The sequence below is a fragment of the Lutimaribacter pacificus genome, from assembly GCF_900142185.1.
Lineage (GTDB): Bacteria > Pseudomonadota > Alphaproteobacteria > Rhodobacterales > Rhodobacteraceae > Lutimaribacter > Lutimaribacter pacificus.
In genome coordinates, this window is the sequence record NZ_FQZZ01000001.1 from 948,050 (window position 1) to 1,058,794 (window position 110,745).

Here is a 110,745-nt window from a genome sequence, read left to right on the forward strand (position 1 = left end):
GGCCATTTCCATCGCTCGTGCGGGGCTGACAACGCCGACATTTTCGCCGTCCGCGCCGATCAGGCGGATTTCGGGGGCCCGGATCCGGTCGTTGACGCGGGGACCGGTGTCGCGGGTGGGCGGCGCGTTATGGGGTCTGCGGGCTATGGTGACGATCCTTTCGGTTGTTCATCAGGCATTTTTCGAAGCCGCAAGGTAGCTGTGGCCGTGGCTTACTGCAAGCGGCAATCGGCCGATATGAGCCGAATTCCCCGCGTTTCCCCCTTGCAGCTTTCGGTTGCTGCCGACATCTGTCACCCGTGTAACGAGCGGGGCGAGGGACCGCCCCGGTTAATTGGGAGAACGGATATGAAGAACGTGATCTGGATCGTGTTGATCGTCATCGTCGCGGTGGCAGGCTATTTCCTCTACACCGGCCAGACCGTTGAAGAGGCGGTCGATGCCGCGCGGGAAACCGCATCGGAGGCCGCCGAGGCCACGGGCGATGCGGCAAGCGATGCGGTGGAGGCCACGCAGGACGCCGCCGGGCAGGCCGCCGATGCGGTGGGCGACGCGGTGGAAAGCACCGGCGAGGCCGCGCAGGAGGCCATGGACACCGCCACCGGTGCGGCCGAAACGGCAGCGGACAGCGCGGCCGAGACCGCGGGCGATGCGGCCGATGCCGCCTCGGACACCGCGGGCGACGTTGCCGACACTGCACAAAGCGTCGCCGATGACGTCGCGCAGGCGGCCGAGGATACTGCCGGGGCCACGGTGGACACCGCCACCGGCGCGGCCGAAACGGGCGCCGAGGCCGCGGGCGATGCGGCCGAAGCGACGGGCGACGCGGTGGAAGGCGCCACCGACAGCATGGAGCAGGCCGGCGACAGTGCCGCCCAGACCGGGGCCGAGGCCGAAACCGCCACCGACATGCCCGCCGACGAGGCCGAAGAGCTGCTGACGGTCGACGGGTTCGACATGGAGCGGGTGGCCGAGATGATCGACAATTCCTCGATCAGCGAGGCGCAGAAGGGCCTGCTGAAAACCGGCCTGCGGACCGCGCAGGAAAACCCCGACGCGCTGCGGACGGTGCTGGAGCAGGTGCGCTCGGCGCTTGGCCTCTGAGCCACGGAACGACCGATGAAAAAAGGGCCGTCCGGGGTTTCCGGGCGGCCCTTTTTCGCGGGATGTGTGTGGATCAGTCCAGGAACGCCTTTTCCACGACGTAATGCGCGGGCTTGGAATTGGCGCCTTCCTCGAGCCCGTATTCTTCCAGCATGTCCTTGATTTCAAGGTTGAAGGCCAGGTTGCCGCAGACCATCGCCCGGTCGGTTTCGGGGCTGAGCGGCGCGACGCCCAGATCCTCGAACACCTCGCCCTTGCGCATCAGGTCGGTGATGCGGCCCATCTTGGCGCTCTCTTCGCGGGTGGTGGTGGGATAATAGCGCAGCTTGTCGGCAAAGCCCTCGCCGATCAGTTCCGCCAGCAGCTCGTCCTGGCGGATCGACTCGATCAGCTCCTTGCCGTATTGCAGCTCGCCCACCTCGCGGCAGGTATGGGTGATGATCACCTCTTCGTAATCGCTGTAGGTCTGCGGATCGCGCAGAAGCGAGGCGAAGGGCGCGATGCCGGTGCCGGTGGCGAAGAACCAGATGCGCCTGCCCGGCAGCAGGGCGTCATGCACCAGCGTGCCCACGGGTTTCGGGCGCAGGATGATCTGGTCGCCCGGCTTGATATGCTGCAGCTTCGAGGTCAGCGGCCCGTCCTGCACCTTGATCGAGTAGAACTCCAGCTCCTCGTCCCACGAGGGCGAGGCGATGGAATAGGCCCGCAGCAGCGGCTTGCCGTTGTCGCCCATCAGCCCGATCATCACGAACTCGCCCGACCGGAACCTCAGCGAGGCCGGCCGCGTGCAGCGGAAGGAAAACAGCCGGTCGGTCCAGTGCCGGACCTCGGTCACGGTCTGGGCGTCGGGCAGGGTGGGCGTCTTGGCGGCGGGTGCGGCGGCTTCGGTCACGTGTATCATCCCGTTTGGTGGCATTTCAGGCGGTGCTAAACCGGCATCCCGGACATAGCTTTGATTCATGTCAGATTAAACCCCCGGACCCCGCGGCACCGCAACCCGAAAAATGTTTGCGCACAAACAAAAATGCCGGCCGGCCCGCAGGATCCCTGAGTCTGCTTTCGGGCGGGAATATTTTTCACTTTTGGAGTGACGTCCAGCGAAAAATGGAATATTCGCTGTTCAGTGCGCAATTCGCGGAACATTTTTTCGTGTGGAGGGCTGAGATGGCCTTGAAGATCGACGCCCTGGACAAACGCATCCTCCGGGCGCTGCAGGACGATGCCGGGCAATCGCTCGACGAGATCGCAAAACAGGTGGGATCGTCGAAAACCCCGGTCTGGAACCGGATTCGCAAGATGCGCGAGGCCGGGGTGATGGGGCCGCAGACGGTGATCCTCGACCCCGAGAAGCTGGGATTCGACGCCTGTTTCTTCGTGCTGATCCGCACCTCGGAACACGATGCGCAATGGCAGGCCGAATTCCTGCGCGCGCTGCAAAGCCGCCCCGAGGTGATGGAGGCGCACCGCCTGGCCGGGGATATCGACTATATCCTCAAGGTGCGGGTGGCCAATGCGCGGGCCTATGACGCGTTTTACCAGGCGCTGATTTCCGAGGTGAAGGTGCATAACGTCACGGCGCTTTTGTCGATGGAGGAAATCAAATCCACCACCGCGTTGCCGATCTGAGCGCCGGGACCGTGGCGGGGGCCATCCGCTCTGGCCAAGGCAAGCCGCGCGGGGATAGATATGGGCCATGACACGCCGTTACCTGCCCGTGATCGCAGCACTTGCGCTGTTCCTGGCCGCGGTCGCCGCGCTGACCGGGGCGGTGTGGTCCTATGGCTATCGCCAGGCGCTGGACCCGCTGGCGCGGCGCGGCCGGGCCGACCTGACGCTGGCCGCTGACCGGCTGACCGGGCAGTTGCAGCTTTATCAGCAGATGGCGGTGCTGATGGCCGATCACCCCGGGCTCGACACGCCCGACCCGCGCGCGCTGCTGCTGGGGGCCGCGGACAAGACCGCCGCGCTGGATGTGCTGCTGGTGGATGCGTCCGGCCGGGTGCTCAGCGCGGCCAGCGGCGCCACGGCGGCGGACCTGTCCTCGCGCCCGTTCTTTCGCCGCGCCATGCAGGGCGCCCTGGGCGAGGAGCATGGCCTGGATGCACGGACGGGGCGGCGGGCCTATTACTTTGCCGCGCCGCGTTTCGGCGCACGGGGGCGGGTCGTGGGGGCGCTGGTCGTGGTGGCCAATATCGACCGGGTCGAGGCGGAATGGCGCGGCGCGCGCCCGGCGGTGTTCTTCACCGATCGCGCGGGGCAGGTGTTCATCACCAACCGCTCCGAGCTGCTGTTCTGGCGGCAGGGGGCGGCGGAGCTGCGCCCGCCCGGCGGCGCGGCGACCGAGTTCGCCAGCCGAACCATCGGGCCGCATGACATCTGGCTTGAAAACTGGTCGCCCTACGTGCCCGCCCGCGCGCTGCACCTGTCGCGCGACCTGCCGGTGATCGGCATGACCGCGCAGGCGCTGATCGACGTGGGCCCGGCGCGGCGGCTGGCCGGGTTGCAGGCGGCCTCGCTGGCCGCGATCCTGCTGGCCTTCGGCGCGATCCTGTTCTGGCTGGTCGGGCGGCGGCGGGTGCTGGCGCTGGCCAACCAGCGGCTGGAAAGCCGCGTCGCGGAACGCACCGTCGCGCTGAGCACCGCCAACGAACGCCTGCGCCGCGAGGTGGCCGAGCGCGTCGCCGCCGAGGCCGCGCTGAAAAAGGCGCAGGACGACCTGGTGCAGGCCGGCAAGCTGTCGGCGCTGGGACAGATGAGCGCGGGCATCAGCCACGAGCTGAACCAGCCGCTGATGGCGATCCAGCAATTCGCCGAGAACGGCGCGCTGTTCCTGCAACGCGGCAAACCGCAGGTCGCGGGCGAAAACCTGGGCCGGATCAGCGACCTTGCGGCGCGGATGGCGCGGATCATCCGCAACCTGCGCGCCTTTGCCCGCAACGAAAGCGAACCGATGGGGTGCGTCGATATCGTGGCGGTGATCGACAGCGCGCTCGACCTCAGCGCCGCCCGGCTGCGTCAGGACGGCATTGTCGTCGACTGGACGCGGCCGCCCGCGCCGGTGCTGGTGCGCGGCGGCGAGGTGCGGTTGGGGCAGGTGATCGTGAACCTGATAGGCAACGCCGCCGACGCGATGGCCGGAAGCGCCGACAGGCGGCTGGGCATATCGCTCGACCCCGGCAACCCGGTGCGCGTGCGCGTCGCCGACACCGGCCCCGGCATCGAGGCGCCCGACCGGATCTTCGATCCGTTCTACACCACCAAGGCGGTGGGCGGCGCGCAGGGCATGGGGCTGGGCCTGTCGATCTCTTACGGGCTGGTGCAGAGCTTCGGCGGCAATATCCGCGGCGCGAACGGGCCCGAGGGCGCGATCTTTACCGTCGAGCTTGACCCCTGGGCCGGGGAGCAGGCGGCATGATCCGGCGGGTCCTGGTGGTGGATGACGACGCCGCGGTGCGCGCGGCACTGGCACAGACGCTGGAACTGGCCGACCTGTCGCCGATCACCGCCGGGTCGTTCATCGAGGCCAAGGACCATATCAGCGCGGGCTTCGACGGGGTGATCCTGTCGGATATCCGCATGCCGGGGCGCGACGGGTTTCACCTGCTCGATCACAGCCGGTCGGTGGATGCCGAATTGCCGGTGATCCTGCTGACCGGCGAGGGCGACATCCCGATGGCGGTGCGGGCGATGGGGCAGGGGGCGTTCGGTTTCCTTGAAAAACCCTGCCCGCCGGGCGAGCTGGTGTCGGTGATCGAACGTGCGCTGACCACCCGCGCGCTGGTGCTGGAAAACCGCCGGCTCAAGGCGCAGCTCGAGGCGGGCGATGCCGCCGCGCGGCTGCTTTTCGGCAATTCCGCACAGGCCCACGCGCTGCGCGACCGGGTGCGAATCGTGGCGCAGGCCGGCGCCGAGGTGCTGGTCAGCGGCCCGCCGGGATCGGGCATTTCCAAGGTGGCCGAGGTGGTGCACCTGTGCTCGTCCCGCGCCAAGGGGCCGTTCGTGAAACGCGCGGCGGCGGCGCTCGACCCGGCGGGGTTCGACGCGGCCTGCGCCGAGGCGGCGGGCGGGTCGCTGTTCCTGGACGAGGTGGGCAACCTGCCCCCCGAGACACAGTTCCTGGCCCTCGACCGGATCGAGGCCGGGCTGCCCGCCTGCGTGATCGCCGGAACCAGCGCCGACCTGGCGGCGGCCGCGTCGCGGGGCGCGTTCATGGCCGACCTGTTCTATCGCCTCGACGTGATGCGGGTGCGCATACCGTCGCTGGCCGAGCGGCCCGAGGATATCCCGGTGCTGTTCCGCCATTATGTCGCGCAGGCCAGCGAACAGGCCGGCCTGACCCCGCCCGAGATCACCGCCGAGGTGATCGCGGGGCTGATGGCGCAGGACTGGCCGGGCAACGCCCGCGCGCTGATGAGCACGGCGATGCGCTTCGCGCTGGGGCTGGGCAGCGAGGACGAGGCGCGCGATACCGGGCTGGGGCTGGCCGAACAGATGGCGCAGGTGGAACGCTCGCTGCTGATCGAGGCGCTCAGGCGCGAGGGCGGGCGCGCCTCGGCCGCGGCGCTGCGGCTGAAACTGCCGCGCAAGACCTTTTACGACAAGTTGGCGCGCTACGGGCTGAAGCCCGAGGATTTCCGCTGACGCCCCCGACAGCCGCCGGGATGAGGGGCTCTGCCCCTCAAACTCCCCGGAGTATTGCGGGAACGATGAAACGGGGGGCTGCGCGCCCTTGTCTCTTTTCGCCATCGCGGGGATGGGGTAAGCGGACGTCATGGAACTGGTTGTGACCGATCTGGCCGTCGCGCGCGGCGGGGTGCCCGTGCTGGAAGGGGTAAGCTTTACCGTCGCGGGCGGCGAGGCGCTGGTGCTGCGCGGGCCGAACGGCATCGGCAAGACCACGCTGCTGCGCACGGTTGCGGGCCTGCAGCCGCCGCTGGCGGGCCGTGTCGGGCTGGACCGCGAGGCGATGGCCTATGCCGGGCATTCCGACGGGATCAAGGCGACGCTCAGCGTGCGCGAGAACCTGACATTCTGGGCCGACGTGTTCGCCACCGACCGGGTGCCCGCCGCGCTGGCGGCGTTCGAGCTGGAGGGGCTGGCCGACCGCCATGCCGGCAACCTGTCGGCGGGGCAGAAGCGGCGGCTTGGGCTGGCGCGCATGGTGGTGACGGGGCGGCCGGTCTGGGTGCTGGACGAACCCACCGTGTCGCTGGACGTGGACGCGGTGGCGATGTTCGCGGGCGCCGTGCGCGCGCATCTGGCCGGGGGCGGCATGGCCCTGCTGGCCACGCATATCGAGCTGGGGCTGGAAGAGGCGCGGGTGCTGAACCTGGCGCCGTTCCGCGCGCGCGCGCCGGAACCGGACGATTTCGACGGGGCGTTTTTGTGATTGCACTTCTGATCCGCGACATGAAGCTCGGCACGCGCGCCGGCGGGGGCTTTGGCCTGGGGCTGGCGTTCTTCCTGATCGTCGTGGTGCTGGTGCCCTTCGGCGTCGGCCCCGAGACCGGGCGGCTGGCGCTGATCGCGCCGGGCATCCTGTGGCTCGGGGCGCTGCTGGCCTGCCTGTTGTCGCTGGACCGTATCTTCGCGCTGGACTGGGAGGATGGCAGCCTCGATTTGCTGGCCACTTCGCCGCTGCCGATGGAGGCGGCGGTCAGCGTCAAGGCGCTGGCGCACTGGCTGACCACGGGGCTGCCGCTGGTGCTGGCCGCGCCGGTGCTGGGCGTGCTGCTGAGCCTGCCGGCGGCGGGCTATGCGCCGCTGATCCTGTCGCTGGCCCTGGGCACCCCGGCGCTGAGCGTGATCGGCACCTTCGGCGCGGCGCTGACCGTGGGGCTGAAACGCGGCGGGCTGCTGCTGAGCCTGCTGGTGCTGCCGCTGTACGTGCCCACGCTGATTTTCGGCGCCGAGATGGCGCGGCGCGGGGCCGAGGGCATGGGCAACACCACGCCGATGCTGATGCTGGCGGGGATCACCTGCGGCACCATCGCGCTTTTGCCTTTCGCCTCGGCTGCTGTACTGAGGGTGAATCTGCGGTGACGCAGATGTGACTTGCGCGGGCACCGCCCGGGTTTAGGAGAGGGATGATGGCGTCGATCTGGCAATACGCGAACCCCAGGAAGTTCATTGATACCACGGACAGGTTCCTGCCGTGGCTGTCGGCGCTTGCGCTGGTCAGCCTGGTGGTCGGGCTGGTCTGGGGCTTTTTCTTCACGCCCGAGGATTACCGGCAGGGCTCGACCGTCAAGATCATCTACCTGCACGTGCCCTCGGCGCTGATGGCGATCAATGCGTGGCTGATGATGCTGGTGGCCTCGCTGGTGTGGATCGTGCGGCGGCACCATGTCAGCGCGCTGGCGGCGCGGGCCGCGGCGCCGATCGGGGCGACGATGACGGTGATCGCGCTGGTGACCGGCGCGATCTGGGGCCAGCCGATGTGGGGCACATGGTGGGCCTGGGACCCGCGGCTGACCTCGTTCCTGATCCTGTTCCTGTTCTACCTCGGTTACATGGCGCTCTGGGCCGCGATCGAAAACGACGACACCGCCGCCGACCTGACCAGCGTGCTGTGCCTTGTCGGCTCGGTCTTTGCGCTGCTCAGCCGGTATGCCGTGAATTTCTGGAACCAGGGCCTGCACCAGGGCGCGTCGCTGAGCCTCGACAAGGAAGAGAACGTGGCCGACGTGTTCTATCACCCGCTGCTGGTGTCGATTGCCGGGTTCATCCTGCTGTTCGTCGCGCTGGTGTTCCTGCGCACGCAAACCGAAATCCGCGCGCGCCGGATGCGCGCCCTTCTGGCACGGGAGAGGCTGCAATGATGCCCGAACTTGGCAAATACGCCGGGGCGGTCCTGTCCTCCTATGGTATTTCGCTGGCGCTGCTGCTGCTGCTGGTCGCCGTTTCGGTGCGCCGCGCGCGCCGGATGCGGCGCGAGCTGGAAGAGGTGGAAAAGAGGATACGCCGAAATGGCTAGGATCAGGCCGATGATGGTGGCCCCGCCGCTTATCTTCGCCGCGCTGGCGGTGATGTTCTACGTCGGGATGAGCCGCGAAGACCCCAACCAGCTGCCCACCGCGCTGGCGGGAAAAGAGGCGCCCGCCGTGGCGGTGACGCCGCTTGGCGACAAGACCCCCTTTACCGATGCCGAGTTGCGCGCGGGCGAGGTGACGCTGGTGAACTACTGGGCCAGCTGGTGCGCGCCCTGCCGGGTGGAGCACCCGAACCTTGAAAAGCTGGCCGCGCAGGGGCTGACGATCTATGGCGTGAACTACAAGGACAAGCCGGAGAACGCGCTGAAATTCCTGGCCGAGCTGGGCGATCCCTATGCCGCGACCGGCGCCGATGCCGAGGGGCGGATGGCGCTGAACTGGGGCGTCTACGGCGTGCCGGAAACCTATGTGATCGACGGCAACGGCGTGATCGTCGCGCGCCATGCCGGCCCGGTCACGCAGCGGGTGATCGACGAGATGCTGATGCCCGCAATCGAACGCGCGCGCGGGAACTGAGGTCGCGCGCCGGGCCGTTTGCATGTCCGGGGCGCGGGGCCTGTTCCGAATCTTGCCATGACATCTGAACGACGCGCCTGCCCGGAACAGCCGCGCAGCGGCCCGGGCATCGCACGGCCGCCCCCCGGCCGGGCGATGCCCTCTGTTGCGATCCCGTCAAGCCGCGGAAAAGTCTCGCCAAACCGGCATCCGGCATATCCGGCCTCTCAAGCCACGCGGTTCCGCCCAAGCCATGCACCGTAAAATGCAAAGGGCGCCCCGAGGGGCGCCCTTTCCGGTGTCTGCGGATCGCGGGATCAGGCCGATTTGGCCAGGTTGCGCAGCACGAAATGCAGTACGCCGCCGTTTTCCACGTATTCCTTTTCCACCGCCGTATCGATCCGGCATTTCAGCGTGATCGTCTTGACCGTGCCGTCGCCATAGGTGATCTCGCAGGGCAGTTCGGCCAGCGGGGTCACGCTTTCCAGCCCCTTGATGGTAACCGTCTCGTCACCCTTCAGGCCCAGCGACCTGCGGGTGTCGCCGCCGGTGAACTCGAACGGGATGACGCCCATGCCCACCAGGTTCGAGCGGTGGATACGCTCGAAATTTTCGGCGATCACGGCCTTGACGCCCAGCAGCGCGGTGCCCTTGGCCGCCCAGTCGCGGCTGGAACCGGCGCCGTATTGCTCACCGGCGAAGATGACCAGCGGGGTGCCCTGATCCTGATAGGCCATGGCGGCCTCGTAGATCGAGGTCTGCTGGCCGTCCGGCCCGAGCGTATAGCCGCCCTCGACATCGTCCAGCATCTCGTTGCGGATGCGGATATTGGCGAAGGTGCCGCGCATCATCACCTCGTGGTTGCCGCGACGCGACCCGTAAGAGTTGAACTCGCGCACCGGCACCTGGTGATCCAGCAGGTAGCGGCCTGCGGGCGTGCTGTCCTTGAACGAACCCGCGGGCGAGATGTGGTCGGTGGTGACCATGTCGCCGAGGACCGCCAGGACCTTGGCGCCCTCGATATCCGAGATGGTGCCGGCCTCTTTCGACATGCCCTGGAAATAGGGCGGGTTCTGCACGTAGGTCGAGCTTGCGGGCCAGTCATAGGTCTCGGAATCCGAGGTTTCGACCGACTGCCACTTTTCGTCGCCCTTGAAGACATCGGCGTATTTTTCAAGGAATGCCTCGCGCGTGACGGTCTTTTCGACCAGGTCGGCGATTTCCTTCTGGGTCGGCCAGATATCCTTGAGGTAGACGGGGTTGCCGTCCCGGTCGGTGCCCAGCGGCTGCGTGGCGATATCGACATTCATGTCGCCGACCAGCGCATAGGCCACCACCAGCGGCGGCGAGGCGAGGTAGTTGGCGCGCACGTCCGGGGAAATGCGGCCCTCGAAGTTGCGGTTGCCCGACAGCACCGAGGTGGCGATCAGGTCATTCTCGCTGATACATTTCGAGATTTCCTCGGCCAGCGGGCCCGAGTTGCCGATACAGGTGGTGCAGCCGTAACCCACCAGGTTGAAGCCCACCGCATCGAGATCGTCCTGCAGCCCGGCCGCTTCGAGATAGGCCGAAACCACCTGCGAGCCCGGCGCCAGCGAGGTTTTCACCCAGGGTTTGCGGGTCAGCCCCTTTTCGCGGGCCTTGCGCGCCACCAGGCCCGCGCCGATCATCACATAGGGGTTCGACGTGTTGGTGCAGGAGGTGATCGAGGCGATCACGATCGAGCCGTCATGCATCTGGTATTTATGCTCGTCGGTGGTGACGAAGCCGCGCTTATGGTGGCCCTCGTCGCCGGGGATCTCTACCGGCTCCGGCGCGCCGCCTTCGCCTTCCCAGCGGTTCTCGGCCTGCGGGCTGACATCCGAGCCCGAACGGATGCCCTTGACATACTCGCCGAAGGCGCGGGCCGCCTTGTCGAGCGCGATGTAATCCTGCGGGCGTTTCGGCCCCGAGATCGCGGGCACGATGGTGCCCATGTCCAGCTCCAGCGTGTCGGTATAGACCGGGTCGTAATCCGCGCTGCGCCAGAAACCGTTTTCCTTGGCATACGCTTCGACAAGCTGCACGCGCGCCTCGTCGCGCCCGGTCTGGCGCAGGTAGCGCAGGGTTTCGGCGTCGATGGGGAAAAAGCCGCAGGTGGCGCCGTATTCGGGGGCCATGTTGGCGATGGTCGCGCGGTCGGCCAGCGGCAGGTGATCCAGCCCGGGGCCGTAGAATTCGACGAACTTGCCGACGACGCCCTTGGCGCGCAGCATTTCCACGACCTTGAGCACGAGGTCGGTGCCGGTGGTGCCTTCGACCATGGCGCCGGTCAGCTTGAAGCCGACGACCTCGGGGATCAGCATCGAGATCGGCTGGCCCAGCATCGCGGCCTCGGCCTCGATCCCGCCCACGCCCCAGCCAAGGACGGCGGCGCCGTTGACCATGGTGGTGTGGCTGTCGGTGCCCACCAGCGTGTCCGGGTAGGCCACGGTTTCGCCGTTCTGGTCCTCGTCGGTCCAGACGGTTTGCGCGAGGTATTCCAGGTTCACCTGGTGACAGATGCCGGTGCCCGGCGGCACCACGCGGAAATTGTTGAACGCGCCCTGGCCCCATTTCAGGAACTGGTAGCGTTCCATGTTGCGTTCGTATTCGCGGTCCACGTTCATCTGGAACGCGCGCGGATTGCCGAACTCGTCGATCATGACCGAGTGGTCGATCACCAGGTCGACCGGGTTCAGCGGGTTGATCTTCTGCGCGTCGCCGCCAAGGGCCTTGATCCCGTCACGCATCGCGGCCAGGTCGACGACTGCCGGAACGCCGGTGAAATCCTGCATCAGCACACGCGCCGGGCGATAGGCGATCTCGCGCGGGTTCTTGCCGCCCTGCGTGGCCCATTCGGCGAATGCCTTGATATCGTCGGTCGTGACGGTCTTGCCGTCCTCGAACCGCAGCATGTTTTCCAGCACCACCTTCAGCGCGGCGGGCAGTTTGGAAAAATCGCCCAGGCCCGCGGCCTCGGCGGCGGGGATCGAGTAATAGGCGACGCTCTGGCCGCCCGCGCTCAGCGTCTTGCGGGTCTTGGCTGTATCCTGTCCGACTGTGATGGGCATCTGTGTCTCCGTCCTTTCGGCGATTACTTGGCTGGCACGCTTCTGCCGCATCCCTCGCATCCGTTCAAGGGGGGTGTGCGGAAAATGTATACCATTGCACACAATTTTTCCAGCGCCGCGGTCACCGCGCTCTCGCAAAGGCTTGATTGGTTATTTCAGGCGCGCTTGCCTAATGTCCGAACCGACAGGCAGACACAAGGATCGAACATGCGACAACTGAAGCTCTGGATCATGGCCACGATGCTGGCATGGGGGGCCGCGGCCCATGCGCAATCGCAGCCCGTCGTGGTCGAGCTTTTCACCTCGCAGGGGTGTTCGTCCTGCCCGCCGGCCGACAGGTTCCTGCACGAGCTGGCCGCGCGCGACGACGTGATCGCGCTGGCGCTGCACGTGGATTACTGGGATTACATCGGCTGGAAGGACAAGTTCGCCAGCCCGCGCAACACCGCGCGGCAAAAGGCCTATGCCGTGGCGGCGGGGCGGCGCAGCGTCTACACCCCGCAGATGATCATCGACGGCGGCGACCACGTCGTCGGCAATCACCCGATGGACGTGGCCGAGCTGGTGCGCGCCCATGCCGAGCGGGCGCGGGCGGTGACGCTGAACGTCACCCGGCTGGATGCCGACCGGCTGCGGATCGAGGTTACGCCCAAAGACCGGACCGGTGCGCCGATGGTGATTCACCTCGTGCGCTACCGCCCCGAGGAAACCGTCGATATCAAGAAGGGCGAGAATGCCGGCAAGCGGCTGAGCTATGCCAATATCGTGAGCGAATGGACCGTGCTGGCCGAATGGGACGGCCGCGCCCCCCTGCGGATCGAGGCCGAGGCGCCGGGCAAGCAGCCCGCGGCGGTGCTGGTCCAGCGAAAGGGGCCGGGCCTGATCGAGGCGGCGGCGCTGCTGCGCTAGGCGTCGCGCGCCCTACACGTCCTCGCTGCCGGCCTTTTTCCAGCGGCGGTGAATCCAGAACCACTGGCCCATATGGGCGCGCACCAGCTTTTCCAGCTCGTCATTGACGGCGCGGGTCATGGTTTCGGGGTCGGTATGCGGGATCGGCGCCTCAAGCCGCACCACGAAATCCAGCCCGTTCGCCTGCCGGATCGAAAAGGTGGGAATCAGCAGCGCGTCGTATTTCAGCGCCAGCTCGGCCGTGACAAGCGAGGTGCGCGCCGGCTGCCCGAAAAACGGCAGGGCGGGCGCCCCCCCGACATAGAGATCGGTCAGCACGCCCAGAACGCCGCCGCCGCGCAGGTGCTTGACCAGCTGCATCATCCCGCGCCGACCCTGTTCGAACATCGGCGTGCCGATCGCGCTGATCGAGCGGACGTAATGGGCGTTGAAATACGGGTTGCGCATCCGGCGATAGAGCGAGCCGATATTGTGCCCGCGCGCGATCAGCGCCGCGCGCGCGGTGTCGTAATTGCCGAAATGCGCGGTCACCAGGATCACCGGGCGGCCCTGGGCGCGGGCCTCTTCCAGCGCGGCAAGGCCCGGGCCTTCGATCGGGCAATCCTTGACCCGGTTCACGAAATCGGGGCCCGAATAAATCTCGATCAGGGTGCGTCCGGCATTGTCGGGCACCGCGCGGACCAGCCGCTCGACCTCGTTCGGGGTCAGGTCGGGCATCACGTGGGCCAGGTTGCGGCGCACGCGCCCGCGCCAGCCCGCGACCGGCGCGATCACGCGCGAGGCCAGCCAGCCCATCAGCGGCACCCGCCAGCGATAGGGCAGGCTGAGCGCCAGCCCGAAAAAGCTCCGCACCGCGAGGTTGGTCGCAAAATATCGCAGCCGTGTGGGCAGGGGCAGGTCGGGGGCACTCATTTCTGTCTGGCAGCCTTGCCGAAGGTTTCGCGGTGCCAGACATAAAGCCCGGCCCCCACGATCACAAGCGCGCCGAGGATGGTCCAGAGGTCGGGGAACTCGTCGAAGAACAGCATCCCCCAGATCGTCGCGAAGATCAGCCCGGCATAGGCAAAGGGCGCCAGCATGCTGGCCTCGCCCAGCCCCAGCGCCTTGATCAGGCACAGCTGCGACAGCGTGCCGAACACCGCGATCATGCCCATCAGCATCCAGCCGACCGGCCCCGGGTCCTGCCAGTAGAACGGCACCGCGACGGTAAAGATCACCGCCCCGAACAGCGCGGTATAAAGCAGCGATGTCCACGGGTTCTCGTTGCGGCCGACAAAGCGCGTGGCGATGTTGTAGGCCGAATAGCTGAGTGCCGCGACAAGCGGCAGGATCGCGTAGGGCGAGAACACCGCGCTGCCGGGCCGGATGATGATCAGCGCCCCCACCAGCGAGGCCGCGATGCCAAGGGCACGCCGCAACCCGATCTTTTCATTCAGGAAAATTGCCGCGCCCAGGGTGATCAGGACCGGGTTGATATCCATGATCGCGGTCGCCTCGGCCAGCCCGATATTGGCCACGCCGAAGAAAAAGAACGTGGTGCCGAACATCAGGAAGATCGAGCGCGCCAGTTGCAGCCACGGGTATTGCGTGCGCGCGATGGTGTTCAGGCGCGGCGCGACAAGGATCAGCACCATCGTGGCCTGCCCGGCATAGCGCGCCCAGATCGCCGGCACCGGGCCGGTGTGGCGGGCCAGTTCCTTGGCGGTGGCGTCCATTGCCGAGAAAAAGAAGATGGCGGTGATCATCAGGGCGATGGCCTGCCCGGTCTGGCCGAGGCGGATCATCGCGGCACCGTTTCGGTTATCGCGGTCATGGCCCATGCTTTAAGCGCCGCCGCGCGGGCTGTCCAGCGGGGGCGGGTCATCCCGCGTCGTCGGGCTCCTCGCGGGTCTGCAGCGCGATCTCGCCCGCGCTTTCCAGCGTGCGGATCGCCGCGATCAGCGCGTTCTGCGCCTCTTCCCCGGGTTTTTCCCTGACCGGGCCGAGTTCGGCCATCTCCTCGCGCAGCCCCTCGGCCATGCGTTTCGAGATGTTGGACAGCACGAATTCCGCCGCGTCCCGCGCATCGGCGCCGGCATCGGCGGAAAACCGCAGGGCGGTGACGATGGTGGGCTGATCGACCTCGCGCAGGATGCGGGGAATATCGGGCGGCGCGATGCGGGCGGGGATGTCGGCGAAGACGAAGATGGACTTGCGCACCCGGTCGGCGAAGGCGCTGTCCTCCTCCTCCAGCCCCTGCAGGAGCGCGTCGCGCGTGGCCGAGGGCGACAGGTTCAGGATCGCGCCCACCCGCCGGTCGGGCGCGTCGGCAAAGGCCCGTTCTGGCACGTCGTCCAGCTGCGTGGCCAGCGACAACCCGATGCGATAGACCGCGTCGGGCGTGATCGTGCCGGTCTGCGACACCGCATAGGTCAGGTGCCGGGCACGTTCGCCGGGCAGGGCGCCCAGCAGGTCCGCCGCGCGGGGCGTGTCGAGCTTGGACAGCACCACCGCCGCGATTTCCGTCGATTCGCGGTCGACGATGTCCAGCAGGGCGGGCAGGTCCAGCGCGCGCAGCCGGTCCCACGGATCGCCCAGTTGGCGCACCCCGGCCTCGCGCCGCAGGCGGGCGGCGGTCCGTGCGCTGATCCTGCCGTCAAGCTCGCTCAGCGCGCCGGTCAGGCCGCGCGGAAAGCTCAGTCCGATCTGTTCCAGCTCCTGCGCGAATTCGCCGATCACCTGCGCCAGCGTGGCGCGGTCGACCAGCCGCATCCGGCCGATCTGCTGGGTCAGCGCGGCCTGCAGATCCTCGGGCAGGTCGGAAAGGGACAGCGGTGCGCCTTCGTTCAGAAGGAAACGCACCACGATGGCCGCCTTCTGGCGGCGGGTCAGGCGCGGCGCCTGCGGTTCCGGGGCGCGCGCCGCCTGTGCGATGGGCGTCAGCTGGGTCATGCCTGTCCTTAACTGGCTGCTGGGGCCAGTTAACCGCTCAGGCGTAAAGAAACCCTTTCGCGCCGTGGATCAGCTGTTGATCTGGGCGACGCAGGCCTGGCTGTCGGCATCCCAGACGGTGCCTTCGGCGCAGGACATGGCCTGATGGGTCTTGCCCGCGCACGTGGCCGAGGCCAGTGCCGGCACCGTGATCAGGGCCAGCGCGGCAAGTGTGGTCTTGATCTTCATCGGTTCTCTCCTGTTGGCATTTGCAACGGGGAAGAGAGTAGCACGGCTTGACCCAAGGTCAAAACGCCGAGTGGCGGGCGGGCACGGGTGGTGTGGGGGATGCCCGGTAAATCGGCATGTGTCGAAGTTGCGACCAATGTCCTGACCGGGGCCGTTTTTGAGGGCAGGGTGACAGAGGGCAGCGCACGGCCGCGGTCGGGCGACCTGACGGTTGTGGCTGGCATTTTATGGTGCAGCCACTTCCTACCTCAGATCGTGGCATTGGCGGCAGCCAATCGCCCGGCCGGGGGGCGGCCGTGCGATGCCCGGGCCGCTTCGCGGCTGTTCCGGGCAGGGTACGACGTTCAAACGACCGCCGCACCACCCCCGACACCCCGTCGGGCGCGCGTCACCGGTCGCTCAGCACTCGCCGAAGACGCGGGTAAAGATCGTGTCCACATGCTTGGTGTGATAGCCGAGGTCGAATTTCTCCTCGATCGCGGCGGGGCTCAGCGCGGCGGTCACCTCGGCATCGCCCAGAAGCTCGGTCTTGAAATCCTTGCCTTCCTCCCAGACCTTCATCGCGTTGCGCTGGACCAGGCGATAGGCATCCTCGCGGCTCACACCGGCCTGCGTCAGTGCCAGCAGAACCCGCTGGCTCATCACCAGGCCGCGGAACTTGTTCATGTTGGCCAGCATGTTGTCGGGATAGATCACCAGCTTGTCCACCACCTGCGTCAGCCGGTTCAGCGCGAAATCCAGCGTCACGGTGGTGTCGGGGCCGATGCCGCGCTCGACCGAGGAATGCGAGATGTCGCGCTCGTGCCAGAGCGCCACGTTCTCCATCGCCGGGATCACCGACATGCGCACCAGCCGGGCCAGCCCGGTCAGGTTCTCGGTCAGCACCGGGTTGCGCTTGTGCGGCATCGCCGAGGAGCCCTTTTGCCCCTTCGAAAAGAATTCTTCGGCCTCCAGCACCTCGGTGCGCTGCATGTGGCGGATCTCGATGGCGACATTCTCGATGCTGCTGGCGATCACCCCCAGCGTGGCAAAGAACATCGCGTGGCGGTCGCGCGGGATCACCTGTGTGCTGATCGGTTCGGGCTTGAGCCCCATCATCGAACAGACATGCGCCTCGACCTGGGGGTCGATATTGGCGAATGTGCCCACCGCGCCCGAAATCGCGCCGGTGGCGATTTCTTCGCGCGCCAGCTGCAGGCGCAGGCGGTTGCGGTCCATCTCGGCGTAGAAGCGGGCAAAGGTCAGGCCCATCGTGGTGGGTTCGGCGTGGATGCCGTGGCTGCGCCCGATCCGCACGGTCATCTTGTGCTCGAACGCGCGGCGCTTCAGCGCGTCCAGCAGGTTGTCCATGTCCGACAGCAGGATGTCGGCGGCGCGGGTAAGCTGGATGTTGAAGGTGGTGTCCAGCACGTCGGAGCTGGTCATGCCCTGGTGGACGAAACGCGCCTCGTCGCTGCCCACATGCTCGGCCAGATGCGTCAGGAACGCGATCACGTCATGCCGGGTCACCGCCTCGATCTCGTCGATGCGGGCCACGTCGAATTCCACGTCCTTCGCCTTCCACACCGCTTCGGCGTTTTCCTTGGGGATCACGCCCAGCTCGGCCATCGCGTCGCAGGCATGGGCCTCGATCTCGTACCAGATGCGGAACTTGGTGGCAGGTTCCCAGATGGCGGTCATGTCGGGGCGGGAATAGCGGGGGATCATGGCGGCAGCCTTTTTCGTTGCTCGTTGCGTGCGCCCGCCTCATACCGTTCGTGCCCGGCAGGGGCAAGGCGGCAGGGCGCGTGCCCGCGGATTGACGCGGGGCCGGGCGGTCAGGCCAGGCCGGTTTCGATCCGCGCGCCGCGTTCCAGCGTGCGGTGGACCGGGCAGCGGTCGGCGATCTCCAGCAGGCGGGCGCGCTGGTCGTCGTCCAGGTCGCCCTCGATCGTGATCCGGCGGGTAAAGAGGTCGATCTTGTCGTTGCCCTGCGCGCCGGCATCCTGCGCATGCACCTTGTCGTGGCTGACATCGACCGAGACATGCGCCAGCGGCCAGCCCTTGCGCCGCGCATACATGCGGATCGTCATCGAGGTGCAGGCCCCCAGCCCCGCCGCCAGGAACCCGTAGGGCGACATGCCGCGATTGGTGCCGCCATAGGCGACAGGCTCGTCCGCAACCGCGTGGTGATGGGGCCCGTCCTGAACGTCCTGCAGGAACCCGGCGGGATCGGCCTCGGACACGCGCACGATGCCCTCGGGCGCACCGGGCGGCGGGGCGGGTGGGGTCAGCTTCAGATACCGCCCGGCCCATGCCGCGATGACCTCGGCGGCGTATTCCGCATCGGCGGGTTTCGAGATCAGGTGGTCCGCATCGTCCAGCGTGACGAAGCTCTTGGGATGTTTCTTGGCCCGGAAAATCCGGGTGGCGTTGCCGATGCCCACCACCGCGTCGCGCGGTGCGTGCATCACCAGCAGCGCGGCCCGCATCTGTCCAAGCGACTCGTCCAGCCTTGCGCCGTCGATATCGTTTATGAAGGCCTCGCCGATCGAGAAACGGCGCCCGCCCAGGTCCACCTCGGCCCGTCCCTGCGCGCGGATGTCGGGCAGGGCATCGTCGAAATGGCGCAGCACGTGGCCGGGCGAATGCGGCGCGCCGATGGTGGCGACCGCGCGCGCGCCGGCGATGCGGGGCGCCGCCCGGATCACCGCCGCGCCGCCCAGGCTGTGCCCGATCAGAAGCGCCGGCGCCATGCCGCGCCGGGACAGGTAGTCCGCCGCCTTTTCGATATCCTCCACGTTGGAGCTGAACGAGGTGTTGGAAAACTCTCCGCCGCTGTGGCCGAGCCCGGTGAAATCGAACCGCAGCACCGCGATCCCCATCGCCGCCAGCCGCGAGCTGATCCGGCGGGCGGCGGGGATATCCTTGCCACAGGTAAAGCAATGGGCAAACACCGCCGTTGCCAGGTGCGGCCCGTCCGGCAGGTCGAGCCGGGCGGCCAGGTTGTGACCGTCATGGCCGGGAAAGCTGATCCGTTCGCTGGGCATGGGCATCCTTTCGCTGGCAGTCGGAAAAAGGGTGCGGGTTGCGCCGCCGGGGTGCAACCCCTTCGGCGCCCGCGTCACGGGATGGTGAGGGGCGGGCGCCGCCCTCAGCCGCCCATCAGCGCGGTGTCGAACGGGTATGCCGTCAGGTTCTCGAAACCGTCCTCGGTGATCAGCACCTGGTCTTCCAGCTTGATCGAGAAATCGCCGCCGACCTCGCCCACCAGCGCCTCGACGCACAGCACCATGCCCGGCTCCAGCGCGTAATCGAAACTGCCCGGCACCGCGTGGTCGGGATAGGCGACCAGCGGCCACTCGTCGCACAGGCCGACGCCATGCATCAGGCAGCCGTATTTCTGCGCCTGGTATTTCTCGTGCAGCACATGGGTATTGGCCGAAAGCTCGGGGATGGTGACGCCGGGTTTCAGCATCTCCATGTTGGTCATGATATGGTCGTGCGCGTGCTGCATCGCCGCGATCATGTCGGGGCGCGGCGGGCGGTCGCCGATCCACCATGTCCGGCTGATATCGGTGCAGATGCCGTAGCTGCCCACAAGGTCGGTGTCGAAGGCCACGATCTCGTTCATCTGCACGATGCGCGGGCCGCATTCCTGGAACCACGGATTCGTGCGCGGCCCCGATGTCAGCAGGCGGGTTTCGATCCATTCGCCGCCCCGGCGGATGTTTTCGGCGTGCAGCACGGCCCAGATATCATCCTCGCTGACGGTGCCGGTGGGCACGTTTTCGCGCGCGAATTTTTCCATCTCGGCGCAGGCGGCCTCGCATGCGTGGATCGAACAGCGCATCGCCCTGATCTCGTCGGGCCCCTTGACCGAGCGGGCCTTTTCGGTGACCTCCTCGCCCTCCATCACCGCGAATCCCTGCGCCTCGAGCGCGCGCAGCCCGTGCAGCATGACCTTGTCCACCGCCAGCCGCATGTTGCCCGGCGCGTGGTCGGCCAGCAAGTGCCGCACTTCGTTGGAAAACACGTCCGCCGCCACGTCCACCTTGTCGCCCCGGTCGAAATAGAACAGGTCCGCGCCGGACCGCGCCTCGCGCACCAGCGGGTTGAATTCGCTCAGGAAAGGCGAATTCTTGTAGTCCCAGATCACCATGTAGCCATCGGCGCACAGCAGCACCGCGCGAAACGGGTTGTGGGTGTTCCAAAGCTGCATGTTGGTCGAGTCGGTGGCGTAGCGGATGTTCAGCGGGTCGAACATCAAAAGCCCCGCATAGTCGCGCTCGGCCACGTGCCGCGTCAGCCGGTCCCAGCGATAGCGGCGCATCGCCTGAAGGTCGGGCAGCTCCAGCCCCGCCGCCGCCCATTCGCCAAAGGCCAGCCGCGTCGGGCCGATCTCCACCCGGTCGGCATCGTTGGGGGTGTTGTCGCCCAGCCGCGCGCCGCGGGTCGGGTCGATCTTGCGGGTGTCGCTGTAATGCAGGGTCATCGCCGGTCCTCCGCCCTTGGGGCAGGGTGGCGCCGGTCGCGGGCCCGCGTCTTATCCCTTTGCGACCTGTCCGCAGGTCGCTTTCGGGCCTGTCGCGGAACTGTTGCGGAACCTTCACGCGGCTGTCGCGCAGGGTTCACCGGCCTGTTGCCTGCGCTTGGGATCGCTTCGTCATTCGAATCCAACTGGAGAGTCCTGATGACGAGCAAACCGCTTCTGGCCCTGTGCCTTGCTTCCACCGCCCTTGCCGGGGCCGCCCTGGCCGAGGGCATCGGCTATGGTCCGCGCCCGGCCTACCTGATCGACCGCATGGAAGACGGGCCGTTGAAAACCAAACTGGCCTCGTGCCTGGGCCAGACCCCCAGCCGCAGCATGTTCTCGATCGGCCACCGTGGCGCGCCGCTGATGTTCCCCGAACATACCGCGGAATCGAACCGCGCCGCCGCGCGCATGGGGGCGGGCATCCTGGAATGCGACGTGACCTTTACCAAGGATCACGAACTGGTCTGCCGTCACGCGCAGAACGACCTGCACACCACCACCGACATTCTGGGCAGCGATCTGGCCGACACCTGCGTTGCGCCCTTCGCCCCCGCCAATGGCGACACACCCGCCACCGCCGAATGCCGGACCTCGGAAATCACGCTGGCCGAATTCCGCGGCCTGACCGGCAAGATGGATGCCGCCGACAAGGCCGCGACCACGCCCGAGGGCTATATGAACGGCACCGCCAACTGGCGCACCGACCTCTATTCCGTGCAGGGCGGCACGCTGATGACCCACGCCGAATCCATCGCGCTGTTCAGGTCGCTGGGCGCGAAATTCACCCCCGAACTGAAAAGCCCCTCGGTCGAGATGCCGCATGACGGCTTCACGCAGCAGGATTACGCGCAAAAGCTGATCGACGAATACAAGGCAGCCGGCATTCCCGCCTCGGACGTGTGGCCGCAGTCGTTCAACCTCGACGACGTGCTTTACTGGATCGAGGCCGAGCCCGAGTTCGGCAAGCAGGCGGTCTTTCTGGTCGAATGGCATGACGGGTTCGACGAACAGAACCCCGAGACCTGGCAGCAGGATTTCGCCGCGCTCAAGGAACAGGGCGTGAATTACCTTGCGCCCTCGCTCAACATGCTGGTGACGCCGAAGGACGGCGATTATGCCGCCTCGGACTACGCCAGGGCCGCGCGCGAGGCCGGGCTGACGCTGATCGCCTGGACGCTGGAACGCTCGGGCCCGCTCGGGTCGGGTGGCGGCTGGTATTTCCAGTCGGTTGCCGAGGTCACCGACACTGACGGCGATTACTTCAACGTCCTGCGCGCCCTGCACGAAGATGCCGGCGTGGCCGGCGTGTTCAGCGACTGGCCCGCGACCGTGACCTATTACGCCAACTGCATGGGGATCGACTGATCCCGCAGGTGGGGGGCGCGCGCCGCGCGTCCCCTGCCGTTTCGCACCGGGGCGGCTTTTCCTTTGCCCGGTCCGGCGCTAAGCAGGGGCATGATCCTGCAAACGCACCTTCCTTACGATATGTCGCCGAAACCCCTGCCGGGGATTGCGCCGCTCGATCCCGATGACTGGCTCATGGTCGACGACGCCTTTGCCGCGCAGATGGCCGAACGCGCCCGGCTGCTGTCCGAGCGCCGCGACGAGGTTCTGGCGCTGGACGACAGCGCGCGGCCCGCAGCCGGTGAGCTGCTGGACGAGGTGCTGGCGGCGCTGGACAGGCGCGCCGACTACGGCATCAGCGAAAACGGCGTGCGCCGCCCCGACGGGGTAACGGTGCCGCTGGACCGCACCGATCCGCTGGGCACGCTGGGCCACCTGGTGCAGCAGGATTTCTGCATCCTCGAAAAGCGCGGCGGCGAAGACGAACACGTAATGACCGGCGCGGTGCTGTGCTTTCCGGCAAGCTGGACCCTGTCCGAGAAATTCATGCGCCCGCTGATCGGCATCCACGTGCCGGTCGCGGTCTATGACGACAACATCGCCCGCCGGGTGCAGCGCCTGTTCGACGGTATCCGCCCGGGCCGGCCGCTGTGGCGGTTCAACGCGCTGAACTATGCCGACCCGGCCCTGCACCAGCCGCGCAGCGAAACCGACCGGCGCCCCGAACGCCACGGGCAGGACGCGCCCTACCTGCGCAGCGAACGCCAGAGCCTGTGGCGCCTGCCGGACACCGGGGCGGTTGTGTTCGGCATCCACACCTTCGTCCTGGCGCGGTGACAGGCGCCAGATGGGTCTGCATTTCGTGTCAGGGGGGTGCCTTTGCCCTGAAGGTCGGCGCCAAAGCGGCATGTCACTGCGCCGGGCGCAAGCATCGGCAGCGCGGGACTTTCTGCCATTCGGGCGGTTCGCAACAGAAGGGCATCGCACGGCCGCGGTCGGGCGATCCGACCTCTGTTCGTGGCAGTTTATCGTGCAGCCCCCTCCTGCCTCAGATCATGGCACTGGCGGCAGCCAATCGCCCGGCCGGGGGGCGGCCGTGCGATGCCCGGGCCGCTTGCGCGGCTGTTCCGGGCAAGGTGCGGGGGTCAACCGCCACAGCGGGCGGGCACGACGGTGGGCTGACGCCCCGCCACCGGCCATCCGCCGGTAACGGGGCGCAGGGGTCATGCGGCGCGCAGCACCACATGCGGTTGCCCGTCCGAGGTGCGCTCCGCCGTTATACCCTGCCCGTTGACGGTGCAGCGGATCTGCCTGCGGAAGGCGCTGAACAGCGCCGAGGCGGCAACATCCACCGCCTCGTCGAAGACCAGCACCAGACGCCAATAGCCGCCCGTGGCCGCCTCGACCGCCTTGATGCGGCCGGTAAAGCCATGGCCGAGGTACTGCCCGGTCACGCGCTGGCCCACCTGCCAGCGCGGCGTTGCCACCTCGTCCGGCGCCGCGGCGCTGAGCGTGTTCCAGTTGCGATAGCCCCATTGCCGGGCGATCGCCTCAAGCGCCGCCGAATGGCTGAGCGCCGTGCCGCCATCGGCCATGGTGGCGCGCAAACGCCTGGCCTGATCCTTGAGAGCCGCGCGCGGCGGCAGCATGTCATGGGTCATTTTCCCATCTCCCACGGGTCCGGTGACGGTGAACGGGGTTCGCGTTGCCGTCCTGTCGCGACCCCTGGTCGAGAAGGGACAAAAGGCAGGTCGCAGGGCTTCACCATGGCCAATGGCCCGCGAACGGCCGGAGCCTGCATCCGGCCGCCTAGATGGGGCGCGCGCCGCCCGCTGTCAAGCCCGCGCGCCTAGCGGTCGATCTGCGCGCCCATGATGGACAGCGATTCCTGATAGACCGAGGCCGCGTTCCATTCCTTGAGCACGTTGTAATTATGGCTGCCCTTGCCATAGGGCTGGCCGGGCCGCCATCCCTTTTGCCGCAGGTAGTTGGCGGTCGAGGCCAGCGCGTCGGACTGGTCGTAGAAATCCACCCGCCCGTTGCCATTGGCGTCGATGCCGTATGTCATCGCGTTGCCCGGCAGGAACTGGGTATGGCCCAGCTCACCATGCCTGGCGCCCCTTGTCTCGGGGGTGATCGACCCCCGGTCGACCAGCTGCAGCGCGCCGATTGCGTGGGGGATGAAGAATTCGGACCGGCGGCAGTCATAGGCCAGCGTCACGATGGCCGACACGACCGAGCTGTCGCCCATGAAACGACCGAACCCGGTTTCCATCCCGTGAATGGCGATGATGACGCCCGCGGGCACGCCGAACCGCCGTTCCAGCGCGGCATAGAATGCCGCATCGCGCGCCTTGCGCTGGCGGCCCTGTTTCACGATCGTGGCCGCGCCGCGGATCTGCATGAATTTTTCCAGGCTGTAGCGAAAGCTTTTCTGGTTGCGGTCGGCGGCAATCGTCCCGCTGGCATAGCGCGCGCCCACCAGCGCCTGCAGCCCGCGTTGCCCCACGCCCGCGCGCTGCGCAGTGCGGGCGAAATCGGCCTTCCAGGCGTCGAACCCGGTCGCATTGTTGCCGCAGGGGGCTGCCAGCGCGGGCGCGGCAACCAATGTGAAAAGGATGGTGAATGCGGTGCGGATCACGGGCTGGAACCTCTTGTCATGCAATGAAAAAGGGTTTGGCGTCACCCAAGGTAACGCCAAACCCCCGCTGCATAAAGCTCGGATCTCCGGGCGGTTCAGGATGCCCCCAGAACGCTGGCCACGGCCTCCGAGCTTTGTGTGACCGTGAATGCCCCCGTCAGCCCCAGCAGGAGGGAGGCGGCAAGCCGCATGGCGACCGGCCCGTCCTGTTCCATGCGCAGCGCGGCCAGTTCCTCGGGGGTGGCGTCGCGGCGCAGGTCGGTGATCCTGTGCGCCTCGTAGCTGCGGATATGGTCGTCATGCTGCGGCGCGATGCCCGCGGTGGCGGTGATGCGGTCGGCCTCTGTCACCTCGGGGACGCGGGCGGCGATGCGGGCGGCATCGGCCTGCGTCAGGCGGCGGGTTGCGCCGGGGCGTTCGGCCGAAACCCGGCGCGGCGCGACCTTCATCGCCGGCAGCGGGGCCAGCGGACGCTCGGCGGCGCGGATCACCTTGCGGGCCTCCTCGGCGCTCAGGCGGGTTGCGACCGATTTCGCATCGCGCCGGACACGGCGCGGCGCCACCTTCATGTCGAGCCGGGCCAGCGGCTCCAGCGCGGCGCGAAAGCGGTCGGCGGGAATGCACACCCCGGTATCGAGCCATTCGACCCCCTCCACCGGCAGCGCGTCGAGCACGTGGCGCAGGACGCGGGTCAGGCGGATCTGCATCGCCCGGTCGCCGCCGAAGCCGCCATTGTCGGACCCGCCGATGCTGAGCGAAAGCCGGCGTTCGTCCCCCTCGTGATGCCAGCCGGCACGCAGCGTCAGGCCGGCGGTCCTGACCGTCACGCCGTCCAGCATGTCGGTCTGCGTGGTGATCACCGCATCGTCGCTTTCCTCAAGCGCGGTTTTCAGGATTCCGGCCAACTGGTCAACACGCACACACTCATCACCGGCAAGAACGAGGCTGGTCGAAATCGTCTGGATCTGGAAGTCGAACATTGGCTTTTCCTCTCTCGGGTCCGTGTTTGTCTCTGCCACCGAATACGCGCTTGAATTGTGCCGCGACTGTGGCGGCAGCACCGGCCCGGAGGTGGGGCAGAGGGATAGGTTCGCCATGTTCCGGCCGCATTTCGGGCCGGTTTTATATCCGTTCGGGCGTATTCCCGTGCGATCGGGTGCGGGCCTGTTCGTCCGGTCATGGAATCGTCTCCGAATACGCACGATTCCGAACCCGCGTTGCCATGATGCGCGCGGGGCCGTAGATTCGGGGCGAACGGCGCAGCAACAGGGGCACGGCATGGAGCAGGAGGGGATCGACGGCAGTTACCGGGATGGCGATTTCGGCGAAATGGCCTATCTCTACGCGCCGGTCGGCCTGGTGGTGACCGAGAACCGGGTGATCCGCGACTGCAACCTGGCCTTCGCGCGCATGTTCGGCTACGAGCGCGCGGCGCTGCGCGACCGGCTGTTCGCGATTCTCTATCCCAGCCAGGAAGAGTTCGTGAACATCCGCAATCGCGGCATCAAGGATCTGCGCGAAAGCCGGGCCTACTGGGACGAGCGGGTGATGATGCGCAAGACGGGCGATCTGTTCTGGTGCCGGGTGCGCGGCCATTCCTTCACCCCCGACGAGCCGCTGATGCGGGCGGTCTGGTCCTTTGCCGACCTGTCCGAAACACGCCCCTACCAGCCGCTGACCCGGCGCGAGCGCGAGGTGATGTCGCTGCTGGGCGAGGGCATGACCAGCAAGGAGATCGCGCGGGCGCTGGACCTGAGCTTTCGCACGGTCGAGGTGCATCGCGGGCGGCTGATGCGCAAGTTCGGGGTGCGCAACACCGCGGGGCTGGTGCAGGCGCTGGCCGGGCTCGGCGGCGCGCATATGGTGCCCCACGGCAAGCGCCCGGCAGAGGGATGAGGCGTCAGGGCCTCGGTCTTCGGAGACAGGGCATCCCGCGCGAAACAGCGGCCGAAGGCCGCCGCGCATCGCCGGGCCGCCCCCCGGCACGGCGATTTGGTGACGTTCGCACAACATTTTGAGCGTTCATGTATCTGGCTGGCATAAAGCGCCGCCGCTCGACCGTCGGATCGCCGCACCGCGGCCCGTCGATGCGCGCCACCGCCACACCCGCGCGGGTCACTCCCCGGTGCGCGATGTCGGCGCGCCCAGCGACGAGCGGATCATCTCGGACTGGCCCTCGAACCAGGTGGCGGCAAGCTGGCCGATCGCCAGGTAGGCCAGCACCGCCGCGATCAGGGTCAGCCCGCCGGGTGTCATCGCCGCCTTTCCCGCGCGGGCCAGAAGGCCGGGCGGCGTGTCGCGCGGGGCGCGCGCGCCGCCGGTATCCGGTGTCAGGTCGTGCATCGACATCGGCCGCCCGCGGGCGGCCTCGGGGTCGGGCCAGTCGCCCGGCCCGATCAGGATGCGGCCCGCGGGGGCGCCGTCGTCGGGGGCGCTGTGTCGGATGAAGACGCCACCAGGGCCCGCGTCGTCGAAATGCGCGCCATCCTCCAGCAGGCGCAGGCCGCCGGCGTGATCGCGCACAAGCTGCGTCACCAACGCCAGCCCCTCCTGCAGCGGCAGCGGCGAGGGCGCCAGCACCACCGGCTTGCCGCAGAACCGTTCGGCCCCCAGCATCACAAGGCCCAGCGGCGGCAGCACGCCGGCGATCACAGGCACGTCGCGCGCCGCGATGGGAACCGGGTGCAGGCACAGGGCCAGCGGCACCGTCATGTCCCGCGTTCCGGCGATCTCGTCGCGGTCGAACAGCATGTCGGACAGCGGCAGATGCGCCAGCCCGGCGTCGGAGATGTCGAACAGCACCAGGATCGCCCGGTGCAGCACGACAAGCTGCAGATGCCAGGGCAGGGGCGAGGCGCCCTGCCGCGCGGCGACGGTGACGGACACGTGCCCGGCATGGGCTGCGACGCCCGCGCGGATGCCCGCGGGCTTCAGCGCCATGATCGGCGCGGCCAGCGCCCCGGCCAGGGTGTCGGCCGGGCAGGGGGTGGCGGCGCGGTGCAGGGTCACGCCCACCCGCGCGTCGCCGAAGACCAGGTTGCCGTCCTCGTCCTGTCCGTCGCTGTGCAGCACCATGCGGAATCGCCCCAGCGCGGCGTTCAGCGCGCCCAGGAACGCGGTGGCGTCGGGCCTTCCGGCATCCGGGGCATAGAGGATGTTGGCCACCAGCGGCGGTGCGAAAGTCGCGGTCATCGGCGGGAGTGTCCTTGTTCAAGCCCCGGCAGGATGACGCGAAAGCGCGGCGAGGTGATGGCACGGGCGGTGCATTTTGGTGAAATCGCCCGCGCCCGGCAAAAAAGAAAGGCGCCCGCGAAGGGCGCCTTTCGATATTGTCGCCGTGATGGCGATCAGCAGCTGTAATACATCTGGAATTCGACCGGGTGCGGCGTGTGCTCGAACAGTTCGATCTCTTCCATCTTCAGGTCGATATAGCCGTCGATCTGGTCCTTGGTGAACACGTCGCCGGCCAGCAGGTAATCGTAATCGGCCTTCAGCTCGTCGATCGCCTCGCGCAGGCTGCCGCAGACGGTGGGGATGCCCTCAAGCTCTTCGGCCGGCAGGTCATAGAGGTTCTTGTCCATCGCCTCGCCCGGGTCGATCTTGTTCTTGATCCCGTCAAGGCCGGCCATCAGCAGCGCGGCAAAGCACAGGTAGGGGTTTGCCGACGGGTCGGGGAAACGGGCCTCGACGCGCTTGGCCTTGGGGCTTTCGGTCCACGGGATACGCACGCAGCCCGAACGGTTGCGGGCCGAATAGGCGCGCAGAACGGGGGCCTCGAAGCCCGGGATCAGGCGCTTGTAGCTGTTGGTCGACGGGTTGGTGAAGGCGTTGAGCGACTTGGCGTGCTTCAGGATGCCGCCGATGAAATACAGCGCCTCCTGGCTCAGATCGGCATATTTGTCGCCTGCGAAAAGCGGCTTGCCGTCCTTCCAGATCGACATGTTGCAGTGCATCCCCGTGCCGTTGTCGCCATAGATCGGCTTGGGCATGAAGGTGGCCGACTTGCCATAGGCCTGCGCCACGTTGTGGATGACGTACTTGTATTTCTGCAGCTCGTCGGCCTGCTTGGTCAGGCTGCCGAAGATCAGGCCCAGCTCGTGCTGGCACGACGCCACCTCGTGGTGGTGCTTGTCGACCTTCATGCCCATGCGCTTCATCGTGGACAGCATTTCCGAGCGGATGTCCTGGCCGTCGTCGATCGGGTTGACCGGGAAATAGCCGCCCTTGACGCCGGGACGGTGGCCGGTGTTGCCCATCTCGTATTCGGTGTCGCTGTTCCAGGCCGCGTCCAGCGCGTCGACCTCGTAGCTGACCTTGTTCATCTTGTTCGAGAACCGCACGTCGTCGAACAGGAAGAACTCGGCCTCGGGGCCCCAATAGGACATGTCGCCGATGCCGCTCGATTTCAGGTAGGCTTCGGCCTTTTCGGCGGTGCCGCGCGGATCGCGCTCATAGGCTTCGCCGGTGTCGGGCTCCACCACCGAGCAATGGATGCACAGCGTCTTTTCGGCATAGAACGGATCGAGATAGGCGCTGTCCACGTCGGGCATCAGCTTCATGTCCGAGGCTTCGATCGACTTCCAGCCCGCGATGGACGAGCCGTCGAACATGAAGCCCTCTTCGAGGAAATCCTCATCGACCTGGTCGGCCATCACCGTCACGTGCTGCAGCTTGCCGCGCGGGTCGGTGAAGCGGATATCGACATATTCGATATCCTCGTCCTTGATCATGGTGAGAACGGGGTTGCTCATACCGTTAATTCCCTTTCTGTCAGGTTACTTGGGTCCGCCGCGCGCGCCCGCGCGGGTTTTTCGGGTTACAGCGCGTCCGAGCCGGTTTCGCCGGTGCGGATGCGGATGGCTTGCTCGACGGGGCTGACGAAGATCTTGCCGTCGCCGATCTTGTCGGTCTTGGCGGCGTCGATGATCGCCTCGATCGCGGCCTCGACCTGATCGTCGTCAAGCACCACCTCGATCTTCACCTTGGGCAGGAAATCGACGACATACTCGGCGCCGCGATACAGTTCGGTATGGCCCTTCTGGCGCCCGAACCCCTTGACCTCGATGACGCTCAGGCCCTGAATGCCGGCGTCCTGCAGCGCCTCTTTCACCTCGTCCAGCTTGAACGGTTTGATGATCGCTTCGATTTTCTTCATCGCGGCCTCCTCGCCCCTCGTGTCTCGGAAACCGGTCAGATCACTTCCCGTCAGGGGCCACAATTGGATAAGGTCGCGGGGCGGGGATACGCGGGCGTTGAGCGGATCAATTGCCTAAAATTTAATCATCGCGCCCTGAAAGCGGGCGGAATTGAATCGCAGGGTGCAAAAGGATGACCGAATTGCTGACCGCCGCGCAGATGCGCAGCCATGAAAGGGCCGCCATCGAGTCGGGGCAGGCGACGGGGCTGGAGCTGATGGAACGCGCCGGGCGCGGCGTGGTTGCGGCGGTGTTCGAAGAATGGCCCGAACTGGCAAAGGCGCCGCATCGCGCCGTGGTGCTGTGCGGGCCGGGCAACAATGGCGGCGACGGATTCGTGGTCGCGCGGCTGCTGGCCGAATGGGGCTGGGAGGTGGAGCCGTTTCTTTATGGCGACCCCGACAGGCTGCCGCCGGATGCGCGGGTGAATTACGAGCGGTGGCGCGCGCTGGGGCCGGTCGCGGCGCTTGACGAGAGGGCCGGCGCGGCGGCACGGGCGTCCGACCTCGTGGTGGATGCGCTGTTCGGCACCGGGCTGACGCGGCCCGTCACGGGGCTTGATGCGGTGCTGCAGGGCGCGGGGGGCGCGCGCGTCGTGTCCGTCGATCTGCCCAGCGGGCTGTGCAGCGACAGCGGCCGTGTCCTTGCCGGGCAGGGGGCGGGCGTCCTGCCGGGGCAACTGACCGTCACCTTTCACACGATGAAGCCGGGCCATGTTCTTGCCGACGGGCCTTGGCTTTGCGGAAAAACCGTGATCGCCGATATCGGCCTGCGCCCCGCCGCGCCCGATGCCGCCATCGCGCGTTGCGTGATGCCGCCGGAGCGTGGGGCGCTGTCGAAAGCCTCGGGGCACAAATATGCCCACGGCCATGCGCTGATCCTGTCGGGCGGGGCGGGCCGCACCGGCGCGGCGCGGCTGGCGGCGCGGGGGGCGCTGCGCATCGGCGCGGGGCTGGTGACGCTGGGCGTGCCGGGATCGGCGCAGATGGAGGTGGCCGCGCAGGTGACCGCGATCATGCTGCGGCGGGTGGACGATGCCGATGCGCTGGCCGGGGTGCTGGAGGATACGCGGCTGAACGCGCTCTGCCTTGGTCCCGGTCTGGGGCTGGGCGATGAGCAGGCGGCCCTGGTCGCAGCGGCTTTGAAAGGCGGCCGCGCCACGGTTCTGGACGCGGATGCGCTGGCGCTTGTCGCGCGCGATGCGTCCCTTTTCGCCGCTCTGCATGAAACCTGCATTCTCACCCCCCATGCCGGGGAGTTCGCCCGCCTTTTCCCCGATATTGCCGAAAAGCTGAGCGCAATCCCGACCGCCGGCCCGGCTTATTCCAGGGTCGACGCCACGCGCGCGGCGGCGGAGAGGGCGGGTTGCGTCGTGCTGTTCAAGGGCCCCGACACCGTGATCGCCGCGCCGGACGGGCGGTGCAGCGTGAACGCCGCCGTTTACGACCGCGCGGCGCCGTGGCTGGCCACCGCCGGGTCGGGCGACGTGCTGGCGGGGTTCATCACCGGGCTGCTGGCGCGCGGGGTCGACCCGATGCAGGCGGCCGAGGCCGCCGCCTGGCTGCATGTGGACTGCGCCCGCCGTTTCGGCCCCGGCCTGATCGCCGAGGATATCCCCGAGGCGCTGCCGGGCGTGTTTCGCGACCTCGGGCTCTGACAGTGCAAAACCCCGCAGGCTGGCCACGGGGTTTTCATTGAATGTGCCAGGGGTCGCTCAGGCGACGCGCGCCAGTTCCTCGGCGGTGATGTGGCTGACCACTTCCAGCCCGTCGGCATAGATGACCTGCGCGCGCTCCAGCTCGACCTCGTAAAGCGTCACGGTCACGTCCCTTTGCAGGCGGAGGAATTCACCGTCCACCAGATCGCGCGCGGGGATCAGCGCCTGTTTCTGCCCGGTCAGCGCCTCGGCCCGCCAGTCGCGGATCAGCAGGCGCTGGTCGGCGGGCAGGGTCACGTCGCGTTCGGGCCGCGTATGGCCCAGCGAGCCCGCCATGATCGCCACCATGTCGCAGGTGATGTCCTTGCGGCGGATGTCGCGGATCACCGCCATGCCGGTTTCGCGGGTGATGATGCGGTCGCCCGCCGCCAGCGCCTCGACCGGCATTTCGCCGTCGAGCGTCATGACGATGCTGCCCGCCATCAGACCTGTGGATGCAATTTCGCGTGCCAGGCGTTCTGCAACGCCTTCACGCCCAACCGTTTTCGGTTTCATGGGCTTGATCCTGCTTTTTCTGCCTCGGTTTTTTCACCACATTACGGCAGGAATGTGCCCTTGTCGCGTCCATAATGGGCGCGCGGCGGGCTTTTTTGCCGACAATTTTTTCCACTCGCATCGCGCGCGCCGGTTTGCTATGACATCGCGGCGCGCAGGTCAGGCCCTTTGAAAACAAGGCCCGCGCGCATCATGCGGGTGTGGCGAAATTGGTAGACGCACCAGATTTAGGTTCTGGCGCCGCAAGGCGTGGGGGTTCAAGTCCCTCCACCCGCACCAACGTCGTTTTCGCGCCGCGAAAACGACGCCCGGCAGGCGTGTTTCGCAAAAACACGCCGGGACGATAGGGGCAGCCCGGCGCCATACCGCGAAAACCGCGCCCTATGGGCGGTCCCCGGAAACGGCACCCCGCGCGCCCGCAGATTCAGGGTTGATCCCCCCAAGCGCGCAGCCTAGTAAGGCGCAAATTTCTTCAGGCCGCCATCCGGGCGGCCTGTCAGCTCATGCGAGGACAAAGATGCAAGTCACCGAAACCCTGAATGACGGCCTCAAGCGCGGGTATGAAATCACCGTGACCGCCGCGGAACTCGACGCCAAGGTGAACGAGAAGCTGGTCGAGGCGCAGCCCGAGATCGAGATGAAGGGCTTTCGCAAGGGCAAGGTTCCCATGGCGCTGCTGAAAAAGCAGTTCGGCCAGCGCCTGCTGGGCGAGGCCATGCAGGAGGCCGTCGACGGCGCGATGTCCGAACATTTCGAACAGACCGGCGACCGCCCCGCGCTGCAGCCCGAGGTCGAGATGGTCGACGGCGAGACCTGGAAAGAGGGCGACGACGTCAAGGTCACCATGGCCTACGAGGCGCTGCCCGAGATCCCCGAGCCCGACCTGGGCAAGGTCAAGCTGGAACGCCTGGTGGTGAAACCCGACGATGCCGCCGTGACCGAGGCGCTGGAAAGCCTGGCCGAGAACGCGCAGGATTTCGACAGCCGCAAGAAAGGCTCCAAGGCCAAGGATGGCGACCAGGTCGTGATCGACTTCGTCGGCAAGGTCGATGGCGAACCCTTCGAGGGCGGCGCCGCCGAGGATTACCCGCTGGTGCTGGGCTCGGGCTCGTTCATCCCCGGCTTCGAGGAGCAGCTTGTCGGCGTCAAGGCCGGCGATGAAAAGGCTGTCGAGGTGACCTTCCCCGAGGATTACGGCGCGGAAAACCTCAAGGGCAAGGCTGCGGTGTTCGACTGCACCGTCAAGGACGTCAAGGCGCCGAAACCGGCCGAGATCGACGACGAGCTGGCCAAGAAATACGGCGCCGAGGATCTGGACGCGCTCAAGGCGCAGATTTCCGAGCGGCTCGAGGCCGAATATGCCGGTGCCGCCCGCGCGGTGGTCAAGCGCGCGCTGCTGGACGCGCTGGACGATGCGGTCAAGTTCGACCTGCCGCCCAGCCTGGTCGAGGCCGAGGCCAAGCAGATCGCCCACCAGCTGTGGCACGAGGAAAACCCCGAGGTCCACGACCACAACCACGGCGAGATCGAGACGACCGACGAACATAACCGCCTGGCCGAACGCCGCGTGCGCCTTGGGCTGCTGCTGGCCGAAATCGGCCGCAAGAAGGAAATCGAGGTGACCGACGCCGAGATGACCCAGGCGATCATGAACCAGGCCCGCCAGTATCCGGGGCAGGAGCGCCAGTTCTTCGAATTCATCCAGCAGAACCAGCAGATGCAGCAACAGCTGCGCGCGCCGATCTTCGAGGACAAGGTTGTCGATCACGTGCTGGAGCAGGCCGATGTGACCGAGAAAGAGGTCTCCAAGGACGATCTGCAAAAGGCGATCGAGGCGCTGGACGAGGAATAACACCGGGAAACGCGCTTTTCCCAGTGCCCGGGCCGCCCTTTTCGGGCGGCCTTTTTTATTGTGGCGGTATGGGGGAGCGCCAGAGGGCAGCGCACGGCCGCGGTCGGGCGATCCGACCTCTGTTCGTGGCAGTTTATGCTGCAGCTACTTCCTGCCTCAGATCGTGGTACTTGCGGCAGCCAATCGCCCGGCCGGGGGGCGGCCGTGCGATGCCCGGGCCGCTGTGCGGCTGTTCCGGGCAGGGTGTGTCATTCGAATGTTCAAGGCACCCCATAAGCCAAAGAAAAACGCCGCACCCCAGGGGCGCGGCGTTTCCCGGCAGGTCTGTGCGGCCGGTCAGGCGTTGTCTTCGTCGTCCGAAGCGTCGGCTGCCGGGGCCAGGTCCTCATCGTCCGACGCGGCCGAGCCGAGGTCGTCGAACAGTTCCGCGATCTCGTATTCCGCGGCGGCCTCTTCCTCGGCGGCGGCGTCCTGGATCGTCTTGCCCGACGCCTGCAGTTCGGCCTCTTCGGGCGAGCGGGCGACATTCAGCGTCATGGTGACCATCACCTCGGGGTGCAGGTGCACCTCGACCTCGTGCAGGCCCAGCTCCTTGATGGGGGCGCGGATGATGACCTGCTTGCGGTCGATCGAGAACCCCTCGTCGGTGGCGACGCCGGCGGCGTCACGGGTGGTGACCGAGCCATAGAGGCTGCCGCCGTCCGATGCCTGGCGAATCACGACGAATTGCTGGCCGTCCAGCTTTTCGCCGAGCGCCTCGGCCTCCTGGCGGGTTTCCAGGTTGCGTGCTTCAAGCTGCGCCTTTTGCGATTCGAAGCCCTTGATGTTCTCTTCGGATGCGACCAGCGCCTTTTTCTGCAGCAGCAGGTAGTTACGGGCATAGCCGGGCTTGACGTCGACGACGTCGCCCATCTGGCCCAGCTTGGCCACGCGTTCCAGCAGGATAACTTGCATGTCAGTCTCTCCTTACTTCACGGCGTAGGGGAGCAGGGCGAGAAAGCGCGCGCGCTTGATCGCACGGGCCAGTTCACGCTGCTTCTTGGCGGACACCGCGGTGATGCGGCTGGGCACGATCTTGCCACGCTCGGAAATGTAGCGCTGCAGCAGGCGGGTGTCCTTGTAGTCGATCGCGGGTGCGTTCTCGCCCGAGAAGGGGCACACCTTGCGACGGCGGAAAAACGGTTTAGCGGCCATGGGTTATGTCCTTTTCTTCAGGCTGTGATCAACGACGCTCGCGGCGGTCGCCACGGTCGTCTTTCTTCTGCATCTGGACCGACGGGCCTTCCTCGTGCGCGTCCACCTTGATGGTCAGCACGCGCATCACGTCGTCATGCAGCCGCATCAGGCGTTCCATTTCCTGCACTGCCGGCGCGGGCGCGTCGGTTTTCAGAAAGGCATAGTGGCCCTTGCGGTTCTTGTTGATCTTGTAGGCCATCGTCTTGACGCCCCAGTACTCGGTCTCGACGACCTTGCCGCCGTTGTCGCCCAGTACGGTGCCGAAATGTTCGATAAGGCCCTCGGCCTGCGCGTTGGACAGATCCTGACGCGCGATGAAGACATGCTCGTAAAGCGGCATGTGCACTCCTGTCATGTTCAGGCGCATTTCATAGGAGGGCCCTTTGAACCTTTCCGCGACCCCCCACGAGAGACTGCGCAGTTCCGTGATACCTGCGGAAAGGATGGGGGCGGATACACCGGATCGCGCCCCGGCGCAAGCCCCGCGCCCCCGCGCGCCGCTCCGCGTCTTTTCCGTGTAATCGCCGCATTCCTGCCCCTTTCCTGCTTCACGGTGCCGACAGGGGCCAGAACGCCCCGGCTACGGAGGACGCCGCCATGGTCGCAATGCCCGACAGATCCGAAACCCGGTTGCCCAGGGCGCAGGTTCAGGCCGATTGCCGGTTCTGTTCGGCGATCAGCGCGGCGATGCGGTTCGGCGGCGCGGTGCTTGTCCTCGCGGCGGTCGGGATCTGGCTGGTGCCGGTGGTCACGGGCGACGGGATCATGGTGCTGATGAAGCTGCTGGTCTCGGTCTTCTTCGCCTGCGTCGGCATGGTGCTGCTCGACTGGGGCCGTGCCGGGGCGATGGACGAAATCCACCTCGATACCGGGTCCCGGCAACTGACCCATATCCGCCGCCAGTACGACGGCATCCCGCGGGTCCGCGCGCGGTTCGGTTTCGACGAGCTGTCCGATATCCGCCTGCGCGACGGGATGCTGACCGTCATCGGCAATTCCGGCGCGGTGCTGGTGCAGCTTCCGGTCGAACGGGTCGAGAATCTCGACAAGATCCGTGCGGGGTTGGAAAGCAGCCTGGCCAAGACCGCCTGACCACCGCTTTCGCGCATCCTGTCACAGGGTCTGTGAGTTTCTGCAGGGTTGTCCCCGGCGCCGTCAGGGTCAATGTGGTTGACACACGCAAACACGTTCAACCGCATGACCACGAAAGGACCGATCATGACCCGTATCTTTGCTGCCGCGGCACTTGCCGGCGCGATGCTGACCGCCCCGGCCGCCTGGGCCGCCCCCGAGAAATACGTGCTCGACGCCAGCCACAGCCAGGTGCTGTTCTCCTACAGCCACCTGGGCTATTCGACGACCTGGGGCATGTTCTCGGGCTTTGAGGGCGAGATCATGTTCGACCAGGACGCCCCGGCCGACTCGTCGGTCAGCGTGTCGTTCCCCGCGCGCAGCATGTTCACCGGCTGGGAAGAGCGGTTCCAGCATTTCATGTCCGAGGATTTCTTCGGCGCGGATGAGAACGACACCGTCAGCTTCACCTCGACCGCGATCGAGGTGACGGGCGACACGACCGCCCTGATCACCGGCGACCTGACGATGAACGGCGTGACGAAATCGGTCGTGCTGGATGCGGAGCTGACGCAGGCCGGCACTCACCCGATGGCCAACAAGCCCTGGGCCGGCTTCAGCGCGACCACCACGCTCAAGCGCAGCGATTTCGACATGGGCATGTTCGTCCCCGCCATCAGCGACGAGGTCGAGGTGCAGATCTCGATCGAGGCGATGAAGGCCGAGTAAGCCGCGCCTTCCGCACCGTCAAAGGGCCGCCGGGCGATATCCGCGCGGCCCTTTTCGATGGGGCGGGGCGGTGGTGTCGCTGGTCCCCGCCCGGACCAGCCGCGAAGCGGCCCGGGCATCGCACGGCCGCCCCCCGGCCGGGCGATTGGCTGCCGCAGGTGCCACGGTCAGAGGTAGGAAGTGGCTGCACGATAGATTGCCAGCCACAACCGTTGGATCGCCCGACCGCGGCCATGCGCTGCCCTCTGTTGCGCTCCCCCGCCATTTCCTCTCTCCGCAAATATCCGGGGGGAGGCGCCGAAGGCGACGGGGGGCAAGGCCCCCCTGCCACCTGTCAGCCCATCCGCGCCCAGAGCCGTGGCAGCAACGTCCCTGCGCCGTCCTCGATCGCCTGCGCGGCGGCAAGGGCGGTATCCTCGCGAAAGCGGGTGGCGGTCAGTTGCACGCCGACCGGGTGGCCTTCGAACAGGTCCACCGGCACCACGGCCGAGGGCAGGCCGAGATAGTTCATCACCCCCATGTAGCGCGAGCCGTCCCGCATCAGGCGGGCCACCGCGTCGGGGCCGTCCAGGTCGCCGCGCGGGCCGGGCGTGCGCTGCACCATCAGCGGCGTCAGGATCACGGGATAGTCTTCCAGCACCGCCAGCCATTGCCGCAGATGGGTCAGCCGCTGCGCCTGCGCCAGCATGTAGGCTGTCAGGTCCAGCGGGTTGGAAAACGCCTTGTAGGCATCCATCACGCGGTTGAAATCCTCCGATCCGGCGGCGCGCATCGGGTCTTCGGACAGGGTGCACATCTCGGCGAACAGCAGGTCGGCCCAGTTCTGCCAGCAGCCAATGACATCGGGCAGTTCCACCTCGTCCACCTCGTATCCGGCGGCGCGCAGGTGGTCGGCGGCCTGCGCACAGATGTCGAGGATGCCCGCATCTGGGTCCATGTCCCCGGTAACCTTGCCCATCGCCACGCGCTTTTCCTGCGCGTCGCCCGCCAGCGGCATCGGCACATGCAGCGGGTCGCGGGCGTCGCGCGCGGCCATCACCTCAAGCCCCAGCACGGTGTCGGCCACGTTGCGGCAGATCGGGCCCTGCGTGGAAAACAGCTGCGCGACGAAGGGGCGTTCCCCGGCAAGCGAGGGGTTGAAGGCCGGAACACGCCCCTGCGTGGGCCGGATCGTCGCCAGCCCGCAGCACCAGGCGGGCCAGCGCAGGGAACCGCCGATATCGTTGCCATGCGCCAGCGTGCCGATCCCCGCCGCCACGGCCGAGGCCGCCCCGCCGGACGAGCCGCCGCAGGTGATCGCCTCGTCCCACGGGTTCAGCGTCAGCCCGTGCACCGGGTTGTCGGTAAAGGCGCGCATGGAAAATTCGGGCGTGTTGGTCTGGCCCAGGATCACCGCGCCCGCGTTGCGCAGGTTGCGGGTGACAGGCGCGTCATCCGGGGCGATCAGCCCCTCATTGGCCGGAACGCCGTTGATATTGGGGGTGCCCGCCACGTCCACGTTCTGCTTGACGGTGATCGGCACGCCATGCAGCGGGCCGTGAATATCGCCGCTTTTCAATGCCTTGTCGGCGGCGGCGGCGGTATCGAGCGCGCTGTCGCGCATGTCCAGCACCACGGCGTTCAGCGCCGGGTTGACCGCGTCCATCCGCTCCAGATGCGCCTCGGTCGCCTGGACCGAGGTGATGCGCCCCTCGCGGATCGCGGCGGCGGTTTCGGTGGCGCCCAGTTGCCAGATCGGTTTGTCCATCCTGTCCCCCTGCGGTTTTGCCACAGTAGGGAACAGGCAGGCCGGTGAGGCAAGCCCTATTCGGCGCGGGCGGCGCTCAGCGATACCGAAACGTCGACGGCGAAGCCAAGTTGCCCCGCGTCGGTCATCTGCGCGCCGATACCGAAATCGCGTCGGTCGAGCGTCAGCCCGCCGGTCATCGTCGCCACCTCGCCCGCGATGTCCAGATCGAAGGGCAGGGTGACGGGCACGGTCGCGCCCTTCAGCGTCAGCGTGCCGGTGGCGGCATAGCCCTGCGCGCCCTCGCCGGACCGCGCGATTTCGGCCTGAAACCGCGCGGTTTCATGGGTGGCGGCGTCGAAATAGTCGGGCGCCATCGCCTGTTCGGTGACCGATCCCAGCGTCAGCGACGGGATCGCGATGGCGACGCTCACATTTCCGGTGCCGGTTTCGGGGTCGAAGGCGATATCGGCCTGCCACTCGCCGAACTGCCCCTGCACGGCGCTGCCGAACTGCTGCACGGTGATGGCAAGCTGGCCCTCCTGCACCAGCCAGTCGCCGCCGCCCTGCGTGACGGCGGCACGCTCGGGCGCTTCGCCGGCGGTGCCGGCGACACCCCAGCCAAGGATGCCGATCCAGACGGCGGCGGCAAGGGCTGCGGGCAGCACGTGGCCGGGCTGTTCGGGGCTGGGCGCGGCCCCGGCCCGGCCGGGCAGCATCCGGCGCAGCGTGTCGTCGCGGTCGATCAGGTGGTGTTTCAGCGCGCCCGCCACGTGCAGCAGGATCGCGCCGATCAGGATTTTCGTGGACAGCCAGTGCACCGCCCCCGCCGGATCTGCCCAGGCCGCGCTTTGCGGCACGAAGGGCAGGGTCTGGCCGAAGGGCCACCAGATCGGGGCAAACCCGGTTTGCGCGGCGTGATGCACCCAGCCCGACAGCGGCACGATCACCAGCGCGCCGTAAAGCGCCCAGTGGATCAGCGCGGCCAGGAACGCCTCGGCCCGCCGGTCGCCGTTGGGCAGGCCGGGCCGAGGCTGCGCCACGGCCCAGAGGATGCGCAGCAGCGCGGCCAGGAACGCCGCCACGCCAAGCGTCTTGTGCAGGGAAAACAGCATCGCCACCCGCGCCAGCGCGGCACTGTCGCCCGGCGACAGGTCATGCGCCATGTCCCCGGCGATCAGGCCCAGCGGAATGGCGGTCAGGATCAGCAGCGCGGTCAGCCAGTGGAATGTCTTGGCGACGGCGCCATAGCGGGTTGCGGTGTTGCGGGCGGTCATGATGTGTCCTTTGCTGTCACGGCGCATCAATCAGGCAGTTTGCGCGCAGGCACCATGCCCGGCGCCGCACAGGGCCCGTGCATGGATGCGCGCGCCCCGTTGCGCCGGGCGGGCCCGCGCGCTATTCCGGGCCGGACACGACAAGAAAAGGGGCACGCGATGAGCCGCGCATTCGTATTTCCGGGGCAGGGCGCCCAGACCATCGGCATGGGCCGCGACCTGGCCGCGGCCTATCCGCAGGCCCGCGCCGTGTTCGACGAGGTGGACGCGGCCCTGGGCGAAAAGCTGTCGGCGCTGATCTGGGAGGGCGAGCAGGACGAACTGACGCTGACGCAGAACGCGCAGCCGGCGCTGATGGCGACCTCGATGGCGGCGATGCGCGCGCTGGAGGCCGAGGGCGTCGACGTGACGGCGGCGGATTTCGTGGCCGGGCACAGCCTGGGCGAATACTCCGCGCTGGCGGCGGCGGGTGCGCTGAGCGTGGGCGACGCGGCGCGGCTGCTGCGCACGCGCGGGCAGGCGATGCAGGCGGCGGTGCCGGTGGGCGTGGGCGCGATGGCGGCGCTGCTGGGGCTGGATTTCGACACCGCCCGCGCGGTGGCCGAAGAGGCAGCGCAGGGCGAGATCTGCCAGGCGGCCAATGACAACGATCCCGGGCAGGTGGTCGTGTCGGGCCACAAGGCGGCGGTGGAACGCGCGGTCGAGATCGCCAAGGGGCGCGGCGCGAAACGGGCGGTGATGCTGCCGGTCAGCGCGCCGTTCCATTGCGCGCTGATGGCGCCGGCGGCCGAGGCGATGTCCGAGGCGCTGGCGGGGGTCGATATCGCCGCGCCGAAGGTGCCGGTCGTGGCCAACGTGGTGGCCGAGGCGGTGAGCGATCCCGACCGCATCCGCGCGCTGCTGGTCGAGCAGGTGACCGGCGCCGTGCGCTGGCGCGAAAGCGTGCAGTGGATGGACGCGCAGGGCGTGGCCGAAATCTGGGAGATCGGCGCGGGCAAGGCGCTGTCGGGCATGGTGCGCCGCATCGCCCGCCATATCGAGTGCCGTGCCGTCGGCACGCCCGAGGATGTGAAAGCGGCGGTGGAAAGCCTGACGTCATAAGCCGGGGGCGGCGCCGCGCGGCGCGGGCGACCCGAAACACGAAAGGATCAAGGACATGTTCGACCTGACTGGAAAATGCGCGCTGGTGACCGGCGCGTCGGGCGGTATCGGCGGGGCCATCGCCCGGACGCTGCATGGCGCGGGCGCCACGGTGGGCCTGTCGGGCACGCGCGAAGAACCGCTGCAGGCGCTGGCCGCCGAGCTGGGCGAACGCGCCCACGTGCTGCCCTGCAACCTGTCGGACGCGCAGGCGGTGGACGCGCTGCCCAAGCAGGCGGTCGAGGCGATGGGCGGGGTCGATATCCTGGTCAACAATGCCGGGATCACCCGCGACCAGATCTTCATGCGGATGTCGGACGAGGAATGGCAGTCGGTGATCGACGTGAACCTGACCGCCGCGATGCGGCTGTGCCGGGGCGTGATGCGCCCGATGATGAAGGCGCGCTGGGGGCGGATCGTGAATATCTCGTCCATCGTGGGGGCCACCGGCAATCCCGGCCAGGCCAATTACGCTGCCGCCAAGGCGGGCATGGTGGGCATGACGAAATCCATCGCCTACGAGGTGGCCAGCCGCGGCATCACCGCCAACGCGGTGGCGCCCGGTTTCATCGCCACGGCGATGACCGACAAGCTGACCGACGACCAGAAGGACAAGATCAACGCGCAGATCCCCGCCGCGCGCATGGGCACACCCGAAGAGATCGCGGCGGCGGTGCTGTACCTTGCCAGCCCCGAGGCGGGCTATGTCACCGGGGCGACGCTGCATGTGAACGGCGGGATGGCGATGCTCTGATCGCGCGGTGCGGGAATCGATTCCCGTCATGCGCGGGGATGCGCGGGCGCGTGCGCGGCTGTCCCGGGGCTTTGGCCGGGGGTGCGGGGGTGTCGGTGTATCCGGTATTTTCGAAGCATTCTCAGTGGCTTGTGTGAGGTTCGGCGGAAAATCGCGGTGGATTTCCCCCTTGCGCCGTCGTTTTTTCATCGCCATTTCCGTGCCCGTGTGAAAGCGTTTGCCTTGAGTGCCGCATGTGCTATAGGCCTCGCAGTCGGACCGGGGGTATGCCTGCGGTCCTCCCCAAGCGGGGTCTTTGGAGAACCGTCCGGGCAAACCCGGGCAAAGGATTGCCACCCCCGCAGGGCGAGGGCAGAAACGGGCGCTACCGCCCAAGAAGTTGTGAGGACTGGACCATGAGCGATATCGCAGATCGCGTGAAGAAAATCGTTGTCGAGCATCTGGGCGTCGAAGAGGACAAGGTGACCGAGAACGCCTCGTTCATCGACGATCTGGGCGCGGACAGCCTGGACACCGTGGAACTGGTGATGGCGTTCGAAGAAGAGTTCGGCATCGAGATTCCCGATGACGCGGCCGAAACCATCCAGACCTTCGGCGACGCGGTGAAGTTCATCAAGGACGCCTCGTAAGAAATTCCCACCTTTCGGGTGGACAGGGCCCCTGCCGGATCGGCGGGGGCCTTTTTTCATGTGCAACCGGCCGCGCATGACGTGAATCGCGCGTCGCTTGCCGTTCCGCGCCAATCGCCGCGGCGCCGGGGCGCGCTAGGGTGTCGTCTGTGGACGCGTCTGGCGTCCGGGGCCCAGACGGGAGGCAGCGGCGATGATCATCTATCCCACACTCGAACTGATGAACGGCAAATGCGTGTCGCTGATGCGCGGGCGGCTGGAAGAGCCGGTGATCTGGCACCGCGACCCGGTCGAGGTGGCGCGCGGCTTTGCCGCGGCGGGGGCATCGTGGATGCATGTCACCGACCTTGACGCGCTGAGCGGGCGGGGCGACAACGATGCGCTGGTGGAAGAGATCATCCGCGCGGCGGGCATCCCGGTGCAGCTGGGCGGCGGTTTCCGCTCGCGCGAGCGGGTGGCGCAGTGGATCGACCGGGGCGCGGGCCGCGTGGTGGTGGGCACCATGGCGGCCTACGAGCCCGACCTGCTGCGGACGCTGGCGAAATATTATCCCGACCAGATCGTGCTGGCGCTGGATATCTTCCGCGGCACGGTGATGACCCATGGCTGGCGCGAACAAAGCGCGTTTTCGCCGGAATCCTTCCTGGACGCCTTTGCCGGCAGCCCGCTGGCCGGGGTGATCGTGACCGATATCGACGCCGATATCGAGGACAGCGACGGCTCGGTCGGGCTGATCGCGGGGCTGGCGGCCAAGACGCGCCACCCGGTGATCGCGCGCGGCACGGTGCGCAGCGCCGATGACGTGGCGGTGCTGAAATACGTGCCCAATATCGCGGGCACGCTGATCGGGCGGGCGCTGTTGTCGCGGGACGTGGACCTGGCCGAGGCGCTGGCGCTGGCGCAGCCCGAGGCGGGCGAGGCGCAGGCGGAGTTCATGTGACGGGAAGGGTGGCGTGGGGGATAAGGCTGCCGTTTTAGGGGAGTGCAACAGAGGGTATCGCACGGCCGCGGTCGGGCGATGCGACCTTTGTTGCGGTCACTTTATCGCGCAGCCACTTCCTACCTCAGACCGTGGCACTGGCGGCAGCCAATCGCCCGGCCGGGGGGCGGCCGTGCGATGCCCGGGCCGCTGCGCGGCCGTTCCGGGCAGGGTGCGTGGCTCGGCTGTCCGTGACTGCTTCGCCAATCTTCAGCCGCCGCGACGGATCGCCCAGAGCGCGGCGGGCGGGCCCAGCAGTTCGAACAGCACCGTGGTGCCGATGGTCAGCGCCATGACGGTTTCGCCCCATTGCGGGAATTCCTGCGCGGCGATCAGCGCGGTGCCCACCGCGACGCCCGCCTGCGGCAGCAGCGCCGGGCCGTAGAAGGCGCGCTCGGCGCGGGGGGTGTGGCCGATGGTGGCGCCGATCCAGCCGCCCGCCATGCGCGCGACGATGCGCAGCCCGGCATAGGCCGCGCCGACCAGCCCCAGCGCCATCAGCGCCGACAGCTCCAGCGCGGCGCCCGCCAGCACGAAGAACAGCACCAGGAAGGGCCAGCGCACATGCTCGATCTCGTGAAAGGCGCGGTCGTGATGGCGGGCGGTGTTGACCAGAACCATGCCGGCGGTCATCCCTGCGAGCAGGTAGCTGAGATCGAGCGCCAGCGCCGCGCCCGACAGCAGGAACACCAGCGCCAGCGCCTCGATCAGCAGCGGCTCGCCCTTTTCGATGCGGCCGGTCAGCCATGCGCCGGGCAGGCCCACGGCCAGCCCCAGCAGGACCGAGCCGAGGATATCGCGGGCCAGGCCCCGGACGATACCCGCGCCTTCCTGTGCGCCGGTCATCTGTCCGACGCCCAGCAGGACGAAGGAAAACACCACAAGCCCCCAGGCGTCGTCGATCGCCACGATCCCCTTGAGCGTGCGGGTGAACCGCGTGTCGCGGCCCGATTGCGCGATCACGTCCTGCGTGGCCGCCGGGTCGGTCGCGGTGGCGATGGCGGCCAGCACCAGCGCCAGCCCGAGCGGCACACCGGCCAGCCACAGGCCCAGCGACACCATCGCCAGCGTCACGAGGACGATGGACAGCGACAGCGCCAGGATCGCGCGGCCCCGGCTGCGCAGGGTTTCCAGCGACAGCGACGAGCCGAGCAGGAAGGCCACCATGGTCAGCGCCGTGGTCGACAGGAAATTCTGCAACGCCTCGCCCGGGCGCGGCAGCAGGTCGAGCCCGGGCCCGCCCAGCAGCACGCCGAACAGCAAAAGCAGGCTGACGCGCGGGATCGCCGTGCGCCGCGCCACGCTGTCGGCGATCAGCCCCAGTGCGAAGATTCCGCCCAGCATCAGGAAAACCGGCGCCAGTTCCTCGGCCATCGTCATGTCGTGCCCCTGTCCCTTTGCGGCCCAGCAGATACCGGCCGGGCGGGGCGGTCAAGGCGGCAGGTGGCTGCCGCCGGGATGTGCTGCCCTCTTGCCCCCATCGGGCGGGTCGGGGTATGAGCGGGCAAAGAGGATAGAAGGGGCAGACTTCATGCGTCGCGTTGTCGTTACCGGGCTTGGCCTTGTCACGCCCTTGGCCTGCGGGGTCGAGGAAACATGGAGCCGTCTGCTGGACGGTCAGTCGGGCGCGGGCCCGATCACACGGTTCAACCCCGAGCGGGTGCAGACGAAATATGCCTGCCAGGTGCCGCTGGGCGATGGCAGCGGGGGCACGTTCAACTCGGACGACTGGATGGAGCCGAAAGAGCGCCGCAAGGTCGACGATTTCATCCTCTACGGGATTGCCGCCGCCGAACAGGCGGTGCGCGACGCGGGCTGGATGCCCGAGGACGAGGAAAGCCGGCTGCGCACCGGCGTGATGATCGGATCGGGGATCGGCGGGCTGCAATCCATCGAACAGACCACGCTGCTGATGGCCGAGAAGGGGCCGCGGCGGGTATCGCCGTTCTTTATTCCCGGCGCGCTGATCAACCTGATCTCGGGGCAGGTCAGCATCAAATACGGCTTCAAGGGCCCCAACCACGCGGTCGTGACCGCCTGTTCCACCGGCGCGCATGCCATCGGCGATGCCGCGCGGCTGATCCAGTGGGGCGATGCCGACGTGATGGTGGCGGGCGGCGCCGAGGCGGCGATCTGCGAGATCGGGATCGCCGGGTTCAACGCCTGCAAGGCGCTGAGCACCAAGCGCGAGGACGACCCCAAGGCGGCCAGCCGCCCCTATGACGCCGACCGCGACGGGTTCGTGATGGGCGAGGGCGCGGGGATCGTCGTGCTGGAGGAGTACGAGCACGCGAAGGCGCGCGGCGCGAAGATCTATGCCGAGGTTCTGGGGTACGGGTTGTCGGGCGATGCCTATCACATCACCGCGCCGTCCGAGGATGGCGACGGCGGATACCGCTCGATGAAGGCGGCGCTGGAGCGTGCGGGGCTGCAACCGTCGGATATCGACTATATCAACGCGCATGGCACCAGCACGATGGCCGATGTGATCGAACTGGCCGCGGTGGAGCGGCTGCTGGGCAACGCGGCGAACAAGGCCACCATGTCGTCGACGAAATCGGCCACCGGGCACCTGCTGGGCGCGGCGGGTGCGATCGAGGCGATTTTCTCGATCCTGGCGATTCGCGACCAGGTGGCGCCGCCGACGATCAACCTGGACAATCCGGCGGTGGAAACCCCGCTGGACCTGGCGCCGAACAGGAAATGCGAACGTGAGATCAATATCGCGCTGTCCAACAGCTTTGGCTTTGGCGGCACCAATGCGAGCCTGATCGTCGGAAAGGTCGATTGATGTGGCGGGCCATCGCCTCGAACGGGTTGACCATGCTGATCGTCGGGCTGTTCCTGCTGGGCGGCGTGATCCTGTGGGGGCAGCGCGAATACAGCGCCGAGGGGCCGCTGGACCAGGCGATCTGCCTGCGCGTGCCCTCGGGCAGCACGATGTCGCGGGTCAGCCGTGACCTGGCCGATCGGGGCGCGATCACCAGCGACACGGTGTTCCGGCTGGGGGCCGAGTATTCCGACAGGACGCAGGCGCTGAAGGCCGGCAGTTTCCTGGTGCCCGAGGGCGCCAGCATGGCCGAGATCGTGGATATCGTCACGCGGGGCGGGGCATCGACCTGCGGCACCGAGGTTGTGTATCGCATCGGCGTGACGCGGGCGCAGGTGCAGGTGCGCGAACTGGACCCGGCGACCAACCGCTATGTCGAACGGGCGGCCTTCGTTCCGGGCGAGGGCGAGGTGCCGGCGGCCTTTGCGGAGGTGCGCGAGAAATCCGATACCCGTTACCGCATCGCGCTGGCCGAGGGCGTGACGAGCTGGCAGGTGGTCGAGGAACTGAAGCAGGTCGACGTTCTGGACGGCGAGGTGGGCGAGACCCCGCCCGAGGGGATGCTGGCGCCCGACAGCTACGAGGTGCGGGTGGGCGACAGCCGTGCCGAGCTGGTGGCCGAAATGCAGCAGCGGCAGGAGGCGATCCTGACCGAGGCGTGGCAATCCCGCGCCGAGGGCCTGCCGGTCACGACCCCGCAGGAGGCGCTGATCCTGGCCTCGATCATCGAGAAGGAAACCGGCACCCCGGAAGAGCGCGGCGTGGTGGCCAGCGTCTTTACCAACCGTCTTGAGGCGGGGATGCCGCTGCAGACCGACCCGACGGTGATCTATGGTATCACGCAGGGGCGCGGTGTGCTGGGCCGCGGGTTGCGGCAGAGCGAGCTGCGCGGAGAGACACCGTGGAACACCTATGTGATCCGGGGGTTGCCGCCGACGCCCATCGCCAATCCGGGCCGCGCCAGCATCGAGGCGGCGGTGAACCCGGACGACACCGATTACATCTATTTCGTGGCCAAGACGCTTGACCCGGCGGACGGGCATAACTTTGCCGTGACGCTGGACGAGCATAACGCGAACGTGGCCGCGTATCGCCGGCTCGAGGCGGAGCGCGCCAACGACTGACCGCCCGGCCCGAGCGAGAGGAAGGGGCGATGCGCCTGACCCATGTCATCGGAGCGATCGTGTTGCTGCTGCCGCTTGCGCTGCCGGCGCCGGGCGGGATGGACCCGGCGGCGTGGCGCGTGGCGGGGCTGGCGGCGCTGATGGCGCTGTGGTGGCTGACCGAGGCGGTGCCGCTGGCGGTGACCGCGCTGCTGCCGCTGGCGCTGGCGCCGCTGCTGGGGCTGGGCGATATCGCCGCCATTGCCGGGCCTTATGCCAACCCTTTGATATTCCTGTTCCTGGGCGGTTTCCTGCTGGCGCTGGCCATCGAGAAATGGGGGCTGCACCGGCGCATCGCGGGGGCGCTGCTGCGGTGGGCCGGAACCGCGCCGGGGCGGGTTCTGGCGGCGGTGATGGGATCGACCGCTTTCCTGAGCCTGTGGATCAGCAACACCGCCTCGGCGATGGTGATGGCGCCGATTGCCGCCGGGCTGGCGGCGCAGGCGCAGGAGGCACGCAGCGGCACCGCGCTGATGCTGGGCGTTGCCTTTGCCGCGACGATCGGGGGGATGGGATCGCTGATTGGCACGCCGCCCAACGCGCTGTTCGCGGCCTACATGGCCGATACCTATGGCATCGTGATCGGGTTCGCGGAATGGGCGGTCGTCGGGGTGCCGGTGTCGCTGATCCTGCTGGGGCTGGCGTGGCTGGTGCTGAGCCGGCTGTCGCCCGGCCTGGGCGCGGCGCCGCTGATGCTGGAAGAGGCGGGCCGGCAGGCCGCGCTGAGCGCCGGAGCGCGCCGTGTGGCGATCATCGGGGCGCTGACCGCCTGCGCGTGGATCGCGCGGCCCCTGCTGGACGATCTGCCGGGGCTGGGCGCGCTGAGCGATGCCGGGATCGCCATGCTGGCGGGGGTGGCGTTGTTCCTTGTACCGTCGGGGCGGGGCGGTGCGCTGATGGAGTGGCGCGATTTGCGTGACCTGCGCTGGGACGTGCTGATCCTGTTCGGCGGCGGGCTGGCGCTTGCGCGGCTGATGCAGGAAAGCGGGCTGTCGGACTGGATCGGCGGGCAGAGCGCGGCGCTGCATGGCTGGCCGCTGCCGGTGCTGGTGGCGGGCTTTGCGGCGATCACCGTCTACCTGGGCGAGCTGGCCAGCAATACCGCGATGGCGGCGCTGTTCCTGCCGGTGGCGGGGGCCACGGCGGCGGCGATGGGGGCCGACCCGGTGGCGGTGCTGCTGCCGGTGGCGCTGGCGGCGTCGATCGGGTTCATGCTGCCGGTTGCCACGCCGCCCAACGCCATCGTGTTCGGGCAGGCGGGCGTGACCCGCGCGGCGATGCTGCGCGCGGGTGCGGCGCTGGACGTTCTGGGGCTGGTGGTGGCGGTCGGGCTGGGCCTGACGCTGGGCGCGGCGGTGTTCTGACGCTCCTTGGCGGTTAACAAAATGTAATGAAACCGGACGGTTGCGGGGTGTTCCTGAGGTCGAAAACCTTGACATCGGCGCACGGTCTGTCGTATAGGTTGTGACAAGCTGGAAGAGGTGGGCAAGCGGCCCCGGGGCAACCCGGGTGCCGCTTTTTTCGTCTCGCTCGTGCGGAGGGAAAACGCATGGGGCAAAGCGAGCAGACACATGAAAGCAGAACTTTCTGACGCGACCGGGGACTCACTCAGCCGGGCCATCCGGGTCGTGGAGGAGCAATTGCTCGGGATGACGACCGAGCTTCTGGAGCTTCAGCAAAGGGTGCGCGCGGGCGAGCTGGAGGCGTTGAAGGACAGCGCCCGGCTGACCGCGGAAATCCGGCACTGGCTGAAGATGGCACTGGATACGGAGCAAAGATGTGAAGAGCGCCGCAAGGAACAGCAGGGCATCGTCAACGACTATGCCATCGACTTCGACCGGGCCCGATCTGAGATCGGGTGCCGCCTGGCTCGCCTCCGCGCCCGAGGATGTCCAGCGGGACTTCCTGCAAAGCCTCGATGACGGGCTGGTGCTGGCGTTGCCGCATCTTTTCGAGTTCTGGGCGCTGCCGCACCAGTTGCCGCCCGGCGGCGACTGGCGGACATGGGTGATCCTGGGCGGGCGCGGCGCGGGCAAGACCCGCGCCGGGGCGGAATGGGTGCGCAGCCTTGTCGAGGGGGCGATGCCGCTGGACCCGGGGCGCTGCGCGCGGGTGGCCATCGTGGGCGAAACGCTGGACCAGGCGCGCGAGGTGATGGTGTTCGGCGACAGCGGCATCCTGGCCTGCGCGCCGCCCGACCGCAAACCCGTCTGGCATGGCGGGCGGCGGATGCTGACATGGCCCAACGGCGCGACCGCGCAGGTGTTTTCGGCGCATGAGCCCGAGGCGCTGCGCGGCCCGCAATTCGACGCCGCCTGGGTGGACGAGCTGGCGAAATGGAAGCGCGGGCAGGAGGCGTGGGACATGCTGCAATTCGCGCTGCGGCTGGGGGAGAACCCGCAGGTCTGCGTGACCACGACGCCGCGCAACGTGGGCGTGCTGAAAGAGGTGCTGGGGCGCGACAGCACGGTGCGGACCCATGCGCCGACCGAGGCGAATGCCGCCAACCTTGCCGAAAGCTTTCTGGTCGAGATGCGCGCGCGCTACGCCGGCACGCGGCTGGGCCGGCAGGAGCTGGAGGGCGTGCTGATGGAGGATGCCGAGGGCGCGCTGTGGTCGCGGGCGATGCTGGATGCCGCGCGGCTGGGCGAGTGCCCGGAGCTGGACCGGATCGTGGTGGCGGTGGACCCGCCGGTGACGGGCCATGCGCGCTCGGACGAATGCGGGATCATCGTGGCGGGTGTGCGGGCGCGGGGGGCGCCGCAGCACTGGCAGGCCTGCGTGCTGGAGGATGCCAGTATCAGCGCCGCCAGCCCCGCCGCCTGGGCGCGGGCCGCCATCGCGGCGCGCGACCGCTGGAACGCCGCGCGCATCGTCGTCGAGGTGAACCAGGGCGGCGACATGGTCGAGGCGGTGCTGCGGCAGGTCGATCCGCTGGTGCCGCTGGGCAAGGTGCGCGCGACGGTGAACAAGCAGGCCCGCGCCGAGCCGGTGGCGGCACTGTACGAACAGGGGCGGGTGAACCACCTGCGCGGCTTCGGCGTGCTGGAGGACCAGATGTGCGCGATGACGACCGGCGGATACGAGGGCACCGGCAGTCCCGACCGGCTGGATGCGCTGGTCTGGGCGCTGAGCGACCTGATGATCGAACCGGTGCGCAAATGGCGGCATCCGACGGTGCGCGCGCTCTAGTTCATTTTCCTTAAACCTTTCGACGCATTTTGGCTTTCGACGGCGCAAGGCCGGGTGGAGCGCCCAAGGACGAGGAGCAAGACGCATGAAGCTGGATTTCTTTCGACGCAGCGCCGGGGCCGGGGCGGTGCCGGAGCGGAAGGCAAGCGCCACCGGGCGGGTCATGGCCATGGGCGGCGCCGGTCGCGTGGCGTGGAGCCCGCGCGACACCGTGAGCCTGACGCGCACCGGCTATGGCGCGAACCCGGTGGTGCATCGCTGCGTCAAGATGATCGCCGAGGCCGCCGCCGCCCTGCCGCTGGTGTTGCAGGACAGCGCGCAGCGCTACGACACCCACCCGCTGCTGCGGCTGGTGCAGCGCCCGAACCCGGCGCAGGGCAAGGCCGAGCTGTTCGAGGCGCTTTACGGTTACCTGCTGCTGTCGGGGGACAGTTACCTTGAGGCCGTGGCGGGCACGGATGCGTTGCCGGGGGAGCTGCATGTGCTGCGCTCGGACCGGATGCAGGTGGTGCCGGGGGGCGATGGCTGGCCGGTGGCCTATGAATACGCGGTGGGCGGGCGCAGGCATCGCTTCGACGTGACGGGCGAGGTGCCGGCGGTCTGCCATGTCAGGGCGTTTCATCCGCAGGACGACCATTACGGGTTGTCGCCCCTGCAGGCGGCGGCGCAGGCGCTGGACGTGCACAACTCGGCAAGCCGCTGGTCGAAGGCGTTGCTGGACAACGCGGCGCGGCCTTCGGGGGCGATCGTCTATACCGGCGCGGACGGTGCGGGGGGCCTGAGCGCGGACCAGTATGACCGGCTGGTGTCGGAGATGGAGACCCATCACCAGGGTGCGCGCAACGCGGGCCGGCCGATGCTGCTGGAGGGCGGGCTGGACTGGAAGCCGATGGGCTTCAGCCCGTCGGACATGGAGTTCCAGAAGACCAAGGAAAGCGCCGCGCGCGAGATCGCGCTGGCCTTTGGCGTGCCGCCGATGCTGCTGGGGATACCGGGCGATGCGACATTCGCCAATTACCAGGAGGCGAACCGGGCGTTCTATCGCCTGACGGTGCTGCCGCTGGCGGCGCGCGTCACGGCGCAGGTATCGGAGTGGCTGTCGCGCTTTGCCGGGGAGGCGCTGGAGCTGAAGCCGGACCTCGACCAGGTGCCGGCGCTGGCCGCCGAGAGGTCGGAGCTGTGGCGGCGGGTGAGCGATGCGGCGTTCCTGACGGATGCGGAAAAGCGCGGGTTGCTGGGCCTGCCGGTGCTGAGCGAGCCCGCCGATGGATGACAGGCGCTACGGGTTCGAGGCGTTCGACTGTGCGCCGGCGCTGCGGCTGGAGGCGCATGAGCGGGTGAGCAAGTTGCAGATCGACGGGTTGCAACAGCGCGCGCAACGGCTGGAGGCGGCGATGGAGAAGCTGGAGAAACGCCTGTGGCTGGCGGTTTACGGGATCGTGGGGATCATCGTGGCGCAGGCGGTGCAATCGCTGCTGGCGGTGGCGCCATGAGCGGGAAAGGGATCGGGATGGATTACGGATTGGAAACCAAGTTCTGCCGCCTGGGCGAGGACCTGGTGCTGCGCGACGGAGCGGTGATCGAGGGCTATGCCAGCCTGTTCGGCGCCTGCGACCAGGGCGGCGACGTGGTGCAGGCCGGGGCCTATGCCGACAGCCTTGCGCGGCTGGCCGCCGAGGGCCGGAAGGTCAGGATGCTGTGGCAGCACGACCCGGCGCAGCCCATCGGCGTCTGGGACGAGGTGCGCGAGGACGGCCGGGGCCTGTATGTGAAGGGCCGCATCCTCGACAGTGTCGAGAGGGGCCGCGAGGCGGCGGCGCTGATTGCGGCGGGGGCGCTTGACGGGTTGTCGATCGGGTATCGCACGCGGCGCGCGGTGAAGACCGACAGGGGTCAGCGGCTTTTGACGGAACTGGAGCTTTGGGAGGTGTCGCTGGTGACCTTTCCGATGCTGCCCAGTGCGCGGGTGGGTCGGAAGGGCGAGGCGCCCGGGGCCGATGCCGCCTGGCGCGAACTGACGGCGGCCTTCGACGCGGCACGCCTTGAGATGATGGCGCGGGGCTGAGCCCGCGCCGGGACCACCAGAGAAGGACATGCTGATGAGCACGACCGAGACGAAGTCTCGGACCGGGGATGCTGTGTCTCCGGTCGCCGAGGCGACCACCGCGATTGCGGGGTTTGCAAGTGAATTCAAGGGGTTTCGTGACGAAATCCACACACGGCTTCAACAACAGGAAGAGCGACTGACCATGCTGGATCGTAAGACTGCCCCCCATACCCCCGCGCGCCCCGCGCTGGCCATGCGTGCCGACACAGGGGCGCCCCACCGAAAGGCGTTCGACGCCTACCTGCGCAGCGGCGACGATGACGGGCTGCGGGGCATCGCGCCCGAGGGCAAGGCGATGAACACCGCCATTGCCGCCGATGGCGGATACCTGGTGGACCCGAAAACCGCCGATACCGTGCGCAGCGTGTTGCAGGGGGCGGCCTCGGTCCGGGCGATTGCCAACGTGGTCGAGATCGAGGCCACCAGCTATGACGTGCTGGTGGATCGCGGCGATGTCGGCCACGGCTGGAACACCGAGACCGGGTCGGTGTCGGAAACCGGCACGCCGCAGATCGAGCGCATCACCATCCCGCTGCACGAGCTGTCGGCGCTGCCCAAGGCATCGCAGCGGCTGCTGGACGACGCGGCCTTCGACCTGGAGGGCTGGCTGGCGGGCCGCATCGCCGACAGGTTCGCGCGGGCCGAGGCGGCGGCTTTCGTCAACGGCGACGGCATCGACAAGCCCACCGGGTTCCTGACCCATCCGCATGTCGGCAATGGCGGCTGGAGCTGGGGCAGGCTGGGCTATGTCGCCACCGGCGTCGATGGCGGGTTCGGCGGGGCGGATGCGATTGTCGACCTGGTTTATGCGCTGGGGGCGCAATACCGGGCGAACGCGGCGTTCGTCATGAACTCGAAAACTGCCGGCGCGGTGCGCAAGCTGAAGGACAATGACGGGCGGTTCCTGTGGTCGGACGGGCTGGCCGCGGGGGAGCCTGCGCGGCTGCTGGGCTACCCGGTGCTGATCGCCGAGGACATGCCCGATATCGGCAGCGACGCCACGGCCATCGCGTTCGGCGATTTCCGCGCCGGGTACACGGTGGCGGAACGGCCCGACCTGCGGGTGCTGCGCGATCCGTTCTCGGCCAAGCCGCATGTGCTGTTCTACGCCACCCGGCGCGTGGGCGGCGACGTGAGCGATTTCGCCGCGATCAAGCTGCTGAAATTCTCGGTCGCGTAAGCGCCGGGGATCGGGGGCGGGCCCTGTGCGGCCCGTCCCCGGGGCGCGTGCCGTGTGCAACGGTGTTGTCTGGCTGCTCCCTCCGTTCGAGCAACGCTGGCGGCGCGCGCCTGACCCCATCGCGGAGGGGCGAAGATTGGAGACAGGTCCATGATGTTGACGGAAGAGACCGAGATCGGGCAGGCGGCCCTGCCGGTGGCGGCGTTCAGGGCGCATCTGCGCCAGGGCACCGGGTTTGCCGGGGACGGGGTGCAGGACGAGGTTCTGGAAGGCTTTTTGCGGGCGGCCCTGTCGGCGATCGAGGCGCGCACCGGCAAGATCCTGATCGCGCGGGCGTTCCGGCTGAGCCTGGCGGACTGGCGCGACGCCACCGGCCAGGCGCTGCCGGTGGCCCCGGTCGGCGCGGTGAGCGAGGTGGTGCTGGCCGACCGCGACGGGATCGGGGTGACGGTGGCGCCTGCGCTTTACCGGCTGGAGCGCGACAGCCAGCGCCCGCGCCTGATGCCGGTGGCGGCACTGTTGCCGGTGATCCCGCGGGGCGGGTCGGTGCGGATTTCGTTCGAGGCCGGGATGGCGGCGGAGTTCGACGGCTTGCCCGCCGACCTGCGCCAGGCGGTGATGCTGCTGGCGGCGCATTACTACGAATACCGTGACGAGACCGGGCTGGGCGCGGGTTGCATGCCCTTTGGCGTGACCAGCCTGATCGAACGCTACCGCACCGTGCGGCTGCTGGGCGGAGGTGCGGCATGAGCGGGCGGGTGCATCTGAGCCGCCGGCTGGTGCTGGAGGCACCGGTGCGGGCGCCCGACGGCGCGGGCGGCGTGCAGCGCGGCTGGGAGGTGCTGGGCACGCTCTGGGCCGAGGTGGTGGCGCGCACCGGGCGCGAGCGTGCGGGCGACGGGGCGCAGGTATCGCTGACCGGCTATCGCATCACGGTGCGCGCGGCGCCCGAGGGGCACGCGGCGCGGCCAAGGCCGGAACAGCGGTTCCGTGAGGGCGGGCGGGTGTTCCGCATCACGGCGGTGGCCGAGCGCGATCCGCGCGGGCGGTTCCTGACGTGCTTTGCCGAAGAGGAGGTGGTGGCATGAGCTATGGCATGGCGGCGGCCTTGCAGGAGGCGGTGTTCCAGCGGCTGAGCGGTGACGCGGTGCTGGCGGGGCTGGTCGGCGGCGCGGTCTATGACGTGATGCCGAGCGGCCCGCTGCCGCCGCTTTACGTCAGCCTTGGCCCCGAGGAGGTGCGCGACGCGTCCGACAAGACGGGCGGCGGGGCGCGGCACGATTTCACGGTGTCGGTGGTGGCCGATGGCAGCGGGTTTCACGCCGCCAAGACGGTGGCCGCCGCGATCAGCGATGCGCTGCTGGGTGGCGAGCTGCCGCTGGCGCGCGGACGTTTGGTGGCGCTGAATTTTCTGCGCGCGCGGGCCAGCCGCGAGGGCACCGGCCAGTTGCGCCGGATCGACCTGCGGTTCCGCGCGCGGATCGACGACGAGTAACCCCAAATTTCAGGAGACAAACCGATGGGTGCACAGAATGGCAAGGACCTGCTGATCAAGCTTGACCTGACCGGCGACAAGCAGTTCGGCACGATCGCGGGGCTGCGGGCCACGCGGATCAGCTTCAACGCGGAAAGCGTGGACGTGACCAGCCTGGAAAGCCAGGGCGGGTGGCGCGAGCTGCTGGCGGGGGCGGGCGTGAAAACCGCGTCGATCAGCGGCTCGGGCGTGTTCCGCGATGCCGATACCGACGAGCGGGCGCGGCAGATCTTCTTTGACGGCGAGATCCCCGATTTCCAGGTGGTGATCCCCGGTTTCGGCATCGTCGAGGGGCCGTTCCAGGTGACCGCGCTGGAATATGCGGGCAACCACAATGGCGAGGCGACATACGAGATGGCGATGGCCTCGGCCGGGGCGCTGTCGTTTACGGCGCTGTGATGGTGAACCGTTGGCGGGGCGAGGTGGCGCTGGTTCTGGATGGCGAGCGCCGGGTGATGAAGCTGACGCTGGGGGCGCTGGCCGAGCTGGAGGAGGCGCTGGGGGCGGACACGCTGGTGGCGCTGGTCGAGCGGTTCGAGGCGGGGCGGTTTTCCACGCGCGACGTGCTGGCGCTGCTGCTGGCGGGGCTGCGCGGCGGCGGCTGGCCGGGCGATGCGCGCGCGCTGGCGCGGGCCGAGATCGCGGGCGGGCCGATGGCGGGCGCGCGGGCGGCGGCGGAATTGCTGGCGCGGGCCTTTGCCCTGCCGGAAGAGGCCGGCGCATGAGCGGGTTCGACTGGCCGGGCATGATGCGGGCCGGGATGGCCGGGTTGCGGCTGACGCCCGAGCGGTTCTGGGCACTGACGCCGGCGGAACTGATGCTGATGCTGGGGCGCGGCGCGGGCGCCGCCCCGATGGCGCGCGCGCGGCTGGAGGAGATGCTGGCCGCGTTTCCCGACACCCCTGAAAGGGCAGAGAGATGAGCGATTACGACGGGCTGGACCGGCTGGGGATGCAGATCGAGACGCTGGAGGTGGCGATGGACGGCGCCAGCGGCATGGCGGCGGGGTTCGAAACCGAGCTGGGCCGGATGCGCGCGACATTCGCGGCGGCGGGGCAGGATGTGCGCACGCTGGAGCGGGGGATGAGCACCGGGTTGCGCCGCGCCTTCGACGGGGTGCTTCTGGATGGGATGAAGCTGTCGGACGCGCTGCGCACGGTGGCGCAAACGATGGTGAACACCGCCTATTCGGCGGCTGTCAAGCCCGTCACCGATCATGTCGGCGGGATGCTGGCGCAGGGTGTCGGCAGCCTGATGGGCCATATCCTGCCCTTTGCCGGTGGCGCGGGGTTCGCGCAGGGCCGGGTGATGCCATTTGCCAGGGGTGGCGTGGTCGGCGGGCCCAGCTATTTCGCCATGCGGGGCGCCACCGGCCTGATGGGCGAGGCGGGCCCCGAGGCGATCATGCCGCTGTCGCGCGGGCCCGACGGCAGCCTTGGCGTCCGGGCGCAGGGCGGGGCAGGGCCGGTCAGCGTGGTGATGAACATCCAGACCCCCGACGCCGAAAGCTTTCGCCGCAGCCAGAGCCAGATCGCGGGGCAGGTGAGCCGCGCGCTGGGGCGTGCGCAGCGCAACCGCTGAGGAGACGAAGATGGGATTTCACGAGATACGGTTTCCGGCCAACCTGAGCTTTGGCTCGGTCGGCGGGCCGGAGCGGCGCACGGACGTGGTGACGCTGGCCAACGGTTTCGAGGAGCGCAACAGCCCCTGGGCGCATTCGCGGCGGCGCTATGACGCCGGGGTGGGGCTGCGCTCGCTCGACGATGTCGAGACGCTGATCGCGTTTTTCGAGGCGCGGCACGGGCAGCTTTACGGGTTTCGCTGGAAGGACTGGTCGGATTTCAAATCCTGCCGCCCCTCGGCCGAACCCGGCTACATGGACCAGGTGATCGCCGTCGGGGACGGGGAAACGGCGCAATTCGCGCTGGCGAAGGAATACCGGTCCGGCGCGCAGATCTATCGGCGGCCGGTCACGAAGCCGGTGGCCGGCACGGTGCGCGTGGGGATCGAGGGCGACGCCCAGCAGGAAGGCATCCACTGGGAGCTGGACCCCGCCACCGGGATCGTCGGTTTCGCGCATCCGCCGAACGAGGGGATGGAGATCACCGCCGGGTTCGAATTCGACGTGCCGGTGCGGTTCGATACCGACCGCATCCAGACCAGCGTCGCGAGTTTCCGGGCCGGGGACGTGCCGGGCGTGCCGGTGGTGGAAGTGAGGGTCTGACACGATGGACGAGGCATTTCTTGACCATATCCGATCCGGCCTGACGACGCTGGCCGGGGCCTGGGCGATCACGCGTGCGGACGGGCTTGTGCTGGGCTTTACCGATCACGACCTGGATCTGGTGTTCGACGGCATCACCTTTCGCGCCGAAAGCGGGCTGTCGGCCACAGCGTTGCAACAAGGCACCGGCCTGTCGGTGGACAATGCCGAGGCGCTGGGGGCGCTGAGCGATGCGCGTATAAGCGAGGCGGATATCGACGCAGGGCGCTATGACGGGGCCGAGCTGCGGGCGTGGATCGTGAACTGGGCGGACACGGGTCAGCGGCACCTGCGCTTTCGCGGCACGATCGGCGAGATCCGGCGCGCGGGCGGTGCGTTCCGGGCGGAACTGCGCGGCCTGACCGAGGCGCTGAACCGACCCGTCGGGCGGGTGTTCCAGAAGCCCTGCACCGCCGTGCTGGGGGATCGGGATTGCAGGGTTGACCTGACGACGCGGGGCTATGCCGCCGAGGCGGTTCTGCGGGGGGTGGACGAAGAGAGCACGCTGATGTTCGACGCCCTGCCGGGATACGCGCCGGGCTGGTTCCGCCGCGGCCAGCTGGAGGTGCAGGACGGGGCCGCCCGTGGGCTGCACGCCCAGATCCGGCGCGACGAGGTTGCCGGCGCGGGGCGGGAAATCGCCCTGTGGGCGCCGCTGCGCGCCGGGATCGCGGCGGGGGACCGGGTGCGGCTGGTCGCCGGGTGCGACAAGCGGCTGGAGACCTGCCGGTTCAAATTCGACAACATCTTGAACTTCCAGGGCTTTCCCGACCTGCCATCGGAGGACTGGCTGATGGCGGTGCCCGCGCGCTCGGGCGATCTGGGCGGGGGGAGTCGGCGATGAATGCGCGCGTGGTGGCGGCGGCGCGGGGCTGGATCGGAACGCCCTATCTGCACCAGGCCAGCCGCAAGGGGGTGGGGACCGATTGCCTTGGGCTGTTGCGCGGGGTCTGGCGCGAGGTCGTGGGCGACGAGCCCGAGCCGGTGCCGCCCTACAGTCGCGACTGGTCGGAGCCGCAAGGCGACGAGGCGCTGTGGCGCGCGGCGCGGCGGCATCTGCGCATGGTGGCGCGGGAGGACCGGCAGGCTGGCGACGTGCTGCTGTTTCGTATGCGCGCGGGGACGGTGGCCAAGCATCTGGGGATCGCCGGCGATGTCGGTCCGGCGCCCACATTCATCCACGCCTATTCCGGGCATGCGGTCGTGGAAAGCCCGCTGAGCGCGCCCTGGGCGCGTCGCATCGTGGCGCGGTTCCGGTTCCATCAGGAGGTTTGAGACATGGCGACGATAGTTCTGTCGGCGGCGGGGGCCGCCATCGGTGGTTCGGTCGGAGGATCGTTCCTGGGCCTGTCCTCGGTCGCCATCGGCCGGTTTGCCGGGGCCAGCCTGGGCCGTGTGCTGGACCAGCGGCTTCTGGGTCAGGGCTCGGACGCGGTGGAGCATCACCAGGGCCGGACCGAGCGGTTCCGCATCACCTCGGCCGGGGAGGGTGTGCCGGTTGCGCAGGTCTATGGGCGGATGCGGGTGGGCGGGCATGTGATCTGGGCCAGTGCATTCCGCGAGCACGTTGCGCAATCCACCACCGGCGGGGGCGGTGGCAAGGGTGCCCCGGCGCGGCCGCAAAGCACGACCTATAGTTATAGTTACTCGGTCAGCCTGGCGGTTGCGCTGTGCGAGGGCGAGATCGGCGGCGTGCTGCGGGTCTGGGCGGACGGGGCCGAGGTGGCGCCGGAGATGCTGAACATGCGGGTCTATACCGGCAGCCGCGACCAGTTGCCCGACCCGGCGATCGCGGCGGTCGAGGGGATGGGCGCGGTGCCGGCCTATCGGGGCACGGCCTATGTGGTGATGGAGGATCTGGCGCTGGAGCCGTTCGGCAACCGCGTGCCGCAGTTCAGCTTCGAGGTGTTGCGGCCCGATGAGGTGAAGGGACCCGCGCGCGATCCGGTCCATAACGTGCAGGCGGTCGCGCTGATGCCGGGAACGGGGGAATATGCGCTGGCGGGGTCGCGCGTCGTGGCGACATACGGGCCGGGCCAGAGCCGGAGCCTGAACGTCAATTCCCCCTCGGGGCGCACGGATATGGAAACCGCGATAACCGCGCTGGAGGTGGAGCTGCCCGCCTGCGAGGCGGTGTCGCTGGTGGTCAGCTGGTTCGGCGACGATCTGCGCGCGGGGGAGTGCCGCCTGCGCCCGAAGGTCGAGCAGACGGAATTCGACGGTGTGCCGATGCCGTGGCGGGTTTCGGGCCTGTCGCGGGGGGCGGCCGGGACGGTGCCGCAGGAGGACGGGCGGGTGATCTATGGCGGCACGCCGGCGGATGCGTCGGTGGCCGAGGCGATCCGCGACATGGCGGCGCGCGGCAAGGCGGTGATGTTCTACCCGTTCATCCTGATGGAGCAGCTGGACGGCAACGGGCGCACCGATCCGTGGAGTGGCGCCGGGGACCAGCCACGCCTGCCCTGGCGGGGGCGCATCACCGGGGCGATGGCGCCGGGGCAGGCCGGATCGCCCGATGGCAGCGCGGCCGCCGAGGCTGAGGTTGCGCGCTTCGTGGGCAGCGTGCGGGCGTCGGATTTCCAGATCGGCAACGGCACGGTCAGCTATAGCGGGCCAGAGGAATGGAGCTATAGCCGCTTCATCCTGCATTACGCGGCGCTTTGTGCCGCCGCCGGCGGGGTGGATGCGTTCTGCATCGGGTCCGAGATGCGGGGGCTGACGCAGTTGCGGGGCGATGCGGAGCGGTTTCCCTTTGTCGCCGCGCTGCGCCGGCTGGCGGGGGAAGCGCGGGCGTTGCTGGGGCCGGATGTCAGGATCGGCTATGCCGCCGACTGGTCGGAATATTTCGGCTATCAGCCCGGCGATGGCAGCGGCGACAGGTATTTCCACCTCGATCCGTTATGGGCCGACCCGGATATCGACTTTGTCGGGATCGACAATTACATGCCGCTGTCGGACTGGCGCGATGGCGACGGCCACTCCGACGCGGCGTGGGGCAGCATCTATAACCCCGACTACCTGCGCGCCAACGTGGCGGGGGGCGAGGGGTTCGACTGGTTCTATCACTCGCCCGAGGCGCGCGCGGCGCAGATCCGCACGCCGATCACCGATGGCGATTACGGTGAGCCGTGGATCTGGCGCTACAAGGATATCCGAAGCTGGTGGTCGACCCCGCATCACGAGCGGATCGGCGGCGAGCGGATGGCCGAACCGACCGCGTGGGAGCCGGGATCGAAGCCCGTCTGGTTCACCGAATTCGGTTGCGCGGCGATCGACAAGGGCACCAACCAGCCCAACAAGTTCCTCGACCCGAAATCCTCGGAATCGGCGATGCCCCATTTCTCGAACGGGATGCGGGACGAGTTCATCCAGATGCAATACCTGCGCGCGAGCTATGCGCATTGGCTGGACCCGGCAAACAACCCGGTCTCGGACAGCTATGGCGGGCCGATGGTGGACATGTCGCGGGCCTTTGTCTGGGCGTGGGACGCGCGGCCCTATCCGTTCTTTCCGGGCAACCGCGAGCTGTGGGCCGATGGCGACAACTATGCGCGGGGGCACTGGATCAGCGGGCGTATGGCGGGGCGGTCGCTGGCCTCGGTGGTCGAGGAGATCTGCGCGCGGGCCGGGCTGCATCCGGTCGATAGCTCGGGGCTTTACGGCTATGTGCGGGGGTATACGGTTTCCGATGTCGATACCGCGCGGGGCGCGTTGCAGCCGCTGATGCTGGCCTATGGGGTCGATGCGCTGGAGCGGGACGGGACGCTGGTTTTCCGCATGAGGGATGGCGCGCCCGTGACCCGGCTGGACGAGGCGTGGCTGGTCGAGAGCGGTGAGATCGACGGGCGGCTGGAGATCACGCGGGCTGCCGAGGCGGAACTGGCAGGGCGGGTGCGGTTGCGGTTCGTCGAGACGGACGCGAATTACGAGGCGGCCGCGGAAGAGGCTGTGCTGCCCGACGAGGCGACGCATGGGGTTTCGGCCTCGGACATGGCGCTGGCGCTGACCCGGCGCGAGGGGCAGCAGGTGCTGGAGCGGTGGCTGGCGGAATCGCGGGTGGCCCGCGACACGCTGCGGCTGGCGCTGCCGCCGTCGCGCCAGGCGCTGGGTGCGGGGGATGTGCTGGAGGTGGATGCCGGGCGGTTCCGCATCGACCGGGTCGAGCAGGGACCTTACCAGATCATCGAGGCGGTGCGCACCGAGCCGGGCGTCTACGCGCCCGCCGAGCTGGACGAGGCGGTGGTGCGGCTTGCGCCCTTCGTGTCGCCGGTGCCGGTCGAGGCGGCCTTCATGGACCTGCCGCTGATGCGCGGGGACGAGGCGCCGCACAGCCCGCATCTTGCGGTGTCGGCCGTGCCCTGGCCGGGCAGCGTTGCGGTTTATGACAGCGCGACCGGGGCGGATTTCGCGCTGAATACCGTGGTGGCGGCGCAGGCCGTCATGGGGGTGCTGGAAACGCCCTTGCAGCAAGGGCCGGTGGGGCGGATGCATTGGGCCGGCGAGCTGCGGGTGCGGCTGATCTCGGGCGCGTTGCAGAGCATTTCGCAGGCCGCGCTGCTGGCGGGGGGCAACATGGCGGCGATCGGCAACGGTGCGCCCGACGGCTGGGAGCTGGTGCAGTTCCGGCAGGCGGAGCCGCTGGGCGACGGTGTCTACCTGTTGCGGCAGCTGTTGCGCGGGCAGTTCGGCAGCGACGGGGCGATGGCGCCGATCTGGCCGGTGGGCGCGCGGTTCGTGCTGATGGACGGGGCACCCGCGCAGCTTGCGCTGCCGGCGGCCGCGCGCGGTGTTGCACGGCATTTCCGTGTCGGGCCGGCGCGGTGGCCGGTGGATGACCCGTCCTACACGGCCCATGAACTGGGTTTTGGCGGGGTGGGGCTGCGACCCTATGCACCGGCGCATCTGCGCGCCCGGCGCGGGGCCGACGGGGTGCTGGGCGTTTCGTGGATGCGGCGAACCAGGACCGGCGGGGACAGTTGGGACGGCATCGACGTGCCGTTGGGCGAGGAGCGCGAACAGTATCTTGTGCGGGTGACGCAGGGCGGGGCGATCCTGAGAGAGGTCATGATTGCGGAACCGGGCTGGTCCTACGATGCGGCGACGGAACTGGCCGATACGGGCGGTGCCGCGTTCGAACTGGCCGTGGCGCAGGTCTCGGCAGAGGTCGGGCCGGGCTATTTCGCACGCTGCGCGGTTTCGGCGCCCTGACCCGTGCGGCGCGTCATGCATGGCGACCTGGTGGCGGTGGCGCGGCACCTTCTGCGGGTGCCGCCCGGCGCGCGCGGGGCGGCTGTCGTGCGGATCGTCGAAAGGGCGCAGGCGGCCGACCTTTATCGCAAAAGGCATGGGCGGGCGCATCCGCGCTGGGGCGACGGCACGCTGCGGGCGGTGGTGGCGGGCGCATTCCTGCCGCCCGAGCCGCCGCTGAGCGATGGCCGCTACCTGCAATGCCTGATCGCGGTGCTGCAGGTGCTGGCGGCGCGGGCGGGTGATCCTGTCGCGCAGGATATGCATTCGGGCGTCGTGGGATCGGGTGCGCGCCGTTCGCCATGATCCATGTGCCGGGAGTCGTCGGATGTGTCCGGGGTAAGTGCAACCGGAGGGCGGCAATGCGAGCGAAGCCGACGTGCGATTGACGCACCCGCCCGGAACAGCCGCGCAAGCGGCCCGGGCATCGCACGGCCGCCCCCCGGCCGGGCGATTGGTCGCCGCCAGTGCCACGGTCTGAGGGAGGGTGTGGCTGCACCATAAAATGCCAGCCACAACCGTCGGGTCGCCCGACCGCGGCCGTGCGATGCCCTCTGTTGCGCCCCGATCTCGTCGTGCCGCACGAGGAGGCGTGCGCAAATCCGCCCCACCGCCACGTCATCCATATCCGTGGCCCGTCCCATCACGGGTTTGCGTTTTCGCCACCGAAGTCTATCTGCTATAGTCAGCGCAGCAAAGGAGCGTCGACATGGCTGAAACGCGCAAGAGACTGGCCGAAATCGATCCGGTCTGGTCGCAGATACGCGACGAATCGGAACAGGCCGTCAAGGACGAGCCGCTGCTGGGCGGGCTGATCCATTCCTCGGTTCTGCACCACGATTCGCTGGGATGCGCGCTGGCCTATCGCTGCGCGCTGAAACTGGCGTCGGGCGAGATGTCGGAGCAGCTGATCCGCGAGATTTGCGATGCGGCCTATCGCGACGCGCCGGAACTGGCGCAGGACGCGCGGGCCGATATCGCCGCCGTCTATGATCGCGACCCCGCCTGCCACCGGTTCCTGCAGCCGCTGTTGTTCTTCAAGGGTTTCCAGGCATTGCAGGCCTATCGCATCGCACATTGGCTGTGGACGACGGGGCGGCGCGACATGGCCTATTTCTTCCAGATGCGCACATCCGAGATATTCGGCGTCGATATCCACCCCGCCGCCCGCATCGGGCGCGGCATCATGATCGACCACGCCCATTCCATCGTGATCGGCGAAACCGCCGTGGTGGGCGACAACGTGTCGATGCTGCATTCGGTGACGCTGGGCGGGACCGGCAAGGAGGAAGAGGACCGCCATCCCAAGATCGGCGACGGGGTGCTGATCGGGGCGGGCGCCAAGGTGCTGGGCAATATCCAGATCGGCCATTGTTCGCGTATCGCGGCGGGCTCGGTCGTGCTGCATGACGTGCCGCCGAAATCCACCGTGGCGGGCGTGCCGGCCAAGGTGGTGGGCGAGGCGGGATGCGCGCAGCCTTCGGTCACGATGAACCAGATCCTGAAAGACGCGCTCTGACGTCAGTCGCAAGGTCGCACAGAAAAAACCGCCCCGGTTCGTCGCCGGGGCGGTTTTTGTTTGTTTGCGGGCCGGAGGATCAGGCCAGCATGGCCATCGGGTTTTCCAGGTTGTCGACGATCTGCTGCAGCAGTTCGGCCCCCAGCGCGCCGTCGATGACGCGGTGATCGACGCTGAGCGTGACGCTCATCACCGTGGCGACGGCCAGTTCGCCATCCTTGCCGACCACGGGTTTCTTCACGCCCGCACCGACCGCGAGGATCGCGCCGTGCGGCGGGTTGATCACGGCGTCGAAATTGTCGATCCCGAACATGCCGAGGTTGGACACCGCAAAGCTGCCGCCCTGGTATTCATGCGGCGCAAGCTTGCGGTCGCGGGCGCGGGCGGCCAGATCCTTCATTTCCGCCGACAGCGCCGACAGGGTCTTGGTGTCGGCATCCTTGATCACGGGGGTGAACAGGCCGCCCTCGATCGCCACGGCCACCGCCACGTCCGACGGTTTGAGCTGCAGCACACGGTCGCCGGCCCAGACCGCGTTGGCCGCCGGCACCGCCTGCAGCGCCAGCGCGCAGGCCTTGATGATGAAATCGTTGACGCTGAGCTTGACCCCGCGATGGTCGAGCTGGGCGTTCAGCTCGGCCCGGAATTTCAGCAGCGCATCCAGGCGGATATCGCGGCGCAGGTAGAAATGCGGGATGGTCTGCTTGGCCTCGGTCAGGCGCGCGGCGATGGTGCGGCGCATCCCGTCGAGCTTGATTTCCTCGTAGTCGCGCCCCTCGTACATCTTCAGCACGGTTTCGGTGCCCAGACCCGCCGGGGTGGCAGGGGCCGGGGCGGTCGGGGCCGCACCCGCGGGGGCCTGTGCCGGCTGCGCGCCGGGCGCGGCGCTTTCGACATCGGCCTTGACGATCCGGCCGCGCGGGCCGCTGCCCGCGATCTGGCCGAGATCGAGGCCCTTGTCGGCGGCGATCCGGCGGGCCAGCGGCGAGGCGAAGATGCGCCCGCCATCGGCATCCTTCGGCGCGGGCGGGGCACTGGCGGTTTCGGGCGCGGCGGCCGGTGCGGACTCTTCGTCCTTCGCGGGGGCGGCCTTTTCGGTCGCCTTGGCCGGGCCGGCATCGCTGCCGATGTCATCGGCGCTTTCGCCCTCGTCCAGCAGCACGGCGATGGGGCTGTTGACCTTCACGCCCTCGCTGCCCTCGGGCACGAGGATCTTGCCGATCACGCCTTCGTCCACGGCCTCGAACTCCATCGTGGCCTTGTCGGTTTCGATCTCGGCCAGCAGGTCGCCGGCGCTGACGGTATCGCCTTCCTTGACCAGCCACTTGGCCAGCGTGCCTTCTTCCATCGTGGGGGACAGGGCGGGCATCAGGATTTCCGTGGGCATCGCGCGTCCTCCTTAGCGGTAGGTGACTTGGTTGACCGCCGCGATCACCTCGTCGACCGAGGTCAGCGCGTGGCGTTCGAGATTGGCGGCATAGGGCATCGGCACGTCCTTGCCGGTCACGTTCACCACCGGCGCGTCGAGATAGTCGAAGGCGCGCTGCATGATGACCGCGCCCAGGTGGTTGCCGATGGCGCCCACGGGCCAGCCCTCTTCGATGGTGACGCAGCGGTTGGTCTTCATCACGCTGGCCAGCACCGTGTCATAGTCGATGGGGCGCAGGCTGCGCAGGTCGATCACCTCGGCCTCGACGCCGTCGGAGGCCAGTTTCTCGGCCGCTTCCAGCGCATAAGTCATGCCGATCCCGAAGCTGACCAGCGTCACGTCGGACCCTTCGCGCCAGACGCGCGCCTTGCCGAAGGGGATGGTGAAATCGTCCAGCACCGGCACGTCGAAGCTTTTGCCGTAGAGGATCTCGTTTTCCAGGAACACCACCGGGTTGGGATCGCGGATCGCGGATTTCAGCAGGCCCTTGGCGTCGGAGGCCGAGTAGGGCATTACCACCTTCAGCCCCGGTATCTGCGCATACCACGCGGCGTAGTCCTGGCTGTGCTGGGCACCTACGCGGGCGGCGGCGCCGTTGGGGCCGCGGAACACGATCGGGCTGCCCATCTGACCGCCCGACATGTAAAGCGTCTTGGCCGCCGAGTTGATGATCTGGTCGATGGCCTGCATCGCGAAGTTCCAGGTCATGAATTCCACAATCGGGCGCAGACCGCCCCAGGAGGCACCGACGCCGATCCCGGCAAAGCCATGTTCGGTGATCGGCGTGTCGATCACGCGTTTGGCGCCGAACTCGTCCAGCAGCCCCTGGGTGATCTTGTAGGCGCCCTGGTATTCGGCCACTTCCTCGCCCATGACGAACACGGTGTCGTCGCTGCGCATTTCCTCGGCCATCGCATCGCGCAGCGCCTCGCGCACGGTCTGCTTCTTCAACTCGGTGCCCTCGGGCCAGTCGGGGCTGCGGTCAGGCTGCGGGGTTTCCGTGGGCGCCGCGTCGGGCGCGGCGCTTTTTGCCTGCGCCGGGGCCGGTGCGTCCGGCGCCTTTGCGGCGGGGGCGGCGTCGGGCAGGTCGTCGGCGTTTTCGCCCTCGTCCAGCAGCAGGGCGATGGCGGTGTTGACCTTCACGCCCTCGGTGCCTTCGGTGACAAGGATCTTGCCGATGGTGCCTTCGTCGACGGCCTCGAACTCCATCGTGGCCTTGTCGGTTTCGATTTCGGCCAGGATATCGCCGGCGGACACGGTGTCGCCCTCTTTCACCAGCCACTTGGCCAGCGTGCCTTCTTCCATCGTCGGCGACAGGGCGGGCATCAGGATTTCAGTAGCCATGTTCTTTGTCTCCTCCCGTCACGCGTTCTGCGGCGCCGTGTCGGCGTAAATGTCCGTCCACAGCTCGTCGAGCGCGGGTTCGGGGCTTTCCCTGGCGAAATCGGCGCTGTCGTTGACGATGGCCTTGATCTCCTTGTCGATCGCTTTCAGGTCGTCCTCGGTGGCGTGGTTGCCCTGCAGCAGCAGGTCGCGCACATGTTCGATGGCGTCCTTTTCCTCGCGGATCTTCTGCACCTCTTCGCGGGTGCGGTATTTCGCCGGGTCCGACATCGAATGGCCGCGATAGCGGTAGGTCTTGATTTCCAGGATATAGGGGCCCTTGCCCGCGCGGCAGTGTTTCACCGCCTTGGCGCCGGCGTCGCGCACGGCCAGAACGTCCATGCCGTCGACCGCCTCGCCGGGGATGCCGAACGCCTCGCCCCGGGTGTAGATATCCGGCGTCGAGGTCGAGCGTTTCTGCGACGTGCCCATAGCGTACTGGTTGTTCTCGATCACGAAGATCACCGGCAGATCCCACAGCGCGGCCATGTTGAAGGTCTCGTACACCTGGCCCTGGTTCGATGCGCCATCGCCGAAATAGGTGAAGGTCACCCGGTCGTTGCCCTTGTACTTGTCGGCAAAGGCCAGCCCGGCGCCCAGCGGCACGTTGGCGCCCACGATGCCGTGGCCGCCGTAGAAATCCTTTTCCTTCGAGAACATGTGCATCGAGCCGCCCTTGCCCCGGGAATAGCCGCCCTCGCGCCCGGTCAGCTCGGCCATGACGCCCTTGGGGTCCATCCCGCAGGCCAGCATGTGCCCGTGATCGCGGTAGGTGGTGATGCGCTTGTCGCCGTCCTCGGCGGCGGCCTCCAGCCCGACGACAACGGCCTCCTGCCCGATATAGAGGTGGCAGAACCCGCCGATCAGGCCCATGCCGTAAAGCTGGCCGGCCTTTTCCTCGAATCGCCGGATCAGCAGCATGTCGCGGTAATATTGTTTCAGCTCATCGGCCGATACGTTCGGTTTTGCCTGGGTTTTCCTGGCAGCCATGCTGCGCCTCCCTCCGCGAATGACAATAGTTTAGCGTTAAACTATTCATATCGCATCCCGATCAACTTGGCGAGAAGGAATTTCCCGCGGCAAGGGAGGGGGCCGGGGCGGGATGTCAGCGAATGACGATCTCGTCGGCGCGCAACAGGCCCAGCACATCGCGCGCCTGCTGGTCCAGCAGGTCGAGGTCGAGATATTCGTCCGACAGGCGATGCGTCAGGTTCTCCATCCGCGTCACCTGCGCGTTCAACTGGTCGAGCCCGGCCTTCAGGTTGGCGCTGTCGGCCTGGATCTCGGCGCGGCGGAACAACCCGTAATCGCCCTGCACGGCGGCAAAGGTGAAATAGGCGCCCATCGAGAACGCCACGGCGAAGAATGCCAGGATGCCGATTGCCGGGGTTTTGCGCCGCGTCATGGAAATACCGAAAACTGCCTCGTCCTGCGCCTCTGCGGGCGCGTTGGAATGACAATGGCATAAGTGATTCGCACTGTGAATCCCCCTTTTTCCGAAAGGCATAAGTTTTTTGGCCATTTCCCGCCGGAACGCCGCGTCAGGCTGGCCCGGCGCCCGCCGCTTTGGCATCCTTTCGCGCAGGAGGACCCACCATGACCGTCACCAGCGCACCGCATAGCGAACTTGCCACCCACGAAGTCATCAACCAGCCCGTTCCGCGCGGCGACCGCGACCTGTGGGCGGGCGACAAGGCGCTGCGCGAGGCCGCGCAATGGGCCGGGGCCGATGCCGCCGCCCTGGCCCGTGCCGGCGGGGCCTTTGGCACCGCCGAGGCGTGGGAACACGCCGAGAACGCCCGCCGCGACGCGCCCCGGCTGAAACTGTTCGACCGTTCGGGGCGGCGCTGCGACGAGGTGGAATTCCACCCCGGCTATCACGCGCTGATGCGGATGGGGATGGAGCACGGCTATGCCGCCCACCCCTGGGAGGGGCACCAGGGCGGGCACGCCACCCATGCCGCGCTGGTCTATTACATGGCGCAGGTGGAACCGGGGGTGTCCTGCCCGCTGACCATGACCTATGCCGCCGTGCCCGCGTTGCAGGCAAACCCCGCGCTGGCCGATCTTTGGCTGCCGAAGCTGACGGCGCGCGCCTATGACCCGTCGATCGCGCCGGTGGCGGGCAAGCGGGCGGCGACCATGGGTATGGCGATGACCGAGAAACAGGGCGGCTCCGACGTGCGCGCCAACTCCACCATCGCCACGCAAGAGGGCGATCATTACCGGCTGCGCGGGCATAAATGGTTCTGCTCGGCGCCGATGTGCGACGGGTTCCTGACGCTGGCGCAGGCGCCCGGCGGGCTGACCTGTTTCCTGGTGCCGCGCTGGCTGGAGGACGGGCGCAACAGGATGCACCTGATGCGGCTCAAGGACAAGCTGGGCAACCGCGCCAACGCCTCGTCCGAGATCGAATATCACGACGCGATGGCCTGGCGGCTGGGCGAGGAGGGGCAGGGCGTCAGGACCATCATCGAGATGGTGCACCACACCCGGCTCGATACCGCGATGGCGCCCGCCGGGCTGATGCGCGCCGCCCTGTCCGAGGCGCATTGGTGGGTGTCGGGCCGCGCGGCGTTCCAGCGCCGGCTGATCGACCAGCCGCTGATGCGCGCCGTTCTGGCCGACCTGACGCTCGAGGCCGAGGCGGCGCTGGCGCTGGGGTTCGGCGCGGCGCGCGCCTTCGACGGGCAGGGCGAGGCCGACCGCGCCTTCGCCCGCATCGCGGTGGCGCTGGCCAAGTTCATTTCCAACAAGCGCGCGCCGGTGATGATCGTCGAGGCGATGGAGTGCCTGGGCGGCATGGGCTATATCGAGGAAACGCCGATGCCCATGCTGTACCGCGAGGCGCCGCTCAACGGCATCTGGGAAGGGTCGGGCAACGTGATCTGCCTCGATATCCTGCGCACGCTGGTCAGGGAGCCGCTGGCCGCCGAAACCCTGATGGCGCGGCTGCACGCCAATATCGGCCGTGATGCGCGGTTCGACGCGGCGCTCAAGGCGCATCAGGATCGCTGGCCCGCCCTGCCGCCCGAGGCCGAGGCGCGCTGGTTCGCCGAAAGCGCCGCCAACCTGCTGGCCGCCGCCTACCTGCTGGAGCTGGAAAACACCGCCGTGGCCGAGGGCTTCATCGCCACGCGGCTGGACGGGCAGCGCGGGCATGTGCCGGGCGCGGTGTCGGGCATAGATACCGATGGAATACTGGCGCGGCTCGGCTGACCGGACCCGCCTTTTCATCGTTCCGGCAAATACTCTATTCGGGCCGCAGGCCCGACAGGGGGCAATGCCCCCTGGTCCCCGCCCTCAGCCCGCGACGGAGGCGCGGTAGATTCCGTCGATCGCGGCGGCGATGGTGTCGTTGAATTCGGTGTCGGTCTGCTGCGCGCTCAGCCCCTCGGTCAGGGCGCGGCTGAAGCTGGCGATCATCCCGGTGTTCTGCGCCAGCCGGTCATTGGCCTCGTCGCGGCTGTAGCCGCCCGACAGCGCCACGACGCGCATCACCGCCGGGTGTTCGACCAGCGGCTTATACAGGTTCGGCTGCTCGGGCAGGGTCAGCTTCAGCATCACCTGCACCCCGTCGGGCAGCGCGTCCAGATGCGCGCGCAGCTCGGCCAGCAGGATATCTTCGGCCGCAGCCTTGTCGGGGATCGAGATCGTGACCTCGGGTTCGATGATCGGCACCAGCCCGTGCGCAAGGATCTGGCGGCCGATGTCGAATTGCTGGCTGACCACCGCGCGGATGCCCGGCGCCGAGGCGGCATTGATGACCGAGCGCATCTTGGTGCCGAAGATGCCCGCCGCCACCGCGCGGGTCAGCAGCGGGTCGAGGCCGGGCATCGGTTTCATCAGCTGCACGCCGTCGCGTTCCTCGTCCAGCCCCTTGTCGACCTTCAGGAAGGGCACGACGCCGCGCTGTTCCCACATGAAGCGCGCGGTCGGTATCCCGTCCATGTCGCGCTCCATCGTCATTTCGAACAGGATCGCGCCGATCACCTTGTCGCCGGTAAAGGCGGGGGCCTTTGCGATGCGGGTGCGCATCTGGTGGACAAGGTCGAACATCTCGTCCTCGCCGGCATAGGCATCCCCGGCCACGCCGTAAAGCCGCAGCGCCTTGGGCGTCGAGCCGCCCGACTGGTCGAGCGCCGCGATAAAGCCCTTGCCGTTGCGCATCTGCTCTGCCTGTGCCGCGTTCATCGTCTGTCCGTCCCCGTTTCAAACCATTCGTTCATGACCCCGGCATGTCTAAGCCAGCGGGGCCTTTCTTGCAATTCCGCGCCGCCGGTCAGGCCGCGTCGTCCAGCGCGGCGACACCCGGCAGCAGCTTGCCCTCCATCCATTCCAGGAAGGCGCCCCCGGCAGTCGAGATATAGCTGAACCCGTCCGCCGCGCCGGCGCGGTTCAGCGCGGCCACCGTGTCGCCGCCGCCCGCGACCGACACCAGCGATCCCGCCGCACTCAGTTCCGCCGCGCGTTTCGCGGCGGCGTTGGTGGCGGCGTCGAAGGGGGCGATTTCGAACGCGCCCAGCGGGCCGTTCCAGATCAGGGTTTTCGCCGCTTCCAGCGCGGTGACGATCCGCGCCACCGATTGCGGCCCGGCGTCGAGGATCATCGCGTCCTCGGGGCATTCCGTTGCCGGAACGGTGTCATGCGCCGCGCCTTCGGCGAATTCGCGCGCCACCACCACGTCCACCGGCAGGATGATCTCGCAGCCGGTGGCCTGCGCCTTGGCCATGATTTCGGACGCGGTATCGGTCATCTCGTGTTCGCACAGCGACTTGCCCACGCCGATGCCCTGCGCCGCAAGAAAGGTGTTGGCCATGCCGCCGCCGATCACCAGCTGATCGACCTTTTCCACCAGGTTGCCCAGCAGTTCCAGCTTGGTCGAGACCTTGGCCCCGCCCACCACCGCCATCACCGGGCGCGCGGGTTTGCCAAGCGCGGCCTCCAGCGCCTCGAGCTCGGCCTGCATCAGCCGCCCCGCGCAGCAGGGCAGCAGCCGCGCCAGCCCCTCGGTCGAGGCATGGGCGCGGTGGGCGGCGGAAAAGGCGTCGTTGCAATAGATGTCGCCCAGCTTCGCCAGCCGTGCGGCGAATTCGGGGTCGTTGGCCTCTTCGCCGGGGTGGAAGCGGATGTTTTCCAGCAGCAGCACGTCGGCGGCGCGGGCCTCTTCGGGCAGGTTCTCGGCGGCTTCCAGCGTTTCGACGAAGCGCACCTTGCGGCCCAGCCTGTCCTCCAGCACCGGCACGCAGACCCGCAGGCTCATGTCCAGCACGACCTTGCCCCTGGGCCGGCCGAAATGCGCGATCAGCATCGGGTGGCCGCCGCGGGCCAGGATGTCCTGCACCGTCGGCACGATCCGTTCGATCCGGGTGGCGTCGGTGACGCGGCCATGATCCACCGGCACGTTGATATCCACGCGCACAAGCACGCGCTTGCCCGCGAGGTCCATGTCATCCAGCGTCTTCCACGTCATCATCGCACTCCCTCGTACCGGCTCCGGGCGTCGTCATGGCGTGATGCCGCGCAGGCGTCAACCTCTGTGCTTGGCTTTCCCGCCGCGCGCGCCTAGGTTTGCGCAAACATCTGAAAAGGAGCGCCATATGGCCGAGATCAAGGACCCCGAAAACACCATCCTGATGGAACTGAAGGGTGGCACCGTCACCATCGAGCTGCTGCCCGACGTGGCGCCGGAACATGCCGGGCGCATGAAGGAACTGGCGCGCGCGGGCCAGTATGACAACGTGGCCTTCCACCGGGTGATCGACGGCTTCATGGCCCAGACGGGCGATGTGGCCCATGCCAACATGGAAAACGGCTGGAACCCGGCGCGCGCGGGCACCGGCGGATCGGACCTGCCGGACCTGCCGGCGGAGTTTTCCAAGCTGCCGCACGATCGCGGCACGCTGGGCGCGGCGCGGTCGGCCAACCCGAACTCGGCCAACAGCCAGTTCTTCATCAACTTCAAGGACAACCATTTCCTGAACGGGCAATACACCGTCTATGGCCGCGTGATCGACGGCATGGAACATGTCGACGCCATCACCCGTGGCGAGCCGCCCGCAAGCCCCGACCGCATGATTTCGGTCAAGGTGGCCGCCGATGCGTAACGCCCTGATCGCGCTGGTGCTGCTGGCGACTCCGGCCGCCGCCACCGGCATCGAAATCCAGGTCGAGGGCGAGGCCAACGGCACCGTCACCATCGACCTGCTCGAGGACGTGGCCCCCGGCCATGCCGAACGCATCGCCACACTGGCCGCCGAGGGCGCCTATGACGGGGTGGTGTTCCACCGCGTGATCGACGGGTTCATGGCGCAGACCGGCGACGTGAAATTCGGCAAGCTGGGCGAAGACATGCGCATGGCCGGCATGGGCGGGTCGGGCAAGCCCGATCTCAAGGCCGAGTTCTCGGACATCCCCTTTGACCGCGGCGTCGTGGGCATGGCCCGCTCGCAATCGCCCGACAGCGCCAACAGCCAGTTCTTCATCATGTTCGACGAGGGGCATTTCCTGAACGGACAATATACCGTCGTCGGCCGCGTCACCGAAGGGATGGAGATCGTCGACGCCATCAAGCGCGGCAAGGGCCGCAACGGCGCGGTGGTCGGCCAGCCCGACGTGATGACCAAGGTGACCGTCACCGAATGAGCGATCCGACCTATCCGCCGCTCGATACGCCCAAGCCGGTGGCGCGGGATATCTGGGTGGTGGACGGGCCGGTCATCCGCTTTTACAAGCTGCCGTTTTCCACCCGCGCCACCATCCTGCGGCTGGAAAACGGCGATATCTGGCTGCATTCGCCGACCCGCTGGTCGCCCGAACTGCAGGGGCGGATCGCGGCGCTTGGCCCGATCCGCCACCTGATCGCGCCGAACTGGATACACTATGCCCATATCGCCGACTGGCAGAAGGCGCTGCCGCAGGCGCAGGTCTGGGCCGCGCCGGGTGTGGCCGCGCGGGCGGCGTCGCACGGGGTCGATATCCGCATCGACCACGACCTGACGCAGGACGCGCCGCCCGGCTGGGCGGGCCAGATCGACCAGATGATCGTGGAAGGCAGCCGGGTGCATCACGAGGCGGTGTTCTTTCACCGCGCGTCCCAAACCCTGATCCTGACCGACCTGATCGAGAATTTCGAGCCCGCGAAACTGCCCTGGTGGTTCCGCCCGCTGGCCCGCCTTGGCGGGGTCAGCGAACCGGGGGCGATGCCGCGCGACATGCGCGCCAGCTTTGCCGGTCACAGGGATCGGTTGCGCGCACAGGTGCAGCGCATGATCGGCTGGGCGCCCGAACGTGTGATCCTGGCGCATGGGCGCTGGTATCGTGAAAACGGCGCGGCGGAACTGCGCCGCGCCTTCGCCTGGCTGCTGGACTGACCGGCGCTCCCGTCACGCCGCCAGCGCGCCCGCCGTGTCCACAAGCGTCTGAAAGGCCTCGGCAAAGCGCGCATCCTCGACCGTCAGGGCGACGCGGATATGGCCCGCCGGGGCCTGACCGAAGCTTTCGCCCGGCATCACGGCGATCCGGTGGGTTTCGAGCAGGTGTTCGGCAAAGCCGATCCCGCTCATCCCCGTGGCGCGGATATCCAGCATCATGTACATCGCGCCCTGCGGCGGCAGCGCGCGGATCGCGTTCTGCCGGCCCAGGATATCCAGCGCGATGGCCCGCCTGCGGGCGAAGGGGGCGGCGATCTCGCGCTCAAGCCCGGGGCCCTGTTCCAGCGCGAAAAGTGCTGCCTCCTGGATGAAGCCCGGCACGCCATAGGTGGTGTGGATGGCGAGGTTGGCCAGGTATCCGATCGCCTCTTGCGGGCCGACCAGCCAGCCGATGCGGCTGCCGGTCATGGCGTGGCTTTTCGACATCGAGCCGACGACCAGCGTGCGCGCGTCCATGCCCGGCAGGGCGCGCGGCGACAGGTGCGTGCCGTCCCACACCTGCGTGTCGTAAACCTCGTCCGAGATCAGCCACAGGTCATGGTCGCGGCAGACCTGCGCGATCCCGTCCAGCGTGGCGCGGGAATAGACCGCGCCGGTGGGGTTGTTGGGGCTGTTGACCAGCAGGCTTTTCGCACCCGGTGCGGCGGCGGCCAGGTCGGCGGCGCGGGGCTGGAACGCGTCTTCGGCATGGGCGGCCACCGGCACGGGCTGCGCGCCCACGGCGCGGATCGTGCCGGGATAGGTGGCGTAATAGGGGTCGATGAACAGCGCGCGGTCGCCTTCGTCGCAGGTCGCGTGATGGGCGGCGAACAGCGCAGACTGCCCGCCCGGCGTGATCAGCACGTTGGCGCGTGTCGTTTCCACGCCGGTGCGCGCCTGCACCCGTTCCGCCACCGCGTCGCGCAGCGCGTCGGTGCCCGCCATCATGGCATAGCCGGTATGCCCGCCCCGCGCCGCGCGGTCCATCGCGGCCAGGATCACGGGATCGGTGCGGATATCGTGCTCGCCAATGGTCAGCTCGACCACCGGTTCGCCCGCATCGGCCATCGCGCGCGCCTTGAAGAACAGCTCCCAGCCGCCACCCGCGGCGCCGACCATCCCGGTGATCCGGTTCGACAGTTTCATGGCGCAGCCCCTTTCGTTTGATCAAATTCGGGCCGACTGTGACCCCGCGGATTTCGCTTGGCAAGGGGCGGGCAGGGGCGTAACGTCACGTTCCATGAACGGCACCTGCATCATCTGCATCTGCATTACCTGCTGAGATATCTCGGCGGGCCGTTCCTTCTTTCCCTTGCGTATCGAAGTTGCTAAGCCCGCCGCGGACGCCCGCGTGTGAGGACAGACATGACCGAAATCCGGCTCTACAACACGAAAACCCGCCGTAAAGAGCGGTTTCAGCCGCTCGATCCGCAGAATGTGCGGATGTATGTCTGCGGGCCCACGGTCTATGACCGCGCGCATCTGGGCAACGCGCGCCCGGTGATCGTGTTCGACGTGCTCTACCGGCTGCTGCGGCATGTCTATGGGCCCGATCACGTGACCTATGTGCGCAATTTCACCGACGTGGACGACAAGATCAACGCCACCGCGCTGGCCCGGAAAGAGGCCGGCGCCAAAGGCACGCTGGAAGAGCTGATCGCCGAACGGACCGAGGAAACCATTCGCTGGTATCACGCCGACATGGACGCGCTTGGCACGATGCGCCCGAACAAGGAGCCGCGCGCGACCCAGTGGATCGGCGCGATGGTCGCCATGATCGAGGATCTGATCGCAAAGGGCCACGCCTATGCGGCCGAGGGGCATGTGCTGTTCTCGGTCGACAGTTACCGCGACTACGGCAAGCTGTCGGGCCGGTCGGTCGACGACATGATCGCCGGCGCGCGGGTCGAGGTCGCGCCCTACAAGCGCAACCCGATGGATTTCGTGCTGTGGAAACCGTCCTCGGACGAGCTGCCGGGCTGGGACAGCCCGTGGGGGCGCGGGCGGCCGGGCTGGCATATCGAATGCTCGGCGATGGCCTATGAGCTGCTGGGCGAGACGTTCGATATCCACGGCGGCGGCATCGACTTGGCTTTCCCGCACCATGAAAACGAGATCGCGCAAAGCTGCTGCGCCCATCCCGAAGGTGGCTTCGCGCGCTTCTGGCTGCACAACGAGATGCTGCAGGTCGAGGGCAGGAAGATGTCCAAATCGCTGGGCAATTTCTTTACCGTGCGGGATTTGCTGGACCGGGGCGTGCCGGGCGAGGTGATCCGCTTCGTGATGCTCAGCACGCATTACCGCAAGCCGATGGACTGGACGGAGAAGAAGCGGGAAGAGGCGGAGCGGACCTTGCGGAGCATAGCTCAGTTGCTCGGAACTTCGCCACTCCAACGCCCTTGGTATGGCAAAGGGCGGTTTCCCGCACCGGATGAATTTCTAAAGGCATTGGCGGATGACCTGAACACGTCTCTTGCTCTTACGTTGATCCGTAAATACCTCAAAGAGGGCGATGAACCCAAACTGCGGTCTTCGTTGGAGCTAATTGGGTTTGAGCCTCAGGAACTGATCGAAAGGTTCCAAAGCTTCCGCCTGCAATCGTCAAGAAACGAGTTCACGAGTGGCACAAGCCTCGAATCTTGGGGTGCTTTCTCTAAGGCGCAGCAAGAGCGAATAGCCGAAATTGCAGCGCGATTGAAGTTGGCCCGCGCCGACGCAATGCAAACCAAGGATTTCACCCAGGTCGACGCAATGAAATCCGCCCTCGTCGCCGCCGGGGTCGAGGTGCGTATGACCAAGGACGGGGTGGACCTTGTTCCCGGACCGGATTTCGACCCGGCGAAGCTGGAGGGGGTATGATGGCGCGACGTTCATTCTGTTGTGCCCGGCGGCACGCCGGGCCGCGCCCGACCCTCCCCCCGGGAGGGCGCATTTGGTCGTGTTACGCGCCGAACCGCCGTTTCGCGCGTGACGATGTTGCGCGTCCTTCGAATGGCGGATGCGCCCACCCAGGGTCGGGCGCGTCCCTTCTTACTCCCGTTCGGAGGGTGGCATGACCGACCGCCTCTATATCTACGACACTACCCTGCGCGACGGGCAGCAGACGCAGGGGGTGCAGTTCTCGACCCCTGAAAAGATCCGCATCGCCGAGGCGCTGGATGCGCTCGGCGTCGATTACATCGAGGGCGGTTGGCCCGGTGCCAACCCCACCGACAGCGCGTTCTTCGATGCCCGCCCCGACACCAACGCGCGGTTCACCGCCTTCGGCATGACCAAGCGGGCAGGGCGGTCGGCGGAAAACGACGATGTGCTGGCGGCGGTCATGAACGCAGGCACGCCCGCCGTCTGCCTTGTGGGCAAGACCCATGATTTCCACGTCACCACCGCGCTTGGTATCGCGCTGGAGGACAACCTCGACAATATCCGCGCCAGCGTCGCGCATGTCGTGGCGCAGGGGCGCGAGGCGCTGTTCGATGCCGAGCATTTCTTTGACGGCTGGAAGGCGAACCGCGCCTATGCGCTGGAATGCCTGAAGGCCGCGCTGGACGCCGATGCGCGCTGGATCGTGCTGTGCGACACCAATGGCGGCACGCTGCCCGCCGAGGTGGGGCATATCACCGCCGATGCGATCGCTGCCGGCATCCCCGGCGACCGGCTGGGCATCCACTGCCACAACGACACCGAGAACGCCGTGGCCTGTTCGCTGGCCGCTATCGATGCGGGCGCGCGGCAGATACAGGGCACGCTGAACGGGCTGGGCGAACGCTGCGGCAATGCCAACCTGACCACGCTGATCCCGACGCTGCTGCTGAAGGAGCCCTATGCCAGCCGTTACGACACCGGCATCACCCATGACGCGTTGCAGGGCCTGACCCGGATCAGCCGCCAGCTTGACGATATCCTGAACCGCGTGCCGCTGCGGCAGGCGCCCTACGTGGGCGCCAGCGCATTCGCCCACAAGGCCGGGCTGCACGCCAGCGCGATCCTGAAAGACCCCAGCACCTATGAACATGTCGACCCGGCTCTGGTCGGCAACGCGCGCATCGTGCCGATGTCGAACCAGGCCGGGCAGTCGAACCTGCGCCGCCGCCTGGCCGAGGCCGGGATCACCGTGGCCAGGGACGATCCGGCACTGGCCCGCATCCTCGACATCGTGAAAGAGCGCGAGGCGCAGGGCTATACCTATGACAGCGCGCAGGCGTCCTTTGAACTGCTGGCGCGGGGCGAGCTGGGGCAACTGCCCGAGTTCTTCGAGGTCAAGCGCTACAAGGTCACGGTCGAGCGGCGCAAGAACAAGTATAACCGCATGGTCAGCCTGTCCGAGGCGGTCGTGGTGGTGAAGGTCGATGGCGAGAAAAAGCTGTCGGTCAGTGAATCGCTGGACGAGGCGGGCAGCGACCGGGGGCCGGTGAACGCGCTGTCCCGCGCGCTGGCCAAGGATCTGGGCCGCTATTCCGACCTGATCGCCGATATGCGGCTGGTCGATTTCAAGGTGCGTATCACGCAGGGCGGCACCGATGCCGTGACCCGTGTCATCATCGACAGCGAGGACGGCGCCGGGCGGCGCTGGTCCACCGTGGGGGTCAGTCCGAACATCGTCGATGCGTCCTTCGACGCGCTGACCGACGCCATCGTGTGGAAGCTGTTGCGCGAAACCACGAGTTGAGAGCGCGCGCCACGAGACGCGGCGCGGGCAGGAGGATCGCCATGTTGGGCAAGGCCCTGATCGTCGTCGCGGTGTCTTGCGCCGTTTACCTGGCCATTGCCCTTGGCCTGATCCTGTCGCAGCCTCCCGGGCCGCTGCCGCAGGGCGGGGCACTGGATTTCGACCGTCTGGTCACGGGGCGCGCGGCACTGCCCACGGATGCACCGCTGCGCCGGGGCAGCGTCACCACGCCCGACGGGTATGCCCATCCCGTCACCTATGCCGGTGCGGATGATGATGCGGGCAAGCCGCTGGTGATCCTGATCCACGGCTCGGGCTGGCACGGGCAGCAGTTCGACCGGCTGGCGCTGGCCCTGCGCGACGTGGCCGAGCTGCGCGCCGTCACCCTGCGCGGCCACGGGGCCGATCCCGAACGCCGGGGCGACGTGGATTACATCGGCCAGTTCGAGGATGACCTTGCCCATGTCATCGGCGACCCCGGCAACGGCAAGGTGGTGCTGCTGGGCCATTCCTCGGGTGGCGGGCTGGTGGTGCGCTTTGCCGGCGGCCCGCATGGCGGCATGATCGACGGGGCGATCCTGCTGGCGCCCTTCCTGCAATACGACGCGCCGGTGACGCGGCCCAATTCGGGCGGCTGGGCGCATCCGCTGACGCGGCGCATCATCGGCCTGTCGATGCTGAACGCGGTGGGCATTCACGCGCTCGACCACCTGACGGTGATCCGCTTCGCCATGCCGCGCGCGGTTCTGGACGGGCCTTTGGGCGATACCGCGACCACCGCCTATAGCTGGCGGCTGAACCAGTCCTACGCGCCGCGACGCGACTATCTGGCGGATGTGGCCGCGCTGCCGCCTTTCCTGCTGGTCGCGGGCGCGGAGGATGAAAGTTTCGTCGCCGAGGGGTATCGGCCGCTGATGTCTGGCGTGACGGAGAACGGGCGCTACCATGTGCTGCCGGGTGCCGGGCATCTCGATATCGTCGACGATACGCGCACCGAAACGCTGATACGGGAGTTCCTGGGTGACCTCTGACGATCTGAACGCCTGCGCCGGCCTGGTCCGGCGCGGCGACCCGGACAGGTTCCTTGCCGCGATGGCGGCCCCGCCGGCGGCGCGCGACGTGCTGTTCCCGCTCTATGCCTTCAATGTCGAGGTCAGCCGCGCACCCTGGGTCACGCAGGAGCCCGCGATCGCCGAGATGCGCCTGCAATGGTGGCGCGACGCCCTGGACGAGATCGCGCGCGGCGACACCCCCCGCCGGCACGAGGTGGTCACGCCGCTGTCGGGGGTCCTGGACGATCCGGCCTGCGCGGTGCTGGACCGGCTGATCCTTGCCCGGCGCTGGGATATCTACCGCGATCCGTTCGCGGATGCGGATGCCTTCGATACCTTCCTGGACGAGACCGCGGGGGGCTTGATGTGGGTCGCGGCGCGCGCGCTCGGTGCACCGGATACGGCCGAAGCGGCGATCCGCGATATCGGCCATGCGCAGGGGTTGGCGGCGTGGTTCCGCGCGATCCCCGCGCTGGAGGCCGCGGGCCGGGTGCCGCTGGTCGACGGGCGCGCGGCGGCGGTGGCCGACCTGGCCCGGCAGGGGCTGGAGCGGCTGGCGCGCGGGCGCCGGGCGCAACCGGCACTGCCGCGGGACGCGCGCGCGGCGCTGCTGCCCGCGTGGAAGGCCGGGCCGGTGCTGCGCGCGGTGCTGCGCGATCCGGGCCGTGTGCAGGGCGGCGCGGCAGAGCTGTCCGGTGCGGGCGCACGGCTGCGGCTGATCTGGGCGGCGGCACGCGGGCGGGTGTGAGAAGGGAGCTCTACGGTATTTGAACGATACGCCTTGCCCGGAACAGCCGTGCGATGCCCGGGCCGCTTCGCGGCTGTTCCGGGCGGGGTGCATCGTTCCACCGGCAGCGAGCTCCCACCCAACCAACGCCCGGCATGAAAACGCCCCCGCGGGTCTCCGCGAGGGCGTGCCGATCCGGTCACGATGGCCTGACGATCAGTTCGGAACGACCGTGGCCTTGTCGAAGGCGGCGGTGAATCCCTTGAGCGACATGTCCAGCGTCAGCGGCTGGTCCGGCGCGGCGAAGGGCGTCAGGCTGACCGTCGCCTTGGCGCCGCGCTTGAACGAGGCGATATCCTCGGCGGTAAAGCCGATGCGCGCATAGCAGCCCAGCGGATCGCAGACCGCGAAGGGATAGCGCTTGGCCTGCCCGCCATCGACGCGGATCGTCAGCTGCGCGGTCAGCAGCGTTTCCAGCGGCACGGCGACCAGCGCGCCGGCGGTGGCCCGCTGACCCTCGGGCAGCCGGAAGATACGCACGTTCGACACGGTGTTGCCGTTCTCGTCCTTGAGCGACTGGAACAGCTGGCAGGGCTCGTCCTCGCCCTCGGGGACGCGGATGCATTCCATGCCCCAGTCCTCGACCATCTCGCGCAGGTAGGGGGTGCCGGGGGCGTCGGGGTCCTGTATGTCCTCGCCCATCTGGAGTTCGCCGCCCTGCTGCGCGGCCTCGGCGCCGACGACGGCCCGCGGATCGGACCCGTCGGGGGCCGTTTCGCCGGCCTGGCTTTCGGTTCCGGCCTCGGCCTCTGCCCCGGTATCGGTATCGGCCTGCTGGGCGACGGCGAGGGGCGCGGCAAGAAGCGCGATGATGGAAAGGGTGGAAAGCAGTCTGGGCATGGTATCCCCGTTTTTTCGTGTCAAAGTCATGTCGCTGGCGGCTTAGCATGGGGCGCGGGGCTTGTCAGGCGGGAAAACGCTGCGCCGCGCGCGGGAGCCGCGAAAATCCGCCCAGCCGATCAGGGAGCGGGGGCAAAGAAAAAAGAGGTCTGAAAGACCTCTTTTTCCCTTGTTTTTCACTCCCCGTCGGACTGGCCGACTTAGTCATTGGATCGGACGCTAGGACGTTTCCCCCCTCCGGTCAACAGGCAATAGATCACAATTTGCCGATGGCCCGCCGCGCCGCCCGGCGCCGCTGAAAAAAGCCGCATCCCGAAGGATGCGGCCAGTCTGACAGGGAGGAAGTCAGCCCGCGCCGAAAGAGGACATGCGGCGACGGGCAGGATTCACTCTGGCATGAGGGGGTTAAGATTGTATGGTCGGGGCCGGACGAGTGCGATCGAAAGGGACAGACAGGGTGGAAAACGGCATCTTCATCGGCGGCGCGGGCGAGAATTACGGCGAAAAACAGTACCTCTCGCTGGGCTATGCCAACCGGCACGGGCTGATCGCGGGGGCCACCGGCACCGGCAAGACGGTGACGCTGCAGATCATGGCCGAGGGGTTTTCCGCCGCCGGCGTACCGGTGATCCTGTCGGACGTGAAGGGCGACCTGTCGGGGCTGGCGATGGCGGGCGATCCCGGCGGCAAGCTGCACGGCTCGTTCACCGAGCGCAGCGCGAAGATCGGCTTCGACGATTTCGCCTATGGCGGCTTTCCTGTCACCTTCTGGGATCTCTTCGGCGAACAGGGCCACCCGATCCGCACCACGCTGGCCGAGATGGGGCCGCTGCTGTTGTCGCGGCTGCTGGAACTGACCGAGGCGCAGGAGGGTATCCTGAACATCGCCTTCCGGCTGGCAGACGAGCAGGGGATGCCGCTGCTGGATCTCAGCGACCTGCAATCGCTGCTGGTCTGGGTCGGCGAGAACCGCGAGGATCTGTCGCTGCGTTACGGCAATATCTCGGTGCAATCCGTGGGCGCGATCCAGCGCCGCCTGCTGGTGCTGGAAAACCAGGGCGGGGCGGATTTCTTTGGCGAACCCGCGCTGGCCCTGGCCGACCTGATGCGCACCGATGCCGACGGGCGCGGCGTGATCAACATCCTGGCCGCCGACCGGCTGATGGGCAGCCCGCGGCTTTACGCGACCTTCCTGCTGTGGCTTCTGTCGGAACTGTTCGAGGAACTGCCCGAGGTGGGCGATCCCGACAAGCCGAAGCTGGTGTTCTTCTTCGACGAGGCGCATCTGCTGTTCGACGACGCGCCCAAGGCGCTGGTCGACAAGGTGGAACAGGTCGCGCGGCTGATCCGCTCCAAGGGGGTGGGGGTCTATTTCATCACCCAGAACCCGGCGGATGTGCCCGAGGATATCCTGGGTCAGCTCGGCAACCGGGTGCAGCACGCGCTGCGCGCCTTTACCGCGCGGGACCGCAAGGAGTTGCGCATGGCGGCGGAAACCTACCGCGACAACCCCGCCTTCGACACCGAAGAGGCGATCATGCAGGTCGGCGTGGGCGAGGCGGTGACCTCGATGCTGCAGAAAAAGGGTGTGCCGGGGATGGTCCAGCGCACGCTGATCCGCCCGCCCTCGTCGCAGCTGGGCCCGCTGGGTGCGGACGAACGGCGCGCGGTGATCGCGGCCAGCCCGCTGAAGGGCAAGTACGAGGCGCGGATCGACCGCGACTCGGCGCATGAGATGCTGGCGCGGCGCGCCGAAGAGGCCGCGAAAGCCGCGGCGCAGGCCGAAGCTGCCGAAGAGGCGGCCGGCGACGTCACCCTGCGCGAATTCAACGCCGGCCGCCGCTATTCCGCCGATCGCGTCGGCCGCTCGAGCAGCCGCAGCACGCGCAGCAACAGCCGGGGCGACACGCTGGGCGAGGCGTTGGGCAAGGCCCTGGTCAAGGAGCTGAGCGGCACCACCGGCCGCCGCCTCGTGCGCGGTATCCTGGGCGGGCTGTTCAAGTCGCGTTAGGGCAGGGGCGGGCCATTCCCGGAAATTGACCGATGCATCCTGCCCGGAACAGCCGCGCAAGCGGCCGGGGCATCGCACGGCCGCGCGATGCCCTTCTGTTATGCGCTAGCCAGGCGCCCCTACTTCTCAGGCAGCAGCCCGCGCGGGCTGAACCGCAGCACCAGCAGCAGGATCAGGCCCATGGTGAACAGGCGCATGTGGGCTGCACCCTCCAGCAGGTGCCCCCGCAGCCAGTAATCCTCGGACATGCCGCTGGTGATGGTCTGCATCAGCCACAGCCCGATCGGTTCCACCTGCACCCACAGGAACCAGATCAGGAACCCGCCCAGCACCGCGCCCAGGTTGTTGCCCGATCCGCCGACGATCACCATCACCCAGACCAGGAAGGTAAAGCGCAGCGGCTGGTAGGCGGTCGGCACAAGCTGGCCGTCCAGCGTGGTCATCATCGCGCCGGCAATGCCGCAGATGGCCGAGCCCAGTATGAAGATCTGCAGATGCCGCGCGGTCACGTCCTTGCCCATCGCCTCGGCCGCGACCTCGTTGTCGCGGATCGCGCGCATCATCCGGCCCCACGGGCTGTGCAGCGCGCGCTGCGCCAGGATCAGCAGGATCACCAGCACCACCGCGAACAGGATCGAATAGCCCAGCTTGACATAAAGCGTCGAGGCGGTGACCGGGTCGATGCCCAGCCCCGTCGCGCGTTCGACGAAGGCGGGGTCGTTCTGCAGGTCGATCTCGTAGGGCACGGGACGGGGCAGGCCGATCACGTTCTTGACGCCCCGGCTCAGCCAGTCCTCGTTCTTCAGCACGGCGATCACGATCTCGGCGATGCCCAGCGTGGCGATGGCCAGGTAATCGCTGCGCAGCCCCAGCGCGGTCTTGCCGATGATCCAGGCCGCGCCGGCGGCCAGCAGCCCGCCCACCGGCCAGGCCAGCAGCACCGGCAGGCCCAGCCCGCCGAGATAGCCGCTGACCGAGGGGTTCACCGCCTCGACCGCCTGAACGCCGCCGTCGAACACCGCGCGGAACACGAAGAACCCGACCAGCAGCACCGCCAGCAGCGTCAGGTTCCGTTTCCGCCCCGGCGCCATCGCGCGATAGGTCAGGATCGCGCCGATGATGGTCGCGGCGCCCAGCGCAAGGCCCAGCAGCACCCGCAGCCCGCCCGCGGCCCAGGCCTCGTTGACGGGGGGCATCGACACGATCACCGTCGCCAGCCCGCCAAGCGCGACAAAGCCCATGATACCGACGTTGAACAGCCCGGCGAAGCCCCATTGCAGGTTCACCCCCAGCGCCATCACCGCGCTGATCAGCCCCAGGTTCAGGATCAGCAGCGCCGAGTTCCAGCTCTGCACGAAGCCGGTGCCGATGATCAGCAGCGCGACCAGGGCGAACAGCCCGGTTGTCTTGACCGTATCGCTCATACCGCTTTCCCCTTGAAGAGTCCGGTGGGTTTGAACAGCAGCACGATCAGCAGGATCGCGAAACTGACGGCGAATTTGTAATCCGTGCTCAGCAACTGCACGAGGCCCGAAGGTTCAAGGTGTTCGGGCATCAGGTAGCCCAGCACCTTCTTCCAGGCATAGGTCACGAAGACCTCGGAAAAGGCGATGACGAACCCGCCCGCGATGGCGCCCAGCGGGCTGCCCAGCCCGCCGACGATGGCGCTGGCGAAGATCGGCAGCAGAAGCTGGAAATAGGTGAACGGCTTGAAGCTCTTGTCCAGCCCGTAAAGCACCCCAGCGATGGTGGCCAGCGCCGCGACGATCAGCCAGGTCACCAGCACCACGCGCTCGGGGCTGATGCCGGACAGCAGCGCCAGGTCCTCGTTGTCGGAATAGGCGCGCATGGATTTGCCGGTGCGCGTGCGGTTGAGGAACCAGAACAGCACCGCCACCACGATCACCGCGGTAACCACGGTGATGCCCTGGGTGGATTTGATCGCCAGCCCCTCCTGCAACCCCGTCGCCTCGCGGAAGCCGCGCGCGGTGACGATGAACCGCTCGCCATCGGCGAAACGCTGGTCGTCCGGGCCGATGATGAACCGCACCAGCCCGTTCAGGATGAACATCACCCCGAGCGAGGCCATCACCAGGATGATCGGCTTGGCCTTCACCTCGCGGTAGAAGCGATAGACGACCCGATCGGTCGCCAGCACCGCCAGCATGCAGGCGATGATTCCAACCGGCAGCGCCAGCAGCGCGGTGGGCAGCGGCCCCAGCCCGACGCCCATCGACTGCAGCCACCATGTCACGAGGATCGTCGCCATCGTGCCGAAGGCCATGGTGTCGCCATGGGCGAAGTTGGAAAACCGCAGGATGCCATAGATCAGCGTGACCCCCAGCGCCCCCAGCGCCAGCTGGCTGCCATAGGCGATGGCGGGGATCAGCACGAAATTGGAAAGCGCCACGATCGCGTTGAGAATATCCATCACCTCAGCCCCCCAGGAAACTCTTGCGCACATCCGGGTCGGCCAGCAATTCCTTGCCCGTCCCGGTATAGGCATTGGCGCCCTGCACCAGCACATATCCCTTGTCGGCAATGGCCAGCGCCTGGCGCGCGTTCTGTTCCACCATCAGGATCGGCAGCCCGGTGCGGCTGACCTCGATGATGCGGTCGAACAGCTCGTCCATCACGATCGGGCTGACGCCGGCGGTGGGTTCGTCCAGCATCAGCACCTTGGGCTTGGTCATCAGCGCGCGGCCCACCGCCACCTGCTGACGCTGCCCGCCCGACAGCTCGCCGGCGGCCTGCCGGCGCTTGTCGCGCAGGATCGGGAACAGCTCGTAAACCTGTTCCATCGTGCTGCGGATATCGTCGCGGCGGATAAAGGCGCCCATCTCCAGGTTCTCTTCGACCGTCATCGAGGTGAAGATGTTGTTGGTCTGCGGTACGAAACCCATGCCCTTCTGCACCCGGTCCTGCGGGCTGAGCGCGGTGATATCCTCGCCATCCAGCAACACGCGGCCCTTGCGCACGTCCAGCATCCCGAACACCGCTTTCATCGCGGTGGATTTGCCCGCGCCGTTCGGCCCCACGATCACCGCGATCTCGCCCGCGTTCACCGCGATGGTGCACTCATGCAGGATATCCGGCCCCTTGCCGTAGCCGCCGGTCATTGCCTCGCCGATCAGAAAGGGCGCGTCGCCCTCGACCGGCACCGCCTTGCCGCCCTTGCGCAAAGGCGTCTGACCGACGCCATGGGTCTTGGTGATCGAGCGGTCCTTGTTGCCGCGATCATCCTGGTACGGGTTGTCGCCCATCACTCTCCCCTGTTTTCATCGTTCCCGAAATACTCCGGGGGTTTGGGGGCAGCGCCCCCAACCGGCCGGTATCACCCGCCGGTGCCGGACTGCCGGGTCATGCCCCGGCCTCTTCCAGCTTGTCCTTGTTCTTCAGCCCGGTGCCCAGATAGGCCTCGATCACGTGCTCGTTGGCCTTGATCTCGGCCAGCGTGCCCTCGGCCAGCACCTTGCCCTCGGCCATGCAGATCACCGGGTCGCACAGCTTTTCGATGAAATCCATGTCGTGCTCGATCACGACGAAGGTGTAACCGCGCTCCTTGTTGAGCTGGATGATCGCGTCGCCGATCGTGTTCAGCAGCGTGCGGTTCACACCGGCGCCGACCTCGTCCAGGAACACGATCCTGGCATCCACCATCATCGTGCGGCCCAGTTCCAGCAGCTTTTTCTGCCCGCCGGAAACCTGCCCCGCCTTGTGGTCGGCCAGGTGGGAGATGGTCAGGAACTCCAGCACCTCGTCGGCCTTGGCGCGCAGCGCGCGCTCCTCGTCGGCGATGCGCTTGCGGCCGAACCAGGTATCCCACAGCCGTTCGCCCGCCTGTCCGCCCGGCACCATCATCAGGTTTTCCCGGCAGCTCATCGAGTGAAACTCATGCGCGATCTGGAAGGTGCGCAGCAGGCCCTTGTGGAACAGGTCGTGCGGCGGCAGGCCGGTGATATCCTCGCCCTGCATGGTGATCCGCCCCGATGTCGGCGGCAGAACGCCCGCAATCACGTTGAAAAGCGTTGTCTTGCCGGCGCCGTTCGGACCGATCAGCCCGGTGATCGAGCCCTCGGCGATCTCAAGCGACGCGCCATCGACGGCATGAAACCCGCCGAAATGCTTGTGCACGTCCTCGACGACGATCATCTGTCCCATATGTCCCCCGAATGATCCTGCGGCTGCGAATGCGGACCACCCCGCGCCCCGGATATGCGTCCGGGGCGCGGGGCTGCCTGCATCGCGGGCTTAGCGGTATTCGACGGTTTCGAACTTGCCGTCCTTGATCTCGACCACGCGGAAGCTGCCGGCAGCTTCGCCCGGGCCGATCAGCTCGACGCCGGTGGCGCCCACCAGGTCCACGTCACCGCCGCCGGCGATGATTTCAAGCGCCTTGCCCAGCTCGCCGGGGTTGATCGGCTCACCGGGGGCGTTGGCGACCTCGACGATCTTGTCCTTGTAGACATTCGGGTCGGTCGAACCGGCGGCCTGCATGGCCAGCACGATCAGCGCCACCGCGTCATAGCCCTCGGCGGTGTAGGGCGAGGCGCTGTCGAACTTGTCGGCACCCATTTCCTGGAAGATCTTGGTGCCTTCGCTGTCCGACCCCGGCGCCTGGCCCTTGGAGCCTTCGATCTCGGTGCCGAACGCGTCGGACAGGGACGTGCCCACCATGCCGTCGGGCAGGTGGAAGCGGTCGAACGCGCCGGTATCCAGCGACGAGCGGATGATGCCCGCGCCACCCTGGTCGAGGTAACCGGCAACCACCAGCACCTCGCCGCCGGCGGCGGCCAGCGCGGCCACTTCGGCCGAATAGTCGGCCTTGCCGTCCTCATGCGCGGCCTGGATCGTCACTTCGCCGCCCTTTTCGGTGAAGGACGCGGCAAACGCATCGGCAAGCCCCTTGCCGTAGTCGTTGTTGGTATAGGTCACGGCGACCGACTGCACGCCATCCTCGATCAGGATGTCGGCCATCACCTCGCCCTGGCGGGCATCCGACGGCGCGGTGCGGAAGAACAGGCCGTTATCCTCGGCGGTGGTCAGCGCCGGGCTGGTGGCCGAGGGCGAGATCATGACGATGCCGTTGGGCACGGCCACGTTGGCCAGGATCGCGCCGGTCACACCCGAGCAGGTGCCGCCCACGATGCCCTTGACGCCATCGGCGGTGATCGCACGCTCGGCGGCGGCGGTGCCGGCCGATGCGTCGATGCAGGTCGAGTCGCCGCGCACCGGCACCACGGTCATGCCGTCCATGAACTTGCCGCTGGCGTTCACCTCGTCGATCGCCATCTCCATCGCCGCGGCCATCGGCCCGACAAGCGATTCCGTCGGGCCGGTAAAGCCCTGCAGGATGCCGATCTTGACGTCCTCGGCGGCGGCGCCCGACGCCATCAGCGCCACGGCTGCGGTCGCGGTCAGAAACTTTTTCATGTTTTTACTCCCCTGGGTTGGTCGGCCTTGCTGTTGCGCGGCCATGGTCGACGGATACCGGCGCCGCGTCGGGCGCCCCCGTCATGTTCGGTCAGATTGTCCGACCCTTGTTCCGTCCGCCCGGCAGGCGGTTGCCCCGACGCGATACCGGCACGGTGACCGGAACGCGGCGCGGCGCAGGGGATTGTGCGAAAAGGAATGACAGCCCCGCATCGCGCAGTCGCCCGCCCCATGCCGTGCCATCGGCCCGGCCGGGATGTGCCGCACCTGCCCGCAGGGTGCGGAGCGCGGCGGCGACCGCCAGAATCAGGTTCTTCATTCTTCGACTCCCCGTTGGAACTTAGGTCCGTTTCGGAGCCTATTCCGAGAGAATTGAAAAGAAAAGACGTTTCGGTTTCCGGTTGGCGTAGGGTCAAGCCGGACTTGCCCCGCGCCCGGTTCGTGCCATTTTGACGGGCAGAGACCGACCGGAGGTAAGGTTCCATGCTGCGTACGATGCTTGTTGTCCTGACCCTTTGCCTTGCCGTGCCCGTCCGGGCCGAGCTGCTGGACAGCCGAAGCGGCCCGATCCGGGCCGAGCTGGTGGCCGACGGGTTCTCCGTGCCGTGGTCGCTGGGATTCCTGCCCGGCGGCGGCGTCCTGGTGACCGAACGGGGCGGCGCGCTGTGGCACCTGCGCGCCGACGGGACGCGCGACCGGGTCTCGGGCCTGCCGGAGGACCTGGTCGAGATCGGGCAGGGCGGCTTGCTCGACGTGCTGATCCCGCGCGATTTCGCCCAAAGCCGCGAGGTGCTCCTGTCCCACGCGGCCCGCCAGCAGGGCGGGGCCGGCACGGCGATCAGCGCCGCGACGCTCAGCGCCGATGGCACGCGGCTGGACAACCCGCGCCGGCTGTTCGAGATGGCGCCGGGCAGTTCCGGCGGGCGGCATTTCGGCGGGCGGATGGCCGAGGCGCCGGACGGGCACATCTTCCTGTCGATCGGGGATCGCGGCGACCGGCCCGCGGCGCAGGACGTGGGGCGGCACAATGGCAGCATCATCCGCATCAACCGCGACGGCAGCGTGCCCGCCGACAATCCGCTGGTGGGCCGCGACGGCGCGCAGCCCGAAATCTGGACATGGGGCCACCGCAACCCGCAGGGCATGACGCTGGATGCGCAGGGCCGGCTCTGGACGAACGAGCACGGCGCGCGCGGCGGCGACGAGGTGAACCAGATACGCAAGGGACGCAATTACGGCTGGCCGGTGATCTCCTACGGCCGCCATTATTCCGGCGCGCGGATCGGCGAGGGCAGCGAGAAGCCGGGGATGGAACAGCCGGCCTTCTACTGGGACCCCTCGATCGCGCCATCGGGCATGGTGATCTATTCCGGCAGGCTGTGGCCCGACTGGCAGGGCGACATCCTGGTGGGGTCGCTGAAATTCGGCCTGCTCAGCCGGTTGTCGGGCAGCCCCCTGCAAGAGGTCGAGCGGATCGAGGGCGCGGCCACCGCCCGCGTGCGCGACCTGCGCGAAGCGCCGGACGGATCGGTCTGGATGATCTCGGAAGGCAACGGCGCGATCTACCGGCTGGTGCCCGCCGACTGAAACCGCGCGCTTTTCCCCCGAAACCGCGCGGTTCCGGTCAGATCGACAGCCGCGCGCCCTGCGTGCCACGCTCGCGGTAGGGGGTGGTGTTGTAATGCGCGCGGTAGCATTTCGAGAAATGCGAGGGCGAGGCGAAGCCGCAGGCCAGCGCCACGTTAATCACGCTCATATCCGTCTGCATCAGCAGGTTGCGCGCCTTTTGCAGCCGCAGCTCCATGTAATAGCGTTTCGGCGACCGGTTGAGGTAGCGGCGGAACAGCCGTTCCAGCTGCCGGGTGGACATGCCGACCTCTTTCGCCAGGATCGAGGGGCTGATCGGTTCCTCGATATTCTGTTCCATCTTCTGGATGACCTGGCTCAGCTTGGGATGGCGCACGCCGATGCGGGTCGGCACGCTGAGGCGCTGGGTGTCCTGGTCGGTGCGGATCGAGGAATAGATCTGCTGGTCGGCCACCAGGTTGGCGATTTCCTCGCCATGGTCGTCGGCAATCAGTTTCAGCATCAGGTCGATGGAGGAGGTGCCGCCGGCGGTGGTCATGCGGTTGCCGTCGATCACGAAGACCGACTTGGTCAGCGTCACCTCGTCGAACTCCTCGGCGAAGCTGTCCTGGTTTTCCCAGTGGATCGTGGCACGCTTGCCGTCCAGCAGCCCGGCGCGGGCCAGCGTGTAGGCCGCGGTGCACAGCCCGCCCAGCCGCAGCCCCTTGCGTGCCTCGCGCCGCAGCCAGCTGAGCAGGCGCTTGGTCGTCGCCTTCTGCACGTTCATGCCGCCGCAGACCAGCACCGTGTCGTCGCGCGTCAGCTCGATCAGGTCGCTGTCCAGCCGGAACTCGGTGCCGGCGGAACAGGTGGCGGTGTCGCCGCCCTCGCCGACCAGGGTCCATTCATAGGCCGGCTGGCCCAGCATCCGGTTGGCGATGCGCAGGCATTCCAGTGCCGAGGCAAAGCTGAGCAGGGTGAACTCGTCCAGCAACACGAAGACGAAACGCCGTTTTACAACGGGCGTTTGCATGACGGGTTGCGGGGATGTCCTGGCTGCCATGAGTGTACCGCGCGCGAATGTTGACGGGCACTTAGCCAGCTTTTGCGCGCGTGATCAAGGGGGCGGCCCGGAATAGGCCGTGCCCGGCGTCACATCCACCGATCCCGGATGTTGCGCCCGAAACGGAAACCCTTCGAAGCCCGTCCCCGGTCAGTTGCGCAGGCGTCCGAGATAGAGATTCCTGACTTTCATCGTCAGCCCTCCATCTGGAAACGGCGGGAACGGGCTGGGAAACCCGAAGCGGGCGTAATTCATTCCGTGGCCTTTCAGGCTTGGCCCCACGGACCAGAGAATTGGCTTTCCGAGATCCTGAAGTTCGGGCTTGCACTGCTGTTTCCAGGGCTTTCCGCAGCCCGGCGGAACCGCGTTCGGGCCTTGCCTGCTGTAGATCGTTTTGCCGTTGCAGATGACCTGCATGACGCCATCGGAACCGTTGGACCATTTGACCCTGAGCACGAAGCTGTTCCACTGGCCGAACCGCGCCGGCGGGAAACAGACCTTGTCCTCGAAGGTCGCGCCCTTGTTCGAGTCCAGATAAATTTCATACATGTGATTTTTGATCGTGTCGCTTCGCTGCCATTCCGCAATCCAAAGCCGGCTGCGATAATTGACCTTGCCCCAGCCGCGCCCGTTGTAGCGGAAACCGGGGTCGACCCAGATATCCATCGCGTATTCGTAGAAATTTCCCATTCTCTGCTTGTTTTTCGAATTCAGCTGCGACCGGCTGTTGCCGTTCTTGCAGTCGCTTTCGCCCCTGCCGTCCCCGTATGTCCGCGACTGGCAATCGCCGCGCCTGAGGACGAAGGTCAATTCCTTGTTTCGCCATTTGGGCGCGACCGCCGAATTGCGTCCTTCCTGAAACCCCCGTGGCGCGCCCGTGGCCGTTGTCGGGATCACAAGAGACGCGGAAACGGAAAATGCGAGAACCCGGATAAGGTTGTGCAATTTCATGATTGAAACTCCTTTGACGAAAAATAACGTCGTGGAGTCTACACCAACCCGGGGAAATCAGAAAATTTGCGACCCCGCGATGCGCTCTGCCGCAGACCGCCCGTTCGGCATCATGCGGCAAGGCGTGTCCGGCCGTTTGCCGCAAGGGCAATTCGGATATGGCCACCGCGCCCCGGCTTTTGTATAGAAGCCACTCACGCAGAATTCGCAGAGCGGAGAAGTCAGATGAGCGAGTGGCAAAAGACCGATTGGCGCAGCAAGCCGCGGGTTCAGATGCCCGATTATACGGATCAGGAGGCGTTGCAGACCGTCGAGGCGCAGCTTTCGCAGTATCCGCCGCTCGTTTTCGCGGGCGAGGCGCGCAAGCTCAAGCGGGCGTTGGGCGAGGCGGCGGCGGGCAAGGCGTTCCTGCTGCAGGGCGGCGACTGCGCCGAGGCGTTCGACCAGTTCAGCGCCAACGCGATCCGCGACACGTTCAAGGTGATGCTGCAGATGGCGATGGTGCTGACCTATGGCGCCAAGGTGCCGGTGGTCAAGGTGGGCCGGATGGCGGGGCAGTTCGCCAAGCCGCGCTCGGCCCCGACCGAGCTGGTGGACGGGGTGGAACTGCCCTCTTACCGCGGCGACATCATCAACGAGCTTGATTTCACCCCCGAGGCGCGCATTCCCGACCCGCGCAAGATGCTGCAGGCCTACACCCAGGCGGCGGCCACGCTGAACCTGCTGCGCGCGTTTTCGACCGGCGGCTATGCCGATGTGCACCAGGTGCACCAGTGGACGCTGGGCTTTACCGAGGGCGGGAAGGCCGAGAAATACCGCGAGATGGCCGGCCGCATCAGCGACACGCTGGATTTCATGACCGCGGCGGGCATCACCAGCGCGAACAACCACGCGCTTCAGACGGTGGATTTCTACACCAGCCACGAGGCGCTGCTGCTGGAATACGAAGAGGCGCTGACGCGGCTGGACTCGACAAGCGGCAAGTGGCTGGCGGGGTCCGGGCACATGGTCTGGATCGGTGACCGCACGCGGCAGCCGGATGGTGCGCATGTGGAGTTCTGCCGTGGCGTGCTGAACCCCATCGGGCTGAAATGCGGGCCGTCGATGACGGCCGAGGATCTCAAGGTGCTGCTGTCGCGGCTGAACCCGGAAAACGAGGCCGGGCGGCTGACGCTGATCGCGCGGTTCGGGGCGGGCAAGGTGGCCGAACACCTGCCGCGCCTGATCGACACGGTGCGCAGGGAAGGCGCCAACGTGCTGTGGGTCTGCGACCCGATGCATGGCAACACGATCAAGTCGGCCACCGGGTTCAAGACCCGTCCGTTCGACGCGGTGCTGCGCGAGGTGCAGGAGTTCTTTGCCGTGCATCGCGCCGAGGGCACGATCCCCGGCGGTGTGCATTTCGAGATGACCGGCCAGGACGTGACCGAATGCACCGGCGGCGTGCGCGCGGTGACCGAGGAAAACCTGTCCGACCGCTACCACACCGCCTGCGATCCGCGCCTGAACGCCAGCCAGTCGCTGGAACTGGCGTTCCTCGTGGCCGAGGAACTGTCGGCGCTGCGCGATGCGCGGGCGGTCGCGGCGGGCTGACCGGACCGCGAGCCGGCTTGTGAAAGGGCGCCCGTTGCACCCAGCCCGGAACAGCCGCGTAAGCGGCCCGGGCATCGCACGGCCGCCCCCCGGCCGGGCGATTGGCTGCCGCAGGCTCTCCGCTTTGAGGTAGGAAGTGGCGGCGCGATAAATTGCCATGCCACAAATGTCGGATCGCCCGACCGCGGCCCTGCGATGCCCTTCGGTTGCGACCTGCCCGAACGTCTGCTTCTCTAATCGCCTGTTGCGGCGCCCTTTTTCATTTGGCCGGGTCGGTTTGCACCAGTCGCAGGCGGGGCCGCCCGGCCGGGGCGGGGCGGAACGGGACGACCGGCGCGGCCAGCCCCGGCACCGGGGCGGCGGGCGCGCGCATCTCTGGCGGGGCGGGCAGGATCTCATGCCCGGTGATCGCGAAACGGCGGGGGCAGCGGCCGATGGGCCCCTCGCCGATCAGGCAGCCGAGCGCACGGTTCACCGCGCCACCCTCGCCATGCAGGGGCAGCAGCAGGGCATGGGCCTGCAGCGCCGGCTGGCCGGTTCCCGCCGGGCCGTGCAGGCGCAGCCGGCAAAGCGCGGGGCGGTCGAACAGCGCGGCGACCAGCGCGGAAAGGGCCTGCCGCGCGGCGGGCAGGAACAGCGCCGAAAACGGCATCCCGCGCACCTCCATTCCCAGCAGGTCGGACAGGTGTGTGCCGCCGACGCGCAGCCGCATCTCGCCCGGTGCGATGCGTTCGGCGATGAAGGCGTGTTCCAGCGCCGCCTCGATCCCGCGCGGGTCGATCCGGGCGCGGGCGGGCAGGCGCCCATCGCGGCAGAGCGCGGTCCAGTATGCCTCGACCTGCGCAAGGCGCGGTGGCGGGGCCGCGGCCGGGTCGGGATGCAGCCGGGTCACGCGGCCGGGCGGGGCGGTGCCGGGGGTGTTTTCGCTGCGGTCGGTCATCTTTCCTACTCCACCGGACCCGGAGGCGCGGGGCGGCGTGCCGCCTTTTGTTAAAGCTATCGCAACCGGGGTTACCGAAGGGTGAATCTAGCCGGTTTTCCGCAAATGCGGTGAATATTCCGAACGATTGGTTAACCCCGGAACCGTCGCGCGCGGGGCGCGCGTAACGCTTGCCCCCGGCAGGCATTGCGCGTAGGCAGCGGTGGCACGTTGGGACAGGAGAGCGCCGGTGACCAGATCCATGACCGCCTTCGCCGCCGCCAAGGGCGGCACCGCGCAGCACAGCTGGGCGTGGGAGCTGCGCAGCGTCAATGCCAAGGGGCTGGATATCCGCATGCGCCTGCCCGACTGGATCGAGGGGCTGGAGGCGGCGCTGCGCGCACGGCTGGGGCAGGCGGTGACGCGCGGTTCGGTCACGCTGAACCTGCGGGTGTCGCGTGAAGAGGGCGAGGCGCGGCAGGCGGTCAACGACACCGCGCTGGCCGCCGTCCTGACCGCGCTGTCGCGGGTCGAGGCGCGGGCGGCCGAGGCGGGGCTGGCGCTGGCGCCCACCCGTGCGGCCGATATCCTCGCCCTGCGCGGGGTGCTGGAAACCACCGCGCCCGAGGACGAGGCGGCGGGGCTGAAAGCCGCGCTGATGCAGGATTTCGAGCCGGTGCTGGCCGCGTTCCTTGAAATGCGCGCGGGCGAGGGCGCCGCGCTGGCCACGATCCTTGGCGCGCAGCTCGATGAAATCGCCCGCCTGACCGAAGCGGCCACCGAGGCCGCCGAGGCGCGGCGCGATGACATGGCCGGGGCGCTCAAAACCTCGCTTGCGCGGGTGATGGACAATGCCGAGGACGCCGACCCGCAGCGCGTCGCGCAGGAACTGGCGCTGATCGCGGTAAAATCCGACATCACCGAAGAACTGGACCGCCTGCGCGCCCATGTGGACGCCGCGCGCGAATTGCTGGGCACGGAGGGGCCGGTGGGCCGCAAGCTGGATTTCCTGATGCAGGAGTTCAACCGCGAGGCCAACACGCTGTGTTCCAAGTCGCAGAATACCGGATTGACGCGCATCGGGCTGGATCTGAAAACGGTGATCGACCAGATGCGCGAACAGGTTCAGAACGTGGAGTAACAACCGATGGCGACTGCAAGGCGGGGTCTTCTCATCATTCTTTCGTCGCCCTCGGGGGCGGGCAAGTCCACCCTGTCGCGGCGGCTGCTGGAGTGGGATGGCAGCCTGAGCTTCTCGGTCTCGGCCACCACCCGCACGCCGCGCCCCGGCGAGGTGGACGGCACCGATTACCATTTCATGACCGAGGACCGGTTCAAGCGCGAGGTCGCGCAGGACGGGATGCTGGAACACGCGCATGTGTTCGGCAATTTCTACGGCAGTCCGCGCGCGCCGGTGGAGCAGGCGATCAACGCGGGGCGCGACGTGCTGTTCGATATCGACTGGCAGGGCGCGCAGCAGATCGTGAACTCGGCGCTGGGGCCGCATACGCTGTCGATTTTCATCCTGCCGCCCTCGATCGCGGAACTGCGCCGGAGGCTGGTCAGCCGCGGGCAGGACAGCGACGAGGTGATCGCCAAGCGGATGCAGAAAAGCTGGGACGAGATCAGCCACTGGGGCAGCTACGATTACGTGCTGGTCAATGACGACCTTGAGCGCACATTCGCCGACCTGACGACCATCGTCACCGCGACCCGGCTGAAGCGGTTGCAGCAGCCCGGGCTGGTGGAGCATGTGCGCAGGTTGCAGGCGGAATTCGGGGAGTTGCGCTAGGCGGGGCCGTCCGGCCGCCTCCGGCGGGAGTATTTTCGGAACGATGAAGCGACTGGCGCAGAAAGGACAGGCGCATGAGCAAGGACCACAAAACCCTGATCCGGCCCGAGGGGCTGCCCGGCAGCGCAAGCTGGCCGGTGGTGACGCCGATCATGCCCTCGGTCGTCTATGCCTCGGAAACGCCCGATGCGCTGGACGCGCAATACGAGGGGCGGGTTGAGGGCTATACCTATGCCCGCGAGGGGCATCCCAATGCCGACCTGCTGGCGCGCCGGATCGACGCGATGGAGGGCGCGCGGGACGGGATCGTGCTGGGATCGGGCATGGCGGCGGTGACGGCGGTTCTGCTGGGCATCCTGAAGGCGGGCGATCACGTGGTGGGCGGCGATCAGCTGTACGGCCGGTCGCTGCGGCTGATGACGCAGGACCTGCCGCGTATGGGGATCGAAACCACGCTGGCCGATCCCTGCGACGCGGCGGCCATCGCGGCGGCGATCCGGCCCGAGACGCGGATGATCCTGGTCGAGGTGGTGTCGAACCCGACGCTGCGGGTGGCGGACATGGACGGGATCGCGCAGGTGGCGCGCGACAGGGGCGTGTTGCTGGTGGTGGACAACACCTTTACCACGCCGCGCGCCTATCGGCCCTTCGATCATGGCGCGGATATCGTGATCCATTCGGTGACCAAGCTGCTGGCGGGCCATTCCGACGTGACGCTGGGCTATGCGGTGGCGCGCGATGCGGGGCTGCAAAAGGCGATCTACGATTTCGCGGTCACCACCGGCATGACGCCCAGCCCCTTCGATTGCTGGCTGGCCGAGCGCGGGCTGGCGACGTTCGACCTGCGTTTCGACCGGGCCGAGGCGAACGCGGCGCGGCTGGCCGACCACCTGGGCGGGCTGGCCGGTGTGAAACGGGTGCTCTACCCGATGCGCGGCGATCACCCGGATGCGGGCCGGGCGCGGGCGATCCTGGGCAACCGGGGCTGCAACATGCTGTCCTTCGAGCTGGAGGGCGGGCGCGCGGCGGCCAATGCCTTTGCCGCCACCGCCGAGGGCATCGCATTCGCGCCGACGCTGGGGGATGTGGGCACCACGCTGTCGCATCCGGCGTCCAGCTCGCACCGGGCGCTGACGCCCGAGGCGCGCGCCGCCATCGGCATAAGCGAGGGGTTCTTTCGCGTGTCGGTCGGGCTGGAGGACAGCGACGCGCTGGCCGATATCTTTGCCCGCGCGGTCGCCGCGGCCGGACGTGCATGAGCGACGCCGGACAGATCGTCGCGGCGGTGCCTCATGCGGCGCTGCTGGTGGCGGATAACGACCGCATCCTTGCGGCCAACGCGCGGAGTGCCGCGCTGTTCGGCGAGGGGCTGGCCGGGCGGCACCTGATCACGGTGATCCGCCAGCCCTCGGTGCTGGATGCGATCGAGGGCACCCGCAGCAGCCACCTGGCGCAGGAAACCCGCTACCTGACCAATGACGGGCAGCAGGACGTGACCTACAGGGTCAGCTGCGCGCATCTGGACCTGGCGGGGCTGGCCGGTGTGCTGGTGGTGTTCGAGGATGTGACCCACCTGGAACAGGCCGGCCAGATGCGGCGCGATTTCGTGGCCAATGTCAGTCACGAGCTGCGCACGCCGCTGACCGCGCTTCTGGGGTTCATCGAGACATTGCAGGGCCCGGCGCGCGACGATGCGGCCGCGCGCAAGCGGTTCCTGGGGATCATGGCGCGCGAGGCCGACCGGATGAACCGGCTGGTGCGCGACCTGCTGTCGCTGAGCCATGTCGAGGCACAGGAAAGGATGCGCCCCGACGACCAGGTCGACCTGGCCGAGATCGTGCGTGCGACCCGGCGGTCGCTGGCGCATCTGGCGGAAAAGAACGCGGTCAGCTTCGACGAGGAGTTGCCCGGGGTGCCGGTGATGGTGCCCGGCGATGCCGATCAGTTGCGCCAGGTGCTGACCAACCTGATCGAGAACGCGATCAAGTATGGCGGTCACGGCTGCCGGGTGGGGCTGCGGCTGGACGGGCCGGCCGAGGGGCTGGGCCTGCGCGGGCCGGCGGTACGCCTGACCGTGTCCGACAGCGGCCCCGGCATCGACCCGCTGCATATCCCGCGCCTGACCGAGCGGTTCTATCGCGTGGACAGCCACCGCTCGCGCGAGATGGGGGGCACCGGGCTGGGGCTGGCGATCGTCAAGCATATCGTCAACCGCCATCGCGGGCGGCTGCGAATCGAAAGCGCGCCGGGCGAAGGCAGCCGGTTTTCCGTCATCCTGCCGGTGAGCGGCTGATCCGCGACGGGCACGCGGGGCGGTTCGCGGCCCCGGGTTTTTCCATTTTACCAATCGGTTGGGGCAGGGTCTCATGGGCCCCGGGCGGTTGTCATAAAACTGTTACGCAACTGTCACAAAAGCTCAGCACGCGGGGCGTAGCACGGGCCCCGGGATCATCGTGGGGATGATCATAGACATATTCGGACAGGAGCTTATCCATGACCCTGAAACTGACCGCATCCGCATTGGCCATCGCGGCCGTGTCGGCCTCGGCCGCCCATGCCCGTGACAACGTGCAGGTTGCCGGCTCGTCGACGGTGCTGCCCTATGCCTCGATCGTGGCCGAAGCCTTCGGCGAGAATTTCGACTTTCCGACACCGGTGGTCGAATCCGGCGGATCGTCGGCCGGGCTCAAGCGGTTCTGCGAAGGCGTGGGCGAAAACAGCATCGACATCGCCAACGCATCGCGCGCCATCCGCGAAAAGGAAATCGAAGCCTGCGCCGCGAACGGCGTGACCGACATCATCGAAGTGCGCATCGGCTATGACGGTATCGTGTTCGCCAGCCAGATCGACGGCCCGGCCTTCACCGCGTTCGAGCCCGCCGACCTTTACAACGCGCTGGCGCCCAAGGTGCTGAAGGACGGCGCGCTGGTCGACAACCCCTATACCACCTGGGCCGAGTTCAACGCCGACCTGCCCGATGTCGAAATCTCCGCCTTCATCCCCGGCACCAAGCACGGCACGCGCGAAGTGTTCGAGGAAAAGGTGCTGGCCGTGGGCTGCGAGATCACCGGCGCGTTCCAGGCGATGATCGACGGCGGCATGTCCGAGGACGACGCCGAGGACGCCTGCATCGCGGTGCGCACCGACGGCAAGTCGGTCGATATCGACGGCGACTATACCGAAACGCTGGCGCGGATCGACTCGAACGCGAACGGCGTGGGCGTGTTCGGCCTGGCGTTCTACGAGAACAACACCGACAAGCTGAAGGTCGCCACCATGTCGGGCATCGCGCCCTCGACCGAAACCATCGCGTCGGGCGAATACCCGGTGTCGCGCCCGCTGTTCTTCTACGTCAAGAAGGCGCATATCGGCGTGATCCCCGGCCTGAAGGAATATGCCGAGTTCTTCGTCAGCGACGAGATCGCCGGCCCCGATGGCCCGCTGTCCGAATACGGGCTGGTGTCGGACCCGGAACTGGCCCAGACGCAGGCCGCCGTGGCTGACGAGCAGACCATGGGCGGCGGCATGTAAGCCGCTTTCGCGGGGTGCGCCCGTGCGCGCGCCCCGCACCCCCTTTCAGATTGTTTTTCCGCAAAACGGAGCCGACATGCCTGTTTTCTGGCTTGCCCTCATCGTCCTTGCCCTGGCCGCGGCCGGGTTCCTGGCCGGGCGCGTGCGCGCGCTGTCCTCGGGCGGGGGCAATATCCGCAACCTGCATTCGCTGCCGGCCTATTACGGCTGGCACGTGGCGCTGATGGTTCTGGTTCCGTCCTTCCTGATCCTGATCGTGTGGCTGCTGGTTCAGCCGGTGCTGGTCAACAACGCGGTTTCCGGCCTGCTGCCCGACCGGGCGGTGTCCGAGGATACCACGCTGGGCCTTGTGATGAGCGATGTGCGCCGGGTGGCCGACGGCCTGGATGCGGCGGTGTCGGCGGGGGCGATGACCCCGGACGAGGCACAGTCGATCCGTTCCGAATTCACCAATGTGCGCGACAAGCTGGGATCGGTGGGCGTGGCGCTCGGATCGGATGTCAGCCCGGAAATCCTGAGCGCGGCGCAGAAATATCGCGGCATGACGGCGACCGGGCGGTTCTGGATGACGGTGGTCGTGCTGGCCGCGGCGGTCGGCGGTTTCGCCTTCGCCCTGCGCCGCACATCGGCCGGGTTCCGCGCCCGCAACGTGGTCGAGTCAGGCATTCGCGCCCTGCTGCTGGGGGCCGCGTCGATCGCGGTGCTGACCACGATCGGCATCGTGCTGAGCCTTGTCTTCAACACCATCGAATTCTTCCGGCTCTATCCCGCGGCGGATTTCTTTTTCGGCCTGACCTGGGCGCCCAGTTTCGGCGGCGGCTCGCAACTGGGCATCCTGCCGCTGCTGTGGGGCACGTTCTACATCTCGTTCATCGCGCTGGCGGTGGCGGTGCCGATCGGGTTGTTCGCGGCGATTTACCTCTCGGAATATGCCGGGCCCAAGGTGCGCGCCATGGCCAAGCCGCTGCTTGAGGTGCTGGCCGGTATCCCGACCATCGTTTACGGCCTTTTCGCGCTGCTGACGGTCGGGCCGCTGCTGCTGGGCATCTTCGGCGGTCAAGGGCTGGGCTGGATGCAGGCCGGCACGGCGGTGATGACGGCGGGCATCGTCATGGGCATCATGCTGATCCCCTTCGTGTCGTCGCTGTCCGACGACATCATCAACGCGGTGCCGCAATCGATGCGCGACGGCTCTTACGGGCTGGGGGCGACGAAATCGGAAACCATCCGCCAGGTCGTCATTCCCGCCGCGCTGCCGGGGATCGTGGGCGCGGTCCTGCTGGCCGCCAGCCGCGCCATCGGCGAAACCATGATCGTGGTGCTGGGGGCAGGGGCCGCCGCACGGCTGAGCATGAACCCCTTTGACGCCATGACCACCGTGACCGCCAAGATCGTCAGCCAGCTGACGGGCGACGCCGATTTCGCCAGCCCCGAGGCGCTGGTGGCCTTCGCGCTTGGCATGACGCTTTTCATCGTGACGCTGGGGCTGAACGTCCTGGCCCTCTACATCGTGCGCAAATACCGGGAGCAGTACGAATGACCGACGCAACCAGCACTCCGGGTCCGATGGATGCGCCTGCCGTCAAGGGCAGCCTGCACGTCCAGGACGCGCGCACCAGAAAGCGCAACGCGGCCGAGGCACGATTCAAATTCTACGGCCTGTCGGCGGTGGCGATCGGCCTTGTCTTCCTGGTCGTCCTGCTGACCGCGATCATCGGCAACGGTGTCGGCGCGTTCCAGCAGAGCTTTATCGCCGCGCAGGTCTATCTGGACCCGGCCAGGCTGGACAAGGCGGGCGACCGCAATATCGAGGATATCAAGAAGGTGTCCACCTTCGGCTATACCCCGCTGATCCAGCAGGCGGTGTTCGACAAGGTGACCGAACTGGGGATCGACACCCCGTTCGACGACGCCAAGGACATGAAGGCGCTGATCTCGGCCTCGGCCGCCGCCATCGTGCGCGACGAGGTGATCGCCAACCCCGACCTGATCGGCCAGACGGTGGAATTCCGGCTGCTGGCGGCCAGCCGCGTCGATGGCTACCTCAAGGGCCGGGTCAGCCGCGACTCGGTGGCGCGCGACAAGAATATCGACGCCGAACACCTGGACCTGGTGGATGCCCTGCGCGACGAAGGGATCATTGCCAAGGGGTTCAACGCCAGTTTCATCACCGGCGCCGACGCCTCGGAAAGCCGCCCCGAACAGGCCGGGCTGGGCGTGTCGATCCTGGGGTCGTTCTTCATGATGCTGGTGGTGCTGGGCCTGTCGCTGCCGGTCGGCGTCGCCGCCTCGATCTATCTTGAGGAATTTGCATCCAAGAACCGGCTGACCGACATCATCGAGGTCAATATCTCGAACCTCGCCGCGGTGCCCTCGATCGTGTTCGGCATCCTTGGCCTTGCGGTGTTCATCCAGTTCATGCACCTGCCGCAATCCGCGCCGCTGGTGGGCGGGCTGGTGCTGACGCTGATGACGCTGCCGACGATCATCATCTCGACGCGCGCCTCGCTCAAGGCGGTGCCGCCCTCGATCCGCGACGCGGCGCTGGGGGTGGGGGCGTCCAAGATGCAATCGGTCTTTCACCACGTGCTGCCGCTGGCCATGCCCGGCATCCTGACCGGCACGATCATCGGCCTGGCGCAGGCGCTGGGGGAAACCGCGCCGCTGCTGCTGATCGGGATGGTGGGCTATATCGCCACCAACTATCCCGAGGGGCTGGCCGGCGGGTTCATCGACCCCAACTCGGCCATGCCGGCGCAGATCTACGAATGGGCCAAGCGTGCCGACCCCGCCTATTACGAACGCGCCTGGGGCGGCATCATCATCCTGCTGGTGTTCCTGATGACCATGAACATCATCGCCATCCTGCTACGCCGCCGCTTCGAGCGCCGGTGGTAAGATAAAAGGGAAATCGCTATGTACGACGCAGTCAACACGGAGCAGAGCGTGCAGCAGACAGACACCAAGATTTCGGCCCGCAACGTGCAGGTCTATTACGGCGACACCCATGCCATCAAGGATGTCGACGTTGATATCGCCGGCAATACGGTCACCGCTTTCATCGGCCCGTCGGGCTGCGGCAAGTCGACCTTCCTGCGCTGCCTGAACCGGATGAACGACACCATCGACATCTGCCGCGTCGAGGGGCTGATCGAGCTGGACGGCGAGGATATCTATGACCCCAAGGTCGACCCGGTGCAGCTGCGCGCCAAGGTGGGCATGGTGTTCCAGAAACCCAACCCGTTTCCCAAGTCGATCTACGACAACATCGCCTATGGCCCGCGTATTCACGGCATGGCCCGCAGCAAGGCCGACCTGGACGAGATCGTGGAGCGCGCCCTGCGCCGCGGCGCGATCTGGGACGAGGTCAAGGACCGGCTGGATGCGCCGGGCACCGGGCTGTCGGGCGGCCAGCAGCAGCGGCTGTGCATCGCGCGCGCCGTGGCGACCGAGCCCGAGGTTCTGCTGATGGACGAGCCGTGCTCGGCGCTCGACCCGATCGCAACCGCGCAGGTCGAGGAGCTGATCGACGAGCTGCGGCAGAACTATTCGGTGGTGATCGTCACCCACTCGATGCAGCAGGCCGCGCGCGTCAGCCAGAAGACCGCCTTTTTCCACCTCGGCAACCTGGTGGAATTCGGCGACACCAGCCAGATCTTCACCAACCCCGAAGATCCCCGCACCGAAAGCTACATCACCGGCCGGATCGGCTGAGGGAGTGACGCAGATGCACGACAGCAAGGAACATATCGTCTCGTCTTTCGATCGCGACCTCGAAGCGATCCAGGCCAGAATCCTGAAAATGGGTGGGCTGGTCGAAGAAGCGATCCTGGAAGCCGCCCGTTCGCTGGAAGAGCGCGACGAGGAACTGGCCGAGAAGGTGCGCAAGAGCGACCGCGCCATCGACGAACTGGAAGAGATGATCAACGAGGATGCCGCCCGCGTCATCGCGCTGCGCGCCCCGACCGCGGTCGATCTGCGCGTGGTGCTGAGCGTGATGAAGATCTCGGGCAACCTGGAGCGCATCGGCGACTACGCCAAGAACATGGCCAAGCGCACCGGCGTTCTGGTGCAGATGCCGGCGATCAACGGCGCGCATTCGGCGCTGCGCCGGATGGCGCGCGAGGTGCAGCTGATGCTCAAGGATGCGCTGGACGCCTATATCCAGCGTGACGCCGCCCTTGCGCAGGACGTGATCCACCGCGATGCGGACGTGGACCAGATGTATAACGCGCTGTTCCGCGAATTCCTGACATTCATGATGGAGGACCCGCGCAACATCACCGCCTGCATGCACCTGCATTTCATCGCCAAGAACACCGAGCGCATGGGCGATCACGTCACCGCCATCGCCGAGCAGACCGTGTATCTCGTCACCGGCGAAATGCCCGAGGAGAGCCGGCCCAAGGTGGACACGACGGGCGGTGCCTTCGACGAGACCGAGGACGAAGGGTAACGCGCCATGTCAGCCGATCAGCCCACCGTCCTGCTTGTCGAGGACGAGCCGGCGCAGCGCGAGGTGCTGGCCTATAACCTCGAGGCCGAGGGGTTCCGCGTGACCAGCGCCGACAATGGCGAGGACGCGCTGATGCTGGTGGACGAGGAACACCCCGACATCATCGTGCTGGACTGGATGATGCCCAACCTGTCGGGGATCGAGGTCTGCCGCCGCCTGAAGCTGCGCCCCGAAACCCGCTCGGTGCCGATCATCATGCTGTCGGCGCGCTCCGACGAGGTGGACCGCGTGCGCGGGCTGGAAACCGGGGCGGACGATTATGTCGTGAAACCCTATTCCATCGTCGAGCTGATGGCGCGGGTGCGCGCGCAACTGCGCCGCACCCGGCCCGCGGCGGCCGGGCTGCGGCTGGAATACGAGGATATCGTGCTGGACGCGGAAACCCACCGCGTCACCCGCGACGGCGCGCCGCTGAAGCTTGGGCCGACCGAGTTCCGGCTGCTGTCGACCTTTATGGAAAAACCCGGCCGGGTCTGGAGCCGCGAGCAGTTGCTGGACCGGGTCTGGGGGCGCGACATCTATGTCGATACCCGCACGGTGGACGTGCATATCGGGCGGTTGCGCAAGGCGCTGACGCGCCATGGCGGCACCGACCCGCTGCGCACGGTGCGCGGCGCGGGCTACGCGCTGGGATAGGGCGGGCCGGACGGGGGCGTTGCCCCCCGGACCCCCCGAGTATTTTCGGAACGATGAAGGGACGGGCGCGCGCAATCGTCAGCGCGGCAGGGAATCGCCGTCCTCGGCCTGCGTGGCCATCCAGTCGCGAAAGGCGATCAGCGCGGGGCCGGCGGCGCGGGATTTCGGCCAGACCAGGTGATAGGCGCCCGCGCTTTCCACCGGCCCGCCCCAAACCGGCATCAGTCGCCCGGTGGCGAGGTCCTGCTCGGCCAGATAATCGGGCAGCAGCGCCACGCCCAGCCCGTGCAGCGCGGCCTGGGTGATCGTGTTGAACTGGTCGTAGACCATGCCGGACTGCCCGCGCGCGGCGATGCCGTGATGGGCCAGCCACTCGGCCCAGGCGCCGGGACGGGTCTGGATATGGAGGAGCGGCAGGGCGAGGATGTCCTGCGCCGCGTTCAGGCCGCCATCGGGCAGCAATTCGGGGGCGCAGACCGCGATCACGCTTTCGCTGCGCAGCCGCAGCGCGTGGCAGTCGCCGGGGGGCGTGGCGCCGAAAAATATGGCGGCGTCATAGGGTTCGGTGTCGAAGTTCACGGCGCGCAGGCAGGTCGACAGGTTCACCGTGACCTCGGCATGGCGGCGGGTGAATTCCGGCAGGCGCGGCACCAGCCAGCGCATTCCGAAGGTGGGCAGGATCGCCAGGCTGACCGTGCCCGCGCCCGCGGGGGTGCTGTGCAGGCGCAGCCCGGCCTGCGCGATCTGCTGCAGCGCGGCGCGCACCTCGGCCACGTAGTCGCCGGCGGCGGCGGTCAGTTGCATCCGCCGCCCGCTGCGGTGGATGAGCGTCACGCCCAGCTGATCCTCGAGCCCCTGCAATTGCCGGCTGACCGCGCTTTGCGTCAGGTTCAGCTCGGCCGCGGCGGCGGTGGCGCTGCCCAGGCGGTCGAGCGCCTCGAGCGCACGCAGGGCGGAGAGCGAGGGCAGGTAGCGGCGTGGCGCAAGCATGTATTCCAAAACCTCATGAGTTGATGCGGAAAACGCGATATTCATGGCGGTTTGCCCGTGCTATTGCAAGGAAAACGCATAAAGCCCGCGATATATAGGAGAGCGACATGCCCGACGACAAACCCGCCCTGCGCGCCAAGGACATGCCCGACCTGGGCCGGTTCGACTGGGAAGACCCGTTCCGTCTGGACGACCAGCTGACCGAGGATGAGCGCATGGTGCGCGACAGCGCCCGCGCCTATTGCGCCGAAAAGCTGCAGCCGCGCGTTCTGGACGCATTCCAGGACGAGAAAACCGATCCGGCGATCTTTGCCGAGATGGGCGAGATGGGCCTGCTGGGCACCACCATCCCCGAGGAATATGGCGGCATCGGCGCCGGTTACGTGACCTATGGCCTTGTCGCGCGCGAGGTCGAGCGCGTCGATTCCGGCTATCGCTCGATGATGTCGGTGCAGTCCAGCCTGGTGATGTATCCGATCTATGCCTATGGCTCGGAGGAACAGCGCAGGAAATACCTGCCGAAACTGGCCAGCGGCGAATGGATCGGCTGTTTCGGCCTGACCGAACCCGATGCGGGCAGCGACCCGGCGGGGATGAAGACCCGCGCGGTCAAGACCGAAGGCGGCTATGTGCTGACCGGCTCGAAAATGTGGATCTCGAACAGCCCGATCGCGGATGTCTTCGTGGTCTGGGCCAAATCCGAGGCGCATGGCGGCAAGATCCGCGGTTTCGTGCTGGAAAAGGGCGCAAAGGGGCTGAGCGCGCCGAAGATCGAGAAGAAGATGAGCCTGCGCGCCTCGATCACCGGCGAGATCGTGATGGACGGGGTCGAGGTCGGCGAAGACGCGCTGCTGCCGCATGTCGAGGGGCTGAAGGGCCCGTTCGGCTGCCTGAACCGCGCACGCTATGGCATCAGCTGGGGCGTGATGGGGGCGGCCGAGTTCTGCTGGCACGGCGCGCGGCAATACGGGCTGGACCGGCACCAGTTCAAGCGCCCGCTGGCGCAGACCCAGCTTTACCAGAAAAAGCTGGCCGACATGCAGACCGAGATCGCGCTGGGGCTGCAGGCATCCTTGCGCGTCGGTCGCCTGATGGACGAGGCCAATGCCGCGCCCGAGATGATTTCCATCGTCAAGCGCAACAATTGCGGCAAGGCGCTGGATATCGCGCGGATGGCGCGCGACATGCATGGCGGCAACGGTATCAGCCTGGAATTCGGCGTGATCCGCCACGCGGTGAACCTGGAAACGGTGAACACCTACGAGGGCACCCATGACGTTCATGCGCTGATTCTGGGCCGTGCGCAGACCGGGTTGCAGGCGTTCTTCTGACCTTTCGAGGGTTTGGGAAAGGGCCGTCTTGCGGGGCGGCCCTTTTTCGTTTTGGGGCTGTTGTGCGGCGCTTTTGTCAGCACCCCGCCCGGAACAGCCGCAGGTGCCACGGTCTGAGGTGGGAAGAGGCTGCGCGATAAAGTGACCGCAACAAATGTCGGATCGCCCGACCGCGGCCGTGCGATGCCCTTCTGTTGCGCGGCTGTTCCGGGCGGGTGCGTCGTTCAACCGTCATGAAAGGCCACGGTTTCCACACCGCTTTTTCATGCAACGTCTTGGCATCGGGCCGGGCCGGGGCGTATCACGGTTCCGAGGCAACGAACGGGGGGCGGCATGGATCCGGCGACGCGCGTGCATGAGGGGTTTCTGCGCAGGGTGGCAGAGGGCGACCTGCCCGTGCCCAAGGGCCGGGCCGCCGATGCGGGGCTGGCGGCGGCGGACCTGCTGGCGCTGTTTCGCGCGCAGGTGACCAGCCGGCAGCTCGACCGCATGGCGCGGGTGCTGCAATCGAAGGGGCAGGGGTTCTATACCATCGGCTCGTCCGGGCACGAGGGCAACGCCGCCATCGCGCATGCGCTGCGGGTGAGCGACCCGGCCTTCCTGCATTACCGCGACGCCGCGTTCCAGATCGCGCGCGCCGGGCAGGTGCCGGGGCAGACGCCGCTGTGGGACATGCTGCTGAGTTTCACCGCCTCGTCCGACGATCCCACCAGCGGCGGGCGGCACAAGGTGCTGGGGTCGAAAACGCTCAACATTCCGCCGCAGACCTCGACCATCGCCAGCCACCTGCCCAAGGCGATGGGCGCGGCATTCGCCATCGGGATGAGCCGCCGGATGCCGCCCGAACAGGCGGAATGGCCGGCGGATTCGGTGGTGATGGCCTCGTTCGGGGATGCCTCTCTTAACCATTCCACGGCGCAGGGGGCGCTGAACGCGGCGGGCTGGACGGCCTACCGGGGCACGCCGCTGCCGCTTTTGTTCGTGTGCGAGGATAACGGCATCGGCATCTCGGTGAAGACGCCGGAGGGCTGGGTTGCCGACAGCCTGAAATCGCGGGCGGGGCTGGAGTATTTCGCCTGTGACGGGCTGGATATCGTCGATACCTTCCGCGCCGCGAAAAAGGCCGCCGACCGGGTGCGCAGGCGGCGCAGGCCGGCGGTGCTGCACATGGGCTGCGTGCGGCTTTACGGCCATGCCGGCGCGGATGTCGAGGCCGGGTATCGCCCCAGGGACGAGATCGCGCAGGCCGAGGCGAACGACCCGCTGATCCACACCGCCGCGCGGCTGATCGCCGAGGGTGTCGCGGATGCGCAGGGTGTGCTGGATATCTATACCGGCATCTGGGCCGAAACCGAGGCGCTGGCCGAAAAGGCCGCGTCGCGCCCCAAGCTGGCGGATGCGGGGCAGGTCATGGCCGCGCTTCTGCCGCCGAAACGCGACCTGCCGCGGCTGAACGGCCCCGACCCGCAGGCGCGCGCGGCGATGTTCGGCGCGGCCGACCTGCGCGCGCTGGACGAGCCGCAGCCGATGAACAAGCTGCTGAACCTCGGGCTGGCCGATTTGATGCTGGAAACCCCCGGCCTTGTCATGGCGGGCGAGGATATCGGGAAGAAGGGCGGCGTTTACGGCATCACCAAAGGGCTGCAGGCCCGGTTCGGGCCGGGGCGGGTGATCGATTCGCTGCTGGACGAGCAATCCATCCTCGGCCTGTCCATCGGCATGGCGCAGCAGGGATACATCCCGATGCCGGAAATCCAGTTCCTCGCCTATCTGCACAATGCCGAGGACCAGCTGCGCGGCGAGGCGGCGACGCTGCCGTTCTTCAGCAACGGCCAGTATGCCAACCCGATGGTGGTGCGGATCGCCGGGCTGGGTTACCAGCGCGGGTTCGGCGGACATTTCCACAACGACAACTCGCTGGCCGTGCTGCGCGACATTCCGGGGCTGGTGATCGGCTGCCCAAGCACCGGGGCCGACGCGGTGGCGATGCACCGCGCCGCCCTGCGCATGGCGCGTGAAGAGGGGCGCGTGGTGGTGATGGTCGAGCCCATCGCGCTCTACCCGATGCGCGACCTGCTGGAAGAGGGCGATGGCGGCTGGCTGACGCGCTATCCCGATCCGGGGGCCGGGATCGCGCCGGGCGATCTGGGCGTGCATGGCGACGGCACCGACCTGGCCATCGTGACCTATGGCAACGGGCATTACCTGTCGCGGCAGGCGCAGGCGCGGCTGGCGGATCGGGGCATCGCCGCGCGGGTGATCGACCTGCGCTGGCTGGCGCCGCTCGACCCCGGTGCGGTCATGGCGGCGGTTCAGGGCTGCGACCGGGTGCTGATCGTCGACGAATGTCGCCGCACCGGCAGCCAGTCCGAGGCGCTGATGACGCTGATGGCGGAACATGGCCGCCCGGACGCGCGCCGCATCGCCGCCGAGGATTGCTTTATCGCCACCGGCCCGGCCTATGCCGCGACGCTGCCCTCGGCCGAGGGGATCGTGGCGGCGGCGCGGGAGATATGCGCATGAATGGCAACCTGTGGCAGGCAAGCTGCGCCGAGACGGTGCCGGGCGTGTCCCTGACCGGGGATCATGCCGCCGACCTTGTGGTGATCGGCGGCGGGTTCACCGGCTGCGCCGCCGCGCTTGAGGCCGCGCAGGCGGGCGCCAGCGTGATCGTGCTCGAGGCCGAGCGCGTGGGCCACGGCGGATCGGGGCGCAACGTGGGGCTGGTGAATGCCGGGCTGTGGCTGCCGCCCGACC

Annotated in this window: 108 protein-coding genes and 1 tRNA gene (2 of these 109 only partly in view); 68 read left to right on the top strand and 41 right to left on the bottom strand. The window is 67.8% G+C overall.

Features of this window, described 5'->3' with window-relative positions; genetic code table 11:
* Positions 1 to 156, bottom strand: partial view of a translation initiation factor IF-3 gene (infC, locus tag F3H87_RS04685; RefSeq protein ID WP_317511113.1) — the 5' end (the start) only. It extends 399 nt beyond the left edge of the window; only the first 156 of its 555 coding nucleotides appear in the window; its start codon is at positions 154 to 156; the stop codon falls past the left edge of the window.
* Between the two features lie 192 nt (positions 157 to 348).
* On the opposite strand from infC, the gene F3H87_RS04690 reads away from it, so the two are divergent.
* Entirely contained in the window at positions 349 to 1,104 is a 756-nt protein-coding gene (locus F3H87_RS04690; protein ID WP_149786204.1) for a hypothetical protein, read from the top strand.
* A gap of 73 nt (positions 1,105 to 1,177) precedes the next feature.
* Here the strand turns inward: F3H87_RS04690 and F3H87_RS04695 are convergent, their stop codons facing one another.
* Positions 1,178 to 2,005: a ferredoxin--NADP reductase gene (locus F3H87_RS04695; RefSeq protein ID WP_149786203.1), complete on the bottom strand. Its 828-nt coding sequence runs from the start codon at positions 2,003 to 2,005 to the stop codon at positions 1,178 to 1,180.
* A 263-nt stretch (positions 2,006 to 2,268) separates the two neighbouring features.
* Between F3H87_RS04695 and F3H87_RS04700 the strand changes: the two genes are divergently transcribed.
* The 8 genes from F3H87_RS04700 (at position 2,269) to F3H87_RS04735 (ending at position 8,612) form a co-directional block, all read left to right on the top strand.
* A complete protein-coding gene (locus tag F3H87_RS04700) occupies positions 2,269 to 2,730 on the top strand; it encodes an Lrp/AsnC family transcriptional regulator (RefSeq protein ID WP_149786202.1) in 462 nt (153 codons plus the stop codon).
* A gap of 67 nt (positions 2,731 to 2,797) precedes the next feature.
* Entirely contained in the window at positions 2,798 to 4,519 is a 1,722-nt protein-coding gene (locus F3H87_RS04705) for a sensor histidine kinase (RefSeq protein WP_149786201.1), read from the top strand.
* Positions 4,516 to 5,745 (top strand): sigma-54-dependent transcriptional regulator, encoded by a 1,230-nt coding sequence (locus tag F3H87_RS04710; protein ID WP_149786200.1) that lies wholly within the window; start codon positions 4,516 to 4,518, stop codon positions 5,743 to 5,745. The genes F3H87_RS04705 and F3H87_RS04710 overlap by 4 nt, the downstream gene beginning before the upstream one ends.
* Before the next feature lie 130 nt (positions 5,746 to 5,875).
* Positions 5,876 to 6,493, top strand: coding sequence for a heme ABC exporter ATP-binding protein CcmA (ccmA, locus tag F3H87_RS04715; RefSeq protein WP_149786199.1), 618 nt, complete (start codon positions 5,876 to 5,878; stop codon positions 6,491 to 6,493).
* The gene (gene ccmB / locus F3H87_RS04720; protein WP_149786198.1) at positions 6,490 to 7,146 is read left to right on the top strand and encodes a heme exporter protein CcmB; all 657 of its coding nucleotides are present in this window, start codon (positions 6,490 to 6,492) and stop codon (positions 7,144 to 7,146) included. The genes ccmA and ccmB overlap by 4 nt, the downstream gene beginning before the upstream one ends.
* Positions 7,147 to 7,190: 44 nt before the next feature.
* Positions 7,191 to 7,925 carry a heme ABC transporter permease gene (locus F3H87_RS04725; RefSeq protein WP_149786197.1) on the top strand — a complete coding sequence of 245 codons (735 nt, stop codon included), beginning with the start codon at positions 7,191 to 7,193 and terminating at the stop codon, positions 7,923 to 7,925.
* Positions 7,922 to 8,080 carry a heme exporter protein CcmD gene (ccmD, locus tag F3H87_RS04730; protein ID WP_188129121.1) on the top strand — a complete coding sequence of 53 codons (159 nt, stop codon included), beginning with the start codon at positions 7,922 to 7,924 and terminating at the stop codon, positions 8,078 to 8,080. The genes F3H87_RS04725 and ccmD overlap by 4 nt, the downstream gene beginning before the upstream one ends.
* Complete coding sequence (locus tag F3H87_RS04735) at positions 8,073 to 8,612, top strand: DsbE family thiol:disulfide interchange protein (protein ID WP_149786196.1); 540 nt, start codon at positions 8,073 to 8,075, stop codon at positions 8,610 to 8,612. The genes ccmD and F3H87_RS04735 overlap by 8 nt, the downstream gene beginning before the upstream one ends.
* A gap of 296 nt (positions 8,613 to 8,908) precedes the next feature.
* On the opposite strand, the gene acnA is transcribed toward F3H87_RS04735, so the two are convergent.
* Positions 8,909 to 11,683 carry an aconitate hydratase AcnA gene (gene acnA / locus F3H87_RS04740; RefSeq protein WP_149786195.1) on the bottom strand — a complete coding sequence of 925 codons (2,775 nt, stop codon included), beginning with the start codon at positions 11,681 to 11,683 and terminating at the stop codon, positions 8,909 to 8,911.
* Between the two features lie 207 nt (positions 11,684 to 11,890).
* Between acnA and F3H87_RS04745 the strand changes: the two genes are divergently transcribed.
* Entirely contained in the window at positions 11,891 to 12,592 is a 702-nt protein-coding gene (locus tag F3H87_RS04745) for a DUF1223 domain-containing protein (RefSeq protein WP_149786194.1), read from the top strand.
* A 12-nt stretch (positions 12,593 to 12,604) separates the two neighbouring features.
* On the opposite strand, the gene F3H87_RS04750 is transcribed toward F3H87_RS04745, so the two are convergent.
* From F3H87_RS04750 to dddP, 7 genes are all read right to left on the bottom strand, one after another.
* Positions 12,605 to 13,504, bottom strand: a complete 900-nt coding sequence (locus F3H87_RS04750) for a lysophospholipid acyltransferase family protein (protein ID WP_149786193.1) — start codon at positions 13,502 to 13,504, stop codon at positions 12,605 to 12,607.
* Positions 13,501 to 14,376: a DMT family transporter gene (locus F3H87_RS04755; protein ID WP_223227959.1), complete on the bottom strand. Its 876-nt coding sequence runs from the start codon at positions 14,374 to 14,376 to the stop codon at positions 13,501 to 13,503. Before F3H87_RS04755 ends, F3H87_RS04750 begins: the two co-directional genes overlap by 4 nt.
* A gap of 76 nt (positions 14,377 to 14,452) precedes the next feature.
* Positions 14,453 to 15,523 (bottom strand): flagellar motor switch protein FliG, encoded by a 1,071-nt coding sequence (locus F3H87_RS04760; RefSeq protein ID WP_149786192.1) that lies wholly within the window; start codon positions 15,521 to 15,523, stop codon positions 14,453 to 14,455.
* Between the two features lie 69 nt (positions 15,524 to 15,592).
* Entirely contained in the window at positions 15,593 to 15,751 is a 159-nt protein-coding gene (locus F3H87_RS04765) for a carbohydrate-binding module family 14 protein (protein WP_149786191.1), read from the bottom strand.
* Positions 15,752 to 16,150: 399 nt separating this feature from the next.
* Complete coding sequence (gene purB / locus F3H87_RS04770) at positions 16,151 to 17,458, bottom strand: adenylosuccinate lyase (RefSeq protein ID WP_149786190.1); 1,308 nt, start codon at positions 17,456 to 17,458, stop codon at positions 16,151 to 16,153.
* 110 nt (positions 17,459 to 17,568) lie between these two features.
* Positions 17,569 to 18,780, bottom strand: coding sequence for a bifunctional alpha/beta hydrolase/OsmC family protein (locus F3H87_RS04775; RefSeq protein ID WP_149786189.1), 1,212 nt, complete (start codon positions 18,778 to 18,780; stop codon positions 17,569 to 17,571).
* Positions 18,781 to 18,884: 104 nt separating this feature from the next.
* Positions 18,885 to 20,225 (bottom strand): dimethylsulfonioproprionate lyase DddP, encoded by a 1,341-nt coding sequence (gene dddP, locus F3H87_RS04780; protein ID WP_149786188.1) that lies wholly within the window; start codon positions 20,223 to 20,225, stop codon positions 18,885 to 18,887.
* A gap of 198 nt (positions 20,226 to 20,423) precedes the next feature.
* Between dddP and F3H87_RS04785 the strand changes: the two genes are divergently transcribed.
* Both F3H87_RS04785 and F3H87_RS04790 read left to right on the top strand, forming a co-directional pair.
* Positions 20,424 to 21,632 carry a glycerophosphodiester phosphodiesterase family protein gene (locus F3H87_RS04785; RefSeq protein ID WP_149786187.1) on the top strand — a complete coding sequence of 403 codons (1,209 nt, stop codon included), beginning with the start codon at positions 20,424 to 20,426 and terminating at the stop codon, positions 21,630 to 21,632.
* Between the two features lie 90 nt (positions 21,633 to 21,722).
* The gene (locus tag F3H87_RS04790; protein ID WP_149786186.1) at positions 21,723 to 22,448 is read left to right on the top strand and encodes a heme-dependent oxidative N-demethylase family protein; all 726 of its coding nucleotides are present in this window, start codon (positions 21,723 to 21,725) and stop codon (positions 22,446 to 22,448) included.
* Between the two features lie 386 nt (positions 22,449 to 22,834).
* Here the strand turns inward: F3H87_RS04790 and F3H87_RS04795 are convergent, their stop codons facing one another.
* From F3H87_RS04795 to F3H87_RS04805, 3 genes are all read right to left on the bottom strand, one after another.
* Complete coding sequence (locus F3H87_RS04795; RefSeq protein ID WP_149786185.1) at positions 22,835 to 23,272, bottom strand: glyoxalase superfamily protein; 438 nt, start codon at positions 23,270 to 23,272, stop codon at positions 22,835 to 22,837.
* A gap of 188 nt (positions 23,273 to 23,460) precedes the next feature.
* A complete protein-coding gene (locus F3H87_RS04800; RefSeq protein WP_149786184.1) occupies positions 23,461 to 24,252 on the bottom strand; it encodes a lytic murein transglycosylase in 792 nt (263 codons plus the stop codon).
* A 95-nt stretch (positions 24,253 to 24,347) separates the two neighbouring features.
* Positions 24,348 to 25,232, bottom strand: coding sequence for a hypothetical protein (locus F3H87_RS04805; RefSeq protein ID WP_149786183.1), 885 nt, complete (start codon positions 25,230 to 25,232; stop codon positions 24,348 to 24,350).
* Between the two features lie 298 nt (positions 25,233 to 25,530).
* Here F3H87_RS04805 and F3H87_RS04810 point away from each other — a divergent pair, with 298 nt between their 5' ends.
* Positions 25,531 to 26,148 carry a PAS and helix-turn-helix domain-containing protein gene (locus F3H87_RS04810; RefSeq protein WP_149786182.1) on the top strand — a complete coding sequence of 206 codons (618 nt, stop codon included), beginning with the start codon at positions 25,531 to 25,533 and terminating at the stop codon, positions 26,146 to 26,148.
* A 219-nt stretch (positions 26,149 to 26,367) separates the two neighbouring features.
* Here F3H87_RS04810 and F3H87_RS04815 read toward each other — a convergent pair whose 3' ends face one another.
* The 3 genes from F3H87_RS04815 to F3H87_RS04825 form a co-directional block, all read right to left on the bottom strand.
* A complete protein-coding gene (locus F3H87_RS04815) occupies positions 26,368 to 27,444 on the bottom strand; it encodes a hypothetical protein (RefSeq protein ID WP_149786181.1) in 1,077 nt (358 codons plus the stop codon).
* Between the two features lie 155 nt (positions 27,445 to 27,599).
* Positions 27,600 to 29,003 carry a type I glutamate--ammonia ligase gene (glnA, locus tag F3H87_RS04820; RefSeq protein ID WP_149786180.1) on the bottom strand — a complete coding sequence of 468 codons (1,404 nt, stop codon included), beginning with the start codon at positions 29,001 to 29,003 and terminating at the stop codon, positions 27,600 to 27,602.
* Between the two features lie 65 nt (positions 29,004 to 29,068).
* A complete protein-coding gene (locus tag F3H87_RS04825; protein WP_149786179.1) occupies positions 29,069 to 29,407 on the bottom strand; it encodes a P-II family nitrogen regulator in 339 nt (112 codons plus the stop codon).
* A 173-nt stretch (positions 29,408 to 29,580) separates the two neighbouring features.
* Between F3H87_RS04825 and F3H87_RS04830 the strand changes: the two genes are divergently transcribed.
* The gene (locus F3H87_RS04830; protein ID WP_149786178.1) at positions 29,581 to 31,104 is read left to right on the top strand and encodes an NAD(P)H-hydrate dehydratase; all 1,524 of its coding nucleotides are present in this window, start codon (positions 29,581 to 29,583) and stop codon (positions 31,102 to 31,104) included.
* A 57-nt stretch (positions 31,105 to 31,161) separates the two neighbouring features.
* On the opposite strand, the gene F3H87_RS04835 is transcribed toward F3H87_RS04830, so the two are convergent.
* Positions 31,162 to 31,659, bottom strand: a complete 498-nt coding sequence (locus F3H87_RS04835; RefSeq protein WP_149786177.1) for a Hint domain-containing protein — start codon at positions 31,657 to 31,659, stop codon at positions 31,162 to 31,164.
* Between the two features lie 194 nt (positions 31,660 to 31,853).
* Here F3H87_RS04835 and F3H87_RS04840 point away from each other — a divergent pair.
* Both F3H87_RS04840 and tig read left to right on the top strand, forming a co-directional pair.
* Positions 31,854 to 31,938, top strand: a tRNA-Leu gene (locus F3H87_RS04840).
* Positions 31,939 to 32,176: 238 nt separating this feature from the next.
* Positions 32,177 to 33,511, top strand: a complete 1,335-nt coding sequence (gene tig, locus F3H87_RS04845) for a trigger factor (protein WP_149786176.1) — start codon at positions 32,177 to 32,179, stop codon at positions 33,509 to 33,511.
* A gap of 336 nt (positions 33,512 to 33,847) precedes the next feature.
* Here tig and rplI read toward each other — a convergent pair whose 3' ends face one another.
* Genes rplI through rpsF form a run of 3 tightly spaced genes read right to left on the bottom strand, consistent with a single transcriptional unit; the run spans position 33,848 to position 35,087 of the window.
* Positions 33,848 to 34,465 (bottom strand): 50S ribosomal protein L9, encoded by a 618-nt coding sequence (rplI, locus tag F3H87_RS04850; protein ID WP_149786175.1) that lies wholly within the window; start codon positions 34,463 to 34,465, stop codon positions 33,848 to 33,850.
* A gap of 12 nt (positions 34,466 to 34,477) precedes the next feature.
* Complete coding sequence (gene rpsR, locus F3H87_RS04855; protein ID WP_028957713.1) at positions 34,478 to 34,705, bottom strand: 30S ribosomal protein S18; 228 nt, start codon at positions 34,703 to 34,705, stop codon at positions 34,478 to 34,480.
* 28 nt (positions 34,706 to 34,733) lie between these two features.
* Positions 34,734 to 35,087, bottom strand: coding sequence for a 30S ribosomal protein S6 (gene rpsF, locus F3H87_RS04860; protein WP_149786174.1), 354 nt, complete (start codon positions 35,085 to 35,087; stop codon positions 34,734 to 34,736).
* 257 nt (positions 35,088 to 35,344) lie between these two features.
* Here rpsF and F3H87_RS04865 point away from each other — a divergent pair, with 257 nt between their 5' ends.
* Positions 35,345 to 35,839, top strand: a complete 495-nt coding sequence (locus F3H87_RS04865) for a hypothetical protein (protein WP_149786173.1) — start codon at positions 35,345 to 35,347, stop codon at positions 35,837 to 35,839.
* Between the two features lie 126 nt (positions 35,840 to 35,965).
* Positions 35,966 to 36,547, top strand: a complete 582-nt coding sequence (locus F3H87_RS04870; RefSeq protein WP_149786172.1) for a YceI family protein — start codon at positions 35,966 to 35,968, stop codon at positions 36,545 to 36,547.
* A gap of 334 nt (positions 36,548 to 36,881) precedes the next feature.
* Here F3H87_RS04870 and F3H87_RS04875 read toward each other — a convergent pair whose 3' ends face one another.
* Positions 36,882 to 38,294, bottom strand: coding sequence for an amidase (locus F3H87_RS04875; RefSeq protein WP_149786171.1), 1,413 nt, complete (start codon positions 38,292 to 38,294; stop codon positions 36,882 to 36,884).
* Positions 38,295 to 38,350: 56 nt separating this feature from the next.
* The gene (locus tag F3H87_RS04880) at positions 38,351 to 39,550 is read right to left on the bottom strand and encodes a cytochrome b/b6 domain-containing protein (protein WP_149786170.1); all 1,200 of its coding nucleotides are present in this window, start codon (positions 39,548 to 39,550) and stop codon (positions 38,351 to 38,353) included.
* Positions 39,551 to 39,709: 159 nt separating this feature from the next.
* Here F3H87_RS04880 and fabD point away from each other — a divergent pair, with 159 nt between their 5' ends.
* The 4 genes from fabD (at position 39,710) to F3H87_RS04900 (ending at position 43,013) form a co-directional block, all read left to right on the top strand.
* Positions 39,710 to 40,651, top strand: coding sequence for an ACP S-malonyltransferase (gene fabD, locus F3H87_RS04885; protein ID WP_149786169.1), 942 nt, complete (start codon positions 39,710 to 39,712; stop codon positions 40,649 to 40,651).
* A 55-nt stretch (positions 40,652 to 40,706) separates the two neighbouring features.
* Entirely contained in the window at positions 40,707 to 41,444 is a 738-nt protein-coding gene (gene fabG / locus F3H87_RS04890) for a 3-oxoacyl-[acyl-carrier-protein] reductase (RefSeq protein WP_149786168.1), read from the top strand.
* A gap of 395 nt (positions 41,445 to 41,839) precedes the next feature.
* Positions 41,840 to 42,073, top strand: a complete 234-nt coding sequence (locus tag F3H87_RS04895; RefSeq protein WP_149786167.1) for an acyl carrier protein — start codon at positions 41,840 to 41,842, stop codon at positions 42,071 to 42,073.
* A 193-nt stretch (positions 42,074 to 42,266) separates the two neighbouring features.
* A complete protein-coding gene (locus F3H87_RS04900) occupies positions 42,267 to 43,013 on the top strand; it encodes a 1-(5-phosphoribosyl)-5-[(5-phosphoribosylamino)methylideneamino] imidazole-4-carboxamide isomerase (RefSeq protein WP_149786166.1) in 747 nt (248 codons plus the stop codon).
* 249 nt (positions 43,014 to 43,262) lie between these two features.
* Here F3H87_RS04900 and F3H87_RS04905 read toward each other — a convergent pair whose 3' ends face one another.
* Entirely contained in the window at positions 43,263 to 44,432 is a 1,170-nt protein-coding gene (locus F3H87_RS04905; RefSeq protein ID WP_223227960.1) for a cation:proton antiporter, read from the bottom strand.
* A gap of 151 nt (positions 44,433 to 44,583) precedes the next feature.
* On the opposite strand from F3H87_RS04905, the gene fabF reads away from it, so the two are divergent.
* The 22 genes from fabF (at position 44,584) to cysE (ending at position 64,087) form a co-directional block, all read left to right on the top strand.
* On the top strand, positions 44,584 to 45,843 hold the full coding sequence (gene fabF, locus F3H87_RS04910; RefSeq protein WP_149786165.1) for a beta-ketoacyl-ACP synthase II: 1,260 nt from the start codon (positions 44,584 to 44,586) through the stop codon (positions 45,841 to 45,843).
* Positions 45,843 to 47,006 (top strand): endolytic transglycosylase MltG, encoded by a 1,164-nt coding sequence (gene mltG, locus F3H87_RS04915; protein WP_149786164.1) that lies wholly within the window; start codon positions 45,843 to 45,845, stop codon positions 47,004 to 47,006. The genes fabF and mltG overlap by 1 nt, the downstream gene beginning before the upstream one ends.
* Positions 47,007 to 47,035: 29 nt before the next feature.
* Positions 47,036 to 48,409, top strand: coding sequence for an SLC13 family permease (locus F3H87_RS04920; protein ID WP_149786163.1), 1,374 nt, complete (start codon positions 47,036 to 47,038; stop codon positions 48,407 to 48,409).
* Positions 48,410 to 48,616: 207 nt separating this feature from the next.
* Positions 48,617 to 48,967: a hypothetical protein gene (locus F3H87_RS04925; protein ID WP_149786162.1), complete on the top strand. Its 351-nt coding sequence runs from the start codon at positions 48,617 to 48,619 to the stop codon at positions 48,965 to 48,967.
* The gene (locus tag F3H87_RS04930; RefSeq protein WP_188129120.1) at positions 48,867 to 50,237 is read left to right on the top strand and encodes a DNA-packaging protein; all 1,371 of its coding nucleotides are present in this window, start codon (positions 48,867 to 48,869) and stop codon (positions 50,235 to 50,237) included. Before F3H87_RS04925 ends, F3H87_RS04930 begins: the two co-directional genes overlap by 101 nt.
* A gap of 85 nt (positions 50,238 to 50,322) precedes the next feature.
* Complete coding sequence (locus F3H87_RS04935) at positions 50,323 to 51,510, top strand: phage portal protein (protein ID WP_149786161.1); 1,188 nt, start codon at positions 50,323 to 50,325, stop codon at positions 51,508 to 51,510.
* Positions 51,503 to 51,730 (top strand): GTA head formation protein, RCAP_rcc01685 family, encoded by a 228-nt coding sequence (locus tag F3H87_RS04940; protein ID WP_149786160.1) that lies wholly within the window; start codon positions 51,503 to 51,505, stop codon positions 51,728 to 51,730. Before F3H87_RS04935 ends, F3H87_RS04940 begins: the two co-directional genes overlap by 8 nt.
* A gap of 17 nt (positions 51,731 to 51,747) precedes the next feature.
* Positions 51,748 to 52,302: an HK97 family phage prohead protease gene (locus F3H87_RS04945; protein WP_188129151.1), complete on the top strand. Its 555-nt coding sequence runs from the start codon at positions 51,748 to 51,750 to the stop codon at positions 52,300 to 52,302.
* A 34-nt stretch (positions 52,303 to 52,336) separates the two neighbouring features.
* Complete coding sequence (locus F3H87_RS04950; protein ID WP_149786159.1) at positions 52,337 to 53,524, top strand: phage major capsid protein; 1,188 nt, start codon at positions 52,337 to 52,339, stop codon at positions 53,522 to 53,524.
* Positions 53,525 to 53,674: 150 nt separating this feature from the next.
* Positions 53,675 to 54,274, top strand: a complete 600-nt coding sequence (locus F3H87_RS04955; protein WP_149786158.1) for a head-tail connector protein — start codon at positions 53,675 to 53,677, stop codon at positions 54,272 to 54,274.
* A complete protein-coding gene (locus F3H87_RS04960) occupies positions 54,271 to 54,612 on the top strand; it encodes a head-tail adaptor protein (RefSeq protein WP_149786157.1) in 342 nt (113 codons plus the stop codon). The genes F3H87_RS04955 and F3H87_RS04960 overlap by 4 nt, the downstream gene beginning before the upstream one ends.
* Complete coding sequence (locus F3H87_RS04965) at positions 54,609 to 55,019, top strand: DUF3168 domain-containing protein (RefSeq protein ID WP_149786156.1); 411 nt, start codon at positions 54,609 to 54,611, stop codon at positions 55,017 to 55,019. The genes F3H87_RS04960 and F3H87_RS04965 overlap by 4 nt, the downstream gene beginning before the upstream one ends.
* Positions 55,020 to 55,043: 24 nt before the next feature.
* On the top strand, positions 55,044 to 55,457 hold the full coding sequence (locus F3H87_RS04970) for a phage major tail protein, TP901-1 family (RefSeq protein ID WP_149786155.1): 414 nt from the start codon (positions 55,044 to 55,046) through the stop codon (positions 55,455 to 55,457).
* On the top strand, positions 55,457 to 55,783 hold the full coding sequence (locus F3H87_RS04975) for a gene transfer agent family protein (RefSeq protein ID WP_149786154.1): 327 nt from the start codon (positions 55,457 to 55,459) through the stop codon (positions 55,781 to 55,783). Before F3H87_RS04970 ends, F3H87_RS04975 begins: the two co-directional genes overlap by 1 nt.
* Positions 55,780 to 55,980 (top strand): rcc01693 family protein, encoded by a 201-nt coding sequence (locus tag F3H87_RS04980; RefSeq protein ID WP_149786153.1) that lies wholly within the window; start codon positions 55,780 to 55,782, stop codon positions 55,978 to 55,980. The genes F3H87_RS04975 and F3H87_RS04980 overlap by 4 nt, the downstream gene beginning before the upstream one ends.
* On the top strand, positions 55,977 to 56,639 hold the full coding sequence (locus F3H87_RS04985) for a phage tail tape measure protein (protein ID WP_149786152.1): 663 nt from the start codon (positions 55,977 to 55,979) through the stop codon (positions 56,637 to 56,639). The genes F3H87_RS04980 and F3H87_RS04985 overlap by 4 nt, the downstream gene beginning before the upstream one ends.
* Before the next feature lie 10 nt (positions 56,640 to 56,649).
* Positions 56,650 to 57,282, top strand: a complete 633-nt coding sequence (locus F3H87_RS04990) for a DUF2460 domain-containing protein (protein WP_149786151.1) — start codon at positions 56,650 to 56,652, stop codon at positions 57,280 to 57,282.
* Between the two features lie 4 nt (positions 57,283 to 57,286).
* Positions 57,287 to 58,165, top strand: coding sequence for a DUF2163 domain-containing protein (locus tag F3H87_RS04995; protein ID WP_149786150.1), 879 nt, complete (start codon positions 57,287 to 57,289; stop codon positions 58,163 to 58,165).
* Positions 58,162 to 58,596: an NlpC/P60 family protein gene (locus F3H87_RS05000; protein WP_149786149.1), complete on the top strand. Its 435-nt coding sequence runs from the start codon at positions 58,162 to 58,164 to the stop codon at positions 58,594 to 58,596. Before F3H87_RS04995 ends, F3H87_RS05000 begins: the two co-directional genes overlap by 4 nt.
* A gap of 3 nt (positions 58,597 to 58,599) precedes the next feature.
* Positions 58,600 to 62,529, top strand: a complete 3,930-nt coding sequence (locus F3H87_RS05005) for a baseplate multidomain protein megatron (protein ID WP_149786148.1) — start codon at positions 58,600 to 58,602, stop codon at positions 62,527 to 62,529.
* 3 nt (positions 62,530 to 62,532) lie between these two features.
* Positions 62,533 to 62,874 (top strand): DUF7742 family protein, encoded by a 342-nt coding sequence (locus tag F3H87_RS05010; protein ID WP_149786147.1) that lies wholly within the window; start codon positions 62,533 to 62,535, stop codon positions 62,872 to 62,874.
* A gap of 403 nt (positions 62,875 to 63,277) precedes the next feature.
* Positions 63,278 to 64,087 (top strand): serine O-acetyltransferase, encoded by an 810-nt coding sequence (gene cysE / locus F3H87_RS05015; RefSeq protein WP_149786146.1) that lies wholly within the window; start codon positions 63,278 to 63,280, stop codon positions 64,085 to 64,087.
* Positions 64,088 to 64,166: 79 nt separating this feature from the next.
* Here the strand turns inward: cysE and F3H87_RS05020 are convergent, their stop codons facing one another.
* From F3H87_RS05020 to F3H87_RS05035, 4 genes are all read right to left on the bottom strand, one after another.
* Positions 64,167 to 65,474: a pyruvate dehydrogenase complex dihydrolipoamide acetyltransferase gene (locus tag F3H87_RS05020; RefSeq protein WP_149786145.1), complete on the bottom strand. Its 1,308-nt coding sequence runs from the start codon at positions 65,472 to 65,474 to the stop codon at positions 64,167 to 64,169.
* A gap of 12 nt (positions 65,475 to 65,486) precedes the next feature.
* Positions 65,487 to 66,860, bottom strand: a complete 1,374-nt coding sequence (locus F3H87_RS05025) for a pyruvate dehydrogenase complex E1 component subunit beta (protein WP_149786144.1) — start codon at positions 66,858 to 66,860, stop codon at positions 65,487 to 65,489.
* An 18-nt stretch (positions 66,861 to 66,878) separates the two neighbouring features.
* The gene (gene pdhA / locus F3H87_RS05030; protein WP_149786143.1) at positions 66,879 to 67,889 is read right to left on the bottom strand and encodes a pyruvate dehydrogenase (acetyl-transferring) E1 component subunit alpha; all 1,011 of its coding nucleotides are present in this window, start codon (positions 67,887 to 67,889) and stop codon (positions 66,879 to 66,881) included.
* Between the two features lie 115 nt (positions 67,890 to 68,004).
* Complete coding sequence (locus F3H87_RS05035) at positions 68,005 to 68,304, bottom strand: FtsB family cell division protein (RefSeq protein WP_149786142.1); 300 nt, start codon at positions 68,302 to 68,304, stop codon at positions 68,005 to 68,007.
* A 191-nt stretch (positions 68,305 to 68,495) separates the two neighbouring features.
* On the opposite strand from F3H87_RS05035, the gene F3H87_RS05040 reads away from it, so the two are divergent.
* On the top strand, positions 68,496 to 70,118 hold the full coding sequence (locus tag F3H87_RS05040) for an acyl-CoA dehydrogenase family protein (protein WP_149786141.1): 1,623 nt from the start codon (positions 68,496 to 68,498) through the stop codon (positions 70,116 to 70,118).
* A gap of 84 nt (positions 70,119 to 70,202) precedes the next feature.
* Here F3H87_RS05040 and F3H87_RS05045 read toward each other — a convergent pair whose 3' ends face one another.
* Together F3H87_RS05045 and F3H87_RS05050 are read right to left on the bottom strand one after the other, a co-directional pair.
* Positions 70,203 to 71,093, bottom strand: coding sequence for a fructose bisphosphate aldolase (locus F3H87_RS05045; RefSeq protein WP_149786140.1), 891 nt, complete (start codon positions 71,091 to 71,093; stop codon positions 70,203 to 70,205).
* A gap of 88 nt (positions 71,094 to 71,181) precedes the next feature.
* Positions 71,182 to 72,372, bottom strand: coding sequence for a phosphoglycerate kinase (locus F3H87_RS05050; protein ID WP_149786139.1), 1,191 nt, complete (start codon positions 72,370 to 72,372; stop codon positions 71,182 to 71,184).
* Positions 72,373 to 72,499: 127 nt separating this feature from the next.
* Between F3H87_RS05050 and F3H87_RS05055 the strand changes: the two genes are divergently transcribed.
* Genes F3H87_RS05055 through F3H87_RS05065 form a run of 3 tightly spaced genes read left to right on the top strand, consistent with a single transcriptional unit; the run spans position 72,500 to position 74,272 of the window.
* Entirely contained in the window at positions 72,500 to 73,006 is a 507-nt protein-coding gene (locus F3H87_RS05055) for a peptidylprolyl isomerase (RefSeq protein WP_149786138.1), read from the top strand.
* On the top strand, positions 72,999 to 73,544 hold the full coding sequence (locus tag F3H87_RS05060) for a peptidylprolyl isomerase (RefSeq protein ID WP_149786137.1): 546 nt from the start codon (positions 72,999 to 73,001) through the stop codon (positions 73,542 to 73,544). The genes F3H87_RS05055 and F3H87_RS05060 overlap by 8 nt, the downstream gene beginning before the upstream one ends.
* The gene (locus F3H87_RS05065) at positions 73,541 to 74,272 is read left to right on the top strand and encodes a DUF4336 domain-containing protein (protein WP_149786136.1); all 732 of its coding nucleotides are present in this window, start codon (positions 73,541 to 73,543) and stop codon (positions 74,270 to 74,272) included. The genes F3H87_RS05060 and F3H87_RS05065 overlap by 4 nt, the downstream gene beginning before the upstream one ends.
* Before the next feature lie 12 nt (positions 74,273 to 74,284).
* On the opposite strand, the gene F3H87_RS05070 is transcribed toward F3H87_RS05065, so the two are convergent.
* Positions 74,285 to 75,457 carry a pyridoxal phosphate-dependent aminotransferase gene (locus F3H87_RS05070; protein WP_149786135.1) on the bottom strand — a complete coding sequence of 391 codons (1,173 nt, stop codon included), beginning with the start codon at positions 75,455 to 75,457 and terminating at the stop codon, positions 74,285 to 74,287.
* 219 nt (positions 75,458 to 75,676) lie between these two features.
* On the opposite strand from F3H87_RS05070, the gene cysS reads away from it, so the two are divergent.
* The 4 genes from cysS to F3H87_RS05090 all read left to right on the top strand — a co-directional run bounded on the left by cysS (position 75,677) and on the right by F3H87_RS05090 (position 80,777).
* Positions 75,677 to 77,170, top strand: coding sequence for a cysteine--tRNA ligase (gene cysS, locus F3H87_RS05075; protein ID WP_149786134.1), 1,494 nt, complete (start codon positions 75,677 to 75,679; stop codon positions 77,168 to 77,170).
* Between the two features lie 193 nt (positions 77,171 to 77,363).
* Positions 77,364 to 78,977, top strand: coding sequence for a citramalate synthase (cimA, locus tag F3H87_RS05080; protein WP_149786133.1), 1,614 nt, complete (start codon positions 77,364 to 77,366; stop codon positions 78,975 to 78,977).
* 41 nt (positions 78,978 to 79,018) lie between these two features.
* Positions 79,019 to 80,008, top strand: coding sequence for an alpha/beta hydrolase (locus tag F3H87_RS05085; protein ID WP_149786132.1), 990 nt, complete (start codon positions 79,019 to 79,021; stop codon positions 80,006 to 80,008).
* Complete coding sequence (locus tag F3H87_RS05090) at positions 79,998 to 80,777, top strand: squalene/phytoene synthase family protein (protein WP_223227961.1); 780 nt, start codon at positions 79,998 to 80,000, stop codon at positions 80,775 to 80,777. Before F3H87_RS05085 ends, F3H87_RS05090 begins: the two co-directional genes overlap by 11 nt.
* 195 nt (positions 80,778 to 80,972) lie before the next feature.
* Here the strand turns inward: F3H87_RS05090 and F3H87_RS05095 are convergent, their stop codons facing one another.
* Positions 80,973 to 81,656: an invasion associated locus B family protein gene (locus F3H87_RS05095; protein WP_223227962.1), complete on the bottom strand. Its 684-nt coding sequence runs from the start codon at positions 81,654 to 81,656 to the stop codon at positions 80,973 to 80,975.
* A gap of 457 nt (positions 81,657 to 82,113) precedes the next feature.
* On the opposite strand from F3H87_RS05095, the gene F3H87_RS05100 reads away from it, so the two are divergent.
* Positions 82,114 to 83,667, top strand: coding sequence for a helicase HerA-like domain-containing protein (locus F3H87_RS05100; protein WP_149786130.1), 1,554 nt, complete (start codon positions 82,114 to 82,116; stop codon positions 83,665 to 83,667).
* Positions 83,668 to 83,786: 119 nt separating this feature from the next.
* Here the strand turns inward: F3H87_RS05100 and F3H87_RS05105 are convergent, their stop codons facing one another.
* The 6 genes from F3H87_RS05105 to F3H87_RS05130 form a co-directional block, all read right to left on the bottom strand.
* Positions 83,787 to 85,091 (bottom strand): branched-chain amino acid ABC transporter permease, encoded by a 1,305-nt coding sequence (locus F3H87_RS05105; protein WP_149786129.1) that lies wholly within the window; start codon positions 85,089 to 85,091, stop codon positions 83,787 to 83,789.
* Positions 85,088 to 86,098, bottom strand: coding sequence for a branched-chain amino acid ABC transporter permease (locus F3H87_RS05110; protein WP_149786128.1), 1,011 nt, complete (start codon positions 86,096 to 86,098; stop codon positions 85,088 to 85,090). Before F3H87_RS05110 ends, F3H87_RS05105 begins: the two co-directional genes overlap by 4 nt.
* A 4-nt stretch (positions 86,099 to 86,102) precedes the next feature.
* Positions 86,103 to 86,930: an ABC transporter ATP-binding protein gene (locus tag F3H87_RS05115; RefSeq protein ID WP_149786127.1), complete on the bottom strand. Its 828-nt coding sequence runs from the start codon at positions 86,928 to 86,930 to the stop codon at positions 86,103 to 86,105.
* Positions 86,931 to 87,027: 97 nt separating this feature from the next.
* On the bottom strand, positions 87,028 to 87,819 hold the full coding sequence (locus F3H87_RS05120) for an ABC transporter ATP-binding protein (protein WP_149787087.1): 792 nt from the start codon (positions 87,817 to 87,819) through the stop codon (positions 87,028 to 87,030).
* 99 nt (positions 87,820 to 87,918) lie between these two features.
* Complete coding sequence (locus F3H87_RS05125; protein WP_149786126.1) at positions 87,919 to 89,100, bottom strand: ABC transporter substrate-binding protein; 1,182 nt, start codon at positions 89,098 to 89,100, stop codon at positions 87,919 to 87,921.
* A gap of 91 nt (positions 89,101 to 89,191) precedes the next feature.
* Positions 89,192 to 89,419: a hypothetical protein gene (locus tag F3H87_RS05130; RefSeq protein ID WP_149786125.1), complete on the bottom strand. Its 228-nt coding sequence runs from the start codon at positions 89,417 to 89,419 to the stop codon at positions 89,192 to 89,194.
* A gap of 164 nt (positions 89,420 to 89,583) precedes the next feature.
* Between F3H87_RS05130 and F3H87_RS05135 the strand changes: the two genes are divergently transcribed.
* Complete coding sequence (locus F3H87_RS05135; RefSeq protein ID WP_149786124.1) at positions 89,584 to 90,687, top strand: PQQ-dependent sugar dehydrogenase; 1,104 nt, start codon at positions 89,584 to 89,586, stop codon at positions 90,685 to 90,687.
* Between the two features lie 37 nt (positions 90,688 to 90,724).
* Here F3H87_RS05135 and F3H87_RS05140 read toward each other — a convergent pair whose 3' ends face one another.
* A complete protein-coding gene (locus F3H87_RS05140) occupies positions 90,725 to 91,729 on the bottom strand; it encodes a GlxA family transcriptional regulator (RefSeq protein ID WP_149786123.1) in 1,005 nt (334 codons plus the stop codon).
* A gap of 150 nt (positions 91,730 to 91,879) precedes the next feature.
* Positions 91,880 to 92,680: a hypothetical protein gene (locus tag F3H87_RS05145; protein WP_149786122.1), complete on the bottom strand. Its 801-nt coding sequence runs from the start codon at positions 92,678 to 92,680 to the stop codon at positions 91,880 to 91,882.
* 225 nt (positions 92,681 to 92,905) lie between these two features.
* On the opposite strand from F3H87_RS05145, the gene F3H87_RS05150 reads away from it, so the two are divergent.
* Entirely contained in the window at positions 92,906 to 94,273 is a 1,368-nt protein-coding gene (locus tag F3H87_RS05150) for a class II 3-deoxy-7-phosphoheptulonate synthase (protein WP_149786121.1), read from the top strand.
* A 259-nt stretch (positions 94,274 to 94,532) separates the two neighbouring features.
* Here the strand turns inward: F3H87_RS05150 and F3H87_RS05155 are convergent, their stop codons facing one another.
* The gene (locus F3H87_RS05155) at positions 94,533 to 95,213 is read right to left on the bottom strand and encodes a PAS domain-containing protein (RefSeq protein ID WP_149786120.1); all 681 of its coding nucleotides are present in this window, start codon (positions 95,211 to 95,213) and stop codon (positions 94,533 to 94,535) included.
* A 229-nt stretch (positions 95,214 to 95,442) separates the two neighbouring features.
* On the opposite strand from F3H87_RS05155, the gene F3H87_RS05160 reads away from it, so the two are divergent.
* From F3H87_RS05160 to phoB, 10 genes are all read left to right on the top strand, one after another.
* Positions 95,443 to 96,333, top strand: a complete 891-nt coding sequence (locus F3H87_RS05160; protein WP_223227964.1) for a YicC/YloC family endoribonuclease — start codon at positions 95,443 to 95,445, stop codon at positions 96,331 to 96,333.
* A gap of 6 nt (positions 96,334 to 96,339) precedes the next feature.
* A complete protein-coding gene (gmk, locus tag F3H87_RS05165) occupies positions 96,340 to 96,984 on the top strand; it encodes a guanylate kinase (RefSeq protein ID WP_149786119.1) in 645 nt (214 codons plus the stop codon).
* Between the two features lie 74 nt (positions 96,985 to 97,058).
* Positions 97,059 to 98,243 (top strand): trans-sulfuration enzyme family protein, encoded by a 1,185-nt coding sequence (locus F3H87_RS05170; RefSeq protein ID WP_149786118.1) that lies wholly within the window; start codon positions 97,059 to 97,061, stop codon positions 98,241 to 98,243.
* Positions 98,240 to 99,277 carry an ATP-binding protein gene (locus tag F3H87_RS05175; protein ID WP_149786117.1) on the top strand — a complete coding sequence of 346 codons (1,038 nt, stop codon included), beginning with the start codon at positions 98,240 to 98,242 and terminating at the stop codon, positions 99,275 to 99,277. Before F3H87_RS05170 ends, F3H87_RS05175 begins: the two co-directional genes overlap by 4 nt.
* 200 nt (positions 99,278 to 99,477) lie before the next feature.
* Complete coding sequence (locus F3H87_RS05180) at positions 99,478 to 100,515, top strand: substrate-binding domain-containing protein (protein WP_149786116.1); 1,038 nt, start codon at positions 99,478 to 99,480, stop codon at positions 100,513 to 100,515.
* Positions 100,516 to 100,591: 76 nt separating this feature from the next.
* Complete coding sequence (gene pstC / locus F3H87_RS05185; RefSeq protein ID WP_149786115.1) at positions 100,592 to 102,055, top strand: phosphate ABC transporter permease subunit PstC; 1,464 nt, start codon at positions 100,592 to 100,594, stop codon at positions 102,053 to 102,055.
* A complete protein-coding gene (pstA, locus tag F3H87_RS05190) occupies positions 102,052 to 103,413 on the top strand; it encodes a phosphate ABC transporter permease PstA (RefSeq protein ID WP_149786114.1) in 1,362 nt (453 codons plus the stop codon). The genes pstC and pstA overlap by 4 nt, the downstream gene beginning before the upstream one ends.
* A gap of 18 nt (positions 103,414 to 103,431) precedes the next feature.
* Positions 103,432 to 104,229 (top strand): phosphate ABC transporter ATP-binding protein PstB, encoded by a 798-nt coding sequence (gene pstB / locus F3H87_RS05195; RefSeq protein ID WP_149786113.1) that lies wholly within the window; start codon positions 103,432 to 103,434, stop codon positions 104,227 to 104,229.
* A gap of 13 nt (positions 104,230 to 104,242) precedes the next feature.
* On the top strand, positions 104,243 to 104,971 hold the full coding sequence (phoU, locus tag F3H87_RS05200) for a phosphate signaling complex protein PhoU (RefSeq protein WP_149786112.1): 729 nt from the start codon (positions 104,243 to 104,245) through the stop codon (positions 104,969 to 104,971).
* Positions 104,972 to 104,977: 6 nt separating this feature from the next.
* Positions 104,978 to 105,667 (top strand): phosphate regulon transcriptional regulator PhoB, encoded by a 690-nt coding sequence (gene phoB, locus F3H87_RS05205; protein ID WP_149786111.1) that lies wholly within the window; start codon positions 104,978 to 104,980, stop codon positions 105,665 to 105,667.
* Positions 105,668 to 105,745: 78 nt separating this feature from the next.
* On the opposite strand, the gene F3H87_RS05210 is transcribed toward phoB, so the two are convergent.
* Positions 105,746 to 106,657 (bottom strand): LysR substrate-binding domain-containing protein, encoded by a 912-nt coding sequence (locus F3H87_RS05210; RefSeq protein ID WP_149786110.1) that lies wholly within the window; start codon positions 106,655 to 106,657, stop codon positions 105,746 to 105,748.
* Positions 106,658 to 106,764: 107 nt separating this feature from the next.
* Between F3H87_RS05210 and F3H87_RS05215 the strand changes: the two genes are divergently transcribed.
* The 3 genes from F3H87_RS05215 to F3H87_RS05225 all read left to right on the top strand — a co-directional run.
* Positions 106,765 to 107,988, top strand: a complete 1,224-nt coding sequence (locus tag F3H87_RS05215; protein ID WP_149786109.1) for an acyl-CoA dehydrogenase — start codon at positions 106,765 to 106,767, stop codon at positions 107,986 to 107,988.
* Positions 107,989 to 108,321: 333 nt separating this feature from the next.
* Entirely contained in the window at positions 108,322 to 110,511 is a 2,190-nt protein-coding gene (locus F3H87_RS05220; protein WP_149786108.1) for a dehydrogenase E1 component subunit alpha/beta, read from the top strand.
* On the top strand, positions 110,508 to 110,745 hold the 5' end (the start) of the coding sequence (locus tag F3H87_RS05225; RefSeq protein WP_317511086.1) for an NAD(P)/FAD-dependent oxidoreductase. The gene runs 1,022 nt beyond the window's last position; only the first 238 of its 1,260 coding nucleotides appear in the window; it begins with the start codon at positions 110,508 to 110,510; its stop codon lies beyond the right edge, outside the window. The genes F3H87_RS05220 and F3H87_RS05225 overlap by 4 nt, the downstream gene beginning before the upstream one ends.

What these genes read in the sequence shown, in the direction of transcription:
- F3H87_RS04690 (WP_149786204.1), top strand. Translation starts at nt 349, where the DNA reads ATGAAGAACGTGATCTGGATCGTGTTGATCGTCATCGTCGCGGTGGCA.
- F3H87_RS04695 (WP_149786203.1), bottom strand. Translation starts at nt 2,005, where the DNA reads ATGATACACGTGACCGAAGCCGCCGCACCCGCCGCCAAGACGCCCACC.
- F3H87_RS04700 (WP_149786202.1), top strand. Translation starts at nt 2,269, where the DNA reads ATGGCCTTGAAGATCGACGCCCTGGACAAACGCATCCTCCGGGCGCTG.
- F3H87_RS04705 (WP_149786201.1), top strand. Translation starts at nt 2,798, where the DNA reads ATGACACGCCGTTACCTGCCCGTGATCGCAGCACTTGCGCTGTTCCTG.
- F3H87_RS04710 (WP_149786200.1), top strand. Translation starts at nt 4,516, where the DNA reads ATGATCCGGCGGGTCCTGGTGGTGGATGACGACGCCGCGGTGCGCGCG.
- ccmA (WP_149786199.1), top strand. Translation starts at nt 5,876, where the DNA reads ATGGAACTGGTTGTGACCGATCTGGCCGTCGCGCGCGGCGGGGTGCCC.
- F3H87_RS04725 (WP_149786197.1), top strand. Translation starts at nt 7,191, where the DNA reads ATGATGGCGTCGATCTGGCAATACGCGAACCCCAGGAAGTTCATTGAT.
- ccmD (WP_188129121.1), top strand. Translation starts at nt 7,922, where the DNA reads ATGATGCCCGAACTTGGCAAATACGCCGGGGCGGTCCTGTCCTCCTAT.
- F3H87_RS04735 (WP_149786196.1), top strand. Translation starts at nt 8,073, where the DNA reads ATGGCTAGGATCAGGCCGATGATGGTGGCCCCGCCGCTTATCTTCGCC.
- acnA (WP_149786195.1), bottom strand. Translation starts at nt 11,683, where the DNA reads ATGCCCATCACAGTCGGACAGGATACAGCCAAGACCCGCAAGACGCTG.
- F3H87_RS04745 (WP_149786194.1), top strand. Translation starts at nt 11,891, where the DNA reads ATGCGACAACTGAAGCTCTGGATCATGGCCACGATGCTGGCATGGGGG.
- F3H87_RS04750 (WP_149786193.1), bottom strand. Translation starts at nt 13,504, where the DNA reads ATGAGTGCCCCCGACCTGCCCCTGCCCACACGGCTGCGATATTTTGCG.
- F3H87_RS04755 (WP_223227959.1), bottom strand. Translation starts at nt 14,376, where the DNA reads ATGATCCGCCTCGGCCAGACCGGGCAGGCCATCGCCCTGATGATCACC.
- F3H87_RS04760 (WP_149786192.1), bottom strand. Translation starts at nt 15,523, where the DNA reads ATGACCCAGCTGACGCCCATCGCACAGGCGGCGCGCGCCCCGGAACCG.
- F3H87_RS04765 (WP_149786191.1), bottom strand. Translation starts at nt 15,751, where the DNA reads ATGAAGATCAAGACCACACTTGCCGCGCTGGCCCTGATCACGGTGCCG.
- purB (WP_149786190.1), bottom strand. Translation starts at nt 17,458, where the DNA reads ATGATCCCCCGCTATTCCCGCCCCGACATGACCGCCATCTGGGAACCT.
- F3H87_RS04775 (WP_149786189.1), bottom strand. Translation starts at nt 18,780, where the DNA reads ATGCCCAGCGAACGGATCAGCTTTCCCGGCCATGACGGTCACAACCTG.
- dddP (WP_149786188.1), bottom strand. Translation starts at nt 20,225, where the DNA reads ATGACCCTGCATTACAGCGACACCCGCAAGATCGACCCGACCCGCGGC.
- F3H87_RS04785 (WP_149786187.1), top strand. Translation starts at nt 20,424, where the DNA reads ATGACGAGCAAACCGCTTCTGGCCCTGTGCCTTGCTTCCACCGCCCTT.
- F3H87_RS04790 (WP_149786186.1), top strand. Translation starts at nt 21,723, where the DNA reads ATGATCCTGCAAACGCACCTTCCTTACGATATGTCGCCGAAACCCCTG.
- F3H87_RS04795 (WP_149786185.1), bottom strand. Translation starts at nt 23,272, where the DNA reads ATGACCCATGACATGCTGCCGCCGCGCGCGGCTCTCAAGGATCAGGCC.
- F3H87_RS04805 (WP_149786183.1), bottom strand. Translation starts at nt 25,232, where the DNA reads ATGTTCGACTTCCAGATCCAGACGATTTCGACCAGCCTCGTTCTTGCC.
- F3H87_RS04810 (WP_149786182.1), top strand. Translation starts at nt 25,531, where the DNA reads ATGGAGCAGGAGGGGATCGACGGCAGTTACCGGGATGGCGATTTCGGC.
- F3H87_RS04815 (WP_149786181.1), bottom strand. Translation starts at nt 27,444, where the DNA reads ATGACCGCGACTTTCGCACCGCCGCTGGTGGCCAACATCCTCTATGCC.
- glnA (WP_149786180.1), bottom strand. Translation starts at nt 29,003, where the DNA reads ATGAGCAACCCCGTTCTCACCATGATCAAGGACGAGGATATCGAATAT.
- F3H87_RS04825 (WP_149786179.1), bottom strand. Translation starts at nt 29,407, where the DNA reads ATGAAGAAAATCGAAGCGATCATCAAACCGTTCAAGCTGGACGAGGTG.
- F3H87_RS04830 (WP_149786178.1), top strand. Translation starts at nt 29,581, where the DNA reads ATGACCGAATTGCTGACCGCCGCGCAGATGCGCAGCCATGAAAGGGCC.
- F3H87_RS04835 (WP_149786177.1), bottom strand. Translation starts at nt 31,659, where the DNA reads ATGAAACCGAAAACGGTTGGGCGTGAAGGCGTTGCAGAACGCCTGGCA.
- tig (WP_149786176.1), top strand. Translation starts at nt 32,177, where the DNA reads ATGCAAGTCACCGAAACCCTGAATGACGGCCTCAAGCGCGGGTATGAA.
- rplI (WP_149786175.1), bottom strand. Translation starts at nt 34,465, where the DNA reads ATGCAAGTTATCCTGCTGGAACGCGTGGCCAAGCTGGGCCAGATGGGC.
- rpsR (WP_028957713.1), bottom strand. Translation starts at nt 34,705, where the DNA reads ATGGCCGCTAAACCGTTTTTCCGCCGTCGCAAGGTGTGCCCCTTCTCG.
- rpsF (WP_149786174.1), bottom strand. Translation starts at nt 35,087, where the DNA reads ATGCCGCTTTACGAGCATGTCTTCATCGCGCGTCAGGATCTGTCCAAC.
- F3H87_RS04865 (WP_149786173.1), top strand. Translation starts at nt 35,345, where the DNA reads ATGGTCGCAATGCCCGACAGATCCGAAACCCGGTTGCCCAGGGCGCAG.
- F3H87_RS04870 (WP_149786172.1), top strand. Translation starts at nt 35,966, where the DNA reads ATGACCCGTATCTTTGCTGCCGCGGCACTTGCCGGCGCGATGCTGACC.
- F3H87_RS04875 (WP_149786171.1), bottom strand. Translation starts at nt 38,294, where the DNA reads ATGGACAAACCGATCTGGCAACTGGGCGCCACCGAAACCGCCGCCGCG.
- F3H87_RS04880 (WP_149786170.1), bottom strand. Translation starts at nt 39,550, where the DNA reads ATGACCGCCCGCAACACCGCAACCCGCTATGGCGCCGTCGCCAAGACA.
- fabD (WP_149786169.1), top strand. Translation starts at nt 39,710, where the DNA reads ATGAGCCGCGCATTCGTATTTCCGGGGCAGGGCGCCCAGACCATCGGC.
- fabG (WP_149786168.1), top strand. Translation starts at nt 40,707, where the DNA reads ATGTTCGACCTGACTGGAAAATGCGCGCTGGTGACCGGCGCGTCGGGC.
- F3H87_RS04895 (WP_149786167.1), top strand. Translation starts at nt 41,840, where the DNA reads ATGAGCGATATCGCAGATCGCGTGAAGAAAATCGTTGTCGAGCATCTG.
- F3H87_RS04900 (WP_149786166.1), top strand. Translation starts at nt 42,267, where the DNA reads ATGATCATCTATCCCACACTCGAACTGATGAACGGCAAATGCGTGTCG.
- F3H87_RS04905 (WP_223227960.1), bottom strand. Translation starts at nt 44,432, where the DNA reads ATGACGATGGCCGAGGAACTGGCGCCGGTTTTCCTGATGCTGGGCGGA.
- fabF (WP_149786165.1), top strand. Translation starts at nt 44,584, where the DNA reads ATGCGTCGCGTTGTCGTTACCGGGCTTGGCCTTGTCACGCCCTTGGCC.
- mltG (WP_149786164.1), top strand. Translation starts at nt 45,843, where the DNA reads ATGTGGCGGGCCATCGCCTCGAACGGGTTGACCATGCTGATCGTCGGG.
- F3H87_RS04920 (WP_149786163.1), top strand. Translation starts at nt 47,036, where the DNA reads ATGCGCCTGACCCATGTCATCGGAGCGATCGTGTTGCTGCTGCCGCTT.
- F3H87_RS04925 (WP_149786162.1), top strand. Translation starts at nt 48,617, where the DNA reads ATGAAAGCAGAACTTTCTGACGCGACCGGGGACTCACTCAGCCGGGCC.
- F3H87_RS04930 (WP_188129120.1), top strand. Translation starts at nt 48,867, where the DNA reads ATGCCATCGACTTCGACCGGGCCCGATCTGAGATCGGGTGCCGCCTGG.
- F3H87_RS04935 (WP_149786161.1), top strand. Translation starts at nt 50,323, where the DNA reads ATGAAGCTGGATTTCTTTCGACGCAGCGCCGGGGCCGGGGCGGTGCCG.
- F3H87_RS04940 (WP_149786160.1), top strand. Translation starts at nt 51,503, where the DNA reads ATGGATGACAGGCGCTACGGGTTCGAGGCGTTCGACTGTGCGCCGGCG.
- F3H87_RS04945 (WP_188129151.1), top strand. Translation starts at nt 51,748, where the DNA reads ATGGATTACGGATTGGAAACCAAGTTCTGCCGCCTGGGCGAGGACCTG.
- F3H87_RS04950 (WP_149786159.1), top strand. Translation starts at nt 52,337, where the DNA reads ATGAGCACGACCGAGACGAAGTCTCGGACCGGGGATGCTGTGTCTCCG.
- F3H87_RS04955 (WP_149786158.1), top strand. Translation starts at nt 53,675, where the DNA reads ATGATGTTGACGGAAGAGACCGAGATCGGGCAGGCGGCCCTGCCGGTG.
- F3H87_RS04960 (WP_149786157.1), top strand. Translation starts at nt 54,271, where the DNA reads ATGAGCGGGCGGGTGCATCTGAGCCGCCGGCTGGTGCTGGAGGCACCG.
- F3H87_RS04965 (WP_149786156.1), top strand. Translation starts at nt 54,609, where the DNA reads ATGAGCTATGGCATGGCGGCGGCCTTGCAGGAGGCGGTGTTCCAGCGG.
- F3H87_RS04970 (WP_149786155.1), top strand. Translation starts at nt 55,044, where the DNA reads ATGGGTGCACAGAATGGCAAGGACCTGCTGATCAAGCTTGACCTGACC.
- F3H87_RS04975 (WP_149786154.1), top strand. Translation starts at nt 55,457, where the DNA reads ATGGTGAACCGTTGGCGGGGCGAGGTGGCGCTGGTTCTGGATGGCGAG.
- F3H87_RS04980 (WP_149786153.1), top strand. Translation starts at nt 55,780, where the DNA reads ATGAGCGGGTTCGACTGGCCGGGCATGATGCGGGCCGGGATGGCCGGG.
- F3H87_RS04985 (WP_149786152.1), top strand. Translation starts at nt 55,977, where the DNA reads ATGAGCGATTACGACGGGCTGGACCGGCTGGGGATGCAGATCGAGACG.
- F3H87_RS04990 (WP_149786151.1), top strand. Translation starts at nt 56,650, where the DNA reads ATGGGATTTCACGAGATACGGTTTCCGGCCAACCTGAGCTTTGGCTCG.
- F3H87_RS04995 (WP_149786150.1), top strand. Translation starts at nt 57,287, where the DNA reads ATGGACGAGGCATTTCTTGACCATATCCGATCCGGCCTGACGACGCTG.
- F3H87_RS05000 (WP_149786149.1), top strand. Translation starts at nt 58,162, where the DNA reads ATGAATGCGCGCGTGGTGGCGGCGGCGCGGGGCTGGATCGGAACGCCC.
- F3H87_RS05005 (WP_149786148.1), top strand. Translation starts at nt 58,600, where the DNA reads ATGGCGACGATAGTTCTGTCGGCGGCGGGGGCCGCCATCGGTGGTTCG.
- cysE (WP_149786146.1), top strand. Translation starts at nt 63,278, where the DNA reads ATGGCTGAAACGCGCAAGAGACTGGCCGAAATCGATCCGGTCTGGTCG.
- F3H87_RS05020 (WP_149786145.1), bottom strand. Translation starts at nt 65,474, where the DNA reads ATGCCCACGGAAATCCTGATGCCCGCCCTGTCCCCCACGATGGAAGAA.
- F3H87_RS05025 (WP_149786144.1), bottom strand. Translation starts at nt 66,860, where the DNA reads ATGGCTACTGAAATCCTGATGCCCGCCCTGTCGCCGACGATGGAAGAA.
- pdhA (WP_149786143.1), bottom strand. Translation starts at nt 67,889, where the DNA reads ATGGCTGCCAGGAAAACCCAGGCAAAACCGAACGTATCGGCCGATGAG.
- F3H87_RS05035 (WP_149786142.1), bottom strand. Translation starts at nt 68,304, where the DNA reads ATGACGCGGCGCAAAACCCCGGCAATCGGCATCCTGGCATTCTTCGCC.
- F3H87_RS05040 (WP_149786141.1), top strand. Translation starts at nt 68,496, where the DNA reads ATGACCGTCACCAGCGCACCGCATAGCGAACTTGCCACCCACGAAGTC.
- F3H87_RS05045 (WP_149786140.1), bottom strand. Translation starts at nt 71,093, where the DNA reads ATGAACGCGGCACAGGCAGAGCAGATGCGCAACGGCAAGGGCTTTATC.
- F3H87_RS05050 (WP_149786139.1), bottom strand. Translation starts at nt 72,372, where the DNA reads ATGACGTGGAAGACGCTGGATGACATGGACCTCGCGGGCAAGCGCGTG.
- F3H87_RS05055 (WP_149786138.1), top strand. Translation starts at nt 72,500, where the DNA reads ATGGCCGAGATCAAGGACCCCGAAAACACCATCCTGATGGAACTGAAG.
- F3H87_RS05060 (WP_149786137.1), top strand. Translation starts at nt 72,999, where the DNA reads ATGCGTAACGCCCTGATCGCGCTGGTGCTGCTGGCGACTCCGGCCGCC.
- F3H87_RS05065 (WP_149786136.1), top strand. Translation starts at nt 73,541, where the DNA reads ATGAGCGATCCGACCTATCCGCCGCTCGATACGCCCAAGCCGGTGGCG.
- F3H87_RS05070 (WP_149786135.1), bottom strand. Translation starts at nt 75,457, where the DNA reads ATGAAACTGTCGAACCGGATCACCGGGATGGTCGGCGCCGCGGGTGGC.
- cysS (WP_149786134.1), top strand. Translation starts at nt 75,677, where the DNA reads ATGACCGAAATCCGGCTCTACAACACGAAAACCCGCCGTAAAGAGCGG.
- cimA (WP_149786133.1), top strand. Translation starts at nt 77,364, where the DNA reads ATGACCGACCGCCTCTATATCTACGACACTACCCTGCGCGACGGGCAG.
- F3H87_RS05085 (WP_149786132.1), top strand. Translation starts at nt 79,019, where the DNA reads ATGTTGGGCAAGGCCCTGATCGTCGTCGCGGTGTCTTGCGCCGTTTAC.
- F3H87_RS05095 (WP_223227962.1), bottom strand. Translation starts at nt 81,656, where the DNA reads ATGCCCAGACTGCTTTCCACCCTTTCCATCATCGCGCTTCTTGCCGCG.
- F3H87_RS05105 (WP_149786129.1), bottom strand. Translation starts at nt 85,091, where the DNA reads ATGAGCGATACGGTCAAGACAACCGGGCTGTTCGCCCTGGTCGCGCTG.
- F3H87_RS05110 (WP_149786128.1), bottom strand. Translation starts at nt 86,098, where the DNA reads ATGGATATTCTCAACGCGATCGTGGCGCTTTCCAATTTCGTGCTGATC.
- F3H87_RS05115 (WP_149786127.1), bottom strand. Translation starts at nt 86,930, where the DNA reads ATGGGCGACAACCCGTACCAGGATGATCGCGGCAACAAGGACCGCTCG.
- F3H87_RS05120 (WP_149787087.1), bottom strand. Translation starts at nt 87,819, where the DNA reads ATGATCGTCGTCGAGGACGTGCACAAGCATTTCGGCGGGTTTCATGCC.
- F3H87_RS05125 (WP_149786126.1), bottom strand. Translation starts at nt 89,100, where the DNA reads ATGAAAAAGTTTCTGACCGCGACCGCAGCCGTGGCGCTGATGGCGTCG.
- F3H87_RS05130 (WP_149786125.1), bottom strand. Translation starts at nt 89,419, where the DNA reads ATGAAGAACCTGATTCTGGCGGTCGCCGCCGCGCTCCGCACCCTGCGG.
- F3H87_RS05135 (WP_149786124.1), top strand. Translation starts at nt 89,584, where the DNA reads ATGCTGCGTACGATGCTTGTTGTCCTGACCCTTTGCCTTGCCGTGCCC.
- F3H87_RS05140 (WP_149786123.1), bottom strand. Translation starts at nt 91,729, where the DNA reads ATGGCAGCCAGGACATCCCCGCAACCCGTCATGCAAACGCCCGTTGTA.
- F3H87_RS05145 (WP_149786122.1), bottom strand. Translation starts at nt 92,680, where the DNA reads ATGAAATTGCACAACCTTATCCGGGTTCTCGCATTTTCCGTTTCCGCG.
- F3H87_RS05150 (WP_149786121.1), top strand. Translation starts at nt 92,906, where the DNA reads ATGAGCGAGTGGCAAAAGACCGATTGGCGCAGCAAGCCGCGGGTTCAG.
- F3H87_RS05155 (WP_149786120.1), bottom strand. Translation starts at nt 95,213, where the DNA reads ATGACCGACCGCAGCGAAAACACCCCCGGCACCGCCCCGCCCGGCCGC.
- gmk (WP_149786119.1), top strand. Translation starts at nt 96,340, where the DNA reads ATGGCGACTGCAAGGCGGGGTCTTCTCATCATTCTTTCGTCGCCCTCG.
- F3H87_RS05170 (WP_149786118.1), top strand. Translation starts at nt 97,059, where the DNA reads ATGAGCAAGGACCACAAAACCCTGATCCGGCCCGAGGGGCTGCCCGGC.
- F3H87_RS05175 (WP_149786117.1), top strand. Translation starts at nt 98,240, where the DNA reads ATGAGCGACGCCGGACAGATCGTCGCGGCGGTGCCTCATGCGGCGCTG.
- F3H87_RS05180 (WP_149786116.1), top strand. Translation starts at nt 99,478, where the DNA reads ATGACCCTGAAACTGACCGCATCCGCATTGGCCATCGCGGCCGTGTCG.
- pstC (WP_149786115.1), top strand. Translation starts at nt 100,592, where the DNA reads ATGCCTGTTTTCTGGCTTGCCCTCATCGTCCTTGCCCTGGCCGCGGCC.
- pstA (WP_149786114.1), top strand. Translation starts at nt 102,052, where the DNA reads ATGACCGACGCAACCAGCACTCCGGGTCCGATGGATGCGCCTGCCGTC.
- pstB (WP_149786113.1), top strand. Translation starts at nt 103,432, where the DNA reads ATGTACGACGCAGTCAACACGGAGCAGAGCGTGCAGCAGACAGACACC.
- phoU (WP_149786112.1), top strand. Translation starts at nt 104,243, where the DNA reads ATGCACGACAGCAAGGAACATATCGTCTCGTCTTTCGATCGCGACCTC.
- phoB (WP_149786111.1), top strand. Translation starts at nt 104,978, where the DNA reads ATGTCAGCCGATCAGCCCACCGTCCTGCTTGTCGAGGACGAGCCGGCG.
- F3H87_RS05210 (WP_149786110.1), bottom strand. Translation starts at nt 106,657, where the DNA reads ATGCTTGCGCCACGCCGCTACCTGCCCTCGCTCTCCGCCCTGCGTGCG.
- F3H87_RS05215 (WP_149786109.1), top strand. Translation starts at nt 106,765, where the DNA reads ATGCCCGACGACAAACCCGCCCTGCGCGCCAAGGACATGCCCGACCTG.
- F3H87_RS05220 (WP_149786108.1), top strand. Translation starts at nt 108,322, where the DNA reads ATGGATCCGGCGACGCGCGTGCATGAGGGGTTTCTGCGCAGGGTGGCA.